Source organism: Psychrobacter sp. 72-O-c (assembly GCF_904846605.1).
In the GTDB taxonomy this organism is placed as follows: Bacteria; Pseudomonadota; Gammaproteobacteria; order Pseudomonadales; family Moraxellaceae; genus Psychrobacter.
Window position 1 is genome coordinate 1 of record NZ_CAJHBI010000010.1, and the last position, 103427, is coordinate 103427.

General features: G+C 43.6%; 84 protein-coding genes and 2 pseudogenes. 48 read left to right on the plus strand and 38 right to left on the minus strand.

The features are described from left to right. Positions 1 to 92: 92 nt before the first annotated feature. Positions 93 to 806, minus strand: coding sequence for a succinate dehydrogenase iron-sulfur subunit (locus JMX97_RS04990; protein ID WP_201555838.1), 714 nt, complete (start codon positions 804 to 806; stop codon positions 93 to 95). Between the two features lie 460 nt (positions 807 to 1266). On the opposite strand from JMX97_RS04990, the gene JMX97_RS04995 reads away from it, so the two are divergent. Beyond that, positions 1267 to 2586: a short-chain fatty acid transporter gene (locus JMX97_RS04995; protein WP_201555839.1), complete on the plus strand. Its 1320-nt coding sequence runs from the start codon at positions 1267 to 1269 to the stop codon at positions 2584 to 2586. Between the two features lie 151 nt (positions 2587 to 2737). Here JMX97_RS04995 and JMX97_RS05000 read toward each other — a convergent pair whose 3' ends face one another. The 4 genes from JMX97_RS05000 to JMX97_RS05015 form a co-directional block, all read right to left on the minus strand. Beyond that, entirely contained in the window at positions 2738 to 3538 is an 801-nt protein-coding gene (locus tag JMX97_RS05000) for a sulfite exporter TauE/SafE family protein (RefSeq protein ID WP_201555840.1), read from the minus strand. 236 nt (positions 3539 to 3774) lie between these two features. Further along, the gene (locus JMX97_RS05005; RefSeq protein ID WP_201556022.1) at positions 3775 to 4266 is read right to left on the minus strand and encodes a flavin reductase; all 492 of its coding nucleotides are present in this window, start codon (positions 4264 to 4266) and stop codon (positions 3775 to 3777) included. 148 nt (positions 4267 to 4414) lie between these two features. After that, a complete protein-coding gene (locus JMX97_RS05010; RefSeq protein WP_201555841.1) occupies positions 4415 to 5443 on the minus strand; it encodes a methionine synthase in 1029 nt (342 codons plus the stop codon). 198 nt (positions 5444 to 5641) lie between these two features. Next, positions 5642 to 6649 (minus strand): DUF1852 domain-containing protein, encoded by a 1008-nt coding sequence (locus JMX97_RS05015; protein WP_201555842.1) that lies wholly within the window; start codon positions 6647 to 6649, stop codon positions 5642 to 5644. A 496-nt stretch (positions 6650 to 7145) separates the two neighbouring features. Between JMX97_RS05015 and JMX97_RS05020 the strand changes: the two genes are divergently transcribed. The 4 genes and pseudogenes from JMX97_RS05020 (at position 7146) to JMX97_RS05035 (ending at position 10001) form a co-directional block, all read left to right on the plus strand. Continuing rightward, on the plus strand, positions 7146 to 8066 hold the full coding sequence (locus JMX97_RS05020; RefSeq protein ID WP_201555843.1) for a glutaminase: 921 nt from the start codon (positions 7146 to 7148) through the stop codon (positions 8064 to 8066). A gap of 52 nt (positions 8067 to 8118) precedes the next feature. After that, positions 8119 to 8496 (plus strand): annotated as a pseudogene (locus JMX97_RS05025) (integrase core domain-containing protein); the annotation flags it as partial. A 154-nt stretch (positions 8497 to 8650) separates the two neighbouring features. Beyond that, positions 8651 to 9430 (plus strand): transglutaminase-like domain-containing protein, encoded by a 780-nt coding sequence (locus tag JMX97_RS05030; protein WP_201555844.1) that lies wholly within the window; start codon positions 8651 to 8653, stop codon positions 9428 to 9430. 166 nt (positions 9431 to 9596) lie between these two features. Further along, positions 9597 to 10001, plus strand: a complete 405-nt coding sequence (locus JMX97_RS05035; RefSeq protein ID WP_201555845.1) for a transposase — start codon at positions 9597 to 9599, stop codon at positions 9999 to 10001. 383 nt (positions 10002 to 10384) lie between these two features. On the opposite strand, the gene JMX97_RS05040 is transcribed toward JMX97_RS05035, so the two are convergent. Next, positions 10385 to 10633, minus strand: coding sequence for a DUF2164 domain-containing protein (locus JMX97_RS05040; RefSeq protein WP_201555846.1), 249 nt, complete (start codon positions 10631 to 10633; stop codon positions 10385 to 10387). A 299-nt stretch (positions 10634 to 10932) separates the two neighbouring features. Here JMX97_RS05040 and JMX97_RS05045 point away from each other — a divergent pair, with 299 nt between their 5' ends. The 5 genes from JMX97_RS05045 to betT all read left to right on the plus strand — a co-directional run bounded on the left by JMX97_RS05045 (position 10933) and on the right by betT (position 17561). Then, positions 10933 to 11277 (plus strand): DMT family transporter, encoded by a 345-nt coding sequence (locus tag JMX97_RS05045; RefSeq protein ID WP_201556024.1) that lies wholly within the window; start codon positions 10933 to 10935, stop codon positions 11275 to 11277. After that, positions 11278 to 11847, plus strand: coding sequence for a TetR/AcrR family transcriptional regulator (locus JMX97_RS05050; protein ID WP_201555847.1), 570 nt, complete (start codon positions 11278 to 11280; stop codon positions 11845 to 11847). It begins immediately after the preceding gene. Positions 11848 to 11967: 120 nt separating this feature from the next. Continuing rightward, a complete protein-coding gene (gene betB / locus JMX97_RS05055) occupies positions 11968 to 13452 on the plus strand; it encodes a betaine-aldehyde dehydrogenase (RefSeq protein WP_265089435.1) in 1485 nt (494 codons plus the stop codon). 77 nt (positions 13453 to 13529) lie between these two features. Then, complete coding sequence (gene betA, locus JMX97_RS05060) at positions 13530 to 15230, plus strand: choline dehydrogenase (RefSeq protein ID WP_201555848.1); 1701 nt, start codon at positions 13530 to 13532, stop codon at positions 15228 to 15230. A gap of 285 nt (positions 15231 to 15515) precedes the next feature. Further along, complete coding sequence (gene betT / locus JMX97_RS05065) at positions 15516 to 17561, plus strand: choline BCCT transporter BetT (RefSeq protein WP_201555849.1); 2046 nt, start codon at positions 15516 to 15518, stop codon at positions 17559 to 17561. Positions 17562 to 17727: 166 nt separating this feature from the next. Here the strand turns inward: betT and JMX97_RS05070 are convergent, their stop codons facing one another. Then, positions 17728 to 18360 carry a TetR/AcrR family transcriptional regulator gene (locus JMX97_RS05070; RefSeq protein ID WP_201555850.1) on the minus strand — a complete coding sequence of 211 codons (633 nt, stop codon included), beginning with the start codon at positions 18358 to 18360 and terminating at the stop codon, positions 17728 to 17730. Positions 18361 to 18710: 350 nt separating this feature from the next. Between JMX97_RS05070 and JMX97_RS05075 the strand changes: the two genes are divergently transcribed. From JMX97_RS05075 to JMX97_RS05095, 5 genes are all read left to right on the plus strand, one after another. After that, positions 18711 to 19862 (plus strand): acyl-CoA dehydrogenase family protein, encoded by a 1152-nt coding sequence (locus tag JMX97_RS05075; protein WP_201555851.1) that lies wholly within the window; start codon positions 18711 to 18713, stop codon positions 19860 to 19862. Positions 19863 to 19973: 111 nt separating this feature from the next. Then, the gene (locus JMX97_RS05080) at positions 19974 to 21182 is read left to right on the plus strand and encodes an acetyl-CoA C-acetyltransferase (RefSeq protein WP_201555852.1); all 1209 of its coding nucleotides are present in this window, start codon (positions 19974 to 19976) and stop codon (positions 21180 to 21182) included. 90 nt (positions 21183 to 21272) lie between these two features. Then, positions 21273 to 23465, plus strand: a complete 2193-nt coding sequence (locus JMX97_RS05085) for a 3-hydroxyacyl-CoA dehydrogenase NAD-binding domain-containing protein (protein ID WP_201555853.1) — start codon at positions 21273 to 21275, stop codon at positions 23463 to 23465. Next, positions 23458 to 24549: a CaiB/BaiF CoA transferase family protein gene (locus tag JMX97_RS05090; RefSeq protein WP_413786392.1), complete on the plus strand. Its 1092-nt coding sequence runs from the start codon at positions 23458 to 23460 to the stop codon at positions 24547 to 24549. The genes JMX97_RS05085 and JMX97_RS05090 overlap by 8 nt, the downstream gene beginning before the upstream one ends. A gap of 56 nt (positions 24550 to 24605) precedes the next feature. Continuing rightward, on the plus strand, positions 24606 to 26294 hold the full coding sequence (locus JMX97_RS05095) for an AMP-binding protein (protein WP_201555854.1): 1689 nt from the start codon (positions 24606 to 24608) through the stop codon (positions 26292 to 26294). A gap of 281 nt (positions 26295 to 26575) precedes the next feature. Here the strand turns inward: JMX97_RS05095 and JMX97_RS05100 are convergent, their stop codons facing one another. Beyond that, positions 26576 to 27667 (minus strand): lipase secretion chaperone, encoded by a 1092-nt coding sequence (locus tag JMX97_RS05100; protein ID WP_201555860.1) that lies wholly within the window; start codon positions 27665 to 27667, stop codon positions 26576 to 26578. 245 nt (positions 27668 to 27912) lie between these two features. Then, complete coding sequence (locus tag JMX97_RS05105; RefSeq protein ID WP_201555867.1) at positions 27913 to 28716, minus strand: alpha/beta fold hydrolase; 804 nt, start codon at positions 28714 to 28716, stop codon at positions 27913 to 27915. A gap of 361 nt (positions 28717 to 29077) precedes the next feature. On the opposite strand from JMX97_RS05105, the pseudogene JMX97_RS05110 reads away from it, so the two are divergent. Continuing rightward, a pseudogene (locus JMX97_RS05110) lies at positions 29078 to 30262 on the plus strand (iron-containing alcohol dehydrogenase). A 419-nt stretch (positions 30263 to 30681) separates the two neighbouring features. After that, positions 30682 to 31257: a GNAT family N-acetyltransferase gene (locus JMX97_RS05115; RefSeq protein ID WP_201555869.1), complete on the plus strand. Its 576-nt coding sequence runs from the start codon at positions 30682 to 30684 to the stop codon at positions 31255 to 31257. 16 nt (positions 31258 to 31273) lie between these two features. On the opposite strand, the gene JMX97_RS05120 is transcribed toward JMX97_RS05115, so the two are convergent. The 6 genes from JMX97_RS05120 to JMX97_RS05145 form a co-directional block, all read right to left on the minus strand. After that, entirely contained in the window at positions 31274 to 31936 is a 663-nt protein-coding gene (locus tag JMX97_RS05120) for a class I SAM-dependent methyltransferase (RefSeq protein ID WP_201555870.1), read from the minus strand. Positions 31937 to 32375: 439 nt separating this feature from the next. After that, positions 32376 to 32987, minus strand: coding sequence for a hypothetical protein (locus JMX97_RS05125; RefSeq protein ID WP_201555877.1), 612 nt, complete (start codon positions 32985 to 32987; stop codon positions 32376 to 32378). A 55-nt stretch (positions 32988 to 33042) separates the two neighbouring features. Beyond that, a complete protein-coding gene (locus JMX97_RS05130) occupies positions 33043 to 33660 on the minus strand; it encodes a hypothetical protein (protein WP_201555879.1) in 618 nt (205 codons plus the stop codon). Positions 33661 to 33780: 120 nt separating this feature from the next. Next, positions 33781 to 34536, minus strand: coding sequence for a phosphate/phosphite/phosphonate ABC transporter substrate-binding protein (locus JMX97_RS05135; RefSeq protein ID WP_227671460.1), 756 nt, complete (start codon positions 34534 to 34536; stop codon positions 33781 to 33783). A gap of 3 nt (positions 34537 to 34539) precedes the next feature. Beyond that, the gene (locus tag JMX97_RS05140) at positions 34540 to 35034 is read right to left on the minus strand and encodes a PAS domain-containing protein (RefSeq protein WP_201555881.1); all 495 of its coding nucleotides are present in this window, start codon (positions 35032 to 35034) and stop codon (positions 34540 to 34542) included. Between the two features lie 310 nt (positions 35035 to 35344). Then, complete coding sequence (locus JMX97_RS05145) at positions 35345 to 35707, minus strand: roadblock/LC7 domain-containing protein (protein WP_201555890.1); 363 nt, start codon at positions 35705 to 35707, stop codon at positions 35345 to 35347. Positions 35708 to 36301: 594 nt separating this feature from the next. Between JMX97_RS05145 and gdhA the strand changes: the two genes are divergently transcribed. The 5 genes from gdhA (at position 36302) to JMX97_RS05170 (ending at position 43675) form a co-directional block, all read left to right on the plus strand. Then, positions 36302 to 37648 carry an NADP-specific glutamate dehydrogenase gene (gene gdhA / locus JMX97_RS05150; RefSeq protein ID WP_201555892.1) on the plus strand — a complete coding sequence of 449 codons (1347 nt, stop codon included), beginning with the start codon at positions 36302 to 36304 and terminating at the stop codon, positions 37646 to 37648. Positions 37649 to 37998: 350 nt separating this feature from the next. Next, positions 37999 to 39867, plus strand: coding sequence for a glycosyltransferase family 2 protein (locus JMX97_RS05155; RefSeq protein ID WP_201555901.1), 1869 nt, complete (start codon positions 37999 to 38001; stop codon positions 39865 to 39867). Between the two features lie 78 nt (positions 39868 to 39945). After that, entirely contained in the window at positions 39946 to 41328 is a 1383-nt protein-coding gene (locus tag JMX97_RS05160) for a glycosyltransferase (RefSeq protein WP_201555903.1), read from the plus strand. A gap of 12 nt (positions 41329 to 41340) precedes the next feature. Then, on the plus strand, positions 41341 to 42585 hold the full coding sequence (locus tag JMX97_RS05165; RefSeq protein ID WP_201555905.1) for a hypothetical protein: 1245 nt from the start codon (positions 41341 to 41343) through the stop codon (positions 42583 to 42585). A gap of 43 nt (positions 42586 to 42628) precedes the next feature. Beyond that, complete coding sequence (locus JMX97_RS05170) at positions 42629 to 43675, plus strand: glycosyltransferase family 2 protein (protein WP_201555907.1); 1047 nt, start codon at positions 42629 to 42631, stop codon at positions 43673 to 43675. 115 nt (positions 43676 to 43790) lie between these two features. Here JMX97_RS05170 and JMX97_RS05175 read toward each other — a convergent pair whose 3' ends face one another. After that, positions 43791 to 44621 (minus strand): hypothetical protein, encoded by an 831-nt coding sequence (locus JMX97_RS05175; protein ID WP_201555909.1) that lies wholly within the window; start codon positions 44619 to 44621, stop codon positions 43791 to 43793. A gap of 235 nt (positions 44622 to 44856) precedes the next feature. On the opposite strand from JMX97_RS05175, the gene JMX97_RS05180 reads away from it, so the two are divergent. From JMX97_RS05180 to metE, 3 genes are all read left to right on the plus strand, one after another. Then, positions 44857 to 45441: a PepSY domain-containing protein gene (locus tag JMX97_RS05180; RefSeq protein WP_201555917.1), complete on the plus strand. Its 585-nt coding sequence runs from the start codon at positions 44857 to 44859 to the stop codon at positions 45439 to 45441. A gap of 308 nt (positions 45442 to 45749) precedes the next feature. Beyond that, a complete protein-coding gene (locus JMX97_RS13870; RefSeq protein ID WP_265089433.1) occupies positions 45750 to 46397 on the plus strand; it encodes a hypothetical protein in 648 nt (215 codons plus the stop codon). Further along, a complete protein-coding gene (metE, locus tag JMX97_RS05185) occupies positions 46357 to 48162 on the plus strand; it encodes a 5-methyltetrahydropteroyltriglutamate--homocysteine S-methyltransferase (protein WP_265089434.1) in 1806 nt (601 codons plus the stop codon). The genes JMX97_RS13870 and metE overlap by 41 nt, the downstream gene beginning before the upstream one ends. Positions 48163 to 48411: 249 nt before the next feature. On the opposite strand, the gene hutI is transcribed toward metE, so the two are convergent. The 5 genes from hutI to hutU form a co-directional block, all read right to left on the minus strand. Further along, positions 48412 to 49737: an imidazolonepropionase gene (gene hutI / locus JMX97_RS05190; protein ID WP_201555919.1), complete on the minus strand. Its 1326-nt coding sequence runs from the start codon at positions 49735 to 49737 to the stop codon at positions 48412 to 48414. A gap of 261 nt (positions 49738 to 49998) precedes the next feature. After that, complete coding sequence (hutG, locus tag JMX97_RS05195) at positions 49999 to 51051, minus strand: formimidoylglutamase (RefSeq protein WP_201555921.1); 1053 nt, start codon at positions 51049 to 51051, stop codon at positions 49999 to 50001. A gap of 53 nt (positions 51052 to 51104) precedes the next feature. Beyond that, the gene (gene hutH / locus JMX97_RS05200) at positions 51105 to 52664 is read right to left on the minus strand and encodes a histidine ammonia-lyase (RefSeq protein ID WP_201555923.1); all 1560 of its coding nucleotides are present in this window, start codon (positions 52662 to 52664) and stop codon (positions 51105 to 51107) included. Between the two features lie 74 nt (positions 52665 to 52738). Beyond that, the gene (locus JMX97_RS05205) at positions 52739 to 54121 is read right to left on the minus strand and encodes a YjiH family protein (RefSeq protein WP_201555930.1); all 1383 of its coding nucleotides are present in this window, start codon (positions 54119 to 54121) and stop codon (positions 52739 to 52741) included. A 102-nt stretch (positions 54122 to 54223) separates the two neighbouring features. Continuing rightward, positions 54224 to 55966 (minus strand): urocanate hydratase, encoded by a 1743-nt coding sequence (hutU, locus tag JMX97_RS05210; RefSeq protein ID WP_201555932.1) that lies wholly within the window; start codon positions 55964 to 55966, stop codon positions 54224 to 54226. A gap of 369 nt (positions 55967 to 56335) precedes the next feature. Here hutU and JMX97_RS05215 point away from each other — a divergent pair, with 369 nt between their 5' ends. The 4 genes from JMX97_RS05215 (at position 56336) to JMX97_RS05230 (ending at position 59897) form a co-directional block, all read left to right on the plus strand. Next, entirely contained in the window at positions 56336 to 57121 is a 786-nt protein-coding gene (locus JMX97_RS05215; RefSeq protein WP_413786394.1) for a UTRA domain-containing protein, read from the plus strand. A gap of 374 nt (positions 57122 to 57495) precedes the next feature. Further along, positions 57496 to 58326 (plus strand): amino acid ABC transporter substrate-binding protein, encoded by an 831-nt coding sequence (locus JMX97_RS05220; protein WP_201555936.1) that lies wholly within the window; start codon positions 57496 to 57498, stop codon positions 58324 to 58326. Between the two features lie 53 nt (positions 58327 to 58379). Beyond that, a complete protein-coding gene (locus JMX97_RS05225) occupies positions 58380 to 59063 on the plus strand; it encodes an amino acid ABC transporter permease (RefSeq protein ID WP_201556032.1) in 684 nt (227 codons plus the stop codon). Positions 59064 to 59153: 90 nt separating this feature from the next. After that, positions 59154 to 59897, plus strand: coding sequence for an amino acid ABC transporter ATP-binding protein (locus tag JMX97_RS05230; protein WP_201555938.1), 744 nt, complete (start codon positions 59154 to 59156; stop codon positions 59895 to 59897). A gap of 133 nt (positions 59898 to 60030) precedes the next feature. Here the strand turns inward: JMX97_RS05230 and JMX97_RS05235 are convergent, their stop codons facing one another. The 6 genes from JMX97_RS05235 to uraD form a co-directional block, all read right to left on the minus strand. After that, complete coding sequence (locus tag JMX97_RS05235) at positions 60031 to 60867, minus strand: bifunctional allantoicase/(S)-ureidoglycine aminohydrolase (RefSeq protein WP_201555940.1); 837 nt, start codon at positions 60865 to 60867, stop codon at positions 60031 to 60033. Between the two features lie 281 nt (positions 60868 to 61148). Further along, positions 61149 to 61709: an ureidoglycolate lyase gene (locus tag JMX97_RS05240; RefSeq protein ID WP_201555942.1), complete on the minus strand. Its 561-nt coding sequence runs from the start codon at positions 61707 to 61709 to the stop codon at positions 61149 to 61151. A gap of 297 nt (positions 61710 to 62006) precedes the next feature. Continuing rightward, the gene (puuE, locus tag JMX97_RS05245) at positions 62007 to 62987 is read right to left on the minus strand and encodes an allantoinase PuuE (protein WP_201555949.1); all 981 of its coding nucleotides are present in this window, start codon (positions 62985 to 62987) and stop codon (positions 62007 to 62009) included. A gap of 236 nt (positions 62988 to 63223) precedes the next feature. Beyond that, positions 63224 to 64510: a urate hydroxylase PuuD gene (locus JMX97_RS05250; RefSeq protein WP_201555951.1), complete on the minus strand. Its 1287-nt coding sequence runs from the start codon at positions 64508 to 64510 to the stop codon at positions 63224 to 63226. A gap of 226 nt (positions 64511 to 64736) precedes the next feature. Next, positions 64737 to 65105, minus strand: a complete 369-nt coding sequence (uraH, locus tag JMX97_RS05255) for a hydroxyisourate hydrolase (protein ID WP_201555959.1) — start codon at positions 65103 to 65105, stop codon at positions 64737 to 64739. Between the two features lie 127 nt (positions 65106 to 65232). Continuing rightward, positions 65233 to 65754 (minus strand): 2-oxo-4-hydroxy-4-carboxy-5-ureidoimidazoline decarboxylase, encoded by a 522-nt coding sequence (uraD, locus tag JMX97_RS05260; RefSeq protein WP_201555961.1) that lies wholly within the window; start codon positions 65752 to 65754, stop codon positions 65233 to 65235. A 586-nt stretch (positions 65755 to 66340) separates the two neighbouring features. Here uraD and JMX97_RS05265 point away from each other — a divergent pair. After that, positions 66341 to 67015, plus strand: a complete 675-nt coding sequence (locus JMX97_RS05265) for a TetR/AcrR family transcriptional regulator (protein ID WP_201555963.1) — start codon at positions 66341 to 66343, stop codon at positions 67013 to 67015. Positions 67016 to 67197: 182 nt separating this feature from the next. On the opposite strand, the gene JMX97_RS05270 is transcribed toward JMX97_RS05265, so the two are convergent. Further along, on the minus strand, positions 67198 to 68604 hold the full coding sequence (locus JMX97_RS05270; protein WP_201555965.1) for a nucleobase:cation symporter-2 family protein: 1407 nt from the start codon (positions 68602 to 68604) through the stop codon (positions 67198 to 67200). A 725-nt stretch (positions 68605 to 69329) separates the two neighbouring features. Between JMX97_RS05270 and JMX97_RS05275 the strand changes: the two genes are divergently transcribed. From JMX97_RS05275 to JMX97_RS05285, 3 genes are all read left to right on the plus strand, one after another. After that, positions 69330 to 70349, plus strand: coding sequence for an energy transducer TonB (locus JMX97_RS05275; RefSeq protein ID WP_201555968.1), 1020 nt, complete (start codon positions 69330 to 69332; stop codon positions 70347 to 70349). 150 nt (positions 70350 to 70499) lie between these two features. Continuing rightward, positions 70500 to 71213: a MotA/TolQ/ExbB proton channel family protein gene (locus JMX97_RS05280; RefSeq protein ID WP_201555970.1), complete on the plus strand. Its 714-nt coding sequence runs from the start codon at positions 70500 to 70502 to the stop codon at positions 71211 to 71213. Between the two features lie 103 nt (positions 71214 to 71316). Next, positions 71317 to 71718 carry an ExbD/TolR family protein gene (locus JMX97_RS05285; protein WP_201555972.1) on the plus strand — a complete coding sequence of 134 codons (402 nt, stop codon included), beginning with the start codon at positions 71317 to 71319 and terminating at the stop codon, positions 71716 to 71718. Between the two features lie 186 nt (positions 71719 to 71904). Here JMX97_RS05285 and JMX97_RS05290 read toward each other — a convergent pair whose 3' ends face one another. Then, on the minus strand, positions 71905 to 72405 hold the full coding sequence (locus JMX97_RS05290) for a DUF2799 domain-containing protein (protein ID WP_201555973.1): 501 nt from the start codon (positions 72403 to 72405) through the stop codon (positions 71905 to 71907). A gap of 270 nt (positions 72406 to 72675) precedes the next feature. Between JMX97_RS05290 and JMX97_RS05295 the strand changes: the two genes are divergently transcribed. Then, positions 72676 to 73299 (plus strand): hypothetical protein, encoded by a 624-nt coding sequence (locus JMX97_RS05295; RefSeq protein ID WP_201556038.1) that lies wholly within the window; start codon positions 72676 to 72678, stop codon positions 73297 to 73299. Positions 73300 to 73634: 335 nt separating this feature from the next. Continuing rightward, positions 73635 to 76298, plus strand: a complete 2664-nt coding sequence (topA, locus tag JMX97_RS05300) for a type I DNA topoisomerase (RefSeq protein ID WP_201555975.1) — start codon at positions 73635 to 73637, stop codon at positions 76296 to 76298. A 144-nt stretch (positions 76299 to 76442) separates the two neighbouring features. On the opposite strand, the gene JMX97_RS05305 is transcribed toward topA, so the two are convergent. Continuing rightward, entirely contained in the window at positions 76443 to 77000 is a 558-nt protein-coding gene (locus tag JMX97_RS05305) for a superoxide dismutase family protein (RefSeq protein ID WP_201555978.1), read from the minus strand. Positions 77001 to 77224: 224 nt separating this feature from the next. On the opposite strand from JMX97_RS05305, the gene JMX97_RS05310 reads away from it, so the two are divergent. After that, entirely contained in the window at positions 77225 to 77386 is a 162-nt protein-coding gene (locus tag JMX97_RS05310; protein WP_201555979.1) for a hypothetical protein, read from the plus strand. A gap of 52 nt (positions 77387 to 77438) precedes the next feature. On the opposite strand, the gene lon is transcribed toward JMX97_RS05310, so the two are convergent. Continuing rightward, on the minus strand, positions 77439 to 79922 hold the full coding sequence (gene lon, locus JMX97_RS05315; RefSeq protein ID WP_413786395.1) for an endopeptidase La: 2484 nt from the start codon (positions 79920 to 79922) through the stop codon (positions 77439 to 77441). Between the two features lie 600 nt (positions 79923 to 80522). On the opposite strand from lon, the gene JMX97_RS05320 reads away from it, so the two are divergent. Next, positions 80523 to 81884, plus strand: coding sequence for a Na+/H+ antiporter family protein (locus JMX97_RS05320; protein ID WP_201555980.1), 1362 nt, complete (start codon positions 80523 to 80525; stop codon positions 81882 to 81884). A 294-nt stretch (positions 81885 to 82178) separates the two neighbouring features. On the opposite strand, the gene JMX97_RS05325 is transcribed toward JMX97_RS05320, so the two are convergent. Together JMX97_RS05325 and JMX97_RS05330 are read right to left on the minus strand one after the other, a co-directional pair. After that, positions 82179 to 82490 carry a hypothetical protein gene (locus tag JMX97_RS05325; RefSeq protein ID WP_227671463.1) on the minus strand — a complete coding sequence of 104 codons (312 nt, stop codon included), beginning with the start codon at positions 82488 to 82490 and terminating at the stop codon, positions 82179 to 82181. After that, positions 82490 to 83215, minus strand: a complete 726-nt coding sequence (locus JMX97_RS05330; RefSeq protein WP_201555981.1) for a 5-formyltetrahydrofolate cyclo-ligase — start codon at positions 83213 to 83215, stop codon at positions 82490 to 82492. The genes JMX97_RS05325 and JMX97_RS05330 overlap by 1 nt, the downstream gene beginning before the upstream one ends. Before the next feature lie 151 nt (positions 83216 to 83366). Here JMX97_RS05330 and fumC point away from each other — a divergent pair, with 151 nt between their 5' ends. After that, positions 83367 to 84770: a class II fumarate hydratase gene (gene fumC / locus JMX97_RS05335; protein WP_201555982.1), complete on the plus strand. Its 1404-nt coding sequence runs from the start codon at positions 83367 to 83369 to the stop codon at positions 84768 to 84770. A gap of 90 nt (positions 84771 to 84860) precedes the next feature. On the opposite strand, the gene JMX97_RS05340 is transcribed toward fumC, so the two are convergent. The 4 genes from JMX97_RS05340 to JMX97_RS05355 form a co-directional block, all read right to left on the minus strand. After that, on the minus strand, positions 84861 to 85667 hold the full coding sequence (locus tag JMX97_RS05340; RefSeq protein WP_201555983.1) for a MipA/OmpV family protein: 807 nt from the start codon (positions 85665 to 85667) through the stop codon (positions 84861 to 84863). Positions 85668 to 85717: 50 nt separating this feature from the next. Then, a complete protein-coding gene (locus tag JMX97_RS05345) occupies positions 85718 to 86644 on the minus strand; it encodes a rhomboid family intramembrane serine protease (protein ID WP_201555984.1) in 927 nt (308 codons plus the stop codon). A gap of 95 nt (positions 86645 to 86739) precedes the next feature. Continuing rightward, positions 86740 to 87948 (minus strand): L-lactate dehydrogenase, encoded by a 1209-nt coding sequence (locus JMX97_RS05350; RefSeq protein WP_201555985.1) that lies wholly within the window; start codon positions 87946 to 87948, stop codon positions 86740 to 86742. Between the two features lie 44 nt (positions 87949 to 87992). Beyond that, the gene (locus JMX97_RS05355; RefSeq protein ID WP_201555986.1) at positions 87993 to 88319 is read right to left on the minus strand and encodes a glutaredoxin family protein; all 327 of its coding nucleotides are present in this window, start codon (positions 88317 to 88319) and stop codon (positions 87993 to 87995) included. A 197-nt stretch (positions 88320 to 88516) separates the two neighbouring features. On the opposite strand from JMX97_RS05355, the gene mtgA reads away from it, so the two are divergent. From mtgA to JMX97_RS05380, 5 genes are all read left to right on the plus strand, one after another. Then, positions 88517 to 89203, plus strand: coding sequence for a monofunctional biosynthetic peptidoglycan transglycosylase (mtgA, locus tag JMX97_RS05360; RefSeq protein WP_201555987.1), 687 nt, complete (start codon positions 88517 to 88519; stop codon positions 89201 to 89203). Between the two features lie 175 nt (positions 89204 to 89378). Next, complete coding sequence (gene ppk1 / locus JMX97_RS05365) at positions 89379 to 91586, plus strand: polyphosphate kinase 1 (RefSeq protein WP_201555997.1); 2208 nt, start codon at positions 89379 to 89381, stop codon at positions 91584 to 91586. Positions 91587 to 91950: 364 nt separating this feature from the next. Beyond that, positions 91951 to 92217, plus strand: a complete 267-nt coding sequence (locus JMX97_RS05370) for a hypothetical protein (protein WP_201555999.1) — start codon at positions 91951 to 91953, stop codon at positions 92215 to 92217. A gap of 169 nt (positions 92218 to 92386) precedes the next feature. Then, complete coding sequence (locus JMX97_RS05375) at positions 92387 to 92791, plus strand: hypothetical protein (RefSeq protein WP_201556001.1); 405 nt, start codon at positions 92387 to 92389, stop codon at positions 92789 to 92791. A gap of 95 nt (positions 92792 to 92886) precedes the next feature. Further along, positions 92887 to 93114, plus strand: a complete 228-nt coding sequence (locus JMX97_RS05380; RefSeq protein ID WP_201556003.1) for a hypothetical protein — start codon at positions 92887 to 92889, stop codon at positions 93112 to 93114. 134 nt (positions 93115 to 93248) lie between these two features. Here JMX97_RS05380 and JMX97_RS05385 read toward each other — a convergent pair whose 3' ends face one another. Next, positions 93249 to 94001 carry a tRNA-(ms[2]io[6]A)-hydroxylase gene (locus JMX97_RS05385; protein WP_413786393.1) on the minus strand — a complete coding sequence of 251 codons (753 nt, stop codon included), beginning with the start codon at positions 93999 to 94001 and terminating at the stop codon, positions 93249 to 93251. 876 nt (positions 94002 to 94877) lie between these two features. On the opposite strand from JMX97_RS05385, the gene JMX97_RS05390 reads away from it, so the two are divergent. From JMX97_RS05390 to kdsA, 5 genes are all read left to right on the plus strand, one after another. Next, positions 94878 to 97076 (plus strand): malate synthase G, encoded by a 2199-nt coding sequence (locus JMX97_RS05390; protein WP_201556005.1) that lies wholly within the window; start codon positions 94878 to 94880, stop codon positions 97074 to 97076. 600 nt (positions 97077 to 97676) lie between these two features. Continuing rightward, the gene (locus JMX97_RS05395) at positions 97677 to 98777 is read left to right on the plus strand and encodes a porin (RefSeq protein ID WP_201556007.1); all 1101 of its coding nucleotides are present in this window, start codon (positions 97677 to 97679) and stop codon (positions 98775 to 98777) included. 304 nt (positions 98778 to 99081) lie between these two features. Continuing rightward, entirely contained in the window at positions 99082 to 100209 is a 1128-nt protein-coding gene (locus tag JMX97_RS05400) for a porin (RefSeq protein WP_201556009.1), read from the plus strand. Between the two features lie 201 nt (positions 100210 to 100410). Then, positions 100411 to 102045: a CTP synthase gene (locus tag JMX97_RS05405; protein WP_201556017.1), complete on the plus strand. Its 1635-nt coding sequence runs from the start codon at positions 100411 to 100413 to the stop codon at positions 102043 to 102045. A 285-nt stretch (positions 102046 to 102330) separates the two neighbouring features. Next, positions 102331 to 103206 (plus strand): 3-deoxy-8-phosphooctulonate synthase, encoded by an 876-nt coding sequence (gene kdsA / locus JMX97_RS05410; RefSeq protein ID WP_201556019.1) that lies wholly within the window; start codon positions 102331 to 102333, stop codon positions 103204 to 103206. The last annotated feature ends 221 nt before the right edge of the window (positions 103207 to 103427 follow it).

The window sequence follows — 103427 nt, forward strand, 5'->3', positions numbered from 1 at the left end:
CAGTATAATTCGGTTAGGTTATCCATGTAAGAAGTCCTTTTTGCTGTCGTTTGTCTTGGTAAACTTACTTTAGCGTATTAGGACTTCTTTTTTTATCTTTTTCTTCGCTTATCCCGAACTGAGGTTAAATTACCAATTGCTTTAGTTGGGTTCAAACCTTTTGGGCAATACAACACACAATTCATAATACCTCGGCAACGGAATAAACTAAACGGATCTTCTAAACGTAACAAACGTGCCCGAGTATCCGTATCGCGGCTATCAACAGCGAAGCGATTAGCGTTCAATAGCGCTGCTGGTCCTAAGAACTTATCAGGGTTCCACCAAAACGATGGGCAAGCGGTTGAACAGCAAGCGCATAAAATACACTCGTATAGACCGTTTAGCTTTTCACGTTGCTCAGGTGATTGCAGGCGCTCGGTTGGCGGTGGTGGCTGATCATTGATTAAGAACGGGTGAATCTTTTCATATTGCTCATAAAATTGGTTCATATCAATAACCAGATCACGAACAACCGGCAGACCTGGTAGCGGACGAATAGTTACCTTCTCAGGCAAGTCGTTCATGTTAGTTAAACAGGCCAAGGCGTTTTTACCATTGATGTTCATACCATCAGAGCCACAAATACCTTCACGGCAAGACCGGCGAAAAGTGATGGTTTCATCTTGTTGTTTAAGGCGTATTAATAGATCAAGCAACATACGATCTGAATCTAATAATTCAATCGTATAGCTTTGCATGCGCGGCGCTGCGTCCTTATCAGGGTCGTAGCGATAGATTTCGATGGTTCGAGTACCTCTGTTCATAACTCTAAACTCCCGATACAAGTAATGGTCGGTGTACAAAGGATACAACCTCAGGTTGGATAGGTTGATGAGGCAGTAGTAACTTCCTTTTTACGGAATTCGTCTTTCTGTTTAACTATATACTAATCGTGTACCTAGTAGTCCCCCTATTTGAACGAATAGTACTGGCTCATTAACACCTTAATTATAGTAGGTCTTATAATATTTATTGGGTATACTCTAGGATTTGCTCGCTGAGGGGGTGATGTTCATGCTGGGCACGCTCTTTTTAATAAGGAGTAGTGACAGGCATATTTTTATAGGTGTCTAATCTGTATAGTACGTCATTGGATACTGAAATAGAGAGAATTAGAGTATCTAGCGTGGTTTTATAAGCTATCTCTGGAAATAAGAATAAAAAAGGAAGAATGAGGTAGCATCAGAAATGAAGTACAAATTTAGATAAACAGGGAGTTAGAAAATGAAAGGAATCACACGTTTTTCGAATAGCTTGATGGAGAAGTATTTACCGGATCCATTTTTATTCGTCATTATCTTAACAGTAGTCATTTTTGGACTGGGCTTAGGCTTAACCGATTCTTCACCTGTACAGATGGTGGCGTTTTGGGGTGAAGGGTTCTGGGCGTTACTCGCGTTCTCGATGCAAATGGTGCTGGTGCTAGTAACTGGTTTTGTATTGGCAAGCAGCCCAATATTTAAAAAAGGGTTAGGCAAACTTGCGAGTTTCGCAAATTCGCCAGGTAGTGCGATTATCTGGGTAACCGTAGTGTCACTTGCAGCAAGCTGGATCAACTGGGGATTTGGGCTGGTTATTGGGGCGTTATTCGCAAAAGAATTAGCGAAGCGTGTTCAACATGTCGATTACCGTTTGCTGATTGCCAGTGCTTATTCTGGATTTATCATTTGGCATGCCGGATTTTCTGGATCGATTCCGTTGTCAATTGCGACAGAAGGACATCCGTTCGTTGATAAAATCGGTATCATTCCAACGAGTGCAACGATTTTTGCTAGTTATAACTTAATTATTATTGCTGCATTAGTTATTATCGTCCCTTTATTGAACCGTTTAATGATGCCGAGCAGAGAAGATACGGTCACGGTGGATCCGAAAGTTCTAGTTGATCCGGTCATTGAGGAACTTCCGGCAAAATCAAATATGACCCCAGCAGAGCGTTTGGAAAACAGCTGGATTTTATCGATGGTCATCGGTGCAATGGGGATTGCCTTTGTCGTTTATTACTTCGCACAAAATGGATTTGCGTTAACGCTCGACTTGGTTAACTTTATGTTTTTGTTCCTTGGAATTATATTCCACGGAACGCCTCGAAAGTATTTGATTGCCGTTCAAGAAGCCGTCAAAGGAGCGGGCGCCATCATCGTTCAATTTCCGTTTTATGCAGGAATTATGGGAATGATGACGGCATCCGGTTTGGCAGGAGTTATGTCAGAAGCCTTCGTCAGCGTTTCGACAGCGGACACGCTGCCACTTTTCGCATTCCTAAGTGCCGGACTGGTCAACTTCTTCGTCCCTTCAGGTGGTGGACAATGGGCCGTTCAAGCGCCAATTATGTTAGAAGCTGCGGAAATGCTTGGTAGCGACCCGGCGAAAGTTGCCATGGGTGTTGCATGGGGAGATGCTTGGACAAACATGATCCAGCCATTCTGGGCATTACCAGCACTGGCAATCGCTGGACTGAAAGCCAAAGACATCATGGGCTTTTGTCTCATTGTGCTGGTTGTCAGTGGCGTTGTGATTGGTTTAGGGTTGTTGTTCTTGTAAATAACACACTTCTAATAGCCTGTAGTTTGGTCTCCTAGCTAGGACTCAAAAGCCAAGCTATAGGTTATTAGAATCAATATTCTAAGTCACCGACAATATCGGGGTGGTTCAGTTCGCAAGCTTTGCCTTTTAGAGACACAAATATGAAGACTCAAAGCAGCCCTTTATAAAGGAAAAAACAGCTCACAACGAATAACAACACTGCAAAACATTTCTTTAATATTTGTGGTGATAACATATGAGCTACTTTCGCCCCTAACTTAGCTGTGAAAAAACTCATGCTACCAATACCTAAAAATGCATAAACGTGTACAAAGCCAATCGTATTGGGAACATTTACTTCCTGCTGCATCCCAAAAATCATAAAGCCTAAAGCACCGGCAATGGCAATAGGCAGGCCACACGCAGCTGACGTTCCAACCGCTTTTTGCATGACCACACCATAACGATTGAGATAAGGCACCGTTAAGCTGCCGCCGCCGATATCGAAAATTGCAGAAGCGACACCTATACCAGCCCCTGCAGCTAATTGCTTAGGCGTTGAAGGAAGTACTTTATTGGCATCTATCAGTTTTTTGCTACCAGTAAACATGGTCAATGCGACCCAAAGCAAAAACAGGCCAACCATTAACTGAAGATGAACCCCAGAGAGCCATCCTGCAATCCCTGCGCCTACAAAGGATCCAATCGCCATTCCTGGTGTCAGATTTTTAAAGACAGGCCACAAGACGGCGCCCTTTTTATTATGTGCCATTAAGGAACTGATAGAGGTGACAATAATAGTCGCCAATGAGGTACCTAGAGCCAGATGCATAATAGTGTCAGCACTGTAACCCATTTGGGTAAAGACGATATATAACAGTGGCACGATGATCGTTCCACCGCCCACACCAAAAAGCCCCGCAGCAAATCCTGCTAGAGCACCTATTATTAAGAAAATAATTAATTCCACGGGATATTTACTTCACAATTTGATTTAGTTTTATTGGCGTAGGCTGGGTTTTTAATCAAGTTTTTAGTTAAACTTTAGAACTTGGTAAGTGTCATAGTATACGGAAATTCTATTTAAAGAATTTCCCTTGCAAAGCTATGAGCTAGGAAATAATAAAGGTCTGGGAGACCTTTGTCCTAGTGCAAGAGAAAATTTATAATTTTCTAGCAGTGCAATTTTTTAACGCTTCTCATAACTTAAGCGATTTCTACTTGACCCACTTGATGATAAGTACGATTAAAATAAACCAAACTTTCTTCTTGTTGACTGTGTTTGATTGCGACAACACGACACATAAAAATACTATGCGTTCCAACTTCCTGAACTTGCTCAATCTCACAATCAAAACTGACCAACGCATCTTCTAAAACAGGGGCACCTGTTGCTAATTCAGTCCAAGAACCCTGTTTAAATCGCTCTTCTGAACTTAATTTGGATGCAAATGCATTGGATATCTGTTCATGCTGTGCGCCTAACACATTGACACTTAGAATTTTATTTTCAATAAAATGGGCATGTGACCGAGACGTCTGATTCATACAGACCAGCAATGTTGGTGGTGTGTCTGTGACGCTACATACCGCAGACGCAGTAAACCCATGAAGACCAGATGTGCCTTCTGTGGTGACCACATTGACCGCAGTCGTTAACGAAGACATGGCATTTCTAAAGTCGGTTGCTTCAATCATATCTTTAATCATTGCTGCAATCCTAAATTTGATTATCGTTTGTTTCTAGATGAAGCTAGGGCTACTTAATGGTCTACTCAGATTTGTTCAATCAAACCGAATGAACCAATTTGATGAGACTCTTCATACATCTTGAGATCGATAAGTGCTAGGCAGTCAGTTCTTTACGAACGATTTCTGCGCCTGCACTTAAAGCATTCAGCTTGCCTCGTGCAACTTGGCGAGACAAGGGTGCCATGCCACAGTTGGTCGAAGGATAGAGCTTGTCAGCATCGACAAATTGAAGTGCTGTTCTAAGCGTATTGGCAACTTCTTCAGGGGTCTCAGTATTGTTGGTTGCCACATCAATGGCACCGACCATTACTTTTTTACCGCGAATCAATTCCAACAAATCCATTGGCACACGTGAGTTTTGACATTCGAGTGAGATAATATCGATCTTAGACTGTTGCAGTTTAGGAAACGCTTTCTCATATTGGCGCCACTCTGAACCCAGTGTTTTTTTCCAATCTGTATTGGCTTTAATGCCATAGCCGTAGCAAATATGGACCGCCGTTTCACATTTTAGACCTTTGATGGCACGCTCTAAAGTGGCAATACCCCAGTCATTCACATCATCAAAGAACACATTAAATGCCGGTTCATCGAATTGGATAATATCAACACCAGCCGCTTCTAATTCTCTCGCTTCTTGATTGAGTATGATAGCAAATTCCCAAGCCAATTTTTCACGGCTTTTATAATGACCATCATATAGCGTATCAATCATCGTCATCGGGCCTGGCAGTGCCCATTTGATTGGCTTATTGGTTTGCTGACGTAAAAACTTAGCATCTTCAACAAAAACAGGCTTTTGACAGCTCACAGCACCAACCACTGACGGCACACTCGCATCATAGCGATTACGAATTCGAACGGTCTCACGCTTTTCAAAATCTACGCCATCAAGATGTTCAATAAACGTGGTCACAAAATGCTGACGGGTCTGCTCGCCATCACTGACAATATCAATCCCTGCAAGCATTTGTTCCTGCAATGACACCCGCAGGGCATCTTGTTTGCCTTCAATCAGTTGTTCACCTTCTAATGCCCAAGGTGACCAAATTTTCTCAGGTTCTGCAAGCCAAGAAGGTTTCGGTAAACTGCCAGCAGTTGATGTCGGTAATAATGTTGTCATGTTGACTCATCTTCTATGTTTTAATTTTTTATAGTTGGTGCTAAATAAAGTAGATACATTGTATTTTCACGCGCGACTGGGATAAATTTTTCTTGCTTGCTGTGTCTACGCTGACAGAGGCTGCAAAACGTTTGTTAAAGTAGCATCCCAGTCTCGCTATATCTTTTTAACATCGTATTGGCTATATATTTAGGCCAGTTAGGCGGCGTGTTTTTTAGCAGCTTGATTCTTAACATCATAGCTTGCAGCCCATTCCTCAAGAATGGCTTGGTATGGCTTGATGAACTGCTCTTCAGTAAATTTACCTTGCGTCACCGCCATCTGGCTGCGCTCTTCACGGTCATACACAATTTGAGTCAGTGAATAATCTTGGTACTTCAAACTTGGCTGATACACTTGACCTGCTGTAGAGTTGGCATTGTAGATTTCAGGTCGGTAGATCTTTTGGAAAGTTTCCATGGTACTGATAGCACTTATCAGCTCAAGATCGGTGTAATCACTCAGCAAGTCACCCGCAAAATAAAACGCTAAAGGCGCAGCACTATTTGCAGCCATGAAGTAGCGAACGGTTAAGCCCATTTTGTGAAAGTAGTCATCGGTTAACGAATACTCATCTTGTTTGTATTCAACCCCTAATATAGGATGCTGATTAGCAGTACGGTGATAAGTTTTACTGGTTGAAACACTGATGCAAATCACAGGTTTTTTATTAAAGTTGGCTTTATATGCCTCTGAGTTCAACAAGTATTGGAACAGTTTGCCATGTAAATCACCAAAATGCTCTGGCGTTGGTGATGCTAAGTTTTTATTGCTATGTTCTGACAGTACGACGCTAAAGTCGTAATCGCGTACATAAGACGAGAAACTGTTGCCGATCATACCGTCAATACGCTTGTTGTCTTTGTGGTCAACAATAGTTGTTTTCAACGTCTCGATTACAGGGAATGTATTACCCTTGCCTTCAATATCCATATCTGCAGAAATGATGTCAACTTCAACAGAATAACGGTCTGCTGTCGGGTTATCCCAATGCGCCAAAGCGTTAAAACGATTATTGATCATTCTTAGTGTTTTGCTTAAGTTCTCTTGACGATGCTCGCCACGGGCCAAATTCGCAAAGTTAGTCGTAAGACGCGTGCTGTCTGCAGGATGATAGTTTTCATCAAAACGAATGCTCTTGATTGAACAGGTAAATTCTTTACTCATGGTGATTCGCTACCCTAATTATCTGAGATAAAACCAAATTTCTGTATGGGATAAATCATACCTGAACCAATACATGAATAAAAACGACTTAACTTAAATTAAAGATGAATAATATTCATGTTTATAAGTTCATGGTATGAAAGAGGAGTGGACAGCGGAAATTTTGACTACTGACTTAATGAACAATTAAGCCTGTAAAAGATTTTAAATTTATGAATTATAAATACTTAAGAGGTGACTTGGTATACATCTAATGTAGAAGGGTAGTCGCTCGCCGCTTCAATCAGTATGCAAACGGCGCGCGCTTTAATCTCAGGAGTGTAGGTTTGTCTTTTCATTGTCGTATTCTCATAGAATGTTGAGTCTCCGACAATCCCGGGGCGGTTCAGTTCAACACGCCCTAATCAAAATATAATTTTTCCATCCTTATCATCTTTTATTCAGTTAAAATCATTATTATTCAACAACGCAGTAGAAATACGGTTACACAACTAATATGCAACAGATTCTTGATGATATTGCCGCAGAGATGGCCAGTGAAACCGAACGTGGAAAAGTGGCGGATTATATTCCGCAATTGGCCCATGTAGATCCAAACCAGTTTGGTATTGCGGTAGCGACACCTGATGGGCAAATATATGCAGCGGGTGATGCGAACACACTATTTTCGATACAAAGTATCTCCAAGGTATTTACTTTGACTATTGCCCTTGGCAAGTTGGGTGATGCGCTCTGGACCCATGTTGGTCGTGAGCCATCTGGCGACCCCTTTAACTCGATCACGATATTAGAGTATGAATCTGGCCGGCCACGTAATCCATTAATCAATGCTGGTGCGATTGCGGTGGTAGATGCGATTATGATGGGGCATGAGCCAAAAGCAACATTGGGTGAAATCTTGCAGTTTGTTCACTTTATTGCAGACGATGATTCAATTCGTTTTGACCACAAAGTGGCCGCGTCCGAAATGGAGCACAAAGACCGGAACGCGGCGTTAGCACACTTTATGAAATCCTTTGGCCTCCTAAAGCACGATGTTGATAAAGTACTGGGTGTTTATTTTCATCAATGTTCGATTGCGATGAATTGCCAGCAGTTAGCCCGTGCAGGTCTCTTTTTAGTGTCTAATGGTGTCAATCAACACACAAGGGTAAGGGTGATCAATCCACAGCGGTCCAGGCGGATCAATTCGTTAATGATGATGTGCGGTCACTACGATGGTTCTGGTGAGTTTGCCTACCGTGTCGGACTGCCAGGTAAAAGTGGTGTTGGTGGCGGTATTTTAACCATAGCGCCAGGTAAAGGATCAATCGCTGTATGGTCACCAGGGCTTGATCATGTAGGAAACTCCAAACTTGGGTTAAAAGCATTAGAGCGGCTTGTACAGAAAACTGGCTGGTCTGTTTTTTCGAATTAAAAGCTATAAATTAACGCTTTTGTAATTGAACATAACTAGATTTATGGGAACAATGTCAGCGTTAAATCAAGCGCTAGCAGACAGAAACAAGCCCAAAGATATGATTCATCATAGCGATCGCGGCGTTCAGTATCTATCCATTCGCTATACTTCTAGTATGGCTGATTGCGGCGTGATTGCTTCCGTTGGCACAACAGGCGATTCATACGATAATGCCTTGGCTGAAACCGTCAACGGGCTATATAAGTCTGAGGTGATTGAGTACCTAAAAGAGCAGTAGCATGGGGTGAACGATGTTGAACTGGCAACCCTTGAATGGGTGGAATGGTTTAATAAAGCCCGACTGCATAGTGCAATTGGTTATGTCTCACCTTTTGAGTTTGAAAAGCGGTATTATGATAATTTAACCCTGTCAGGCATTGCTGCCTGACTCAAGTAAACCAGTCTCTGATATAGTCGGGGCGGTTCATTGCAAAAGATCCCGGTTTCGATAGGCCTGCGCGGCTTAGGTGTCGCCTCGCGCCGATCAGAAAGCCCCACGCGATCGTCAGCCCGCCAGATCAACACCCTTAGGGAGTTCGAACATGATCCTGAAACTTAACGTCAAACTCCATTATCGGCTCCCCGCGCCGATGGACCTTTTGCTTCAGATCGAAGCCGCCGATCTTGTGGATCAGCGGGTGCGTTCGGCTGAGATTTGGACATCAGACGTTGCGCATTTTTCACGGGTCGCCGCCGATGATGGCATAGGAGAGCGGATTTGGATCCGCACCGAAGGGGATTTTAGCTGCACTTACATCGCAGAAATTGCCGTTGACCGTCCTGCCTTGGACATATCGGCACTGCCCCAAGTGCCCCCCCATCTTTTGCCCGGAGAGACGATCAAGCATTTGATGCCGTCTCGCTATTGCCCGTCAGACCAGTTCCAAGCCTTCGTGGACGCCGAGTTTGGCGATCTCGCTGGCGGCGCACGGATTGCCGCGATGCGCGATTGGATCCAGTCGGCGTTTAGCTATGTGCCTGGATCGAGCAACGCACAAACCACCGCGCTCGACAGCTTTGTTCAACGTCAGGGCGTATGCCGCGACTTCGCGCATGTTCTCGTGACACTAGCGCGCGCGTCGTCGATACCGGCTAGGTTCGCGAGCGTTTATGCGCCCGAGGTGACGCCACAGGACTTTCATGCCGTGGCCGAGGTCTATCTCGGGGGGAGCTGGCACCTCATTGATCCGACCGGCATGGCAGATGCCGACACGATGGCCCGCATCGGTGTTGGATCCGACGCGTCCAGCGTCGCGTTCTTAGCCGCGTTCGGATCCATGGAATTGGTCAACCAATCGGTATCCGTGACCAGACAAGCTTAGGGTCCTGACCCTAGGCATGCGGGTCAGCGTTTAAGACAATGACCGCCGCCATAACAGGAGGCGGCAGTGGTCTCGCTCAATCGCTTGCGCGCTCTTCACGTTCTTCACCCTGCGGATCAAGGTCTTCGTTCAACGGATCAAGGGCACGGTAGGCATGCCATGTTGCGTGTCCAAGAATAAGCAAGACCAAGATCTGCTACAAACGATTAACGGCGTTGGTCCTGTCGTCTCAAGACAGATGCTGTCCCTAATGCACAATAAAGACTTTACTAAAGCGTCTCAGGCTGCTGCCTTCTTAGGACTGATCCCTAAGCAAGTACAATCAGGTACGCTTAAGGGTAGAACCCGCTTAGCTAAGAATGGCTCTAGTGCTATTAGAGCAAAGCTTTACATGGCAGCGGTGGTATCAACGAGACATAATCCTGATATTAAGGCTCAATATGAGCGACTGCTAGCTAATGGTAAGTGTAAGATGCAAGCTATCTATGCGGCTATGCGTAAACTGGTTCATATTCACTCCGCTTGCGCTACGCCTTGCGAAACTAAAACAGTCCACTGGACTGTTTCTTAACGTTTCTCATTTGGGGTGCTAAAACATTAATCACCTTATGAGTCTCAAATAGCCAAAATTGCTGCTTGATTGTACTTTGGTAAGATGGTATCTACAAAAAGAGCTGTTATCTGGAGCCTTTCCCAAACTCTGTGTAACTGCCATTTAGACTATATCCCAAAGGAACCAATCTTATTAACCCTGAATCAAGTTAATAGACCACTCAAAACAGACTGGTACTAGGGAACCACTCTTAACAGACTATTGATAACGAGAGTTTGAGTCCTAAATAGGCAGCCAAACTATCTGCTGTAGTTTTCTATTTAGCCGCCCTAAAAATCATATCAAACACTCTTATCCCATCAAATATATCAAGTTTTAATAAGACTATTACCTAAAGTGTTTTAGTCTTTTTTAAAACTGTGCATGTCTTCTAAGATAACCGTAAATCTCTCATATAGCCAAGGCTCAATATCTTCAATCACTTGATTGTATAAATGCGGGCCTAGCATTTCAATAATGAAATCTAATAAAAAACGAGCGGGTAGGTTGCCAATATCGGTATCGAATTCCTCTTTCATATACTCTCTGAGACTCTCCAAAACTATTTCTTCTGCTTCTTCGGATAACTTAATTAATGGCTCTTTACTCATAGTAATTACTCCAAAAGATCATTTTTATTTTTTAAAGATTAACTATTAAGGCTTAGTTATAACGGCACAGTCTTACTCAAAATATACAGTTATAGGTGAACACTCAGCCAGTAACTAACAACAATGATAAGAAGCAAATAGCGGAGTCTAAATGATAAAGGCACAAACTATCTCTTCCAATCTTCCATGAAAGGCTATAAGATACCTTCTGTATGGTTTCTTTATAATCATTTATTAATATTGTTTCAGTTAATAGCGTTTTAATTGATAGCGCTGTAACTAACATGAGCACTTCAACTATGAATCCTACCACTATTGCTTACTTTTATCTTGGCATGGCTATTATCTGTGAGGTGATTGGTACGACGTTTTTGGTCAAGTCAGAACAGTTCACCCGCTTAGTTCCGACCCTTATTATGGGTGTGCTGTATGTGTTGTCGTTTTACCTGCTAACGCACACGCTAAAAACGTTGCCGTTGGGTATTGCTTATGCCATGTGGGGAGGATTAGGTATTGTTCTAACCTCTATTATTGGCATTATAGTATTTAAACAAAATCTGGATACTCCCGCAGTGGTCGGCATTGCTATGATCGTCGGTGGTGTGGTGGTAATGAATGTACTCTCCAATTCTGTGGGACATTAAATGATAGATAATGCTTACAAACGCAAAAAACAGCCGGAGCTGGTTCGACGTGCTTTGCTTGAGCAAGCGGCACGAATTACGGTAGAGCAAGGGTTGTCTAAAGTTACCTTTCAGGCGGTTGCTGAGATGGTGGGGGTGACAAAAGGTGGCGTGATGCATCATTTTGCGACTAAAGACGCGCTTATTCTTGCGGTATTCAACGATGCCATGGCAAAGTTTGAGTCAGAAGTAAATGACGCAATGGCAAAAGACCCAGTGAGTTATGGTTCTTTTACGCGCGCATATATAGATGCCACCATCAGTCTAGGCGAAAAAGGGCAAGAAGAGTTTAATCACCAAGCAACCTTGTATGTATTGATGCTAGGGGATAGAGACCTTCGCGAGGTTTGGGCCCATTGGTCTAATGAGCAATTACGGAAGCATGAACAAACGGATAATACCGAAACATTATGTATGGTGCGCCTGGTAGCGGATGGTATTTGGCTCTCTGATTTTTCGGGTATTAGCATTCCTGATAAAAAGGCATTACGTCACCGCTTAATACAAATGACCCAGAGTGAGCAGCAGTAAACTATAGCTTTAATCATTTTAATAATTTATAAAAACGACAATTTATTAGGTGTAAAGGGCTTGCTATAGCCCTTTTTTTGCCGGTTGTCATAAGGAGTAATCATGACTGATTCAACTAATATGAAAAACACTATTGATTTTAACCAAACACAGACTGCTTATATTAATGGCAGTTATCTTGCGGTAGACGAGTCGACATCGACTTTCGATAACATTAATCCTGTGACGGGTGAAGTATTAACGACCATTCAACAGACGACTACTGCGCAAATTGACCAAGCCGTCATCGCAGCGCAAAAAGGTCAGAAAGTCTGGGCAGCAATGACCCCTGTTGAGCGTAGTCGTATTTTGTTAAACGCAGTTGCAATACTACGCGAACGTAATGACGAGCTTGCGATGCTTGAAACTATGGATACCGGCAAAGCAATCTCTGAGACTAAATATGTCGATATCGTCACTGGTGCCGATGTCATTGAATATTATGCGGGGCTTGCGCCAACTATTGAAGGCCGTCAAATTCCTCTTCGTGATACCAGTTTTGTATATACCCGTCAGGAGCCATTAGGCGTTATCGCGGGCATTGGCGCATGGAACTATCCGATTCAAATCGCTATGTGGAAAGCGGCTCCTGCGTTAGCGGCTGGTAATGCGATGATTTTTAAACCTTCTGAGATGACGCCTTTATCAGTCTTAAAACTGGCAGAAATCTTCACTGAAGCTGGCTTGCCGGATGGGGTCTTCAACGTGGTACAGGGTAATTATGAGGTTGGCGAAGCGCTTACCCAGCATCCTGACATCGCTAAAGTATCGTTTACTGGCGGCGTATCGACTGGCAAAAAAGTCATGTCTAGCGCCGCAACGTCGTCGCTTAAAGACGTCACGCTTGAGCTTGGTGGTAAGTCGCCGCTAATCATATTTGACGATGCCGACCTTGATACTGCCGCTGATATCGCTATGATGGCAAACTTCTATAGCACCGGTCAAGTATGTACCAATGGTACGCGCGTGTTTGTTCCTAAGGCTTTGCAAGCCAAATTTGAGCAAGCTATTTTAGAGCGTGTCCAGCGTATCAAGTTAGGAGATCCTATGGATGAGAGCGTCACTATGGGGCCATTGGTAAGCTTTCCGCATATGGAAAGAGTGCTCGGTTATATTGAACAAGGTAAGGCTAGCGGTGCTCGGTTATTGTGTGGCGGCGAGCGAGTAACGGAAGGGTCACTTGCTAACGGAGCCTACGTTGCACCGACCGTCTTTAGCGATTGCACTGATGATATGAGTATCGTACGCGAGGAAATCTTTGGTCCGGTCATGTCGATATTGACTTATGAGACCGAAGAAGAAGTCATTCGCCGCGCCAATGATACCGTGTACGGTTTAGCCGCTGGGGTTGTGACTGCTGATTTGAATCGGGCGCATCGCGTGATTGCTCAAATCGAAGCGGGTATCTGCTGGTTAAATACTTGGGGTGAGTCGCCAGCGCAAATGCCAGTAGGCGGCTACAAACATTCAGGTATTGGCCGCGAGAACGGCATGCAAACTCTTGAACACTATACTCAAACTAAGTCTATTCAAGTAGAGTTGGGCGCCTTTGAGTCAGTATTTTAATGGCGAGTTTTTAAGGTTTGTTTTAGCGATTATTTTTTAATATCTGCTATTTAACTACTAATATTGAAGAGGTTTTTATGTCATCAACCATACCTGAATATGACTATATCATTGTCGGCGCAGGGTCAGCGGGAAACGTGTTGGCCACGCGCTTGACTGAAGATGCCGATATCAAGGTGTTGCTATTAGAAGCAGGTCGTCCGGACTATCGGCTAGACTTTCGCACGCAAATGCCAGCAGCTCTGGCGATGCCTTTGCAAGGGACAACCTACAATTGGGGCTATAATACTGATCCTGAGCCCTATATGAATAACCGGGTCATGGATTGTGGTCGCGGTAAAGGGCTTGGCGGCTCATCTTTAATCAATGGGATGTGCTATATCCGTGGTAATGCCTTGGATTTTGACGATTGGGCTAAGATAGAAGGTCTAGAAGACTGGACCTATGCGGACTGTCTGCCCTATTTTAAAAAGTTAGAAAACTGCGATGCTGGCGAGAATGACTATCATGGCGTGGGCGGTCCTGTCGAAATGACTACCTCAAAGCCAGGGGTTAATCCGCTGTTTCAAGCGATGATTGAAGCGGGCGTGCAAGCCGGCTATCCTCGCACCGAAGATTTGAACGGCTATCAGCAAGAAGGCTTTGGGCCGATGGATCGCTTTGTCACTCCAAATGGCCGTCGCGCTTCGACTTCCCGAGGCTATCTTGATACTGCTAAACCGCGCAGTAATATCACGATTTTGACTGGCGCGCTCACTGATGTGATCTTGTTTGATGGCAAACGCGCTATTGGTGTCAAAGTGGAACACGAAGGTAAGACCAAGAATTTCCATGCTTCTCGTGAAGTCATTGTCTCATCAGGCGCGATTGCAACGCCGCAATTACTCCAGCGTTCAGGTATCGGTCCTGGTCAATGGCTCAAGGAATTGGGTGTGCCTGTGGTGTTAGATTTACCGGGCGTTGGCAACAATCTACAAGACCATTTAGAACTTTATATGCAATATGAATGTACCCAACCGGTCTCAATTGCTCCTGCTAATAAATGGTGGAATAAGCCCGCTATCGGTGCAGAATGGTTATTTAAAGGTACTGGGCTGGGAGCGTCTAACCAGTTTGAAGGTGGCGGTTTTATCCGTACGGATGAGACCTTTACCCATCCCAACATCCAGTATCATTTTTTACCGCTTGCGGTTCGTTATGATGGCCGCAGTGCCAGCGATTCTCATAGCTTTCAAGCGCATGTCGGCTCTTTGCGTTCACTGAGTCGCGGCCGAGTGAAATTGACTTCGCGTGATCCAAGCGCGCATCCCAGTATCTTATTTAACTATATGTCTCATGATCAGGATTGGCGTGAGTTCCGTGCAGCGATGCGTATCACTCGTGAAATTATCCATCAGCCGGCACTCGATCCTTACCGTGGGCGTGCTATCTCTCCAACGGACGATTTGGTCACCGACCAACAGCTAGATGACTACGTTCGTGAAAATAGCGAAACCGCTTATCATCCCTCATGCACTTGTGCGATGGGTGAACACAAAGACGCGGTAGTTAACGGAGAGGGGCTAGTCCATGGTATTGAAGGACTGCGCGTCGTGGATGCGTCCATTATGCCCAACATCATCAGTGGCAATCTCAACGCGACCACTATTATGATGGCAGAAAAAATTGTCGATAAGATGAGAGGCAAGAAGCTGCCACGGTCGAACGCAGATTACTACGTTGCGAATGGTGCGCCGTTAAGAGGTGAGCCAATGCGAGATTATAGCCCTGCTCGATAAATAGCTGCTTAATAAGTGGCTGTTTAACAAGTGACTGTTCGATAAAGGTATTTTTTATCCATGCCTTTATTATAAAAGCCAGTTCACTAAAATAACGACAAGTTAAAAACAAAATAATGGCCATATAAAGATAACTATCAAAGTTCGATTTATCAAAGTTCGATTTATCAATGCACTATTTATCAATGCTCTATTTGTTGGTATTGCCTGCTTTTATGACGCCATGATGGTATGGCGGACAAGGTAATATCAGTTTGTGATTAATTTTACCTATTGAGGTCTTCTATGAACAGCTCGCCCTCAAAGGATGCGACGCAAACCCTGAGTCTAAATAAAACGGTTTTTTTAGGCTCAGCTATTATTTCTATTTTATTAATTATCTGGACTATTTCTTTTCCAGATTATAGTCAGGCCTTGCTCAGCTCAGGAATGTCATGGGTATCAGAGAGTCTTGGCTGGTATTACATGCTAGTGGTTGCGGCCTATAGTATCTTTTCTCTATTCGTAGGCTTTTCTAAATATGGCGACATCAAGCTTGGTCAAGACCACGAAAAGGCGCAGTTTCCCTTCTTAGCATGGGCGGCGATGCTATTTTCAGCAGGTATTGGTATTGACTTGCTGTTTTTTGGTGCCTCCGAGCCCTTAATGCATTACCTCACGCCACATGCTGGACTTACACCAGCCAGTGAAGAGGCCATGCGAGAGGCAGTCGCCCAAACCTTTTTACATTGGGGACTTCATGGCTGGGGCATTTATGCGTTAATTGGTATGGCGTTGGCCTATTTTGCTTACCGTAAAAATATGCCGCTGGCGCTTCGTTCTCCCTTAACTCCTATCTTTGGTGAGCGCTTAATTAAGGGCTGGCTGGGTGATGGTATCGATACCTTTGGCGTCGTGTGTACGCTAATGGGTATTGCGACCAGTCTAGGGATTGGCATACTACAGGCCAACGCAGGACTGACGCATGTATTCGGTATTGAATCGAGCAAAATGGTTCAGACTTTTATCATCGTCGGCGTGGTCGCGGCAGCGGCTATCTCAGCCATGACTGGTGTAGAAAGGGGTGTCCGTCGCCTGTCTGAGTTCAATATGATATCAGCTATACTATTACTGGTTGCCATGTTGGTGATGGGCAATACGGTTTATCTGCTTAATACCTTCACCCAGAGTATAGGTCTATACTTTCAAACGATCGTTGCGAAGACCTTTGATGTCTATGCTTACGATGGTACTGCTGGTGCCGAATGGAAGTCTGGCTGGACGATATTTTTCTGGGCATGGTGGGTTGCATGGGCGCCGTTTGTGGGCCTGTTTATCGCGCGAATCAGCCGTGGCCGTACCTTACGTGAGTTCGTATTTGGCGTGATGTTTATTCCATTGGGCTTCATCTTCGCATGGTTCTCTATTTTCGGTAACTCTGCGATAGACTTAGTAGCCAATGGCGCAACTGAGCTTGGTGAAATTGCTGTTAATGATGCCGCGATGGGTATGTTTGCGTTGTTTGAGTATTATCCGTACAGTGATGTGTTGTCACTTGCTGGTGTTATTATTGGTTTGGTATTCTTTATCACCTCAGCTGACTCAGGCGCTTTAGTATTGGCCAATCTTAGCTCAAGAGGGATGACCAATGATACCGATGCTCCTGTTTGGTTACGTTTATTTTGGGCAGCGGCGACCGGTCTTATCACGCTAGGCTTGCTATTTGCCGGCGGATTTGCCTCACTGCAATCGGTTTCTGTTATAGCAGGATTGCCGTTCTCAATTATTTTAGTGCTCTATATGGTATCTATGTGGAAATCACTCAAAGAAGAGGGCAACAAACGCAAAGCCAGTACCGTAGGTACAGCTAATGTGTTGGATAATGGCAAGAGCTGGAAGGCTCGCTTACAACGTATTGTCAGCTTTCCTGGACATACACAAGTTGAGCGCTTTTTACATAACGTTGTATTGCCAGCCATGACTGAGGTTGAAAAAGAGCTACAAGAAGGCGGACTTAAGACCGCTTTGATCGTCCGTAATCTTGAGCATATTGGTCAAGATATAGATCAAGGTAAGGACCAAGAGAGTGTTCAAATAGAAGGTCTGAAACTACAGGTCGGCCATGGCGATCAAGATGACTTTATTTATGAGGTCAATTTGGTGAAAGCTGAGCGACCTAACTTTACGCTTAATACTTCAAGTAAACTTGCTGAGTATTACTATAGGGCGGAGGTGTTCTTAAGTGATGGCTCGCAAGAGTATGATCTGGTTGGCTACACTAAAGAGCAAGTATTGGTCGATATTCTCAATCAATATGAGCGTCATATGCAGTATCTACATTTAGAACGCTAGCCAATCTAGACCGTTAACTATAGTTAGCAAGTTATTATACTGTGATCTAGTGCAGCGTAAGTTCTATACAATAAAGAAAAACTCCAGTTAAATAGCTGGGGTTTTTTTTTGCTTATTTTTTGTGGTTAAGTCAGCTCACTTTACGGTATAACACTGATTTTGCTTATCAAACGGTTTGTGATTCAGGCATAGACATTGCCCGCCACAAGATAGTAAATAACGCATCAAACTCATCAGTAATGGGACCGGGATGTTGCCGGATGATATGCATGAGTCCCAGTCGGCTGATAAAACCCATATAGACATCAAACAGGGTATAAAGCGGTACGGCATCGTTTAGGATGCCGCGGCTTTGGCCATCCGCTAATACCGTCAAAAACGCATCAAGCAGCATTCTATTCTCATAAATAGCAATGTTACGGTAGCGAGATACTGGCACCGCCGTCGATAGTACCATCACCGCATTCGGGTTTGAGTCAACAAAATCAAAACAGACCCATAGTGTTTTACGCAAACGTTCTTTAACGCTATCAATGCCTTGCAGGTGATCAATCATACGAGCAGCCAATCGTGCCAACACCCGATCCAATATAGTATAAATAACGGTTTGTTTGTCACCAAAGTATTTATACAGTGTTTGCAGCGACACATTGGCGCTATTGGCAATCTCAGTCATGGTCACCTCACTGGCATCACGACCATCGAATAGGTGTAACACCGCTTGCTCAATTCTATCGAGCGTTGATTGGCGCATGGCTGAAAGCGGGGCAGTGGTAATAGAGGGTTTAGGACTGCTCATATAAGTATCCAAGGTAGAGTAAGAGAATCAGTTGACCTTGATATCATCAATCATTAATGGCATCAATCATTAATAGAATGGGAACAAAAATCAGTTATCAAGAGTAATCAGGATTACCATAATTTAAGTAGCTATTGCTTGAGACGCTGTTATTTGTCAGTATGCTTATTAGTTACAAGGAAAGGCAAGCAAATAAAGGCATACCTTATCATTTTTTATTGGTAATTATTATTACCCTTATTCTCAGGTCGTAGAACAAATGAGAGGACAGGCTTATTTATGAGTTGCCGCAAATGACCCTTGATGATTTTATAAACCCGATTTATTAACCCAAGACCAAGGATGGACCCATGACGATTGAATGTTTTAAGCCCAGATGGATAGATGAAGAGATTGAGATGTTGCAAGAGAGTGCGCTCAAGTTGTTTAAAAAATGGGAAGCGCACGACGAAAAATGGCGTGAAAACGGTATGCTCGATCGTGAAGCTTGGTTGGAGGCGGGCGAGATGGGGTTTTTATGTGCGTCCATGCCAGAAGAATACGGCGGCGCAGGTGGTGACTTTCGCCATGAAGCGGCGCTTATTTATGCGCAGTCAGAAGCCAATCAAGCAGGTTTTGGCGGCTTTTTGCATTCCGGTATTGTGGCGCCTTATATCCTACATCACGGAACAGAAGCGCAAAAGCAAGCATGGCTCCCTAAAATGGCAACGGGTGAGATGATTGGGGCGATTGCGATGACTGAGCCAGGTACCGGCTCCGATTTGCAGAACATCAAAACTTATGCGGTCAAAGAGGGTGACGATTATATTATCAATGGCTCAAAGACCTTTATTACCAATGGTCAATTAGGCAATTTAATTATTGTGGCGTGCAAAACCGATAGAGAAAAAGGCGCCCAAGGCGTGTCGCTGATCGTGGTTGATACGGATAATGCCCCAGGGTTTGAGCGCGGCAAAAAGCTAAAAAAACTTGGGCTGGCATCGCAAGATACCTCGGAGCTGTTCTTTACTAATATGCGCGTACCGCAAGCAAACTTATTAGGTACTGTAGAGGGCATGGGCTTTATGCAGTTGATGCAAGAGCTACCGCAGGAGCGTCTAATTGTAGCGCTTGCCGGTATTGGAGCGATGAAGCTGGCGCTGGACTTGACCATTGACTATACCAAACAGCGTACTGCCTTTGGCAAACCGGTATGGAGCTTTCAAAATACCCGCTTTAAGTTGGCAGAGTGCAATACTCATTATATTGCCTCGAGTGCCTTGTGTGATGCGGCTATTGAGGCACTGTTAGAGAAAAAACTCACGGTACAACATGCCGCATTGATAAAGTATTGGGTGACTGAAAAGCAATGCATCGTGATGGATGAATGTGTGCAATTATTCGGTGGTTACGGCTACATGATGGAATACCCCATTGCGCGCTTGTATGCAGATGCGCGGGTACAAAAGATCTATGGTGGTACTAACGAGATCATGAAAGAGCTGGCATCACGCTTTATGTAATACCATTCTGACCCGTCAGTTTTGATCAGCTCGTACTATTCATCATTTAATTGAGGAGACTATTGTCTCCTCAATACTTCATTATTTATCAACTATAAATAGGGATTTTTTATGACTGAGACCGCTTATATCTATGATTCAATTCGAACGCCCCGCGGTAAAGGAAAAAAAGACGGGGCGCTTTATCAAGCGACACCCATTTGGCTCGTCCGCACGCTATTGAAAGAGATGCAACAGCGCCACAATCTCGATACTAGCTTGGTCGATGATGTGGTGCTTGGCTGTGTGACACCCGTTGGTGAACAAGGCTCAGACATTGCTCGCATCGCAGTCCTTGATGCTGGCTGGCATCAAAGTGTGGCTGGTTTAACTTTATCGCGGTTCTGCGCATCAGGTCTTGAATCTATTAACCTTGCAGCCGCCAAAGTCATGTCAGGTATGGAGGATATGGTCGTAGGCGGCGGCGTTGAGTCTATGAGCCGTGTACCGATGGGGTCTGATGGCGGTGCTTGGTATATGGATCCTCGCGTTAACGAGGCCACAGGTTTTGTGCCACAAGGCGTCGGTGCAGATACGATCGCCACGTTACAAGGCTTTAGTCGCACGGACGTCGATGAGTTTGCTGTCGAATCACATCGCCGCGCAGCCAGCGCTTGGGATAATGGATACAATGATAAATCAGTCGTTCCTGTCACTGATCTTAACGGCATGTTGTTGTTAGACAAAGATGAAACTATCCGTCCTAATACTGATGTTGCAACCTTAGCTGGTCTCAATCCTTCGTTCGTTATGCCCGGTAAAATGGGCTTTGATAGCGTGATATTGGATAAATACACGACGATCGAAAAAGTCAATCATGTCCATCATGCGGGTAACTCGTCAGGTATCGTTGATGGTGCCGCCCTTTGCTTAATTGGCAGCGCTGCTGCTGGTAAAAAAGTAGGTCTAAAACCGCGAGCAAAAATCACTATGGCCGCCGTGATTGGTTCTGAGTCAACGATTATGCTGACGGGTCCAACCCCTGCATGTCAAAAAGTGCTTGATAAAGCAGGTATGCAAGCGTCAGATATCGACCTTTGGGAAATTAACGAAGCCTTTGCTGCCGTACCGCTAAAAACGGCAAGAGATTTTAATGTCTCGCTAGATATCGTTAACGTTAATGGCGGTGCTATTGCTATGGGTCATCCGCTTGGTGCCACTGGAGCCATGTTGATGACGACCGTACTTGACGAGCTAGAACGGCGAGATCTAAAAACGGCAATGATTACACTATGCGTCGGCGGCGGCATGGGCATCGCTACCCTCATCGAGCGCGTATAGATCAATAAACCGTTATCAATTTAGAGTGTCATTAGTTAGAAGAGTGCCATTAATTAGATTGGAAGCAACCGCATATAAAAGGGATTTAGGATGACTATAAATAGCACAGATAAAATGGATAGCGTAAACGCTATTAATGCATTGGCAAACTTTGTTGCCCAGCGTGATGATGATGGTATCGTCACAGTAACAATTGATCAAAACGATCGCAGAATGAATGTCATCGGCGATGGGTTCACCGAAGCCTTTGCCACACTGACTGATAGCTTTATGGCAGATGAGTCTGCTAAAGGCTTGATCTTAACCTCAGGCAAAGACACCTTCGTTGTCGGTGCCGATATTGATTCGTTGGGTAACATCAAAACTGCTGAACAAGCGTTTGAGCTGGTTGAAGACCTTAAGGGTAGCCTACGTAAACTTGAAAAGTCAGGAAAACCTGTAGTAGCTGCCATGACAGGTACGGCGCTAGGCGGCGGTCTTGAGATTGCTTTAGCTTGTCATTATCGTATTGCTATTGACTCGCCTAAGACTAAGCTCGGTCTGCCAGAAGTCAAGTTGGGTCTGCTGCCCGGTGGTGGTGGCACTCAGCGTCTACCACGCTTGGTCGGTATCCAAAAAGCACTTGAGTTAATGACTCAGGGTACAGAATTGCGTCCTGGAGCCGCGAGAGACATCGGTCTTATCGATGCGACTGCCAGTGATCAAGCAGATATACTACAGCAAGCCAAAGAGTGGATCAAAGCCAATCCTAAAGCGCAACAGCCATGGGATAAAAAAGGGTTTAAAATTCCGGGCGGCGACAGCAAGCATCCCAGCGTTGTACAGATATTTTCTATAGCACCAGCAATGGCGAACCAAAAATCACATGGCAACTATCCTGCTATTACACACATTATGTCGTGTGTGTTTGAAGGCTGTATGGTCGACATCGATACAGGTTTAGAAATCGAATCTCGTTATTTTGTGGCCTGTGTGCTCTCTGCCGAATCGAACAATATGATCAACACGCTTTGGACACAGCTTAACAGCATTAAAAAAGGTCAATCACGTCCTGATGGCTTTGATAGATACAAGACCAAAAAGGTCGGTGTTCTGGGTGCTGGCATGATGGGTGCAGGTATTGCTTACGTCACTGCAAAAGCAGGAATAGAGGTCGTATTACTGGATACCGAAATCGCGGGTGCTGAGAAAGGTAAAAGTTATTCAACCAAGATTCTTGATAAAGCCATTAGCCGTGGTCGTTCAACTGAAGAGAAAAAACACACTTTATTGAGTAAGATTAAAACCACGGTCTCTTATGATGATCTTGAAGGCTGTGATCTGATCATCGAGGCCGTCTTTGAAAATCGTGACATTAAGGCAAAATGTACCCAGCGATCTGAAGCGGTTATTCCTGAGTCAGCGGTCTATGCCTCGAATACATCGACATTGCCAATCACCGGCCTAGCAACTGCCAGTAAGCGCCCGAACCAGTTTATCGGTCTGCATTTCTTCTCACCAGTCGATAAGATGCCATTGGTTGAGATTATCATGGGTGAGCAGACCGATGATGAAACACTAGCCAAAGCTTTTGACTATGTATTACAAATTGGTAAGACCCCAATCGTCGTCAATGACAGCCGTGGTTTCTATACCTCGCGCGTATTCTCAACGTATGTGTCAGAAGGTATCACTATGCTAGGTGAAGGGGTTCATCCACGCAGTATCGAAGTGGCGGGTATGAAAGCAGGTATGCCAATGCCGCCATTAGCGCTACAAGATGAAGTGTCTTTAAGTTTGGTTATACATATTACTGAACAGACCAATAAAGACCTAGAAGCTGAAGGTAAGCCTCCGGCCAATCGTCCTTCTTATGACGTGCTAAAAGTCGTAGGTCAAGAGCATAGCCGTGAAGGCAAAAAAGCGGGTAAAGGATTTTACGACTATCCAGAAAATGGCGAGAAGCACTTATGGCCTGAATTGACCAATTTATTCCCCACAAGTGCAGAGCAGCCATCACAACAAGACGTAGTTGACCGCTTATTGTTTATTCAAGCCAACGAATCAGCCAAATGCTATGAGGAAGATGTCGTACGCTCTGTCGCAGATACCAACGTTGGCTCTATCTTTGGTTGGGGCTTTGCGCCGCAGCATGGTGGCACGCTACAGTTCATCAATGCGATGGGCGTAGACAAGTTCGTTGCGCGTAGCCGTGAGCTTGCTGAGCAGTATGGCGACCGTTTTGCACCAGCACAAATCGTAGTAGACATGGCTAAAAAAGGCGAGGAGTTTACCGATGCCTAATAGCACATCTAGCATGTCATCAAGTATTGGTCATATGACTGATTGCTTACAAGGATTGCGAGTCGTCGATTTGACTCGCAATCTACCAGGACCTTTTGCAACCCGTCTGCTTGCCGATTTAGGAGCAGAGATCATCAAGATTGAGCCCAAAAATGGTGATCCTGCCCGCGCATTAGGGGGACTGTTTGAAGCTTTAAATCACGGTAAGACTATTGAAAAATATGACTTCCGTGATCCTGAAGGTATCGAGTCAATCAAGGCGCATCTAAAAGACGCGGATGTCATGCTCGATAGCTTCCGTCCGGGAGTATTGGAAGGCATGGGTTTAGATGCCAAGACCATTCATGCCATCAATCCACAGCTGGTTATCGTATCCATCACTGGGTACGGGTCAGAAATTGGTGACGATATTAAGCATGAGTGGGCTAATAAAGCCGGTCACGATATCAACTTTATGGCCATGAGTGGCGTCCTTGATCAGTTAAAGACTGCTGAAGGCGAGCAGGCCATGCCTAACATCCAGTTTGCAGATCTGGCTGGTGGTAGTGATACCGCAGTGATTGCGTTATTGGCTGCTGTATTCGCCGCCCAGCGGACGGGTAAAGGTCGACACGTTGCAGTCAGTATGACCCACAGCTTATACCAGCATATGGTCATGCCAAAGGCAACGGGGGCGCTAGTCAAAAGCTTCTCAGGTCAGAATCCACCGCCACAGTACGATTTCTTAGGTGGGCTGCTGCCTTGTTATCGTCTGTATAAAACGTCAGATGATCGCTATATGGCAGTGGGCTCTCTAGAGCTCAAGTTTTGGCAAGGCTTGTGCGACGTGCTAGAACTGCCTGAGCTAAAAACCAAGCACTGGCAACTCGGGGTAATGCCCAACATGCCGGACAGTAAAGATGCTGCCAAGACAGTCACGGAGACCTTTGCCAGCCAGCCGCTTCGCTATTGGCAGGAGACCTTTGCGTCAGCAGATGTTTGCGTAACGCCTGTTTTGACTTTAGGAGAAGCCAAATTGCATCCACTATTTGCGCATCAAGATGAACACCATGCCACATCTGGATGGCAACAAGTTGAATATTAAAAAATAGTAAATGCTACTATAAAAAGTGACTCATTAATTACCAAGGAAGGTATGTTATGAATAAATTTTGGACGGACAGTTATCCTGAGGGCGTAAGTGCTGAGTTAACGTGTGAGCATAGAACGCTACTTAATTTTTTTGATAATACATTTGCTAAATATGCTCAAGCAGAACTGAGTACCAACATGGGGGTGACGTACTCTTATGAGCAGATTGATACTATATCTCGAGATATTGCAGCCTGGATTCAGAGTCTAGGGCTGGCGAAAGGCTCTACCGTTGGAATTATGATGCCCAATGTCAATCAGTATTATCCCATAGTTGTCGGGGTAATTCGTGCGGGGATGGTTCTTACGACCATCAACCCTTTATATACCGGACGTGAACTTAAGCATCAATTGATGGACTCAGACGCCCAAGCAATATTCATCTTAGAGCCATTCTGCGAGACGTTAGAAAAAGTCATTCATGAGACCGGTATTAAATCCGTGGTCATCAGCACGATTGGTGACATGCTGGGAACGATAAAAGGCAACGTAGTGAATTTGGCGGCCAAGCATATTAAAAAGGCCATCCCAAGCCACGGGTTAAAGTCGAACTCAAGCTATAAGGTAGTCAGCTTTAAATCTGTAGTAAAGCAAGGTAAGTCTTTGTCTTATTCTCGCCCTGTGGTTCAGCCTGATGATTTAGCGATGTTGCAATATACAGGCGGGACGACTGGGGTTGCCAAAGGGCTTTTAGTGACTCATCATAATGTAGTAATAGCGACCGCTCAATTTGAAGAATGGTTCAATCCTGTTTATAAAAATCTGCCTAAAGATACTCAAATCAATACTATTGTTGCTTTACCCTTGTACCATATTTACGCTTTTGTTGTTTTTCTGTTAGGGGTACGCGTGGGTCAGCACCTCACGTTAGTGACCAATCCGCGTGATATCGACGGCTTTGTTAAAATATTAGGGCAGCGACCGTTTCATATTCTCCCGGCGGTCAATACCTTGTATCAAGCTTTGCTCAACAACCCTAAATTTGAGAGTCTTGATTTCTCGGAATTAAAGTTGTCGCTGTCAGGCGGCATGGCGGCAACACCAGCAACAGCGAAGAGATGGCAAGACACTACCGGTTTGCCAATTATTGAAGGCTGGGGCATGTCAGAGAGCTTAGGCGTTGGTACTGCCAATCCGCTTATCAATACTGAGTACAACGGCAACATTGGTTTACCACTACCCGGTGTTGACATCAACATCCGTGATGAAGAGGGAAACATTCTCGCGCTGGGTGAAGTCGGTGAGATGTGTATCAAAGGCGATAATATTATCTCAAGTTATCATAAAATCGATAACGCCAGCTTCTTTACGGTTGATGGCTACCTCAAAACTGGTGATGTGGCTTCGATGAATGAGCGGGGTTATATTCAGATATACGATCGCAAAAAAGACATGCTTATCGTCAGTGGTTTTAACGTATTTCCGAATGAAGTAGAAAACATCATTGAGATGCACCCTAAGGTTGCTGAGTGTTCAGTGGTCGGGGTCGATGATGAGAGCCAAGGTCAGTCAGTCAAAGCTTATGTCGTAAAATCTGACAACAGCGTCACTGAGCAAGAGATTAAAGACTTTTGTAAAGAGAGTCTGGCCGGTTATAAACGTCCGCGTCACATTGAGTTTATAGATGAGCTACCCAAATCTACAGTCGGTAAAATATTACGCCATGAGCTGCGAAAAAAAGCGAGTCAAGCTTCCTAATAATTGAGCCAGAATAGGTTGGATGACCGTTTATCCTTGATGAAGGTTTGAGAGTCTCATCAAGTATGTAAATGTACCAATGCCAGTCAATCCAACGACCCTCTATTACTGACCGACATACACCTTAAAAAAAGCCGCTATTACCTAAATATAAATGAGGTATATCGGATTTTTGTGTGTGATGTAAATTCAATAAATAGGGTTATAACAAGGCAGTTATTGTACAAACCGCTGACCTATAAACCTTTATAGATAGCTTGGCGTAAATCAGATTGGTGGCTTTAATAGCCTTGCTTTTTCAGTCCGGCATAGCCTGCCAGTCTCTTTCGCTCCGTATCACTAAATTGACTGCGTTCCAGCTGATCTATCTGTACTTGAGCTTTGGTTTCGCTACCGGCATTTTTAATCAGCGCTTGTCGCTTAGTTTGATACTGATTAAATCGAGCATCAAAGTTAGCATCTTCCGTATCGACAATGGCTAAACGTGAAGCTGCTGCTTCGCCAACCAACCCACGGCGCATGACAAATAACTCTTCTTTACTAGCGCCTTTGGCTTTCATCTCTTCAGTACGCTGGGTAAGCTCACCAAAATTGGCTTGTTTTTGGAAGTTTTGCTTAATCTCTCCTTCTGGCAATCGGCTAATATAGTCCTCACGGCTGGTCTTTTTTTGTGCCGCATTCAAGCTATTGTCTTGTTCAATGCTTACCATAGCAACGCTGTAGTCTTCATAAGCATCTTCTCCTCCAAAGAATGCTTGAATGGTGTTCTCATCGAACAACTTTTGGCGTATGCGATTGACATCTTGACCACGTTGGGCAATCAGATTGAGATCTAACTTACCCGCTTGGGTAGCTTGCATTTGTAAATTGCCATAACTGTCTTGTAGGCCGTCGAGCTCTTTTAGATAGGATATATATTGGTGAAATATGTCAATGGCTGAGCTGGCCGCTGGCTCTGGCGTATGATGGCGAATATAGGCTTCTACTCTGGCAACGATAGTCGCTTCATTTTCCTCGCCCATGGCGGATAGGAAATAATCAAATAAGCGCCGCAGCCCTTCTGTGACTACCAGCTGTTTATTTTCATCAATAATAATCTCGCCATCGACATCAGTATCTTGTAAAGAGCGGGGCATGCGCTCAAGCCCTGTGGTAAAGGCAGTTGACGCCTTGCTATTAGTTGCTTGGGTCTCGGCATCAGTAGCAGTGGTATCATCTGTCGTAGAGACTGTAGTGGTTGAGGTGGCAGTATTGGTGCCCGTAACAGTCGTAGGCGCTGAGTTCGGCTTTAGCCACCAAATAAGGCCAGCGAGGAGTGCCAAGACTAACAAGGCAATAATGATAATGGTCTGAGTGTTGCGTTTGTTGTCCATAAAAACGTCAGCATCCTTGCAGTAATTGAACTCTTCCGGTTATATAGGAGATCGTTTTGTTGAAGTCAGGCCGCTAAACCTGAAAAGTTAAGATTATCATAATACATTGCCGCAAACTTAAAAGGCGACCCATAACCGATTGCACTGTGCAGTGTGCAGACGCTTTTTGTTCAACCAATTAACCCAGTCAGTCTTTCAAACAATTAGGCACCTCAGACTTATTATGCTTAATTGCATTCATTACATTAATCACAGTGGTTTCGTAGTTGCTCATCAATATGTCTGGCAATAATATCAGGGTCTTTTATCCATGCACCGTGTGGATTACCGGTTATACGCTCAGGTAGTTTTACAGAAATTAAGGTCGATTCGGCACAAAGATTGGCGAGATTTTGGGTGGATTTATAGGGGGCATAGCTGTCACCTTCGATATAAAAATACAATCCACGGCCTTTGCCAGCATTCAGATCACCTTTGATAAAGTCATAACGACCTGTCAGTGCGGTATGGCACCAGTCATTCATGATGCCCTTAGTCTCTCGATCGCCAAAACCAATTTTATAGCCGGGGAAATAGCCATAAATAATAACCAGTGGCTTGAATATTGCGATCGCTCGCAGGATGTTTAATCGGCCCCAGCCTTGCCAGTTTTTATAGTGTAAATTTCCTGTGGCTACCGCAATCACTGGGATGTCTGTTAATGCGCTATAAATAGTTGCCATATGTCCACCTAAGCTATGACCCAGAAGATATGTTTTTTTATTTTCTGAATAGCCTAACAAAGGCGGTATAAAGTGCGAGACGATATCTTGATAGTTATAATTAACACTGCGGTCTAGTTGCGGTTCATTCTCGCCGCAGCAGGGATAATCTGCTCCGATCACGGTATAGCCTTTGGTCGTTAAATGCTCAAAAAATTGGCCGTATTTTTGTAGTGGCACCCCGATAGCAGTCATAAACACCAGCGTCGTTTCTCGGTCGTGCTCGGGCTCTGGCTTATGAATGTGTACATTAACGGAATATTGTTTTTTGAACGTAAAGGTAGGCATCTACATTATCCTCCATGATAAATATAAGGGCTAATGAAGTGTAACGGAAATCCCAAGTAGTGTTTTCTCCATAAGGTCTTTTATATTTACTACAAAGTCACAAATCTTGATGGTAAAATTTTTTGGTTATAAGTATAAATTATTATTAGTAATGTTAATTACCATTATTAAGGTACTAATGAGATCATGAAGGAGCCAGCCTCACGCTCTATGTAGAGGCTAGAGATAGGCTCATCATGCTCCTAAAGAAAGTCTGAACTTCACTCAATTACTGGATACCGCTATGATAAAGTATTTAGGGTACGTAAGCGTCGCAAAAACTCGAGCCAAAGTGTTGGGTGCGGTTACTCGCCTAATTCCCATGCCAAGACCGCTGCTATTCGTAGGCGAGCAGGCGTGCGATGAGCTGTGCGATATGCTCATTAATGAAGGCAGCACTCATGTATTTATCGTCACTGATGCCGTTCTAAATAAGCTGGGTGTGCCCTCAAAAGTTACCGACTATCTGGATCAAAAAAATATCCGCTATCAAGTCTATGATGGCATTACTCCTGATCCAACTTCTAAAGTGATTGAAGAGGGACTGGCGCATTCGGTTGAAGCTAAATGCGATGCGGTGATAGGGATAGGTGGCGGGTCGGTGATTGATGCTGCCAAAATGATTGCCATGTGCCAAGGTAATGATTGCAAGCCGAAGCAGCTTATCGGCCTTTTTAAAGCTAAAAAACCGTGCTTGCCACTATACTGCATTCCTACTACGGCTGGCACAGGCTCAGAGGCGACCATAGGTGCGGTAGTATCGGACGATAAAACCCATCAAAAAGCCATCGCTATTGATCCAAAAATGGTGCCACGGGCAGCCGCTATCGATCCAACAATCATGAAAGGTATGCCACCGCATATTACGGCTGATACCGGTATTGATGTACTCACTCATGCTTTAGAGGCATGAGTGAGCGTGAATGCTACTGCGGAGACCGACTACTATGCGGCCTCTGCTGTCAAAGTCGTAATGAAATATCTACCGATGGCTTATAAGGATGGTGACAACCTAAAAGCCCGAGAAGAGATGGGTATGGCTGCTCATTATGGCGGTATTGCTTTAAACAAAGCGGGGCTTGGTTATGTCCATGCTATCGCTCATCAGTTGGGTGCGTATCATGGCACGCCGCACGGGCGCGCCAATGCCATCGTACTGCCTTATATACTTGAGCTCAACCGTAAAGCCAGTGAGAAACGACTGGCAGCGCTGGCAAGAAAGATTGGGGTTGTAAAGAGTAGCCAAGCCAATGATGGCGATGTAGCGGATCAGCTTATTACTCAAGTAAAAATTTTGCTGGAAACTGTGGGCATCGATCCTATTGTTAAAGATATGCAAACAAGTAATTTTGATAGTATGGCAAAAGCCGCTGCCAAGGAAGTTAGCGATACTTATGCCGTCCCAGCCTATATGAATGGCGCAGGCATTAAAGATATCTTAATGAAAATAAAAACGGCGAGTGACAAGGCTATTAAGGAAAAATCAGTTAGTAAACAAGCCTCATAACAGGGTGAAGAGATCAAGTTTCATAACGGTATGAATAGAATATTATTATTGGGATTTAACGACAGCTAGGATTTAACGATAGCAATCGAGAAAGGCTCATAATCAAATTGTGGGCCTTTCTTGATTGGCTTGAGAGCGTGGCTGCAGAATATGTGGCTCATACTTGCCGGAATAGAGAAGGGTTCAATAACCATTATCTTCTAAATTCGGCAGATACTCTCCTAAATTAATAGAGTCCGCTGAGTGCTTGTTAAATCAATGGAGGTCTACATTCCCTCCAGCGGTTTTGAGCGATAATGTCTTACGCATCGTTGATAGTATAGTGGCTTTGTAGACTTGCTTTCATATTTTAAGAGACTCCTCAAAAAGAATGTTTTAAAGTAAGTGGATAATATTTGTTATTAAAAGGATTGAATGTTATGTCCCAACGGACTCTAGAAACAGAAAGCCTGTATCTTAGGCAGTGGCAGCCAAGCGATTTTGCGATATTCGCTGATATGAATGCTGATCCAGAAGTGATGCGATATTTTCCCAAGTTATTATCCGCTACAGTGAGTGATATCATTGCGAATAAATGTCAGCAGCTCATTAAAGATAAGGGTTGGGGATTTTGGGCGGTAAGTCTAAAAGATGGTTCAGAAAAGAGTGATGCTTTTATCGGTTTTGTGGGCTTGAATGAAACGCATGCTGATCTTCACTTTGCTCCTTGTGTCGAGATTGCTTGGCGACTGCGCAAGGAGTTTTGGGGACAAGGCTATGCTACTGAAGCCGCGAATGCCTCTTTAAAGTTTGCCTTTGAGGAGCTAGCACTGGATGAAGTGGTCTCTTTCACTGCTGTTATTAATAAGCGCTCCCAATCAGTTATGGAGCGGCTCGGTATGACCAACACGCAGGACAATTTTTATCATCCTGCGCTTAAGCCAGACCATGTACTTGCTGAGCATGTCTTATATAAAATTAATCAGCAGGAATGGCGGAAAACTCAAGCCAATTAACCTTTTCTTCAAAACCTTACGCCCTCGAAAAAGTCAAAATATGACCTTTAAATGGCATGTCCAGATAAGTGGTGTCTTCCGGCTTGATATGTTTGCTACTAAAGCCAAACTCTGCCATTTTTGCGGTCAGTTTGTTTTTGCGGCCACGACCAGGGTCAACGACGATCACTTCACAGTTTGGATTGGCATGACGTTCGATGAACGCTGCCAATGTAGACACATGCTGGTCTTCATAGAGTAAATCGCTACCGATAATCATATCAAAACGACCAAGACCGCTGTTCACTTGTGCCCAATCTAAGCGCTCAAACGCAATCTCTTTACTACTATTCAATAAGGTATTTCTATCAAGGAAGTACTCGACCGTCGGATGATAGTCCGTCGCAGTGATATCTGCATGCCGATGGTTAAGCAGTAGGCTAGATAATGCCATGCCGCAACCGACCTCTAGGATACGCTTGCCAGCGATATCATAATCGAGCATATGGTTGGCTAGCACCAAGCTTGACGGCCATATCACGCCAAATAATGGCCAAGATGCCGAGCAAATACCTAATTTGAGTGCCTCGTCATTAGGGTCGCTAAATTGTTGGTTATCGCGCAGAGTACAGACATGAATATCGGTATTGCCAATTTCAATCGTTTGATAACGCACGCGCACAGAAGTAAGCGAAGTCATAAACCATCCTAAAAAAAGAGCAAGAGTGCAAAATCTGGCAGAGGTTGCCACTATCAAGGGGTGGGTAGTATTATTTAATGAGTAATGTTATCTAGTGAGTAATATTAACTAAATAAGAGAATTTAAATAATAAGGGTTAATAAAAAGTTAACAAGAAGAGAGTGGGGATAACTAAGGTGGTTATAATAGTATGCCTGATTGCTGAATAAGTTGTTGTTATTTAGCAGGGTATTCTTATTATTTTGACATTACTGTGATTTAGGTGTGACAGTTACGAGTAAGGGCTACTGATAGCGGGTCGATGGGGATAGTAATAAGTGATGATTAAGGAAGATGAGGCGCAAAAACATTATATTGCGAAGTGTGAAGGTAAGCTTGTAAAAAAGTGCGCCTAACAGCAAGCAAGACGCACTTATCAATAAAACTGATTTAACTTAATTTAACTGGCAAAACGCAGACCGGATGTTTTTAGTGCCCAAACCAGCTCAACAAAGGCACGATTATTGGTTAGTGGCTCACCATCGATAATGATAGCGTAGCCCGCCCCATCAATCCATAAAAAAACAAAGCTGGTTTCAGGAATCAGTAAATCGACTTGCTGAAAGAATGAGATCGCTTGGCTCTCTACTGACCAGCCGCGTTGCTTTTGACGCAACATAAAACCTGAGAAGTCAGCGGCGGCGACACACAGCATGTCTGCTTCTTCTTGGCTGTAGCCAATCCGTGCCAAGCAAAACCCTTCATCGGAAGCAATCGCAGCGCGTCGATTACCTGATAAGCTTGACACCACATAAGGCAAAAACTGATCCAACGGTAGGTTAGGAGCCGGTAAAAATATCGATAGCTTCTCAATCCAGCCTTGTTCTAAAAAGTCTTCTAGCCATTTATCAGAATAAGTCTCTAACCAATTAGCAGCAAGCATGGTCTCTTGGTGTGACAGTAAGACTTGTAGTGATAGCTGCTGATCAGTAGGTTCGTTTTGTGAAAACGCTTCAAAGATACCTGCTGGGGTTAAGGTAAGATAGGTTTTATCGACATTTAAGTAAGACATAGCGGCTACCATTCATATAAAGTTTTATAGTGAACTTCTTTAATAAAGTTATCATCTATCCTTTGACAGTTTGGTCAAGGCTTTGCTGGCAATTATTCCAGCGCTCATCGAACTGCCAGTCACTTTTGCCCAAGCGAAACCAGACGATAGAAAAGGCCAAACGATCATTGCGAGCAACACAGTGGGAGAAAAACTCATTTTCGATTTGCTCAATCGTGTTCCAGTTCTCGTTATCGCGCGCCATCATAAGCTCAGCTGTGATATCTTTGGCAATTTCCTTAGCATCGTCACTGCTGATACGTAGTCGCTGCGTTTGCTCGTTTAATGAGGGTGTTACCAGTACGCTCCAACGGGTTGCAAGCACACTGCTGTGTTGAATGTAAGCTAGCTTATTAATACAGTCGCGAAAAGCTAGTTCAACATGGGGGTGCAAGCGTCCTTGAATACGAGTAAACATATTGGTAACGTCATAAGGAATGTCATACCAGCAGCCATAAAAGAAGTCAGCTACCGCACCTTGTAAAGGCTCTTTTTCACTAAGAAGCAATGCTGCATTAATACGTTGTTCGTGAAAATGACGATTATTCGGCGCCAAAAATATTTTGCGCGAGTACACGCGAAACAATCGGCGGGCTACCATTTCACTTTCTTTAATAAGCGTTAAGTCACTCATAAGAGTATCTCTGAGGTCATAGTCAACAGTACTGTTTGTAAAGCTTTCAGCGTCAGCAGGTTGAAAAAATAAGAGGGCAGGCGTCCATCAAGATAGTAGCCAAGATGCTAATTAAAATTGCTAATCAAGTAAGGTTTCCATCAAATCTATCATGAATTCGGCATCTTCTTCGCTCATGGGCTCAAAGCCTTGCGGGATACCCAGCTCAGCGAGTGCTTCTTTACCGTCATCATCGTTATGAAAAGCAAGAATCGCATCCGTTAAAGCCACCGCATCGGCAACATTTTCTTTAATCAAGAGTACGTGGCTGATATCCGCTAAATCACTTTCTATCAGTACTGATAGCTGAGTTTTAGTCAAGCGTGAAAAGCTATGGAATATTTCTGCTAAAAAGAACGCTACTTGAGCATCGCCCTTGATAACTTTTCTCGCGGCTGCTTGATAATTTTCAGTCACGTCCCAGTTTAGATCTGCTTCTTCTAAATCAACGGCCTCAAGCAATCTTAGCCCGATAAGTTTGACGTCACGGTTGTCTGCCATCGCCACGGTAGCACCATTAGTAATATCTTCTAAGCTGTTGATATCGCTACTCGCAGACGCGGCAATAACCATCTCGTCAGATTTTCCGATGGGACGGGCGATAGCACGATAGCCTTGTTCACGTATTAATTCAGCGGCATCAAATGGATTGGCATAAATAATATGCACATTACCGGCTTTGATCAGATCTTCTTGTTCAGCAGAAGAGGTAGGCGTGTTTAAATGCATATGAATGTCAGCACGCTTCTGAATTAAGGTGTTGAACATATGCCAACCTGCAAAACGCTCAGGCGAAAAATCAGGGGCGATTAATAGGTTATACATTGGTTCACTCATGATTTAACCTTCCTCATTCTGTTTCATTTCAGCATACTGGGCAATAGCCGCCTCTATCTTGCTACGCGATGGCTTACGGCGGACCGAGGTATAGCCAACTGTTTCGCCGCGACGAACATTAGGAACGATGGTTGCATAGACCCAATAATGACTGCCATCTTTGCACAAGTTTTTGACATAGCCATGCCATTTTTGGCCAGACTCTGCGGTATCCCACAAGTCCTTATAGGCAGCTTTTGGCATATCAGGATGGCGTAAAATATAATGCTGTTTACCGATTAATTCACCTCGATCATAACCACTGATTTCTATAAAAGCATCATTCACGTGCGTGAGGACACCGTCTAGATCGGTACGCGAGACAATGAGCTTGCCGTCTGGATAGGGCCGTTCGATACCAGTATCATAAACAGTTCGTGAAGTTCCATCTTGATAAGTCAATGTGACTTGCTCAGCTGTCGTATCCGGCTGATTGGCATCAGGGAGTGGAGAACCCATAGTAATCTCCTTTATTTATCGTTGTAATCATTAACATTAAAGAACTGGATTAGAGTCATAAACCTAAGAACATGTTTCGATATGAGCAATATATTGCTAGTGTTTATTACTCATCAACCTTAGCTTACTCACATGTACTGAGGGGCAAAGTCTTTAATACCCGTCAGTCTGTATTGGCTCATTAAAATCATACAGCATGTATGGCCTCAACTAATCTTTATAAGACAGCTGATAGTTTTTCATTTAAGCTGCTTATAAAACAAGCAAGATTAGTAAGTAAATTATAGAAAGCAGCTGATAGAGTCACTGATTAGATAAGTTTTGCTAGGGCTTCTGAGGCGCGCTTGATGTCCAAGAATATCAAGCCGAGCTTAGCATTCGGTTTTGCCATAATGGTCAGTACCGCTTCATCACCTGATGAGGTCATGATGACATAGCCTTTCTCGCCTTGAATCATAATACGATCAATACTACCGCGCGCCAGCTCACGCCCAGCACGGTCCCCTAGTGATAGTAGGGCAGCTGACATCGCGCCAACGCGGTCTTCATCAATGCCGGAAGGAAGTGCTGAGGCAATCATAAGGCCATCGTTAGAAATTAGGGCCGACGCCTCAACGTCTGATGATGAGCTGTTTAAGTCTTCCAATATCTGTTGGAATGAGTCTGTACGCATATCGCTGTCTCTATAACTGGTTATTGAATAATAAAAAATGTCTATTTATGACACTTAAATTATGGTGCTTAAATTACGACCTTTAAAAATAGCGGTGTTTCAAGACGCCCTATTGTAATTCCTTACTCTCTATATTGATATAAGATTCTCTACTTGAGAAGCAAATAGTAGGGATTTTTGCTACTTCAGATCTATTTTAGCCTTTTATCTGGTATTGGCATTATTTTAATCTACTAAAGTCTGCCAATTATAAATAGTACCTGTCGTCTGTAAAAGTAACTATTTATAGCTAATGACATTAATGTTGCGATATGGGCTTGATTTTTTTTATCATCAGGGTAAGTTAAACAGACAAAGTCAATTATCTGACTTTTAAGCGCACGCTAAATACCATTCTCTACCTTGTGTCTGTTATATCATCCGTCATATCATTGAGTGAGATGGACATTCGTTAGCCTTCGACACCCTCAAAATGACATACAGATATGATCTAAAAGCTACTTCGCCTGTTAGAGGCACAATCAGTTGGCTTTCAATCCCATTCGTTTTTATACCTAAAACGACCACAATTTCTACCTTCTTTAAGGAAGATATATGAGTATCAGTCAAGCCATCGAAAAAATTGAAGCACGCTATGCGCATCAACCAGAATTTGTCCAAGCGGTAAAAGAAGTCGCCCTCACTATCAAGCCGTTATATGACGCGCATCCTGAATATGAAGCCTTAAAGATATTTGAGCGTTTAGTAGAGCCAGATCGTATTTTTAACTTTCGTATTAACTGGGAAAACGATCAAGGCGAAGTGCAAGTTAATCGCGGCTGGCGTGTCCAGTTCAATAACGCTTTAGGTCCTTATAAAGGGGGTCTCAGATTTCATCCGACTGTGAGCCAATCTGTTTTAAAGTTCTTAGGTTTTGAGCAAATTTTCAAGAACGCTTTAACCGGTCTGCCAATCGGCGGCGGTAAAGGCGGCTCTGATTTTGATCCTAAAGGTAAGTCTGAGAACGAGATTCGTCGTTTTTGCTACGCCTTTATGCGTGAGCTGCATCACTTCATCAGTAAAGACATGGATGTACCAGCCGGTGACATTGGGGTAGGTGGCCGCGAAGTCAGCTACATGTTCGCTATGTACAAAAACTTAACCCGCGAATCTACTGGTGTGATTACCGGTAAAGGCGTTGGTTTTGGTGGTAGCTTAATGCGTACTGAGGCCACTGGCTACGGTGCGGTATATTTCCTAGAAAATATGCTAGTCACTCAAAAAGAAGATATCAAAGGTAAAAAAGTATTGATATCAGGTGCTGGTAACGTATCACTACATGCTGCCGAAAAATGTATCGCCCTTGGTGCCAACGTTATCACAGTATCAGATTCCCGCGGTACACTACATGATGCTAGTGGTTTTACTCAAGAAAAAATCGATTGGCTAAAAGCTCAGAAAGAACAGAGCAAGCCTTTAGCTGAATATGTTGATATTTTTGGTGGCGAATGGCTTGCTAAGCAAAAGCCATGGCCCATTAAGGCAGATATCATCATCCCATCAGCGACCCAGAATGAAGTGGATGAAGACGATGCTAAACAGTTGGTTGAGAATGGCGTAAAATATGTGGTAGAAGGGGCTAATATGCCGCTTACTGCCGAAGCTATTAATCATATTCGCCTGCATCAGGTGCACTACGCGCCAGGTAAAGCGGCCAACGCTGGCGGCGTGGCAGTATCAGCGCTTGAGATGTCACAAAACTCAGTACGCCAATACGATACTTTTGAGCAAGTGGATGAGCGCTTAAAATGCATTATGAAAGACATTCATGATAGCGCTGCTGAAGCATCAGAGCAGTATGGCCAAACTAAAAATGGTTATATTGACTATATGGCTGGCGCGAACATGGTTGGCTTTAAACGCGTTGCCGATGCGTTAGTTGCTTATGGGATCTTAAACTAAGCATTAGCCTACAATATCTACTGGCTATGTTTTGTAGCATCTACTGAATATACATAGTCAGCAGAGTCTACAATTTTCTTAAAAGACTGCTTCTATCTTAAAGGGTAGACGCAGTATTTTTTTGTCCAAAACAAATACTTTTAGCAATCTTTAAAAGATATTAATTGAGGTATTTCGTATCCTAAGTAACTAATTTAACGCTATTTTTTACATTTTTTACCCAGCGTTACATTAATACGATTTTAAAGACAGATCATAAATAACTATTATCAACCCTGTTGGCTAACATGGGATTCATTTATTAACTTGGGTCGATTTATGTCCCTGATGTATATGCCTAAGGATAAGTCATGACAACCAGTAGGGAAGTCCATACTGCAGCAGGTCCGCTTGCTACCAGTTCGCTTTCTATAAGCAAAGATACGCTAAAACAATATTTTCCTAGTAACAGTATTCCTAGCAACAACGAGGTCGATATTGCTTTATCAAGAGATAGTGTACTGAAGATTAGTATAAAAGATAAAAGTATCTTGAAAATTAATGATGCCTTAAGAGATAGCCGCAGTCAGAATGGCTATTCTAAAGAAAATTTTAAAGAAATTAATGACCATGTTGCTAACTTCAATAGTTCTAATACGTCCATACGTTTAAGCTTTCAGCTAATGACCCGCGCTGAGCCTGCTGAGATGGTGATAGCGACTATCCGCTCATTGCTGGCGATTAAAGCGGCTGACGATGAGATATTAATCATTGATAATAACCATATTGAGACCGCACTCTACGAGCCGTTGGCAGATTTTTGTGCTGAACTCGATACACGGCTAAATGTACACTTTTACCACATCGATGCGGTGGCAGGCTTTAAAGCAGGAGCCTTAAATCTAGCACTAGGGCTTATGAACCCCAATGCTACGCATGTGGTGGTAGTTGATAGTGATTATCAGGCATTGCCGCAGGCAAGAAGCTCTATCGCTACTGCTATTGATAATTACCCCAATCATGCATTATTACAGTTTCCGCAGTTTTACCGTGATGCTGGCCGAGTCGATGTCCATAATGAGCTGAATCATTATTTTAATTATCATTTATACCGGCCCTTTAATCGCCAGCGTGCGTTATCGACAGGGACTTATGCAATTATTCGCCGTAGCGCCTTGCTAGATTTAGGCGGTTGGTCGGGCGCTTCTCTCACAGAGGACGCGCAGATGGGGGTGTTGATGCATCAGCACGGTTTGCGCAGCCAGTTTATTCCTGAGGTAATCGCTACCGGCTTGTTGCCTACTACCGTCGGTGATTTGATGAGTCAGCGTCGGCGCTGGATTTATGGCAATATGCAAGTACTCAATAGCTATTTCTCCATAATCTCGCGCCTTTCTACAGATACGTGCCCGTCACCAAATAGGTCCATAACAAACGCTCTTGGTGAGCGCTTAGCCTATATACGGGCTCATTTATCGCAGCTTAGCGCTTGGGTGAATTTTACTGGTATTTTCATCCTGTTGCATATCTGTACCTTACTGATTATCGGTAGTGCGCTGCTTTTGAATGTAAGTATTGGTTTAACATCGCTAATAATGCCTTTGTATTTGGTCTATGCCAGCTACGGGGTATTTTTAGCTAGACGTCTATGGGCGTATAGTCGGGACCGCGAGCCGCTTAATCAGCAAGTAAGGAATGGTCATAGTCAGAGCATTAGTAATCCAAGCGTTAGCAATAAGCTACAGGCATGGGCTTTGCACCTTAATTTTTGGGAGCTTGGAGCGTTGTCATGGTTACCAGTGTTGTGGGGACGTGATAAGCCCTTTATTTGTACACCCAAACAAAAATATATGCGCACGCGACGTACGGCATGGATGTCTAATATAGTCGCGTTACCCAAGCTGCTATTGATACTCAACATGATAACGGCAGTCATTGTGTCGCCCTTATCGCCGCTCTATTCTCCAATACTGTTTTTCTGTGCTATCACTGTCTGCCTGCTAAAGTTATGGGCCGCAAAAGTCATGTTTGCCAATTATAGTTATGGAGAGGTAGCAACGAGCACTTCTTTACCATTAGCTAAATCAGTTTCAAATATTAGGTTGGTAGCCAACACTAAGGTAACTAAAATTAAATTAAGTAAAACTAAATCACCTGAGGTCCAAATCTTTAAACCAAAAAGTAAACCTGTAATCTCTCTATTTGAAGATGATAACGCTGTTAATCAGTGGCCTTTATAGCCCTAATTTTTATAACTTTACTTCCTTATTCCTATCTCATTCCTATTTTATTACTGGCTCACTTATCTTGGATATTTCATGACATCTACCCCTGTAGCTAATACATCAAATACGACCAATTGTCGTATTATCCATAATGAAAAAGGCGTCAAAACGACGAAACAATCAAAAACCCCTATATTACGTATTGCGATTATCGCGCACTCTCTATATCCGATCGCTGAGCCGTATGCTGGTGGGCTTGAAATGATCACTCAGCTGCTCTGTGATGAGTTAGTTGCCCAAGGACATAAGGTATTACTTTACGCACATTCGGACAGTCAAACACAGGCCACACTAATCCCGTTACTCACGCGCGCGCAGTTTGAAGCGATGGTCTATGACAATGAGCATGATTCAGTGGGCATGAGCCGTGAGGAGCTGTATCAGTATTTAGTTTATCAGCGTGCGATGCACGATATTATTACTCGTGATGAGCGCGGTGAGATTGACGTGGTACACAATCACAGCTTGCATCATATCCCGATGATGCTTGGTCAGGCGTTTGGTTCACGGTGTTTTACCACTTTTCATACGCCTATTTTTCCGCAGCTACGTTTGGCGCTGTTGACTCTACGGCAAGGTACGAAAACTCAGTTTACGGCGATTAGTGGCCATCAGCAGCAATTATTTGATGAATTTGTGCCGTCTTATGTGGTTTATAACGGGATTGATGTGCAGTCATTTACCGCTAATATTCAACCTATTAAAGATGAGGTTTACTTTTGGTACGGACGTATTTGTCCCGAAAAAGGCACGCATCTAGCGATGGAGTATTGCCAAGCGGCTGGTAAGCGTCTGGTTATTGCCGGCCCTAAAAGCAATGAGGATTACTTTAATCACTATGTTGCTCCGCTATTGGCAGAAGACGACAAAGTTAGTAAAGAGAGGGGCACGCCAGCGTTATTTGATTATGTCGGACATTTAAGCAAAGCCGAAATCAATGATTATCTAGGTAACGCAACCGCACTATTATTTACTAGTACTTGGGATGAGCCTTATGGGTTAACGCTGGCTGAGAGCTTGGCCTGTGGTACGCCCGTGATTGGTTTTGATGTGGGCGCTAGCGCTGAGATTGTCACGCCAGACAGCGGAATTATCGTACCTAAGATGGACAAAGAAGCGTTTGTCCAAGCCTTTGCTGATATTAATACTATTTCACGGCAAGCATGTCGCAACCACGCTGAGCAATTTTGTTCAGTGGCGGCGATGGTAGACGGATATGTGCAATTATATAAACAAGCCCTAAAAGACAAATCTGTTGACCAAAATCAAGAAGCTGATAATAAACAACCCGACCTTGTTAATAAACCGAATATACCAATCAACCTTGATCAAACGTTTTCTCGTACTTTACATGCGGTGAGCAAAGATAAGTCAGCTGCTATAAAAAATAGCGAAATAAAAGCATCTGTTTTTTAGGGGATTACTATCATGCGTATTGGCTATTATGCCCATCATCATGGCTCAGGTCACTGCCGACAAGCGGACAAAATAGCGGCACTATTACCGCTTAAGTTACGGCAACAGTTGACCGTATTTACCAGTCTAGCTGCTGATGCTTATCGATTTATTACTATAACTGAGGAGCAAATTGTTCGTCTTAGTGCGGAAGATGAGCGAGCAGACGATGTGCTGCCAGGTCGTGCTGGGCAGTATTGGCAGCCGAATAGTCTGCACTATTCTCCCGTTGGTAATAGTGATATTCAAACGCGCAGCTGGCAAATATTGGATGGCGTCAAACAGCGTCAGATTGATCTCATGATTGTTGATGTCAGTGTCGAGGTCGCAATGCTATGCCGCGTTGCTAGCGTGCCTTATTTATATGTCAGACTGGCCGGTATTCGTGATGATACGCCACACGTTAATGCCTTTACTGGTGCACTGGGGTTGCTCGCTCCTTATCCGCTAGTATTGGAAGCTTTGATGACCCCAGATTGGATGCGCCAAAAAACCTTATATCTTGATTTTTTAGCCGCTACCAATAGTGAACCATTGACCTATGAAGCCTTTATCCAAACGCTAACGAGCTTAACCACTGAAACTGCTAGAACCACTGATGCTGCTGTTGTTGATCGTTTACGTGCAACGGATAACATGGCCATGCAAATAAGTTTAGATAAACGGCAAGCAACGATAATTACCGTGATTAAAGGCTATGGCGGTCACGAGGCTATTGATACAAAACTGCCCGAACTACGCTGCGCATTGCCCGATGCCTTTATCATATCGCTTGGCCCTATTGATGATGACATGCGCAAATTTGTCGATATTGCTGCTCATGTTGATGATGTGACACCATTTATTGCTCATAGTAATTGGCTGCTAATGGCTTGCGGTCTTAACGGTATTGCGCAAGCGTATCGCTATGCGACGCCGCTAGTAGTACTGCCCGATAATCGCCCGCATCAAGAGCAAGAAGTTATGGCGGAGGCTTTGATCGCTCAAGGTCGCGCGCTGAGTTGGGAGCAATTTATGGGTCAGATAATAGAAGGAAAGATTCAGGATATGCCATTAGTGTATGAGAATAATGAGTACCTTAATGGAGAAAACAAATTTGACGATGGCTCTCATTCGCCAGCTCAAACCTTTATGGACAGCATCGCTACATTCCCAGCACCCAAATTATGGTTTGAGGAATGGCTACTACCGCAGCTGGGATTACACCTTGAGATTTAGCAAACTTCACGATAATAAATAAGCATTATAAAAGAGACAGTCAATGACCTTAGTGACAACAAATGAGCTGACAGTCAACAACCCGACAGCTACTTCTACAACCATCCCTGTTAGTGTAATTACTACCTGTGATGGCCGTAACCGTCATCTCTATAATCTGCTCAGTAGTCTAGCGCAAAGTAGCGTTAGACCTGATGAAGTCATTATTGTAAACGACGATGCTGACCCTGAGTGGCTGGCTCAATTTCCTTTAAATATTGTACAAATACCAACGACCGCTGGTGCATTATTGGAAAGTGACTTTAACACGCCAAAGATAGATACAGATATAGAGACAGTGCTTAAGACCGGATTTGATATCGGCCGTAATCGTAATAGTGGGGCTGCCCATGCCAAACATGACGCGCTAATATTTTTAGATGTCGATTGTATTGTTGCGCCAACCTTCATTGAGCAGTTAAATGCTAAATTACAAGCGCATCCTGATGCGTTGCTGATGGGTCAGCCACGTTATCTTACTCGACCTTTAACAGATGCCGAGGGAGCGCAGCTACAGCAAGGTAAATTACCCAAAGAAAATTTAGATAAACTGTCCGTCTATAATCCTTATCGCTATAACTTTGAGTTGGTCATTGACGATGGAGTAGCTGAAAACGATAAGCAAACGCCCATTGAGCAGACCCAAGATTATGGCGCATTTTGGAGTTTATGCTTTGCCATATCGCAATCGAAATTTGAGCAGATTGGCGGTTTTGATACGCATTATGTTGGCTATGGGGCTGAAGATACTGATTTTGCTTTTACGGCGCGCGCCTTAAATATCGACTTTTACTTAACGGCTGATGTGATTTATCACCAACAGCACAGCGTTTATCGACCGCCGCTCAACCATTTGGACAGCATTGTCGTTAATGCCAATCGATTCTACGATAAATGGCAACATTGGCCAATGGCGGGTTGGCTTACGGAGTTTGCATATATGGCGCTGATTCATTGGCAGGCGGAACAGACAGATCCGATTGGTATCATTCGTCAGCCAAGTGCGGTTGAAATTGAAGCAGCGCATTGCCCCGATGCGCCTTATGTTTAGATGATTTAACTTCTGAAATTTCTATCGGTTGGTTGAGAGCGTTTAGTTACGAGGTTAAGCCCCTTGATTCATCATCTAGTGTTGCACCGTAACCTAGATCTTTATATCGCAGCTTTTAATACTGGCGAATAACGTCCACACCATAAGGTACTTTTGCCATCTCTTGACGTTCAAACTTCCAGTTGTGTCCCTGCCAAAAATGCTCGGTTTTATCTTCATCATTAAAGCCAATCATCACTATCTGTAGCGGCACTGTAGAATTTTGCAGCTGCTGCACATGCATACGCGCTGCTAATAGCAGTCGATATAACAAAAAACCTGACGACGGCGCAGATGAATGAATGTCAGAAAAGTGAGGATAATCGGCGACTACTGGATGCCGCTCTGAGAGCACGCGACAATGCTCATCACTATTCAATAAATGTTTTAACGCCTCTGGAATAGTTAATATCCGGCTTGCAGTCACTGGATCGTCATGCGGACTTGGGTCTTCATCTGGCAATGGGAACTGATAGTGGACATTACTAGATAGCAGCCCAAGCGGGGCGTGCTTAGCCATCTCGTTAATAGCAGTCACCTTGTTACTTCTGGGTGGTAAGCCAAAATGTAGCTTGCTATCGCCCATCTGGCGAAAAAATAACAGTTTGGGCAGAGCACGCGCTAGTGGATGATTTACAAAAAAATCAGCATGAATGAAATCATTAAACAACACCAACATATCTGTCGGTTGCAGCAAGACCTCAAGGCTTGATCTATCTATAGAAGGATTGTTAGCGATACATACAATACGCTTTTGTTGCGCTAAGGCATCTTGGATGACAGACGGTAAACTATCAAAAGCAACCGCCGCTTCAGAATGGATAGCAAGGTCAAAACAAGAGCTGTTATCGTTATTTGTACTTTTATCGGACAGTAAGTCTGGCATATTTAGTGAGGTATTTAGCATAGGAGCATGAGTGGCCTAGTAAGAAGAAACGAGTAAAACGATAATAAATTAGGGAGCATATTATACCGTTTGCTGACTCAAATAAAACGAGTATGTATGGGTCAGCGGTTCATAACACATTGATGCTACATTACGATACTTTTTTGACTCAAAGTTGCCTCTAGGCAGACGTATAATGATACCAATATCAAAGATTAGTATCAAAAATTAATAATACAGTCAAGGAGATAACATCATGAAAATAATATTAAAAAGCTTTCAGCCAACAATATTAAGCGCTTGTCTCACAGTAGCGTTAACTGCCGGCCTGCTAAGTACCACAGTAAGCGCGGCTACTCAGACCACAAAATCAAGCGAAGTGCGTGCTGCTCAAACAAGTAAAATTAGCTTAAAACAAGCGATTAAAATCGCGAATAAGAAGGCCTTAGGAACGCTTATCAGTGCTGAGTTCGATAATAATGACGATAAGGCACAAGGCGGTGTCTATGAGATAGAATTTAGTACAGAAAGTCAAAATTATGAAATTAAAGTCGATGCTAACACTGGTAAAATCATTACTATTGAAACTGGTCGTCTAGATAGTGGCGACGTTGCTGACTATAAGACCCTCAAGCAAGCAAACTTCAATATTATGAAAGCTATGAGTATTGCTGAGAAAAAAACAGGGGGCCGTGTAATAGAAATCGAATTTAAAAATGACCGTGATTATAATGACCATACCTCATATTACGAAATTGAAATGCTTAAAGAAGACCATATCGTTGAGCTAAACGTTAATGCCAACACAGGTGAGATATTCAATAGTAAGGTTAAAAAATAAGATCAAAAAATAGATAAACAAGACGCTATTAAAAGTAGAGAAATTTAAAAAAATCAAAAAGACATCTGTTAGTAGTTGCTAGCAGGTGTCTTTTTTTATAGGAAAGTTAAACATGGTTAAAAGTGTTCTAGGTGGGAAAAAGAATAGAGAGACTCAGCTAAAATATCAACATTAGTAATATTCATCTTAAGTTAAGTAAATTGATTTTTATTCATCTAAACAATCAGCTATGATTACTTCATAAAATATATTCATCACATTACTTAAATACTGAGTATTTTATCTCAAATATAAGTATGGAGTAACACATGACTACCTCAATCCCACAATCTATCTCGAAAAATACCGTACCTGGCCATATCCTAGGCTACCCACGTATCGGCGATAAGCGTCAAACCAAATTTGCATTAGAGCATTACTGGAAAGGTAAAAAAGACAAGGCGACTACCCAAGCTGCGCTAGCAGAAGTCTTTACTACCAATATCCAAGACCAAATCGATGCGGGCCTTGATGTTATCACTACGGGCGATTTTGCCCATTATGACCTAGTGCTAAGCCAAGCTGTCGCCTTCGGTGTGCAGCCACCTCGTTTTGCTGGTGCCGAAACTTTAGATACCTTTGATCGTCAGTTCTACTTTGCTCGTGGTCGTGACCATACGGGTCAGTATGAAGACAATGCGGCTTGGCAAATGACTAAATGGTTTGATACCAACTATCATTACTTAGTACCTGAATTAGAAGCCGATGAAGACTTTAGTAATACGGATTTTACCCAAGTATTTAAGCAAGTTACAGATGCTAAAGCCATTATTGAAAACAGCGGTAAAACCGATAAAGCATTAAAAGTAGTATTGGTTGGTCCGGTAAGCTTTCTATATTTGGCTTTCTCAAAGCTTGATGACAAGCTGGAACATCTTGATAAATTGCTGCCAGTTTATCAAGCTGGAACATCTTGATAAATTGCTGCCAGTTTATGCTGATTTGTTAAATCAGTTGGGCGAGCAAGGTGTTGATTGGGTACAGATGGATGAACCTATCTTGTCATTGGATTTAGACGGTCAGTGGCAGCAAGCGTTTGAGCGTGCCTATAACGGCCTACAACAAACACCGCCACAAATTATCGTTGCCAACTACTTTGATACCTTGGGCAATAACTGTCATATTGCTTGTAACTTACCCGTTAGTGGCATCCATATCGATATCACCCGTTCAAGTCAGCCTAAGCAATATGTGACGCAAGTAATTGATCATCTGCCAAGTCATAAACTGCTGTCTATCGGCGTCGTCGACGGTCTAAGTGTCTGGACCACTGACCAAGCTCGAGTGCAAGATATCTTAACAGAGGCCAATGAGCGCTTAAATACCTATCATAATCAGCCTAAAACTGGTGATGGCAAAGACAATCAACGTTTATGGGTTGGTACTGGTTCTTCATTACTACATTTACCCGTTGATTTAACCTCAGAAGATGTTCCTGAAAATTTGAAGGGCAAACTGGCCTTTGCCAAGCAGAAACTAAGCGAAGTCGTTATTTGTGCCAAATTAGCAACAGGTGAGCTACAACCTGATGTCACCGCAACAGATATTAGTTTGTCGCCAACTCAGTCAGACGCGCAAGTTCGCGACGGTGTGTTTAGCGACCGTTATGCTAAGCAGGAAGCCAAGCTTAATTTGCCATTATTACCAACGACTACGATTGGTTCATTCCCGCAGACCGCTGAAATTCGTAAAGCCCGCCGCCAATGGAACAATGGTGAGTTGAGCGATAGCGATTATCAAGACGCCATGAAAGCTGAGATTCGTCAGTGTGTGACCGACCAAGAAGAGTTAGGTTTGGATGTATTAGTTCACGGTGAAGCCGAACGTACGGACATGGTTGAATATTTTGCTCAGTACTTAGATGGTTTTTGGTTGGCTAAAAATGGTTGGGTACAAAGCTACGGTACGCGCTGTGTCCGTCCACCAATCGTGGTAGGTGACATTAGCCGTCCAAAAGCCATGACCGTCGACTGGATCAGCTACGCGCAAAGCCTAACCAACAAGCCAATGAAAGGCATGTTGACCGGGCCAGTAACCATGTTGAACTGGTCGTTTGCGCCAAGCGATGCAGCCACCCGTGATATCTTGCGCTTACAAATTGCCGAAGCGATTAATCAAGAAGTCAGTGATTTACAAGACGCAGGAATTGGTATTATTCAGATTGATGAGCCGGCATTCCGTGAAGGCTTACCGTTAAAGCAAGCTGAACATGCGAGCTACTGGAAGCAAGCGGTCGATAGCTTTAAGCATTCTGCCAGCTCTGCCCAGCCTGAAACTCAGATTCATACCCACATGTGTTATTCAAGCTTCCATGATTGCTTGCATCATATCTCTGCCATGGATGCTGACGTTATCACGATTGAAACAGCACGCTCAGGCTTGCAATTGCTAGACGCTTTTAAAGTTGACGGCAATATTGATGGGGCCGATGGTTCTACCAATACTGAACGCGGCTATCAAAATGCTATCGGCCCAGGCGTCTATGACATTCATAGCCCGCGCGCGCCTGATAGCGATGCTATGCAGATTGTAATCGATGAAGCCCAAAAGTACATTCCGATTGAGCGCTTATGGATCAACCCAGATTGTGGTCTAAAAACGCGTAACTGGGAAGAAGTACGTCAACAGCTGCGTAACATGGTCGAGATGACTCATATCGTCCGTAAAAAATACGTCGCCTAAGTTTTTAGCGTTATAAGTTTTTTATTCTTATAAACCAAAAAGCCTCAATCATTAATTGATTGGGGCTTTTCTTGGATAGTGAACCAAATATGAGACTTGTACATTTAGTATTAAACAAAATAGAGCTATGGGTTCATGTAGCTGGTAAAAATTTCCTTGCTTGCTGTGTGACTGCGTCACTCCAGAGGCTGCAGAAATTTCTCCCAACCACATTTTATTCGTTGCAGAGTGGGTTCAGATATTTCGACACTAGCCTTTACTCCACTGACCTTGACGCATAATATCCTCAATAGGGTTGAGCCCAATTTGATAGCACAAGTCCGCAGGGCGGGTTATATCCCAAAGCGCTAGATCAGCATCACAGCCTACTTCTATCCGGCCCTTTTTAGACAACCCTAGTGCTTGAGCAGCATTAATAGTAGCTCCTGCTAACACCTCTTCAGGGGTTAAATAAAACAGCGTACAGCCCATATTCATCGCGAGTAATAGCGATGTCAGCGGTGACGTGCCCGGATTACAGTCGGTTGAAATAGCGATAGCAACTTGATGCTTACGCAGCGCATCTATCGGTGGTAGCTTGGTATCACGCAAAGTATAAAAGGCACCGGGTAATAGCACCGCAACAGTATTACTGGCTGCCATTTTTTCAATATCTGCCTCTGATAAATGCTCTAAGTGATCGCTTGATAGGCCTTGGTATTCGGCAACTAAGGCACTACCGCCTATATCAGACAGCTGCTCAGAATGGAGTTTAACAGGGAGACCTAATGAGCGGGCAACTTCAAAAACGCGTCTGATTTGCTCTGAGCTAAAAGCAATATTTTCACAAAATCCATCAACCGCATCGACTAGACCTTCTTTATGTAGGATCGGCAGCCACTCGCAGACTTGCTCAATGTAGTCGTCCGCACGGTCTTTATACTCAGGTGGCAAAGCATGAGCGGCTAAGTAGGATGTGCTGACATGAATGTCGTATTTGTCACCAAGTTGACGTGCAACGGTGAGCATTTTGCGTTCAGTATCTAAGTCCAGACCATAGCCGGATTTGATTTCGATACTGGTCACGCCTTCTTTTATAAGCGCTAGAAGACGTTTTTCACTTTGGGCAAATATCTCCTCAATACTGGCTGCGCGAGTCGCACTGACGGTCGCGACAATACCGCCGCCTTGTGCTGCAATATCTTGGTAACTGGCGCCGTGTAGACGTGCCTCAAATTCATTGCTGCGATTACCGGCATAGACTAGGTGGGTATGACAGTCGATTAGCCCTGGTGTTATCCAGTTGCCCACAGCATCTTTGATTTGAGCGGCTTGATAATGAGAAAGATGCGGGGTCATCTGTTCGTTCGAGCCAATCCACGCAATCGTACCTTCCTTTATACCGATAGCGGCGTTTTCTAACTGACCGTAAGGTGCGTGGTCTGCCGATGTTGATTTACCGTTTTCTTTACTGTCGATATGCACATCAAAACCATAATGCGCTGAAAAAGTGGCAAGATTGGCATTAATAATAATTTGATCGAACGATGTCATGGTTGTGGTATCAGTGGTCGTCTGGTTTGTAGTGTTAGTCATAATATACTCCTGCTAGGGGTTAATTATTTGTCTCTAATAGTCGGTTCACTTTGAAACAAATACAGTGTGACTGATAGAAATTTTTGTAGCCTCTGTCACGCTGGCGAACAGCACGCCAGAAAATTTTTATCAGTCACGCGGATTCATATTCATATCTGTTTTACTTCGTATCGACTATTACTTCGTATCGACTATTACTTCGTATTGAATATATAGGTATCTGGTTTATTTCGAACTGACTACAGCCAATCTATATGCCAGTTATAAAGTTAATAGGTGTTGCTCAATGATGGTGGCTAAAAGTCGAGCAGCAACTTTACAGCTGCGTTGGTCACTATCATAGGTCGGGTTAATCTCAGCGATATCTGCTATTTTTACTTTTCCGGACGCCATAATAGTTTTGACAGCCCGCTCAACGAAGCTCAGCTCGATACCATAGGCAGCGGGTGCGCTGACTCCAGGTACCACGCTAGAAGGAAAGCAGTCCATATCAATGGTCAAATAAACCACATCAACCTGATTGATAAAGGCTTCAATCTGAGCGGCAAGTGTTTCCCACGCTTGATAATAGCAGTCCTCATCACTGATAACGCGCACACCCAAACTGTCGGCACGATCAAACAGCGCTGCGGTGTTGGAGAAGCGGCTTACCCCAATACAGCAATAGTGAAAAGGCTGCTGATATTCAGTAAGGTGTTCTGCGATTTGGCGAAAAGGGGTGCCGGAAGTGGCCACATCAGATTGACGAATATCAAGATGGGCATCAAAGTTAATGATGCCAATAACGGGGGTAGTCGGTATGTCGGCCGTATTGTTTTCACTGGTGTTACCATTAGCAGCCTGCTGAAGCGCCTGCCATAATCCTAAAAAGCTACCATAGGCCATCGCATGTCCGCCGCCAAGACCAATAGGCAGACTACTTCTTTGAATAACGTTACTGACAACACTGGCATATTGCTGCTGGGCTTGCTCAAGCAGTTGCTCGGCAAAACCATCGTCATCATCACAATGAATATCGCCGGCATCGCCTAACAAAGTCTGTAGTTCATCATTAAAACGTTGCTGTAGTTCAGCGATAACGGGCAGCTTAGCAAACGCGCTACGAATCAGTGGCGGTGCGGCTCTTGCGCCAACGCGTCCTTGATTGCGCCTAACACCTTGATCGCAGGCAAAGCCAACCAGCCCGATACGCTGCTGCTCATAAGGCTGTGCCAGCTGATACCAATAGCAGGCGCGCTCGCTTTCAAATGGCTCCGAGCGTCCTGTCCATCGTGTCATATCAGCAGCAGTTTGGCTAACGGCTGTTATAGTCATCGCTGATCTCCTTTAAAATGAATTTGAAGATATCTGTTTATTTAGAAAGAACCTTATTTAGAAAGGTACCAGTCATTGCGCATTTCCTGCCAATACTCCGTTAAAGAACGACTGAGTATCAACTGCTTGGCCGCTTCAATATCTGGAGCTAAGTAACGGTCTTTATCATAAAAAGTAACTTGCTTACGTAATAGATGATGAGCTGTCGTCAATGGCTCTGAGGTATCAAGCCCGCGATGAAAATCAATACCTTGACCCGCTGCTAATAACTCGATACCGATAATGGTCGCCGTATTTTGCGCCATTTCATATAAACGTCTTGCACAATAGGTTGCCATAGAGACATGGTCTTCTTGATTGGCAGAAGTTGGGATGCTATCGACACTGCCAGGATGGGCGATGGACTTATTCTCAGAGGCTAATGCCGCTGCGGTAACGTGAGCAATCATAAAGCCGGAGTTCAAGCCAGCATTATCGACTAAGAACGGTGGTAGACCTGATAAGGTTGCGTCAATTAATAAAGCTACGCGGCGCTCAGACATCGAACCAATCTCAGCAATCGCTAAGGCTAATATATCAGCAGCAAACGCGACTGGCTCAGCGTGAAAGTTACCACCTGAGATAGCAACTGGACCATCTTCGTTATTAAAGATAAGCGGATTATCCGTCACGGCATTGGCTTCAATTAATAAGGTTTGGCCCGCTTGATTGATAATATCAAGGCAGGCACCCATTACTTGTGGCTGACAACGTAAGCAGTAGGGGTCTTGTACTCTATCGTCTTGTTCCCCTTGGTGTGAAGCGCGAATGTCACTACCTTCAATCAAACTTCTAAGCGATTTGGCAATTTCGATTTGCCCATGATGACCACGAACCTCATGAATACGTGCATCGAATGGCGCATCTGAGCCTTTTGCCGCATCGATAGACATTGAGCCGACGATAGTTGCCGATTCTAATAAGTCACGTGCTAAGAAATAGCCCCGTAGCGCTAGAGCGGTTGAGACTTGGGTACCATTAATTAAGGCTAGGCCTTCTTTGGCGGCAAGGGTAATGGGCTCAAGACCATGCTGTGCTAGAGCGTCAGCGGCTGGCACGCATTTACCATCGACATAGACATCTCCTTCACCCATTAGCGCTAGGGTCATATGGGACAGAGGCGCTAAATCACCGGACGCACCGACTGAACCTTTAACAGGAATATGCGGGGTAATCTGATTGTTAATTAAAGCCAATAAACCATCGACTACTGCGCGGTGTACTCCAGAAACGCCTTGTGATAGACTGGCAACCTTCATGACCATAATCAGCCGAACCACGCCGTCTGGTAAGGGTTCACCAGTACCAACAGAGTGCGACACAATTAGGTTGCGCTGTAGTAGCTCAAGCTGATCATCGTTAATTCGCGTCTTTGCCAATAAGCCGAAACCGGTATTAATACCGTAGGCACTTTTATCACGAGCGATGATGGTTCGTACATCTTCGTGCGAGGCATCTATCGCGTCGTACGCGCTATCGGGTAGCGAGAAGGTAACGGGCTGGTCATAAATATCGCGTAACATTTCAAAGCTTAATTGGCGCGGGTTTAGAATTAGGTTTTTTACTGTGGTCATAACAGTGTTCCTGTTTATATTAGTTATATAATTCGTTTTATTTGTCTTATAAAAAATTGTTGAGTGAAGAGTAGCTAGGCAATCCAACTAAAATACATGGCTAATTGTCCAAAAGCTGCAGCCAATAAAATACTAAGCACCACCCGTTGAAACCAAATAACGACCATTTTGCCTACTGACAATGGAATTTCGGTTGCCAGCACACAAGGAATCATTGCTGAAAAGAACAGTATGCTGCTAATTGATATGACGCCTGCGACATAGCGGGTCAAAATCTCAGCATCACTTAGCAATAATGCAGGCAAGAACATCTCAGCAAGTCCAGCTGACATACCTTTGGCAGCCACTAAAGGGTCTGGCAATCCGCCTAACCACGTAAACGGATAAAGTAATAAACCTAGCACGTCAAATACAGGCGTATATTTGGCTAATAACAAACCTGTCAAGCCGACAGCAATGATAGAAGGCACAATGGCGGCAGCCATAATAATGCCGTCTCTAAAATTAGACCATAAGATATGTTTGAAATCAGTAGCGCGGCGTGAGGTAGCAAGCCCTAAATCTAACGCGGCTGCTAGACGAGTACCTTTTTTATAAGTTAAGTCTGGACGTTCTACTTCATTGTCAGCGCGACTGATGGGTGGAATACGAGCAGTGATAGCGGTGACAATAAAAGTAATCACGAGCGTCGACCAAAAGAACATATTCCAGAATTCCATTAACCCTAAGGTTTTGGCGACAATAACCATAAATGCCGCTGATACCGTGGAAAAACCGGTCGCAATAATAATGGCTTCACGAGCAGAGTATTGTTTTTGTAGATAAACGCGGTTAGTAATTAATAAGCCAATAGAATAACTGCCGACAAAAGAGGCAACAGCATCAATGGCTGATGTACCTGGAGTTTTCCAAATGGGCTTCATGATAGGCTGCATCAATACCCCAACCATTTCCAGTAGGCCAAAGCCGACTAAAAATGCTAAGATTAACGCACCAATAGGAACAATCATACCAACCGGGAGCGCCAGTTTTTCGAACAAAAACGGCAGCATGTCCTTTTTCATCATAAAGTCAGGCGCGGCACCGGTGACATACATAACCGCCAATACCAGACCGATGACTTTAAATACGGTCAATATCGTATTGGTGATATCTTTACGCCACGAGCCATCATAAAAAGGCTTACCCACCCCATAGACCATGAGTAAGAATAATAGTACTACTGCAAGGGTGTGCTGCTGAATGACCAGATAAGTTGCGCCGTGATCAAACAAAATAGTGCTTTTATCACCGATAGTAAATGGCACAAAAAACATAACTAAACCTATCGTACTAAATACGATCAGCTGTAATATTGCGATAGGTGTTGATAGTAGCTTTTCAGGTGGCGTCATATCGGGCGTAGTGTTAGCAGGTTGCCCAGATTTCCCATGCTTAATGGCATCTTGCTCAGCCATATTATCCTCCTTGATAAAATGTCGGTTATGTTTTTAACTTACTTAAGCAATGAATATTTAAGCACTAATCATCTACCTAAGCACTGCTCATTTAAGCGCCAGCTACTTAATCATGGGAAGATTTAAACCATAGTCTTTAGCGGTTTTAATCGCCAGCTCATAGCCGGCATCTGCATGACGCATCACGCCTGAACCGCAATCATTGACCAATACTCGAGCTAAGCGTTTGGCGGCGGCATCAGTACCGTCAGCGACGATAACCATACCCGAATGCTGTGAGTAGCCCATACCAACGCCGCCGCCATGATGCAGTGACACCCAAGTTGCGCCGCCTGCGACATTTAGTAGACCATTTAATAATGCCCAATCAGATACCGCATCTGAGCCATCTTTCATACTTTCCGTCTCGCGGTTAGGACTGGCAACTGAACCGGTATCTAGATGATCACGGCCGATGACGATAGGGCCCTTTAGCTCGCCACTTTTGACCATTTCATTAAAGGCAAGTCCTGCCTTATCACGCTCACCCAAACCTAGCCAGCAGATACGTGCAGGCAATCCTTGAAATTGGATGTGCTCTTTTGCCATATCAAGCCAGCGATGGATGTGAGTATTTTCAGGGAACAGCTCTTTGATTTTTTGGTCGGTCTTATAGATATCTTCTGGATCACCAGATAGAGCGACCCAGCGAAACGGGCCTTTACCTTGGCAAAATAGCGGACGAATATAAGCGGGCACAAAGCCTGGAAAGTTAAAGGCATCTTTAACCCCTTCATCAAACGCCACTTGGCGAATATTATTACCATAGTCGGTCGCTGGGATATTCATAGCTTGCAAGTCTAAAATTGCTTGTACGTGTACCGCGCAAGACTCAGCAGCAGCCTTAGTCAATGCAGCATGTTGATTATGATCTTCTTGCGCCGCTTTCCACTCTTCCACACTCCAACCACTAGGGAGATAGCCGTTGATTAAGTCATGAGCTGAGGTTTGGTCTGTTACTAAGTCTGGTTTCATATCACCTGCATCCGCACGCTTTACCATTTCTGATAATATGTCGGCGGCGTTACCAAGTAGGGCAATAGACACCGCTTCACCAGCATCGGTATGCTGTTTTATCAGCTCGTAAGCGTGATCTAAGTCATCTGCTTGCTTATCGACGTAGCCGGTACGCAGACGAAAATCGATACTGGATTGTTGGCATTCAATATTTAATGAAGTTGCCCCCGCAAAGGTCGCGGCTAATGGCTGCGCGCCGCCCATACCACCAAGACCAGCGGTCAAAATCCAGCGTCCTACCCAGCTGCCATCATAATGCTGACGACCTGCTTCGACAAAGGTCTCATAGGTTCCTTGGACGATACCTTGGGTGCCAATATATATCCAGCTACCAGCGGTCATCTGCCCATACATCATCAAGTCTTTGCGATCGAGCTCGTTGAAATGCTCCCATGTCGCCCAGCGCGGTACCAGATTGGAATTGGCAATCAATACACGCGGTGCATTTTCGTGAGTCTGAAAGACACCCACTGGTTTACCTGATTGGACTAGTAGCGTCTCGTCATCTTCTAAGACTTTTAAAGACTCTAGAATCTGATCATAGCTTTCCCAATTCCGCGCCGCGCGACCAATACCACCGTAAACCACCAAGCTTTTAGGATTTTCAGCCACATCAGGATGCAGATTGTTTTGTAGCATGCGATAAGGTGCTTCGGTCAGCCAGCTTTTGCAATGCAAGGTGCTACCAGTAGGGGCGGCAATATTACGAGTCTCATCGCGGCGGGTAAATTCATTATTGTTGGTCGCTTCATTATTAGTTCTATTATTAGTTCTATTACTAGTAATCATCGTCGTTCCTTGGGGTCGTCTATTCGTGCCCAAAAAGGCTATTAATATGAATTATTTAAAATAACCTGCTTAGGGGGTGTTGATGAAGCATGATTAATAACAGCATTAGTATATTAAGATTATTTATAAGTTGTATATACAAATTATCAGAGACTGTTTTATCTTGCAAGTTTTTTTTAGCCAAGAGTTTAATTATTTGCAATGTGGTTTTTATAGAACGATGAATAGCACCATGATTTTGACGATGCCATGATATTATGGCGGCATTAGTGTGATTGATATTGCTGGTTAAAGTTGAAGGCTAAATCTGATAGTTAGAATTGATAATCGATAGTGGGCACAACAAAAGTAAAAATGACAAAGGTGACGATGGGCATGACCAAACTGAGCACAAAAAAGACAGTTCCTGCGTATCAACGCATTAAAAATGCAATATTAGATAATATTCATCGCGGCAAGTGGCAAGCAGGCGAGGCCATCTCTACAGAAATGGCGTTAGCTGAGCAGTTTGGAGTCTCGAGAATGACCGTGAATCGAGCCTTAAAAGAGTTAAGCGAAGAACGAGTATTAGAGCGTCGACAAGGATCAGGAACTTTCGTAGCACAGCAACAGTTTAATCATACCTTCGTTGAAGTACGTAACATTGCGCAGGACTTAAAGTCAGCGAATCGTGATTATCAAGCGCGGGTGGTGAGTAAACGCAGTATCACCGCTAGCATGCTTGATGAGCGCCTACGCCGTAAGTTTGATATCGATGTGCCGAAAGTTTTACCTACAGGGCAAGCGCTTAACAATCAACTAGATAACGATGATGCGCCTGTTCTATATGAAGTAAAGATTATTCACTTTGCCGATGGTCAGCCGATTCAGTTTGAAGAGCGCTGGGTCGATGCGATAAAAGTCCCGAAGTTCATCGAGCAGGACTTTAGTATTGTTAATACTAGCGATTACTTAATTGCCAAAATTCCACTTGAGCGCGGCAGTTATACTATTCGAGCATTGGCTGCACCGGAAGAAATCGCCCATGCTTTACAGGTTGAGGCGCAGTCACCAACCTTAGTGCTCAGCCGGCAGACATATTCATCAGGTCAAGTATTGACTTTTGTCAAGATGTGGCATGCAGGCGATCGGTATCAATTCTCAGGGGAGCTATAATATTCTTACGCATGCTCACTGTTTTTGTACGTTCCTTCTATCTCAATCGCGATAGTATAGACACAGTCGATCACATTCGTTTTTAAAGTATTTAACCTTAAAACTTACCATCAGAACTTGCCACTCTAAAAATTGCCGTCTCAAAAACAGCTTTAATGTTAAAACTAGCATTGAAAAGTATAGATTTAATCCTCAAATCAAGCAGCCAAAAGCAAATATAATCAATTGAATAAAATATAATAAATTTAATAGAATAAGACCCGTAGCTCATATTTTGCTGCTAAATCTACTTGTTGTATCTACATCTTAGTAGTTATTTATCTCTGCTACTCGCACTATCTACTCATCCGTATACACTCGAATAAGGACCTCTTATGAAACGTCGCGCCCTGTTAACCCTAGCTGTTAGCGCTCTTTTGCTTACGGCTTGTAGTCAGTCTAATACTGACGATGCTAATACTAATGCTGATAATACCGCTGGTGGCTCAGATTTGCTTCAGCGTATCAATAATGGCGGTACTATTAACGTCGGTACCGAAGGCACTTATCCGCCGTTCACTTATCATGATGTGTCCGGTGAGCTTACCGGTTATGACGTCGAGGTGACGCGTGCCGTTGCTGATAAATTAGGCGTAACGGTTGATTTCAAAGAAACTCAGTGGGATGCGATGCTGGCGGGTCTGGATTCGAAGCGCTTTGATATGGTAGCCAACCAAGTCAGCTTGACCACGCCTGAGCGCTTGGCGAAGTACGATAAAGCGACCGCCTATAGCTGGTCAGGGGCGGTTGCGCTTGCACCAACCGATGACAACCGTTATAGCTCATGGGAGGCATTAAAAGGTCTGCGTTCAGCCCAGTCGCTTTCGAGCAATTATGGTGAGCTGGCAGAACGCTACGGCGCAGAAATCGTTCCTGTTGATGGGATGGCGCAGGCGATACAATTGGTCAAACAGGATCGCGCTGACTTCACCATGAACGATAATCTTGCGGTGTTGGATTATCTTAAAAAGTTCCCAGACAGTAGCCTTGAGATTAAACTGGTCGCGCCAGCAAGTGAAAAGCGTGGTTCTGGTCTGGTACTTCTTAAAGGCGATGATGCGGTAGTGGCAAAACTTGACGAAGCTATGGCTGCGCTGCAAGCTGATGGTACATTGACTAAGCTTAGTAATACCTTCTTTGGTGCTGATATAAGCAAACAAGACTGATGACAGTTTCTATAACGTCAATGTTAGCTGAATTCTTAGCACTATTGCCATTTATGAGCCCTGATCGGGCGCATATTGTCATCACCTCGTTTTGGCCGATGCTTAAAGGTGGTATTTATTACTCGATACCGCTAGCATTAATCTCCTTTGCAATAGGAATGTGTATTGCCTTGAGTGTGGCGCTGATTCGTATCGTGCCGCGTGTTAGCTGGTGGCATGAGATTATTTATCGCCTCGCGCGAATTTATGTCTCTGCCATACGCGGCACGCCGATGTTGGTGCAGCTGTTTATTATCTTCTATGGTCTGCCTAGCATAGGACTTAAGCTCGATCCATTTCCATCAGCAATTATTGCTTTTTCACTTAATATTGGTGCTTATGCGTCAGAGACTGTGCGCGCGTCTATTTTGTCCATTCCAAAAGGACAGTGGGAAGCTGGCTCGACAGTCGGGCTAACTTATCTACAAACCTTTCGACATGTGATTTTGCCACAAGCGCTCAGGGTATCGGTACCGCCGTTATCCAATACCTTTATTAGTCTGGTAAAAGACACGTCTTTAGCGTCCTTAGTGTTGGTCACTGAGCTGTTTAAGCAGGCGCAAATTATCACCGCGCGTAACTATGAGTTTATGCTGGTCTATACTGAAGCGGCGGTTATCTATTGGGGTATTTGTTTGTTCCTAACCTTTATCCAAGGCAGGCTTGAGACCAGACTTGATCGCTATGTTGCCAAATAAACCATTTACCATCCCCACTGTATTGCTAATAATGTATTCGCTATAATCAAGATACGCACAATAATCAAGATACGCGCAATAGGAATTTTTATGATTCAAGTCAACAATATTCACAAAGCCTTTGGTAGCAATCAAGTGCTTAAAGGCATTGATTTGACCATTCATAAAGGTAAGGTGGTGGTTATACTCGGGCCGTCGGGTTCAGGAAAAACAACATTTCTGCGCTGTCTAAATGCGCTCGAAATTCCTGATCAAGGCGTCATTGCCTTTGATGATGGCAGCTTAACAGTAGACTTCGTCACTAAGCCTAAGAAGAAAACCTTATTAGCGTTACAACGTAAGTCGGGTATGGTATTTCAGTCCTATAATTTATTTCCGCATAAGACCGCACTCGAGAACTTAACCTTAGGGCCCGTAGTGGTACAAGGTAAAAGTAAAGCAGAAGGTCGCAAACAAGCATTGGCACTACTTGCAAAAGTGGGCTTGTCGGACAAAGCTGATTTATATCCTTTTCAGTTATCTGGCGGTCAGCAGCAGCGGATTGGTATTGCTCGTGCACTCGCTATCGAGCCTTCGTTACTATTATTTGATGAGCCGACCTCAGCGCTGGATCCAGAGTTAGTGCAATACGTCTTAACCACCATGAAGCAGCTGGCGTCTGAGGGCTGGACAATGGTGGTGGTTACCCACGAGATTAACTTTGCTCGTGATGTGGCTGATCATGTGGTACTCATTGAGGATGGGCACATAGTTGAAGAAGGTAGCGCTGAGCAAATGTTTGAGCTATCAACGCATCCGCGCACGCAGGCGTTCTTACAGCGTATTGAACAATAACTGAAAAGTAGTAATTGAACCATTCACCGTCGTAGTAGTTGCCAAAAAAGCCTTTTATTCATATAAATAGAAGGCTTTTTTATTACAAGTAATAAATGACATATTCGAATTAACGATTATGCCTCTATATTGCTTATCGTGTTGGGCGAATAAACGGCATATGTCTATTCACGTCTTTATATAGTAAGTATCTAAATGGACCAGGTCCGCCGGCGTAACAAGATTGTGGGCAAAATGCGCGCAGCCACATAAAATCACCCGCCTCAACTTCTACCCATTCACCGTTTAAGTGATATACGGCTTTACCTTCTAGTACATACAAACCATGTTCCATAACATGAGTTTCATCAAATGGAATCACGCCACCTGGCTGGAAAGTGACTATATTCACATGCATGTCGTGACGCATATCAGACTGCTCTGTAAACCTAGTGGTTGCCCATACGCCCCCTGTGTTCGGCATCTCAATAGCTTCAACATCGTGATCGCTTGTTACAAAGGGTTCGGGCGCATCAATACCTTCTACAAATTGATAAGCTTTGCGGATCCAATGAAATTTAACGTGCTTGCTACTGTTGTTTTTTAACGTCCATTTACATCCCGGCGGTAAGAAAGCATAGCCACCCGCTTCAAGATGATGCGATTCACCTTCTATAGTCATATCCATTTCACCTTCAACGATGAATACAACACCTTCGGCCTTTGCATCTAGCTCAGGTTTTTCTGAGCCGCCATTAGGCTCAACTTCGACGATATACTGTGAGAAGGTTTCTGAAAAACCGGTTAAAGGACGTGCAAGCACCCACATCCGCATTCCTTCCCAAAAAGGTAAATAGCTAATAACAATGTCGGTTAGTACACGTTTGGGAATAATCGCATAACCCTCGGTGAAGATAGCGCGATCGGATAGTAACTGTGTTTGCGGAGGCAATCCGCCAGTTGGTGCGTAATAAGTACTTTTTGTAGACATTGTTAATGCTCCTTAGTGGTTTTGTGCTGCGATAAATTTGTGTCTGAACCTTTGATTTTGAATCGTGGAGCAAAGGTTCAGTAATTATCTTAAAGTGCTTGGCTGGGATTTCCCTTTAAACACTAAATCAAGTGCAGCTTGAAAGGCTAAGCTATTGTCAAAATCGTTAGACGTTAGACATAGCTCGGTAGTTTGGATCGTCTTTATTTTGTGTATCGACAACTGCTGCCAGCATACTTTTTAGAACACCACCAAAATTATTAATCATCTGACTATAGCGACTAAGCTTGCTTTGCTACTTGAGCATTAGGCTTAGGTTGTTCGCTTTCTAACTCAACGCAAACATTCCAATCGCCGATATCAAGCTCATAGCAGTTCTTGCCTTCGCCATTGATGCGATCAATCACTAAAAAATCACAGTCTTTGCCAAGGGCTAATAGCGGATGATGCCAGACATTAGGGTCATACTGCACGCCTTGATGCGACTTGGCATAGAATACCGTCAAGTCATCCGCAGACTTTGGCGGCTCACCAGCTTTGGCAACAATGACGACATAGTCCTGACCATTCATCGAAAAGAACGCTTGCGACCCAAACGGATGATATTCCATCACTGATAAAGCAATAGGGCATTCACGCATCTTGGCACGGAAGATACTCATCCCAACCGTACCACCGTCAAGTGATGCTTCAGCAATAGCGTGATGGCGACAGGCATAGCCATTATTAATATGAAAGCAGTTTTCAGGCGTTTCTTCATCCTTGCCATACGGTTCGATTACCGTACCATATGGTGTAAATTCAGCCTTGGTCAAAGGCTTGGCAATGATTGTGGTGGTCATGAGTTCACCTTTAGGTTAGTTAGCAATGTCATTTATTTAGTTGTTTTAGCAACTTATTAAGTTATAGATCATCAGTAGTCGATAACGGAGTTACGGTTCTTCGAGTTTTTATTCGTGAGCGTTTGTACTTGCGCTGCACGATTGTTACGGTTAGGCAGTTTAGCCACAGTTTCCTGCACATATTATTAAACGATCAGACCAAGTATCGCCAATACTGGCTTATTTGAACTAAGCCAATAGGGACACAAGATGTCGTTTTTGAGCAATTGGATCACTGAAGCAATAAACTGTCTAGGGTTACATCCAGTCTGCGGTGTTGTCTGCAGTCGCTGGATGATTTTCATACCAGTGCTTAGCGATTTCATCGCGGCGGCATACCCAAACATCGGGCTTACTGGTAATATATTTTAAAAATTGCTTGAGGGCTGGAATACGACCAGCACGACCGATCATCCGGCAGTGTAGACCGATGGTCAGCATTTTTGGCGTATGTGCGCCTTCTTCATATAAGGTATCAAAACTGTCTTTTAAATATTGATAAAAAGGTTCGGCGTGGGTAAATCCAGGACTTGAGGCAAAACGCATATCGTTGGTTTCAAGCGTGTAGGGGATAACTAGGTGCGGCTTGCGAGTGATACTGCTGCCGTCTTGTACTTTGACATTGAGCCAGTAGGGTAGCTCATCAGCGTAAGAGTCGGAGTCATAAATATAACCGCCTTGTTCGGCGACCAGCTCACGCGTGTTGGGGCTATCACGTCCAGTGTACCAGCCTAATGGCTGTCCGCCAAGCATCCGATCAAAGATTTTAGTGGCAGCGCGAACATGCTCACGTTCGGTCTCACGATACATATACTGATAGGTAATCCAGCGTAGACCATGACTGGCTACTTCATGACCATCTTCTAATACGCGCTCGATAATATGCGGTGTTTTTTCCGCAGCAGCGGCGCAAGTAAAGGTGGTGATGGGTAGGCCATATTCTTTAAATACGTCAAGGACGCGCCAAACACCAACACGGCTACCATATTCAAATGCAGACTCAATAGACTGGTGGCGGTTGGTAAACTCAGGTGTGCCTAGGACATCCGATAAAAAACGCTCAGATTGACCGTCACCGTGAATGACACTGTTTTCTGCGCCTTCTTCAATATTCAGTACAAACTGAACCGCAATTTTTGCACCGCCTGGCCAGTTTGCTTTCGGTGGATTATCGCCATAGCCTTTTAGGTCGCGAGGATAAGCGTCCTGATCAAAATCACTGGTGATTTTCTGGGTCATTGTAAAGGTTCCTTTATAACTTAAAGAGTAACTTAAAGAGTAACTTAAAGCGAAATAAAATAACTTATAGAAAAATAAGGTGAAGCGAGATAAGGTGGAGAAGTATCAAGAAAAGCCAGGAATAGCTTGTTAGCGTATCAATATAATATGAAGCACGCGGCAACCTAAATCGGTCTGGCCGCGTGCTTGACATCAGCTGTCAAGCTATAGCTTTGAAGAATAATAGCTATGACTAATTATAGTCCTGAAGTATACGATAACACCTGCTGACGTTCTTCATCAGTCATCTGAGTGATGTTACCAAGTGGCATATAGCCTGTTTGTACCGCAGTCAGGATTTTGGCCTTATGGGCTTTCATATCTTCTGGCGTCTGCAAAATAATGCCAGCGGGTGGAGCGGCAAAACCTTCCTGAGTAGGCTGAGCGGCATGACAAGTACTGCAGCGTGTCTGCACGATGCCCATAATGGCATCATCAGCTGAGGCGGCAACGGGCACGGCTCCAGCAGTTGCCATGTCTGTATTAGCGTCAGCCCCTGGTGGCGTATCCGTCGGAGCATCAGCTACCGGAACAACCGCGACTACTGGAGAAGCCGGTAGCGGCTCAATCGGTGCTGGACGCATCCAAATGATTAATAGTACCGTTGCTATCGCAGGAATTACTAAGAAACGTGGCTTGCTGTGACCCAAATGCTTTTGGTTAAAGTAGTGACGAACGGTTGCGGTAATGATACCGACAAATACTAATACCAACCAACCATGGGCATGCGAATACATCATTGGATAATGGTTACTAATCATGGTAAAGATTAGCGGTAAGGTAAAGTAGTTATTCATGAGCGAGCGGTTTTTGGCCATCAGCGCCAAGTCTGCTACTTCTTTACCTGGTTTGACACCGCGGCGTACGCAATCTACGAGTGCACGCTGAGCAGGCATAATTCCAAAGAAGACGTTACCTGCCATTACGGTACCTAGGATGGCACCGATATGGATAAAGGCGGCACGATCACTAAACAGTTGGTAAGAACCCCAAGTGGCAATAATCAATAAAATAAAGATAAGCGAGCTAAAAATTAGCGCGTTTTTGCCCAAGCGGCTACGGACAATGACTTCATAAACAAAGTAACTGCCGAATAAGAAGAGTAAGCTGGTGGCAATAGCGCCAGTATTAGTAAATGCAACTTTGCTTGGATCAATCAGATATGCTGTTGCATTGGCATAATAGACGATAGACAACAAGACCGCACCAGTCAGCCAAGTGGTATAGGCTTCCCATTTAAACCAATGTAGCGTCTTTGGCATCTCTTCCGGTTCGAGCTTGTATTTGGCAATTTCGTAAAAACCACCACCATGTACCGCCCATAAGTCGCCTGAAATGCCTTTGTCGGTTTTCCACTGTGGCGGCTTGCGTAAGCTGAGATCTAGCCATACAAAATAAAATGAAGCACCAATCCATGCCACCCCAGCGATGACGTGGAACCAGCGAAAAAATAGACTTAGCCATTCGAGAAAATATGCGCCCATGCGGTAAGTGTCCTTTTTTATTACTATGTCTTGGTAACTCGTAACGACTTTTGCTCACCTTCATTGTTATACAAGACTGTCGTACAAAAAATGAAGATACAAGGTAGTGATACTAGCGTTATAGGTGTGATGTTAAACAGCTGACGTCATTGTCGACCGCTTACCGTTTAAAGCACTCGCAGCCTTATACATAAGGCTGCGAGTAATAAATCTTTTGATAACAAAGCTACGAGCCACGATAGGTGCTGTAGGCATGTGCGCTTAACAGTAGCGGCACGTGATAATGACTGGCATCGCTTACCACAAAATCAATCACAACTTGCGGATAAAAAGCCGTCAGTTGTTGGGCGTCAAAATAAGATTGGGTGTCAAAGGTCAAAGTATAACGACCAGTGCTTAAGTTACATTCAGCGCTATCGACAGCCGCATCGAACTGCCAGCTGTCTGGTGTGACGCGGCCATCGTTATTAGTGGTGCCATTGGCTAATAAAGTCGCTTCACCGTTAACTGTAACGCGATGTAGGGTAACGGCTATATCAGCGGCAGGCTTGCCAAGATGAGTGTCTAAAATATGTGAGGATAAGGTGGCGGACATAATGCTTCCTTTGTATTGTATTTTATAAAATGATTGAATAAAGTAACTAAAATAAGTGTCTGAAATAAGCAATTAAAGTGAATAGCTAAGATAAGTAACTAAAATAAACAGCTAGCGACGATTTAATTTAAGCTTGGCCAAAGAGTTTATTTAAACGTAAACGAGTGATTTTGTTTTGTTCAGTAGCGGCATTGGCAAGCTCAGCTTTACGGTCATTCGGTAAACGTGCCAGCAATAAATCAAGCATTTGCTGCGCGCTCTTGCCAGTTGCAAAGACAATAAAAATAAAACCAAACTTGTCGAGATAATCTTGATTGCCTTGTGCTAAACCTTCAAGTACTTGGTCTTCGGCATCGTTTGCACCTGACTGTTCATGGGCCGCGCTATCTTGAGTATTGCGATACTTCTCTTTTAGAGAGTCCACATTACCGATTTGTGGATGACCGTCAAAGGCTTCTAGTAAATCTGCCTCGCTCGTTTGTACCTTATCCCATACTTCATCACTACTGGTTAGTAGCGTATCCATATCAGTAAACGGACGGGCGCTAGCAAGCTTATGCGCCCAGCTGGTACTGGTGCAACAGGTTAGTAGTTGTGAGGTTACATCCGCTTGAGTAAGTTCGTTGAATTGCTGTAAAGTTAAGCTCACGATGACATCCTTTTCTTTTATGGTAAAAGCCCGATTTTGACCATTAGAGATTATCGGGCAATGACGTTGTGATAATATCCATTTTATTTAATATTTCTTTTGGCTATATTTTTTACTGGTACTTTGCATTGAGTCCAAACTTTAATAGCTGATGTTCTTTATTCCAATGCCCTTTATTTCAAGATTGTGGCCACTATTATAATGAAACAGCTATGATGGCTAAGCACTATTGATTGAATTTAACGCGTGCGATTAAAGAGAATACTAAAACTGTGACCTAACAAATCACATGCTAAAGTGATATTAATTAAATCGTATTTGGTTTATATTGTCTATTGTGCTAAAACTTGACTATTTGGTCAACTATATTATACAAAAACTTTCCATTTGTCGTGCTATGTTCCATAAAAAGCTGTATTTATTACAATTTTTATAGTCAAACTAGAATAATACCTTTATAAGGCAGTCAAGCGTAAGCCATATCACAGTGTGTTTTGCGAGGCTACAAACGTAATGGTTTTATAGTAGACAGGCTACAGTTGGAATATAGTGTAATTTTTATTAAATTTTCCTAACGGCTTAAATTATGACTGCTATAGTTCAAAATAAGAAAAAAGCTGACTTGTCCAGCTCTGAATTACCAACACATCGCACTCAACAAGATATTCGCGCTCATAATCAGGCGCTTATTTTGACCGCTGCTGAAGAAGAGTTCGTGCTGCAAAGCTATCGCGGTGCCACCATGCAGGGTATTGCTGATCGGGCAGGCTTACCAAAAGCCAATATCCATTATTACTTTAAAAATAAAAAAAACTTATATAAGATCGTACTGCGCTCTATTATTCAGGAGTGGAATGAAGGCTTAATTACCATGACCGTGGACAGTGATCCCAAAACGGTCATTGAAAAGTTTGTCCGGACTAAGCTACATCAAGCCTTTGCTCATCCCAACCGTCATAAGCTTTTTGCGGTTGAAGTTATTGGCGGCGCACCACATTTGCACGACTTTATGTCAACGACTATGAAAGAGTGGGCGCTTGATAAGGCGCAAGTGATGAAAATATGGCATGAGCAAGGCAAAATTGGAATTGCTGACCCTTTGCAACTACTGATTCTAATTTGGGCAACGACCCAGCGCTATGCTGAATTTGAAACTGAAATCGTAGGTCTCTTAGAAAGAGACGCTTACGATAAACAAGACGAAGCGCGTGCTGCTGACTTCTTAGTGCCTTTTATCTTACGCGGCTGTGGACTTGAATAATGTTGTCATAAGTCCACAACGACGCGCTTATCTACGACCAGTTCAAATCACGCTTAAGGCGTGATTAATTTATGATAATAAATAGTTGAAGATATTTATTATGGCGCACGATGGTCAGATAAAATAACTACCGCGCTCATAAAATCGCCTTAACGATACAGCCATACCCGTGTCTGTCCAGCCTAAGAGGCCTTTTCGAGGGGCTTTAAGCCATCATCAGCATGTTGCTCGGCCGTATCAAACTCAACACCATAGTTCTTCGGTAAAATCATATCAAGAGTGATAGCGACGATGCCTGACATAGTAACCGCTGAGCCAAAGATATTACGGAACAGCTGCGGTGTTTGTGCGAAGACATCAGGAACAAAAGCAATACCCATAGATAGACCTAGCGAGGTCGCAATAATTAAGATATTACGATGGGTAAAGTTCACTGTTGATAGAATACGAATACCAGCGGTCGCCACGGTTGCAAACATCAACAGCGTCACACCGCCAACAACGGGCTTTGGCAACTGAGTAAAGATGGCGCCGAGGATAGGGAATAAACCCATAGTGAATAAGATAGCCGCCACATAAAAGCCCACATAGCGGCTGGCGATACCAGTCATCTGAATCACGCCGTTATTCTGGCTAAAGGTCGTCACTGGAAAAGTGTTGAATACCGCGGCAATCAAAGAGTTGACACCATCCCCTAATACACCGCCTTTAATACGTTTTTCGTATAAAGGCCCTTTGATAGGTTCGCCTGAAATCATTGAGGTAGCGGTTAAGTCACCTGAGGTCTCAATACTAGTAATGATATACATAAAGGCAATAGGAATAAAAGCCTGCCAGTCAAAACCAAAACCAAATTTAAAGGGCACTGGTACGGTAAAGATAGCGGCTTCAGAAACTAATGATAAATCAATACGTCCCATAAACATCGCCGCTATCAAACCCAGCATCAGACCAATAAATATAGCACTAGAGCGAATGACTTTATTATTAACGATACTGATCAATACCACACTTATCAGTACACCACCACCCAGTAATAGATTCTCCATACTACCAAAGTCCTCAGCACCCACGCCGCCTGCCAAATCGGTTAGACCTACTTTGGTTAATGACAGACCAATTGTGACGATGACGCAACCGGTAACGATAGGGCTCATCAAGGATTTAAGTTTAGTGATAAATTGGCTTAAGAAAATCTCAACGAATGCTCCGAGAAACGAGACGCCGAAGATGACTGAGAGGATTTCTTCAGGACTACCTCCCCGATTTTTTACCACAAAACCGGCGGCAAGTACCGCTGCTAAGAAACCAAAGCTGGTTCCTTGTAGTGCCATAAGGCCTGAACCTACAGGCCCAACCTTGCGAGTCTGAATAAAGGTTGCAACCCCCGATACCATCAAAGACATGCTGATGAGGTAGGGAATGTGTTCCCCTAGACCCAATGCGCCGCCGATAATCAACGAAGGGGTAATAACACCGACAAAAGCGGCAAGGACGTGCTGTATTGCGCCTAAAAATGCTTTTATAGGGGTGGGACGGTCATGCAGTCCGTATAATAAATCAGGGTTTCCTTGAGTGTCTTCACTCATAACGGCTTTCTCCTAGAGTAACTTTTCAGTCCTATCTGTGCTGAAGGTCCCGGATAACATGACAAATTTATAGGTCGATATTAATTTACGTTTCAACATCTAGCCTACTGTATTGTCTGTTCATCTAACCTTATAACTATCCAATCTTATAGATTCAGCAAAGATACGCACTTTTCCTTGTGCTAATGAATAAAGATAACGAATGATTATCGGCTATTTGCATTGATCATCGTAGATTAAAACCTGACTAAATAGTCAGCTATTATGTAGGGTATAGTGAAAGCGACAGCCATTGCAATGTTTTTTTTAGTTTATAAGCGTTTAATTTTAAAAAAAGCATTTAATATCAACATCTAGTAAAAGCTAAGCTGTATATATAATATTATATAACTCCTATAAATATAATGAATAATATGAAAAATACTCAATGGATAAACGTATTAGCAGCGCCAAATAAATGATAAATACCATAGATATTGAGCACATTTAGACAATCAGTAGACTTTACATAGCTTAAAATTAATTAAGTAAATGTTGCTATAAGTACACTTGAGTCAGGTTTAGTAATTGAAAATGTCCGTATAATGACAATGAAGTGATAAACGATGTTCAGAAGCAAAGTAATAAAATTGAAGAAGAGCAATAAAAAAATAATTAGTATTGATAATCGTTATCGTTTGTATTAATATCAAGCCACTTTGAATTAGGTTAGCTATTAGGGTGTTATGGGCTCAACGAATTTTAACGCACCGCCTTTTAAATTGACACTGACTGCGATTGGCGCGGTCGTGGCGCTACACGTGCTTGCGGCAATGGCGCTGACAATGGTAAGTACGCCTGAACCGGTCGTCAAGCCGATCAAAACCACACTGCCTATCGAAATTCAGCTAGTAACACTGCCTGCTGAGATTGAAAAGACTGAAATAAAAGCAGAGGAAATGGCGCCTACAAAAGCGCTTAAACCTCAGACGAAACCTGCTGCTGTACCCGAATCCAAGCCTAGAGAAAAACCTCAAACAAGCAAAACAGCTCAGCCTGAAGTAAAGCCTAAGCCGCCTGTCACAGCTCCAGAAAAACCAGCACCAACAGAACCGGCCACAAAAACTATAAAGACCAAAAATAAGACGCAACCTGACACACCTAAAGCCAGTAACAACGAACCTTTTAGACATGAAATAAAACGGCAGCAGTCAATGTCGACTATTCAAGCAGATGACGTGATTGACACTAATGAACGTAAAATGTTGGCAGCACAAGCTGAAAAGGCTGCCCAACAAGCCCATATTAAAGCTATGCGAGACGCTCAAGCGGCAGAGGATGCTAAGGCAGCACGCGCGGCGCAAGCAGTAGAAAATGCCACCCAAAAGGTTAAAGCTGATACTGAGTCAAAGGCGGCGAAAGAAGCAGAAGCCGCTGCTCGTACTAAGGTTGCTGCCGCTGCAAATAACACACCAGTCAACTTTAATGCTAGTAATGCCAATTGGACAGCAAAGCCTAACTTTAGCTTTCCTGATCGCGCCAAACGCAGTGCTAGATCGGGCGATACTTTTAACGTGGTATTGCTATTAAGAGTCAATAAACAAGGCGGTATTGATAGCGTACGCTTAGCGCAGTCTTCTGGTAATGCGGCATTAGACAGAGAGGCTCAGCGGCAAGTACGTTCTGGTAGGTTTCAACCGTTTATGAAAAATGGTGTACCAGTCGTAGGTAACGTGACCTTGCCCATCGACTATGTAGTACCTTAAGAGCTGATTATTTGTAAAAATATCTGTCTATAATATTTTCGCGATAAGACGCAAATACTGTAATTGCAGCAGCATTGGTTAACAAAAGTCAGATAATAAAAGTTAGTTAATACAAATTAAGCAATAAAATAAAACATTAAGGAGTCTGACATGGACTTTGCAAACTACTGGCAATTAAGCGATTTGGTGACCAAAAGCCTATTTTTCTTGTTGCTGGCTTTATCCATCTTATCTTGGGTAACAGGCATTATTTGCGTATTTCAAAGTCGCAAACTAGCAATCAGTGTTGCCGATGATTTGAGTCAGCAGATTCAAGCGAAGCGTCCTGAACTGACTAATACCGACGCTGCGAGCCGTCGTTTAGTCACCGAGCAGGTATTGTTAAAACATATCGGACGTTATCGCTATGCCAGTGAGCGCGGATTGCCTATCTTAGGAACAACTGCAGCGATCGCTCCGTTTATCGGACTGTTCGGTACGGTATGGGGGATTTTCCATGCGCTACGTAATATCGGAATGAGTGGGCAAGCGGGATTGGGACAAGTGGCAGGTCCGGTTGGTGAGGCGCTGATTATGACGGGTTTGGGAATTGCGGTCGCTATTCCAGCCGTGGTGTTTTATAACCTAGCAGTGCGAATCAATCGACGTGTAATGTACCAAGCGAACGATAGAGCCCATGACTTATTGGCAGAATCTGCCGAGCTGTCGTCCGCTCAAACAGCCGCTCACACATCCATTAGCAGCGCCGTTGATGAGCCAGCCACCACCACCGAGCAGACCCGGTCAGGAACGGGTTATAACCCAGATCAACAAAAGACTAAGCCAGAAGAACATTATCAACGTTCCGCCACATCGCAACTGTAGACTGTGTTTGTTAATAAAGTCCTGAGTCAAATTAGAATAAAGCTAAAAACAAGCCACAGCTTGCTAACCGTATTGAGAATAACTACAAGTATTGAGGATAATAATGGCATTTCAATTAGGTGATGATGACGCGCAAAGTATGAATGAGATGAACCTCATTCCGCTTATCGATGTGATGCTGGTATTGATGATTATCTTTTTATTGACCGCGACCGTTCTCAATCCAACAGTACCTTTAGATTTGCCCAAAACCAGTGCGGTAGTCAATAAGACGCCGCCAGAAGTGATTCAAATCAGTATTGATAAAGATGCCGGTATCTTTTGGGATAGCGATCCTATTAGCATAGAGGAGCTAGAGGTGCGGCTGCAACAACAGAGTGCGAATGGCAAAGACCCTGCTATTCAGCTGCGTGCGGACAAAGAAAGCAAATACGATACGGTGGCACAAGTATTAGCCTCTGCCAGTCAGGCAGGACTGAGCAAAATTGCCTTCGTAAATGAATAACTCTTCATATAGACAAGCCAATTGAAATAAGTAAGTCAACTATAATAATAAGCTAGCCACATAAATTAGCCCTGCTATTAATAGAAAAATAACCAAGACAATAAGAAAAATAAATAAAATAATAAAACTTACCTCCAGCCTTGCATGGGTAACCTTGCGAGGTTTTCTTTATTCTATTTTAGGCTTTTACCACCCATAACCAAAGGGGCGATAACCGTAACCAAGGCGCCTATTTCCGTAGCCAAAAGGATGTGGCGAATAGTACGGTGAGCGTAAGCTATCGATATCGCGTTGGCGGATATAGTAGTAGCGCCCTTGTGAGTAGGCCTCTTCTAATTTGCTAATCCCTTCAAGTGGACAGACAGGCTGCCAATCATAACCTTCACGGCCGATCTTATAAGCATTAAGCTCGGTACAGTAGTTTTTGAGGCCTTGCTGGCGACCTTGTTCCCACTGGATACGATTGGGGGTAGCGCCGACCACGCTAGCGCAACTATTGGTATAGTGACCAAAGTAGGCGCCTGAGCGCCCCCGTATCCCATCAGCATAACCAACTTCTTGCCAGTTGCTGGCTTGACATTGCTCTGGTGTCAGGCTTTGAGTCGTTGCACAGCCCGATAACATAAATAACGCTGCTGCCATTACTGATAAAGCAGAAGTGGATTTAAGGGCTAAAGAGGGAGACATGGCGTTCAATTTTGGAAGATAAGACATAATAAACCTGCGCGCGTTTAAAATTATGGTTTATCATAGCACTTTTTTATGTCAGCTATTTTTTACAACTTGTTATTATTTTTATTTTACCCTACGCTAAGTTGTTGATATAAAATCATAAATACTAAGTATACTACTGACTAGTTTGCTCTCTTTCAAGCCGATCAGCTTGATTTATAATCATTCGTGCTCATTATGAGTATGCTTTATCATTTTTTAATTCAGCTACAAGGTCAAATTGTCATGGGTGTATGGATTGCCGTTGCCATTGTACTATTCGTATTAGGGAGTATGATGGCGCTCAAACCTAGCGGTATCGATCAGCGTTTGGATAAGCTGCGTATGACCGCGCGCCGTCTACAGTTGAATCCGAAGCTAGTTGCCTGCCCGGATTGGGTCAGAGGTAAAGACAACGAATATGGTCGCGGAATGCTGGGTCAATATGGACTCGTACTGGACAATGTACAGTTGCCGCATACTCGCTATCGAGTGATTGATGGACAATGGCGACCAGATAATGATGCTACAAGCGTTACGAGTGTTACCACTAAGGCTAATGCCAACACCACAATATTGCCTGCTAGTTTTAATCTGGATAAAGCACCATTGGCACTACCAGCATCGATTGAGCCATCCGTAAAAGCCTTATTAATTAAGGCCAATAGCATCGTGGTTTATTGGGAAGATATCGCTTATGTGCGTCCATTGACCAATCCATATTATAAGTCTGCTGAGATTGAACCGGACTTGTTGGCACTCAAAACGCAGATGGAGCAATGGGCGCTACAACTGCAGGCCAGTTCTCGTAGCACTGCTAAATTAAATACTGGTATTGAGTTAAATAAAATGTTGAATCAAGATCTCTAATATAAGCACTAAGCATAAAGGTATTTGCCATAAGGGTGCAAAGCGTCTTTTTAGCCTATTCTAATAGGTGAATTGCGCACGATGTTTAACTGATTTTGCACTATCGCTTGATTTTTACAGTTGACAGCTCAACTCTTAGCAGTGTAACGTCTTTACAAGTTTACATCTGTTTTGTACTTATTGTATGTTTTATGACCGATTTTTATTGATAAGTGCCTCTAAAACAACTCGCTTAGCGGCAATAAGACGCATAGTTAAAATAAATAGTACCAATAAATCGCTACGCTGCTAACTTCTTATTCGAATTTAATCCATTTATTATGGTGTCGTCACACATGGCAAAAACCACAAGTAAAAAAAGCTCAACTTCCGCTGACCCTGCTGTCAAAGGCTCCAAGGGTAAGTCTTTGGTGATTGTCGAATCACCTGCTAAGGCAAAAACAATTAACAAATACCTTGGTGATGATTTTATCGTGCGCTCCAGTATTGGACATGTACGAGACTTACCGGTGGGTGCGAGCAAAGGTGCTAAGAAGCCTGCCACCACTAAAAAAGATGAGAGCCTAACCAAAGAAGAAAAAACCCAGCAAGCACTGGTACGGCGTATGGGTGTTGATCCTGAGCATAACTGGGCGGCAGTCTATGAAGTACTACCGAACAAAACCAAAGTTATTAAAGAGCTAAAAGCCTTAGCCAAAGACGCGGATAAAATCTATCTGGCAACGGATATGGATAGAGAAGGGGAAGCCATCGCTTGGCATCTAAAAGAAGTTATCGGCGGCGCAGATAGTAAGTATGAGCGGGTGGTATTCAATGAGATTACCAAATCTGCTATTCAAAATGCTTTTAAGCAGCCATCAAAACTCGATATTGACCGAGTTAATGCGCAGCAAGCGCGGCGATTTTTGGATCGAGTGGTTGGTTTTATGGTGTCGCCACTACTGTGGCAAAAGGTTGCTCGTGGTCTGTCCGCAGGGCGCGTACAGTCGGTAGCTATGCGGCTAGTGGTTGAGCGTGAACATGAAATTCGCGCTTTTATTCCTGAAGAATATTGGCAGATTTTTGCAGATACTCATACAGCAGACAGTGCAAAAGATGCTGAGCAAATCGCTATTCGCTTAGAAGCTACTAAACAAGGTGGCAAAACCCTTAAGTTGGGTAATAAAGAACAAACTGATAAAGTACTAGACGTACTAAAATCAGCAAGCTATTTAGTCAAAGAGCGCGAAGAGAAACCAACGCAATCGCGTCCAAGCGCCCCATTTATTACCTCGACATTACAACAAGCGGCCAGCACACGTTTGGGATTTTCCGTGAAAAAGACCATGATTTTGGCGCAGCGTCTGTATGAAGCGGGTCATATCACCTATATGCGTACTGACTCGACCTTTTTATCGGGTGATGCTCTAGCGGCTGTTCGTGGTTATCTGGAAGACAGCTTTGGTGCTAAATATGTACCAGAAAAACCGAACTTTTATGGTAACAAACAAAACGCGCAAGAGGCGCATGAAGCCATTCGTCCTTCTAACGTCAATATGAAATCTACCCAGCTTAAAGGGGTGGAGCGTGATGCCATTCGTCTCTATGAGCTCATCTGGCGGCAGTTTGTCGCTTGTCAGATGCCGCCAGCAAAATATCTGTCGGTCAATTTATTTGTGGCAGCAGGTGATGTTGAGTTAAAAGCTCGCGGTCGTACTATGACCTTTGATGGCTATACTAAAGTACAAGCACCCGCAAAAACGGATGATACTTTATTACCGGATGTAAAAAAAGGCGATGAGCTCATTTTGGACGAGCTTGATCCGAGCCAGCACTTTACTAAGCCGGCACCGCGCTATACCGAAGCCAGTCTGGTCAAAGAGATGGAGAAGAAAGGCATTGGTCGTCCATCGACGTATGCCTCAATCATCTCAACCATTCAAGATCGCGGTTATGTGAAGTTAGAGAACAAGCGCTTATTTGCTGAAAAGATGGGTGATATCGTCACCGATAGATTAACGGCAAGCTTCCCAGACTTGATGGACTATACCTTTACCGCTGCGTTAGAGGACAAGCTGGATTATGTTGCATCTGGCGAGCAAGATTGGAAAGATGTTCTAGATAACTTCTACGGTGACTTTAAGATTAAGCTCAATCATGCCAAAGATAAAGACGGCATGCGACCTAATGATCCGACTGACGTTCCTGATGTGCATTGCGATTTGTGCGACCGTCCTATGCAATTACGGACGGGCTCAACGGGTGTATTCTTAGGTTGTACCGGCTACAACTTACCGCCTAAAGAGCGTTGTAAAGGCACTAAGAACTTAATGCCGGTCGAAGCTTTTGCCAATCTTGATGATCCAGAAGGCGATGACGAAGCGGCTGAAGTCAGAGATTTGATGGAGAAAAAGCGCTGCCCGAAATGTGGTACTGCAATGAATGGTTATATCGTTGACGGCGGCCTTAAGCTGCATGTTTGTGGTAATAGTCCTGATTGTGATGGTTATGTCTTAGAAGAAGGTAAGTTCGAAGTTCCTGGCTCTGATTCTCCAACGATCGATTGTAATAAGTGCGATGGACAGATGGAGCTGAAGACCGGACGCTTCGGTCCTTACTTTGCTTGCCAAAACTGTGACAATACTCGCAAGGTGCTCAAAACGGGTGAGGCTGCACCGCCACGTATGGATCCAATCCACATGCCAGATCTAAAATCAGTCAAGCATGAGGATTATTTTATCTTACGTGAAGGGGCGGCTGGCATGTTCTTAGCGGCGTCTAAGTTCCCTAAAGTACGCGAAACACGTGCGCCAAAACTGGCTGAGCTGCGGGCTATCAAAGATAAAATGGAAGATAAGTTTCAGTATCTGTTCGAGGGACCCGACGAAGATCCTGATGGTAACCCAACTATCCTACGCTGGTCACGTAAGAAAAAAGAGCAATATATCGGATCTGAGAAAAACGGCAAAGCTTCACGTTGGGGCGTGTACTGGCGTAAGGGCGAGTGGGTAGAAGAATAGTCTTAGTTTTTCAAAACGGAGTTTTTTAAGACTCAGTTTCTATCTTTAATATACTTCATCTAATATTTTTACCAAACAAAAAAACCTCTTAGCATCTAAGAGGTTTTTTTTATGTTTTTTAATAAGATTTAAGCTTAAAGGTTATTAGTTCTTCTCGATGATACCGCAAGCAATACGATCACCGGATGCGCCCGATGGTTGACTGGTGTAATCATCTGCACCAGCATGAACGATAAAGGCAAGACGATTGACGCTGTATTTACCGGCTTCAGCAGCAGAGATTTTCTTGTTCACGTAATTGATAGTAGCAATACCATCTTCATTCGCTGTTAAGTTCGGTAAGTCACCCGCATGACCATTCATATCGTCAGGGTTTGAGTGTGGGTTATTGTCTGGATTAAAATGACCACCTGCCGCCTTACCCATGTCGGCGCAGCTACCTGTTTCATGGATGTGCAATGCGACTGTGTTACCTGGCTGCATGTTCATAAGCTTGCCATAGACTTGGACACCGCCATCGACAGGGCGCAAATAAAGCTGACCTACTTCACGCTGATCTTTATCTGTGGTTTCAAGCGTTGATTTTAGCGCTGGCTGGCTTAATGGGTTACCAGTTTTCAGCTGACCAATTGTACTTTGGCAACCAGTTATTGCTAAAGCAGAACCACATACTAGGGCGCTCGCAAGCATAATCTTTTTCATTGTTATCTCCAATTATATTTAACGTTTGTATTTAACTTTCATATCTGTAGTTGTATTTAAACTTGCTATAACTTTTGTCAAACTCGCAATTAGTATAGCTAAGCATTGAGCTTATATATTTATTAGAAGCGCAACAAAGCGTTAATATATGTAAGTCATCGATAACATATAAACAGAGGGCTTTAACAATTCTTTAAGTTGAGATAATGAAATAAAGCAGTTGAATGAGTAACAGTGAGACGGTAACGCTTGATAAAACAGGCGAACATACCATTCGAGTCTTACAGCCACGTAATCAAGCGCGTGAGAGTAACGAGCCCAAGCCTTACTATTCAACCAGCCTAGTGAACAACTCAAATAATAAACAAAAAAAGACCGCAATATAATTGCAGTCTTCTTTATATAAGTTACCTGTCAGTATTAAGCTTATTTAAAACATTAGCTATGTAATGTTTTCTTAGTAGTAGTATCTACGGTAACTTTAGCAGGCTTAAGTGGCGTTGGCATACTTACCAATGCGACTTTTAATATCTCATCAATCGTTGCTACTGGCTGAATGGTCAGACCCGCTTTCACGTTATCAGGGATGTCTACTAGATCGCGCTCGTTACTGGCTGGAATCAATACGTGCTTGATACCGCCGCGATGGGCTGCCAATAGCTTCTCTTTAAGACCACCGATGCGTAGTATTTTACCGCGTAAGGTTATCTCACCGGTCATGGCGATATCTGGGCGAATGGCAATACCGGTCAAGGCCGAGACTAATGCTGTGGTTAATGCACCGCCAGCAGAAGGACCATCTTTTGGCGTTGCGCCTTCTGGCATATGCACATGGATATCAGTAGTTTTGACCGTTTCATAGTCAATACCTAAACTTTCACCGCGAGCACGAACCACACTCATGGCAGCGCGAATAGATTCTTTCATCACGTCGCCCAGCGAGCCGGTAAAGCTAAGCTCACCCTTACCTTTCATGGCCACGGCTTCAATGGTAAGCAGTTCGCCACCCACTTGAGTCCATGCTAGACCAGTAATTCTACCAATCTCTGGTTCCTCTTCCGCCAGACCATAGTCATACTGATGTACGCCGAGGTAATCGTCAATATTAGTATCATCAACCGTTACTAGCTTCCGCTCATCTTTTTTCGGTGCACGTGCGCCATGAGCTTCGACTGAGCCGCGAACGATCTTACGACAGATTTTATTGACTTCACGCTCAAGGTTACGCACACCCGCTTCACGCGTATAGCTACGCACGATGCTGTGTAATGCTGCCTCGACAATCTCAATCTCGCCTTCTTTAAGACCGTTTTGCTTGATGGCTTTTGGCACTAGATATTTATGGGCAATATTAACTTTTTCTTCTTCGGTATAACCCGGCAAGCGAATAACTTCCATCCGGTCAAGAAGCGCTGGTGGAATATCCATGCTGTTAGCAGTACAGATAAACATCACTTGTGATAAATCTAAGTCCATATCCAAATAATGATCATTAAACTTGTCGTTTTGTGAGGGATCTAATACTTCTAGCAAGGCTGATGCTGGATCACCGCGGAAGTCTTGCGCCATTTTATCGACTTCATCTAATAAGAATAGCGGGTTTTTGACTTCTGCTTTGGCGAGCGACTGAACAATTTTACCGGGCATTGCGCCGATATAAGTACGGCGATGACCACGGATTTCTGCTTCATCACGGACGCCGCCAAGCGCCATACGTACAAACTTACGACCAGTTGCGCGAGCGATTGACTCACCAAGCGAAGTTTTACCAACACCTGGAGGACCGACGAGACATAGAATCGGGCCACGAAGTTTTTTCACTCGTGATTGTACGGCTAAGTATTCTAAGATGCGGTCTTTGACATCTTGTAAGCCGTAATGATCTTCATCTAAGGTAGTTTTGGCTTTCTCTAAATTAATCGATACTTTAGTCGTCGCATTCCACGGCGTGTCTAAAATCCATTCAATATAGTTGCGTACTACAGAAGACTCAGAAGAAGCCGGTGGCATCATTTTGAGCTTTTTAAACTCTTGCTCTGCTTTTTTGCGCACATCGTCTGGCAAATCCGCTTCTTCAAGACGTTGCTCAAGCTCGCCAACATCGTCGTCACTATCAAACGCGCCGTCATTCATATCTGACAGCTCGTTTTTAATAGCTTTCAGCTTCTCATTTAAGAAGTACTCGCGCTGATTGTCTTCCATTTGCTGACGAACAGCATCTTGAATATCTTGTTCGATATTCTGTTCAGCACTTTGTTTAACCAGATATTCTGTCAGCGTATTGATGTGGTTTTTTAGATCATCATTTTCTAAAAATGATTGTTTGATATCAAGATCCATTGACACGCGGGTCGATATAAAATATACCAGCTCAAGCAAATCATCGATACGGTTAGCCACGCGAGTTAGCTCACGTGCATTACGCAAACGGGCTTCGGCATAACTTTCAAATAAGCTGGTTAGCGCTTTCATGGTGTTTTTTTGTTGGCTGTCGTCCATTTCAACGCTGATATCAGCACGCTCAAAGCTCGCCATCAGTAGCTCATCATGCTCTTCTAGGGTATCGACACGCGCACGATATTGACCTTCGATAAGGACTTTAATGCAGTTTTCATCGCTGTCATGTGGCATCGTGCTAACGATGCGACAAACGGTGCCATATTGATATAAGTTATTGTGATCAATATCTTCGGTCAATGAGTCTTTTTGGGCGACGACTAGTACTTTATTGCCATACTCAGCCTGTGCAAGCTCAACCGCTTTAACGGAAGGGGCACGTCCGACGAACAATGCGATTTGCATATGCGGATAGACAACCACGTCTCTTAGCGCGAGTAGGGGCAGATAGCTGTCTACCTCATCAGCCGACGTAGTGTCTGAATCGTCTTCCGGTTTTGCGTCTTTTATTAAATCAGCCGACATTTCAGAGCCAGCATTTTCTTGCTCAGTGGCTTCTGTTTCGACGCCTTCTTGCTGAACGTTCTCTTGTTCAACGCTTTCTTGTTCAAGGTCGTCTTTTTTTGGCGTATTTTCGTTATTACTCATAATTATCCTTTCCTCGTTAACCAGACTTGTAAAGTCAAGTTCGTGGCTCATGTTTAGATAAATGGTGTCCCCATAAAAAATTGCAAGGCTTGCTATTCAACAGGACAGAAAATAGTGTGCGTCCGTCATGCGGCTAGAAATTTTTCAATAAAAACATTGATGTGTGCAGTGATCGAGGTAAGTTTATTTGCTGGCTGTACGGTCATTCCAGAGGTTGTACAAATTTATCTCAGCCACCCAATCTTATACGCACATTTGAAATAGAGCAGTCATCGCTGTAATCAGTATTTAAAGCATGTTTGCTAGGTTCTGCGCATAGGCTTTAAAGCTAAAATCAGGTAAACTGGCGCGCGTCTTAATAGCAGTTGTAAATTATAGAGATTATAGGTTTTGAAACGCTAGAGCGAAGTCAACAGTTCGAAAATTAAGCAATACATTAAAAAGCTGGCTAGAAATTAAAGGAAAAGGGACGAGAACATGACAATCAATGCGGTGTTACTGGCGGTGGTCATCATGCTGGGGCTGTCACTGGCGCGGGTACACGTGGTGCTTAGCTTGCTTATTGGAGCGCTGGCAGGTGGACTGATAGCTGGCTTAGGTGTGACAGATACCTTAGCGGCGTTTCAGGAAGGTATCCGAAATGGCGCACAAATTGCGCTGTCTTATGCGTTGCTCGGTGCCTTTGCGGTGGCGATTGCTCATTCAGGGTTGCCACAATCGTTGGCAGGCGCGGTTATCAAGCGTATTGATGCCGGTGGCACGAGCGGTATGATTAAGTATACGTTGTTTGCTGGTCTGGTGATGATGAGCTGCTTTAGCCAAAACTTAATCCCCATTCATATTGCCTTTATTCCGTTATTAGTACCGCCGCTATTATTGGCGTTTAACCGAATGCAAATTGACAGACGTCTGATTGCCTGTCTGATTACCTTTGGTCTGGTAACCACTTATATGTTTATCCCATATGGGTTTGGTGATATCTATCTCAATCAAATTATGCTCAAAAACGTTGGCGAAGCAGGGATTGATGTCACTAATATTTCAGTCACCAAAGCGATGGCTATTCCGGCATTGGGAATGTTCGTGGGTCTGCTGACCGCAGTATTTATCAGTTATCGCAAGCCGCGTCAGTATAAACAGCTGGCAATCGATAAAGAAGCTCGTGATGAGGTGGTAGAAGGCGATTCGCTAAGTAAAACTGCGGCTACTGCGCAAGCACAAAGTAAGTTAAAAACACTGGTGGCAGTAGTGGCCATTGTCACGGCCTTTGTGGTGCAGCTCTATACTGATTCTTTATTACTCGGCTCCATGTTTGGTTTTGGGGTCTTTATGGCGACGGGTGTGGTCAAATGGAGTGAGGCGGATACAGTATTTAACGACGGTATCAAGCTGATGGCGATGATTGGCTTCATTATGATAACCGCGCAGGGCTTCGCTGAGGTGATGAAAGCGACCGAACAGATTCAGCCCTTGGTTGATGGTGCGACAACGTTATTTGGAGGCAATAAGGCGATGGCAGCATTCATTATGCTACTGCTTGGCCTAATCGTGACCATGGGCATTGGCTCATCGTTCTCTACCATTCCTATCTTGGCGGCGATTTACGTGCCGCTATGTCTTTCTTTGGGCTTTTCGCCATTAGCAACAGTCGCAATTATCGGCACGGCTGGCGCACTAGGGGATGCCGGTTCTCCAGCTTCAGATTCGACCCTTGGCCCAACTTCTGGCCTGAATGTTGATGGACAGCATGATCATATCAAGGACAGCGTGGTACCAACCTTTATCCATTACAATATTCCGTTATTGGCGTTTGGTTGGATTGCGGCTATGGTATTGTAATAAAAATGATTTTACCTTGTTCATAATGGTCATTTACTGTTGTCCTTCTTAAATAAAGCTATAAGAAAAAGTATCTTATTAAATAACTTAGATTAACACACCAAGTGCAACGCTAAATGATGCTTAAAAGAACTGGATTACGTTGCGTAGGGTGTGCTGTGCGCACCAAGAACAGAATTATGACTAACCATCGGTGCGCGGGGAGTACCCGACAACTGCTGCTATATTTATCATCGAGTTTTATAAGTAACTTAAATCGATTGGGCAGTTTATGCTAGCAGTTAGGACCATTCATTAGTTATGATTGTCCTCGTTGAAATCCTCTACCTCACTAGATAAGTGGCCTAAAAACTCATCGCTTTGATTAAGTAAGCTCTGCAATTTTTCTGTATTCACAAGACGAGAAAGCTCAGCCTCACTAAAACCTTGCTCCTCAATTTGCGAAGTTTCAAGCTTTTCATTATTACTATTTTCTAAACCTAATAAATGTTGCTCGACGCTATCAGCTATAGAATCTTCTTGAGTCTGTGTTTCAGAACTTTCTGCTAAAGAGTTTTCTACTTTAGGGTTTTCTTTAATAGGCTTAAAGCGTTTATCGTCTGTCATCAAAACCACCTTATTCCACTTGGGGTAATCAGCCCATCAAGCGGGACATCCCACGGCTGTCTTGCAAGCTGATCTACCACTTGAAAATCATAACACCAGCCTATCTTTAATGGTTTTTTATAGCCGGATTGATAGCTCTTGGCAAGGGTAGTGTCGTAAAAGCCGCCGCCCATGCCCATACGATTGCCATTGTTATCGACCGCCGTTAATGGACAAATAATCACGTCCAATTCGCGCGCCCATAATAGCCTACGATGGTGGTTTTGCTTCATGCCTAAATTATGAATTCGTGTCGGTATATTTAATAACTTTGCATGATAAATCGGTACAAAACGCAGTCGCTTATCATCATGACCTAGTGAGCCAACCACTGGCAGATAAGGCTGATAGCCTAAGCGTTTACACCAATCTAGCAGCTGCTGAGTAGGCAGCTCACCAAAGCCATCATAATATAAGCCAACCCGTGCATTTGCTGGCAAGCGCTGCTGTAGCTTAGTCAAATGCAGACTTGCATCACGTGCTCGCTGCTGACGTTCGTTATCGGTCAGCTCTCGACGCTGGCGGGTAAATTGCCGTCTGGGCGGATTACTGATTACGGTGCTGGCGGTAGTGTTCACTGTATCGTTTATCGAAGCTTCAATTATTGCATCTGTTATTGTACTTGGGTCGTCAGATAAGCCAGATAGTATCGGGTCAGATTGTTGTTGGCTGGTGTTCTTAGACATCAGTTACCCTCACGGACGTTGAGAAATTTGTGATAAGTCATGCTATCATAATGCATAATGATACCTTATATCCTATTTTACTTTATGTGCAACGGGTGTTGCACTTTTCACGGATCAGCTATTTAACAACAAACCATCAAAGAGGGTAGTTATGTCGACACAGAATCAGGCAACTCGTACCGAAAAAGACACTATGGGCAACGTGGAAGTCCCAGTTGATGCTTATTGGGGCGCACAAACTCAGCGCAGTCGCGAAAACTTTAAGATTGGTGGTGAGACCTTACCACGCCCAATGATTGAAGCGATGGCGATGGTCAAAAAAGCCGCTGCTATTACCAATGCTGGCCTAGAGCGTTTAGATGCTGACAAGCGTGATTTAATCGTGCAAGCCGCTGATGAAGTGATTAATGGCGGTTTGACCGATCAATTCCCACTCGTGGTGTGGCAGACTGGCTCTGGTACTCAGTCAAACATGAACATGAACGAAGTGTTGGCCAATCGTGCTAATGAGATTGCTGGTTCTGAACGTGGTAGCTATCAACCCATTCACCCGAATGATCATGTCAACCAAGCACAATCGACCAATGACAGCTTCCCAACCGCGATTCGTGTGGCTGCTGCTCGTCAAATCAATGGTTTACTTATTCCAGCAATCAATGCTTTACGCGATACTTTGGATAAAAAAGCCAAAGAATTTGATAGCATCGTCAAAATCGGTCGTACGCATTTGCAAGATGCCACACCTTTGACATTGGGCCAAGAGTTCAGCGGTTATGTGAGCCAACTTGACCACTCGCTAGTGCGTATTGATAACGCCCTACAAGGCTTATATGAATTGCCATTGGGTGGTACTGCGGTTGGTACTGGCCTCAACGCGCATCCTGATTATGCGGTAAAATCGGCTGAGCAATTAGCAACGTTGACCGATCTGCCATTTGTCACCTCACCAAATAAATTTGAAGCACTAGCGGCTCGTGATGCTGAAGTATTTGCCTCAGGTGCGCTTAAGACTCTAGCGGGTAGCCTCAATAAAATCGCCAATGACGTACGCTGGTTATCATCAGGTCCACGCTGCGGTATCGGCGAGATTACCATCCCAGAAAATGAGCCAGGTTCATCAATCATGCCGGGCAAAGTCAACCCAACCCAGTCAGAAGCCATGACGATGGTTGTCGCGCAAGTAATGGGTAATGACACCACTATTAATATGGCAGGCGCGTCGGGTAACTTTGAGCTGAACGTCTTCAAACCTGTGATCGCTTATAACTTATTGCAGTCTATTAAGCTGTTGGGTGATGCGTGCAATAGCTTCAATGAAAACTGTGCTGCCGGCATTGAGCCAGTTAAAGAAAAAATTGACTATTACTTGCATAACTCTTTGATGTTGGTCACCGCATTGAACCGTCACGTCGGTTATGAGAATGCGGCTAAAATTGCTAAGACGGCTTATAAGGAAGACAAAACCCTTAAGCAAGTTGCGGTTGAGTTGGAACTTCTGACTGAAGCACAGTTTGATGAATGGGTAACGCCAGCTGATATGGTGCATCCTTCTTAAGTAACAGAATCAGTTGTTCCAGTTAAATAAAAAGACCTTGTCACGATTATCGCAACAAGGTCTTTTTTTACATCAAATATCTAAAAAACCCTAGAACTTATACAACAACCCAAGCGTAGTCGCGGATTCAGTTCTTGAATCAACCATAGGGCTATCATACTGCTCATTTGATAAATAACTCAGGCTTTGATTGGCAAATCCTGCCCATTTATCACTAAAGTCATAGTTGGCACTAATATTGATATATGGATTCAAGCTTGAATTGGATGAGTAAGCTTCAACGCCCGTTTTCGCTGATTCTTTATCACTTACCCCATAATAGTATTCATTGTAGTCCGCGTCATGATACTCAAAGCCTATGCTTGGATAGACCGTTAGCTTGTTTTTAGTGATTCTAGCAATGTATGATAAACGGCCAGTATTGCCACCACTACGATCTAAGATATCGGTTGCGAATTGAGCTCGAAAACCACCGACAGGTGTGCGACGCTGATAAGTCAGACCCGCCGCTGCTGAGATTTTACGCTCATCAAGACCGGCAAGTGCGCCATTGGCATCGTCAGGGTCGAACGAATTACCAGCGAGTTGGACCGAGGCGGACAGCTCATTGGTGCCATCATTAAACAGATAGACACCAGCTTGAGCACCACGCGCATAGAATCTATTATTGTCATAAAACACACCAGGCAATACGCGTATTTCGTTGTCGTCCGTATCATAAGCGGTATTGGCGACTAAAACATTTAAGCCGACACTTAACTCAGCGTCTTGATCAGCGGGTAGGTTCTTAAAAAGTGCGGCGCTAGCGATGCCAGAAGTACTAAATAAAGCAGCACCGATCAAGCCCAACAGTAATGTACGGCTATTGATAATAGGTGTGGCTGATAAATTAGACATAGTCAAATCTCATAGTTAGATAGAGGGGAGGCTTGTGGTGTGGGTCAAAGTTATTTAGTGGCTGCCAGTACTTGTAATATTTGGTTGTGAATATCCAACCACCACCAAACAAAGGCGATAGTTATTAATAGCATCATTATCGGCGGTAATAATTGCCAAATGATGGCAGGCTTGATGGTAGTGGGCGTTGTGCCTTTAGCATCGTTTTTTACATCGATATAAGCAGCATTGACGTCTGTATTTATAGTAGAGTTTACAGGGATATCGCTATCGTTATCAGCATAAATATCGCTACTGCTAGGGTAATTGACGTAATGGGTTTGATAAGTTGGCACAGACGCTTTTAGTGCTATCATGCGCTGCCGATAAGCGATTCCGATAGATAGTGCAATCACCAAGCCAGTAAGTGCGCCGCCAATATGTCCAGCATTATCAATCCCCGGTACAGCAAAGCCATATACTAAGTTAATACCCATAATAAATATCAGGCTTCTAAGGTTTAGCATCATGCCATTGACAGACATTTTAAAGAAGGTCGCTATCAATAACGCTGCACCGATTCCCATAATACCACCGGACGCGCCGGCAGATATCCCCGGTTGTGCGGTCTCGTCTAGAATATCTTGCCAAGTGACGTAACTATTAAGCAAGTTACCGCCGATTGCGGCTAATAAAAATAGCACCAGAAATTTAGCCGAACCGAACATCGGCTCTGCAATCTGACCAAAGAAGTACATGGCAAAGCCATTGAATAGTAAATGCATCAAGCCAATATGCAAAAACGCACTGCTTATTAGCCGCCAAGGCTCATCTACCATGGTGTAGGGCAGCGCATTAGCGCCCCAGCCCAGTAGTGCTTCCGTTGACGGATTATTGGCATCAACGCCGGACAACACTTGTACGATATACAGTCCAATAAAGCTAATTAATAATAAAGTAGTGACAGGCGCGGTTTTAAATAGTTGCTGGATAGTCATAAATCCGGATATCAGTTAATAATAGTATGTTTAGAGTATAAAGGGTATGACCATCATAAATAAAGCGACTATAAGGAAAGCGACTACAAATAAAGCTACCAGCGCATTGGTGCCAAATAAGGTAGAGCCGACTTGAGCTGCTCATAAGTGCCATTAACTAAAATATCATCGGTTACTGATTGAATAGTAGTATGACCACAAAAGGCCATTGATAGGTCACACTCTTTATAGATGATCTCAAGCGCACGGCGCACGCCATCTTCCCCATAAGCACCAAGACCATAAAGAAAGGCGCGACCGATAAGGGTGCCTTTTGCCCCTAATGATATTGCTTTTAAGACATCTTGGCCGGAGCGGATACCACTGTCTAACCACACTTCGATATTGCTATTTTCCGCGTGAACCGCCTGAATGATATCAGTCAGCGCAGCAATGGAGGAGGGCGCACCATCTAATTGACGGCCACCGTGGTTGGAGACCACTAGCGCATCGGCGCCGCTACGAGCAGCCATTATCGCATCTTCGGGTTCCATAATCCCTTTGATAATGAGCTTACCGCCCCACATGTCTTTGATACGCGCCACATCGTCCCAGCTTAAGCGAGGGTCGAACTGCTCTTCCGTCCAAGCGGTTAATGAAGACAGATCATCGACACCTTTGGCGTGACCAACGATATTACCAAAGCTATGCCGTTTGGTACCCAGCATATTCATACACCATTGTGGCTTAGTCATTAGGTTGACGATATTGGCAAAAGTCGGTCTAGGAGGTGCTGATAGGCCATTTTTGATATCTTTATGGCGTTGACCCAATACCTGAAGATCGGCGGTCAATATTAATGCAGAGCAATTGGCCTCTTTGGCACGACGAATTAAATTGGCGACATACTCTTGATCACGCATCACATAGAGTTGAAACCAAAACGGCTTGCTGGTATGAGTGGCGACATCCTCGATAGAGCAAATGCTCATGGTGGATAACGAAAAAGGAACCCCGAACTTCTCTGCTGCTCGAGCGGCATGAATTTCGCCATCGGCCCACATCATACCGGTAAAGCCAGTCGGTGCAATCGCAACTGGCATTTTTACAGTCTCACCGATCATTTCCGTCTCAAGACTACGGTTGTCCATGTCTACCATGACCCGTTGACGTAGCTTAATGCGGTCAAAATCAGTTTCGTTATTACGGTAGGTGGTTTCGGTCCATGAGCCTGAGTCCACATAGTCATAAAACATGCGCGGTATCTTGCGCTGCGCCACTTGGCGGAGGTCTTCAATATTGGTGATTTTACTCAAATCTTTCATGGTTGTCTCATTATTAGGTCTTTCAATAAGGGGTCAGTAAGTGCTCATTTGTATGTCAGCTGCTGTAAATCCATTACCGAAAAGGGATAGTTCAAACGCTCAGAAGGTGTCAGTATTACCGGAATAGTCGTGGCAAATTCCATCATTAGCGGCTCATCAAATTCTGCGATATCGACATCTTGATAAGTGATCGGTTGAACCGCTTGAAAGCGTGCTAGAAGATTTTCGGCCTCAGTACATAAATGGCATCCGGACGTGCCTAACAACCACCACTCATCTCGATATTCAGGGGTATCAAGACTGGGTAGCGCTGTGGTAATTCGTGCCCGTAGCTGTTCTATATTGTCATGACTATTTGCGCTTATACTCATACCTGGACTCTTAATTCAATATTTTAATGATGCTTGAGCGTTTCTATATGATAAAGAAACCGTGCAAATAATGACAGTGCCAGTGACAGAGATAGTGAGATTGGGTAAGATAGCCTACGGTTTATCATTACTTAAACGATTACCCAATCGATTTTATTGTTTTTATTACTATTCTTAACCATTCGGATATCGCACGCATGACAAGTTTTGGCAAAATTATCAAACGACTGTTTTTGGCAGTAATGCTATTGGTTGTGGCTTTTCATGTGCTGGTCGCAGGGTTACTGGTTATTTGGAAGACTCAGCCGATTAATAACAGCATGTTTATGCTGACTCATCGGCTCACTGGGGGCAGCGTGACTCAAACATGGGCTGAGTATGATGCGATTGCCAAATCTGCCAAGCAAGCCGCTATTGTCAGTGAAGACTCGACGTTTAGCCAACATAACGGCTTTGATATAAAGGGCATCAAGGCGGCGCAAAAGAAGAACGAAGCCACTGGTAAAATGTCAGCAGGCGGCTCGACCATCACTCAGCAATTGGCCAAAAATTTATTTTTAACCTCGCACCGCTCTTATACACGTAAAGGTGAGGAGGCAATTATCACTATCATGATAGAAACCATATGGGACAAGCAGCGTATCTTAACTGCTTATTTGAATGTGGCAGAGTTTGGTAATGGTATCTATGGGATTGACGCCGCTGCCCACCATTATTTTGATAAATCTGCCGCCGATCTTAATCGTGACGAATCAGCGTTATTAATTGGTATGCTGACCAATCCAAAATACTATGAAGACAACCGCAGTGACAGAAGCCTGCGTAATAAACAACGCATTATTAAAAAGCGCATGAAAAACGCGGTATTGCCACAAAGTGCTTAGATTTTTAATTTTCAGAGTCAAAATGTAATATAAATAAAGTAGTATGAGTAAGGTACTGTCAGCAAAATAATAACATCAAAACCATTACTATACACATTTGTAGCATGGCCAAGTGGTGGTAATATGGAGAATATTCATCAATAATAGTAATGAATAACAAGAAGGGAGCAAGGGCATGGCAGGCGTGAATAATAAAAGTATTAGTTCCAGCAACAACAATAAAGAGAGCGCTGCTAAAAGCAATAACATTGAGGAATCTGATAATCTTACCCAGATTGGCTGGCAGCGCTCAGAAGATGGCAGTTATTCTCCAAATAGTTATATTAATCGCGACTTGTCCTTATTACAGTTTCATCTGCGCGTATTAGCGCAAGCGGCCAGTCCGCATCACCCTTTACTTGAGCGCTTATTCTTTTTGATGATTTTTTCATCAAATTTGGATGAGTTTTTTGAAATTCGGGTTGCGGGCATCATGCAAAAGCTAAACATCGGTAATATATCAACCAGTGCTCACGGTATGCGGCCCAGTGAAATTCTGAACGAAATATCAGCAGTAACTCATGATGCTATTGATGAGCAATATCGTATACTTAACGAAGACATCCTACCGGCCCTAGCTGAGCAGGACATTCGTTATCTAAAGCGCGATGAGCTTAATGCCGAACAGTCGGCATGGATGAAACGCTACTTTACCGAGCAAGTCTCGCCGGTATTAACCCCAATTAGCATTGATCCGGCACACCCGTTCCCGCGTCTGGTGAACAAGAGCCTAAACTTTATTGCTACTTTAGAAGGCAAAGATGCCTTTGGTCGTGATATCAATCTCGCTATTGTCCCTGCGCCGCGTAGTCTACCGCGTGTGATTCGTCTGCCTGATGAGCTGACTGGTGGTAAGGAGCATCATATTATGTTGTCAGCTGTTATTCATGAGCATATTGGGGAGCTGTTCCCTGGAGTGAATGTTACTGGCTGTCATCAATTTAGGCTCACGCGCAATGCTGATTTAGACTTGGCAGATGATGTTGAGGATATTGCCAAGGCGCTTGAAGGTGAGCTTGAAAACCGCCGATTTGGTGATAAGGTACGCCTTGAGGTTACCACCGAATGTCCTACTAATATCAGTAATTATTTACTCAACGAGTTTGAGCTACATGACAATCAGCTGTACCGAGTCAATGGGCCGGTGAACTTAACGCGGCTGCTGTTTGATTTTAATATTCCAGAGCTGCGCTATCAGGCCTTTACTCACATCGTGCCCAAGCCCTTTCGCCGTGACTTTGATAAGCTGGATAAAACCATTAGTATGTTTGCCGCTATACGTAAAGGCGATGTCTTGGTTCATCATCCTTTTCATGCTTTTTCACCGATTGTTAATCTGCTATGGCAAGCTGCCAACGATCCAAAAGTGTTGGCGATTAAGCAAACGCTATATCGCTCAGGGACCAATTCGGAGATTGTCCAAGCGCTGGCCGCTGCTGCTCGTAATGGCAAAGAAGTTACTGCCGTCATTGAACTGCGTGCGCGTTTTGATGAGGCTTCAAATATTGCAGTGGCTAATTATCTACAAGAAGCAGGCGCAGTGGTGGTTTATGGTATTGTCGGTTATAAAACTCACGCCAAGCTCATGCTCATCGTGCGCCGTGAGGACGACCGAATCCGTCGCTACGTGCACCTAGGTACTGGTAACTATCATGCGGCCAATGCCAAGGTTTATACTGACTACGGGCTATTCAGCGCCGATCCTGATATCTCTGAAGACGTTCATAAGATTTTTCACGAGCTTACGGGTATGGGCAAACCAGCCAACCTCAAAAAATTATTGCATGCGCCCTTTACCTTGCATGATAAATTAATGAGCTTTATTGATGATGAGATTGCTCACGCGAAAGCGGGCAAGGACGCGTATATCATTGTCAAAATCAATGCTCTGACAGAACGTCGTCTGATCGATAAGCTATACGATGCCTCGCAAGCAGGTGTTAAGATTGAGCTAATTTTACGCTCTATGTGCTGTCTGCGTCCGCAAGTGCAAGGTTTATCTGAGAACATTACCGTGCGCTCAGTTATCGGGCGGTTTTTAGAGCATACCCGCATTTATTATTTTTATAATAACGGCGATCAACGTCTGTACTGTGGTAGTGCCGACTGGATGGACCGTAACTTGTTTCACCGTGTTGAAGTCGCCTTTCCGATTGAAGATAAAAAGCTATTCGAGCAAATCTATCAAGACGGATTATTAAATTATCTACAAGATAATGTCCAGGCTTGGTTACTTAGTGGTGATGGCCGCTGGCAGCAAACAAAGCCGGCAGCAGGTGAACCATTACATATCGCACAAGACCACTTATTAAAAGTTATCAATCACGTCGGCGAGCCAGTTTAGTTAAGCTATTTACTACAGTTGCTCAATAGTGCTGCTTAAATTAGCTACTCAAATTAGCTAACGGCTCTTATTGTTTGTTAAACCAAGTGTGGGAATTTACCTGCATTTGGTTTTTTGCTTTTACGACTGAGCAAAAAAGTTACAAACTGTCTAGCAACCTCACATATATTCACATATTGATACGGCAGTACACTGGTGGAGTACCAGATACCTTGCTTATAATTAATGCCAGTCTTGTAGAGCGATAAAGAGTAGCAATGATGAAATCCAATTTTATTAACTACTAATTCAACTTACGTGACTATCAACTCAACAACTAATTATAACCGCTTAAATTTTAGTCTATAAATGCGAGGGACACGAGATGACCATCCAAGATACTACTCATAAAGGGCCGAACAACGAAGAAGTAGTGCCTGTTAAAGACAGAACAGCCTTAAAACCTGAAAATACAGAAGACAGCTATGAAGGGCGCAAGCACGATCCAGAAATAGACGGTCCGCAGCAAGACTCACAGGAAACAGATGAAATCTATTCTGACCCTCGTAAGGAAGAGGACTTACCAGCAGGCGGCAAAAACGTCGGCGACTTAAATGCTCTTGATTTAAGCCAAAAAAGCAATGAAATCTAAAAGCAGTCAGATCCAAAAGCAGCCATTAGAAAGGCTATCTGCAAGCTGGCTTTCAACGGTAAAGTAAAATCAAATATTTAGTTTTCGACGACAACTGTTCAAGACTTTTAAAGAATTTTTTCTAAAGATCCTACAACTTTCAAGAGCAACCTATTTCGAGGATAATATAATGGAAACTAAAGATCCTGCATTAACAAAAACGCCCGCTACGGCTAGTGATGAGACTGCTGGTAATATCACCACTGATCCAGTAGCGTCAAATGAGCAATCAGCAGCGAAGCATAATGACAGCTTTCACGATAGTGACGATGAGATAGAAGAAAATACTACAGTAAACAAAGGCACCGACACTTTTCAAGAGTCCATAGTAGGTTCAGAGCATGTCAACGAGGGAGATAACGAGGCTCGACAGCCAGATCGTCGGGACCAAAAAGGTAATCCGTTTGATGAAGGCATTAACGAAAATACGGTTAATAGTGAAGCACCAAAAAGCGAAGGTATTACTGACATGAATCGTTATGCGAGTGTCGATAACGCGCAAACCCGTATTTTAAACTCTGATGAAAAAGATTAAGTTTGGATTTGAATATTATTTAAAAGCCAAACATAAAAAATGAATCCAGATATATGACTAAAACGATCTAATAGACATCATGATAAGGGAATGTTATGAATACGCCAAAAGATGTTAATAGCATTGACGAAGACGACCAAGAGGGCAACGACAACAATTATAAGTTAAAAGACGCTGATGATAACGAAGGTATCGTGCCTGACGATGCGTTACAGAAAGTTAATCCAGCCGCGGCTGAACGAACAACTGCTGATCATGATCCGCATAATGTTGCAAAGGGCCATAAACAATATGATAGTAGCTTAACTGAAGGTAACAAATAACGTCAGGTAAGGTAATTATCAGATAATTGGTACAATAAAACAGATTAGCATTAGAAGACAGCAATGCCACAGGCACTGCTGTTTTTACGTATTCCACACAGTCACTTTATTAAACAGTCACTTTATTAAGTAGTTTAGCCAACAGGTACGCCGCTATGAAAGCGCAGATCGTGGTCTGGACTATCAATCAGTTCAGCTTCTACTTCTCTAAATAGTGCCACGCGCTCATCGATATTGTCATCTGATAATGACTGAGCCAATGCTAGATAATCTTCAAAATGGCGACTTTCTGACTTTAGAAGATAACGATAGTATTTAGCCAGTCGCTCATCGTCAATGACTTCTGCCAGCGCCGCAAAGCGTTCACAAGATCGCGCCTCAATAAACGCCCCAATAATTAATACATCTACCATCGCTGCAGGTTCATAAGTGCGCTTGTGCTTCAGCATGCCTTTAGCATATCGACCCGCGCTAAGGTATTCCCAGTCTTGCCCACGCTCATTCATAATGCCTAGCACTTGCTCATAATGTAGCATCTCTTCGCGTATCAGCTGGGCTAACTTACATTGCAGATCATAAGAAAACTCATAACGAAAGATTAGATTCATCGCTGTGCCTGCCGCCTTCTTTTCGCAGTTGGCATGATCTTGAATGATTAATGGAAGATTGCTAAGCGCCGCATCAACCCAAGCTTGTGTGGTTCGACCGCCCAAAAATTCATAAATAGGCGATAGATCGACTTTTAACGGCGTGCGCAGCTGCGCAATATCGACACTGTCTCTTTCGCTGCTCCCTACAGTAGTTATATCAGACTTTCTGTCAGTATCTATATTTTGGTTGGCTGCTGTGGGAGGAGTCCTACTAACGTAATTACTGGTAGTCATCATAGTTTAGTCTTTGTTGAAATAAGGGTAGTGGTGGGTCAGAGGTACGTACTGTCGTTATGATACCGATAACAATAACCATATTAGCAAGACTGCGATCGGTAGATACCGGTTTGTTATTAGATATTGTCACCATCGTAGTAAAAGCAATAGAAAAAATTGGCTACCATAGATAACAGTTAAGCATAAATCTGTTTCGTAATGATTACTTACAGTTTATAGTTACTCGTAGGTCATTTATTCATAGGTGTCCTATTATACCTTTAGAGGCAGATGGGCTGTAGGCTATCACGGGTATAAAAGTACGCTATTTATTTCATGAATGGCATTTTATTGTTTATTTCATTCTTTGATAGTAGGATGAGATTTGCTTTTGTAGCGTTTTATCTTACTATTGTTATCTTATCATTAGTAGTTGCTGACGAGGGTAGCGAATAGTAGATAAGGTCTGCTCCCAAAGATAATGAGTGGATAATAACTGAATGTCACAATGAGATTGAAGTGACTTTCACGAGCACCATTCTTCATACAAGGCATTTTTTATCACTACAATCATGTCTTGAGATAATGAAACCGCCAAATATGACAGCCATCAGTATTTTAAATGCAAGCGCTATCAAGCTAGTGTGTTACTGATATCAGCATGCTTTTAGTGGCGTTCATTATCAGTTGCTACTAGTAGCACATAATTAACTGATAGTAATTTATAAGCCTACCAGTTATAGCGTTTCCATCAAGTAGCAGCAGGGCAGTTGTCAAATTTGCTTAGCATCTCATTCAAATTTGGACTGAATGTCATGCATTAAGCCAGTATTAATGTAAGCTGTTAATGACATAAACCAAAACCAATAAATTTTACGAATATATAAGGACACCACTATGAGCCAGTCTTCTCACGTTAATCGTATCCAAAAAGGAATTCTTGCAATCGACGAGCAGCTTTATAACTTTATTGAAAATGAAGTGCTGTCTAAAGTTGGTGTTGATTCAGACAGTTATTGGTCGGGTTTTGAAAAAGTTATTAAAGCATTTACGCCGCGCAATAAGGCACTACTAACTACCCGTGATGAGATGCAAGCCAAGATTGATCAGTGGCATTTGGACCATCCTGCCAAAGACGGCACGATTGATTACCCTAAATACAAAACGTTCTTACAAGATATTGGCTATCTGTTACCAGAAGGCGATGACTTTACAGTAACCACAGACAATGTCGACGACGAGATTGCTCATATCGCAGGACCGCAATTGGTAGTTCCGGTACGTAACGCCCGCTATGCGCTAAATGCGACTAACGCGCGCTGGGGCAGCTTATACGATGCGTTGTATGGTACTGATGTTATCAGTGATGATAAGGGTCAAGAAGCCAAAGGCGGTTATAATCCTAAGCGCGGCGCCGCTGTTGTGGCCTATGCTAAAAAATTCTTGGATGAGCATTTTGCGTTGGCTTCAGGCTCATATAACGATGTGACTGGTTTCAATGTGGTAGACGGTAAGCTTGAGCTCGCACAAGGCACTAGCAGCACCCAGCTACAAGATTCCACTAAATTCGTAGGCTATGTTGGCGATGCTGATAGTCCTTCTGGTATTTTGCTTAAAAATAATAAGTTGCACGCTGAGATTCAGATCGATAGTAACAACCCGATTGGTAAAGACGATCCTGCCTCTATCAAAGATGTCCTGCTTGAGTCAGCGATTACTGCCATTCAAGATTGTGAAGACTCAATCGCTGCGGTTGATGCCGAAGAGAAGGTCGAAGTCTATCGCAATTGGCTAGGCCTTATGAATGGCGATTTACAAGAGACATTTGAGAAAGGTGGCAAAACCCGCACGCGTAAACAAAACCCAGACCGTGAATACACCACGCCAGATGGCGGTACGCTTACTCTACCCGGACGCGCGCTACTGTTAATCCGTAACGTGGGTCACTTGATGCAAAACCCTGCCATCTTAGTAGATATCGGTGACGGACAAGAAGAGATCTTTGAAGGGATTATGGACAGTTTAATTACCCCACTCTTGACCCTAAACGACATCAAAGGTAAGAACGAGCTATCGAACTCACGCAAAGGCTCAATGTATATCGTTAAGCCAAAAATGCATGGCCCTGATGAAGTTAAATTTGCTAATGATTTATTTGCGGCATCTGAAGATGTGCTTAGCCTGCCGCGTAACACGCTAAAAATTGGCATTATGGACGAGGAGCGCCGCATGACGGTCAACCTCAAAGAAGCCATTCGTCAAGCCAAAGAGCGGGTCATCTTTATCAATACCGGCTTTTTAGATCGTACGGGTGATGAGATGCATACCAGCATGAATGCCGGACCCTTTGTCCGTAAAGGTGAGATGAAGTCGCAAGCATGGCAGCCTGCTTATGAGCAATGGAATGTTGATATTGGTCTAGAGACTGGTCTGCAAGGTCGTGCTCAGATTGGTAAAGGCATGTGGGCAAAACCTGATGAAATGAAAGAGATGATGGACACTAAAGCCGCCCATCCAAAATCTGGTGCTAGTACAGCTTGGGTTCCCTCACCAACAGGGGCTACCTTACACAGTATGCACTACCATCAAGTGAGCGTGTCTGACGTTCAAGACCGCCTAAAATCGCGTGACCGTGCAAGCCTAGATGACATCCTCACTATTCCATTGGCAAAAGAGACCAATTGGACAGCTGAGGAAAAACAGCAAGAGCTTGAGAACAATGCTCAAGGTATCTTAGGTTACGTGGTACGCTGGGTGAATCAAGGCGTCGGCTGCTCAAAAGTGCCAGATATCAATGATGTCGGTCTTATGGAAGATCGTGCGACCTTACGTATTTCAAGCCAACATATCACCAACTGGTTACATCACGCTGTTGTCAGCGAGCAGCAAGTGACAGATACAATGCAGCGCATGGCCAAAGTCGTCGACGAGCAGAACGCTGATGATCCTGATTATCAGCCTATGGCTACTGACTTAGCGAACTCATACGCATTCAAAGCAGCTTGTGATCTGATCTTTAAGGGTCGTACTCAACCTAGCGGTTATACTGAGCCACTATTACATCAAGCACGCCTCGATTTAAAAGCCAGTGCTTAGATTGTTCTGATTATGACTCGATTATGCTACGGATACAGTACTGGTAATTAGACTCTATTCATAGACATAGTTACGAACGAGGGTCAGTTGATTACTAGTTGATCGTTGGATAATTTAGTAACATAAATTATCCAAAATAAGTAGTCTCCATAGTTCTACTAATCAGCTTTATAAGTAACACCACTGCCTGCTCTAGCGGATAGTGGTGTTTTTTTGTGCCCGTATATTCATAACTCTTTGATACTGACTGTAATTTATTCTGCATGATATTTTTAATGGGCGTGATTATGAAAGTTTGAAAAACATGTTGCAAATTATGTCAAAGTTGTTATGCTTGTAGCTGAAGTATGAGTTTGGTAACGGATGTTACACAATAGAGCGCTAAAGACCTGAGTTTACATAATAGTTACCTTATCGATCCCAATTATGTAAGCCATAGTTTTTCTCCTCTTACGGTAATAGAACTTCGCCACACTTGTTTCTGACTAATCTCGGTAGCCAGTTACACATTATATCTTTGAGGATTTGTGACGATACCATTATGGGCACCAGCTAATCATAGCTAGCTCATTACTAAAATTGTAAAGTGGAGATACCCCCATGAAAAAATTACTTTTAGCTACAGCAATCGCTGCTTTATCAGTATCTGCTGCCAACGCAGCACCAATGGTTTATGGTAAAGCATTCGTTACTACTGACTATGTCAACGCTGACCTAGATGTTCAAGCTATGGACGCCCCTTTTGAAAGAGTTGATAATGAGAGTGATTCGTTACAAGTTAACTCAAATATTTCACGTTTAGGCTTCAAAGGTTCTGAAGCGATGACAGCGAATACTGATGTGATTTATCAATTAGAGTATGGCATCCGTATCGATGGCACCGATGATAACGTTGGTTTTAAAAGCCGTGATACTTATCTTGGTCTAGACAACAAAGACTTAGGTCAGTTCCGCTTCGGTCGTAACTATTCAGTTTCTGATTATATTAACAACGTAACCGTTACTGAAGGGTTTTGGGACAATCTTGGCGCCAGCTCTCTTAACGGCGGCACCATTGCTGAAGCTTTGACTCTGACTGATGGTGGCCGTGTTAATAATTCTATCGTATGGCAAGCGCCTAAATATAATAACCTACCATTAGAGCTAGCCCTACAGTATGGTGCTGACGAGAGCTTCAGCGATGACCGTGATAATGGTTATGGTGCTTCGTTGATGTATAACCCAGGCAACGGCTTTACTGCTGGTATCGCTATGGACAAAGACATGAGTATCGCTGGTGATATCGTCCGTGGTAGCGCAACTGTTGATTTGAGCAAATATGTTGCTTATCCTGTAACATTAGGTGCGCTATATCAAGAAGCTGATTATGACGGAGCTGGCACGGAAGACGGTTTAGTCGTAAGTGCTAAGATGGGTTTGAGCAATTTTGCTAAGCCAGCTGCTGTTTATCTTCAGTACAATGCAACTGACAGCTTAAGTGGCTTAAATGGTAATGATTCGGATCAAATCGTCTTAGGTGGCGAATATATGTTCAAGAAGAACCTCATGGCTCATGCTTATGCTGGTTACAACTCTGCTGACTTAGATAACAATACTTTCGTTGTTAGAGGTGAAGAGGTTGACGATAGCCTTGTATCAGTTCGCGCACGTGGCGATGCTAGCGTATTGGCTATCGGTGCTGGTATAGAATACTTGTTCTAGTATCAATCTAGTACCAGCTATTATATAGCTAGTATGCTAAAAGACTCATCCTTCGGGGTGAGTCTTTTTTGTTGCGTGGTAAAAAAACGAAAATCCAAACTGAAACGGTCGTTATGTTGATAGTTACGGTCATGTAAGTTTTGGATTTTTTCATCTTACGGTAATATAAATTTGCTATATTCATGTCTGACCGAGCCCAGTAACACGTTACACATTATATCTTTGAGGATTTGTAACGATACTATTATGAGCACCAGCTAATCTTGGCTAAATCATTACTGACATTGTGAAGTGGAGATATCCCATGAAAAAACTATTTTTAGCCTCAGCAATCGCGGCTTTATCAGTATCTACAGTTCAAGCAGCACCGACTGTCTATGGTAAAGCATTCGTTACCGCCAACTATGTCGACGCTGAACTCGATCGCCAGTCTATGGACTTACCCAATGACACTATCAATGTCAACGAAGATAACAGTTCAGTACAAGTCAGCTCACACTCTTCACGCTTAGGTTTTAAAGGGTCTGAAGCAATAACAGCCAATACTGATGTCATTTATCAATTAGAGTATGGCATTAAGATTGATGACAGTGGTAGCAGCAACATCGGTTTTAAAAGCCGTGATACCTATCTGGGTCTAAAGAATAAAGACTACGGCGAATTTCGTTTCGGTCGCAACTATTCAGTGACTGATTATATAAATAACGTAAGCGTCAATGCGGGTTATTGGGATAATATTGGCTCTAGTAGTCTTGATGGCGATAACAACGACACGCTCAGTGAGGCTTTAACCCTGACCGATGGTGGACGTGTTAACAATTCCATCGTATGGATTGCGCCTAAATACAACGATTTACCATTAGAGCTTGCGCTACAGTACAGTGCTGACGAAAGCTTTGTATCTGACAGCAATGATCGTGACAGTGGCTTTGGTGCATCTTTGATGTTTGATCAAGGTACTGGCTTCACTGCTGGTGTGGCTTATGACAAAGATATGAGTACTAGCGGTGAAATTCTCCGTGGTAGCGCTAGTGTCGATCTATCCAAGTATGTTGCTTATCCTGTCACTTTAGGTGCTCTGTATCAACAAGTAGACTTCGATTCTAGTGATGATGAAGAGAAAGGTTTAGTAGTAAGTGCTGAGATGGGTCTCACTAACTTTGCTAAGCCAGCTTCTATTTATCTGCAGTATGACAATACGAAGAACTTAGGTGGTCTTGATGGTAATGATTCAGATCAAGTGGTATTAGGTGGAAAATATATGTTTAAGAAGAACATTATTGCCCATGCCTATATTGGTAATAACTCAGCAGATTTAGAAAATGGTCTGTTAGTTGTGAGAGACAATGATGACGATACTACTGAATTAGTTCGCGCACGTGGTGATGCTAGTGTCTTGGCTATCGGTGGCGGTCTAGAATACAAATTCTAAATCAATACCCTGTATAGACAGTATGCTAAAAGACTCATCCTTCGGGGTGAGTCTTTTTTGTTATAAAATATTTAAAACAATTAATTTGTCATCATAAGAAAACACTAAAAACAAAGAGTTTCAGAGAGTTTGTGCTTTTGCCCTATATTTTGTGACGTATTTTTAGTAAAATCCTTCTTTACCAATTACCGACAGAGTACTATGACCAAGTTTATATTTGTGACCGGTGGGGTAGTGTCCTCACTAGGAAAAGGTATTACCGCAGCCTCTCTTGCTGCGATCCTTGAAGCGCGCGGTGTGAACGTGACCATGACCAAGATGGATCCGTATATTAACGTCGATCCAGGCACTATGAGTCCGTTTCAACATGGTGAAGTTTTCGTCACCGAAGATGGCGCGGAGACCGATCTGGATTTGGGCTATTACGAGCGCTTTTTGCGCCACTCAAAAATGAGTAAGAGTAATAACTTTACCAGTGGTCGCATTTATCAGAATGTCCTTAATAAAGAGCGCCGCGGTGAGTACCTTGGTGGTACGGTACAGGTTATTCCGCACATTACCGATGAGATTAAGAGCAAAATTATAGCCAGTGGTGAAGGTTATGATATCGCCATTATCGAGATTGGCGGTACGGTTGGTGATATCGAGTCGTTACCCTTTATGGAAGCGGTACGCCAAATGCAGGTAGAGCTAGGTCGTAACAATGCCATGCTCATGCATTTAACACTGGTTCCCTATATTGCCAGTGCTGGTGAAACCAAAACTAAGCCTACCCAGCATTCGGTTAAAGAGCTGCGTTCTATTGGTCTGCAACCTGATATCCTGATTTGCCGCTCTGAACATCATATCTCACTTGATAATCGCCGTAAAATTTCGCTATTCACCAACGTAGAAGAGCGTGCAGTCATCATGTGTGAAGATGCTCAAAGCATCTATCAAATACCGCGCACCCTTTATGAGCAAGACCTTGATGATCTGGTTTGTGAACGTTTTGGGCTGGATTTACCTGAGGCGGATTTGAGTGATTGGGATAAAGTGGTTGAAGCACAGCTCAATCCCGAGTCGACCGTAACGGTCGCAATGGTAGGTAAATACGTTGAGCTACCTGATGCTTATAAGTCTATCAATGAAGCGTTGCTACATGCAGGTATCACTCATAAAGCGGCGGTCAAGATTGATTATATTGATGCTGAGCTCTTAGAAAGTGATGATGCTTTATTTGCGCAACTGAATGATGCCGATGCTATCTTAGTACCAGGTGGCTTCGGTGAGCGCGGGACGATGGGCAAAATAAAAGCCATTACTTATGCCCGCGAAAACAAAGTTCCCTATTTAGGCATCTGCCTGGGTATGCAGCTGGCAGTGATTGAATACGCTCGTAATGTACTCAATATCGATGCCAACTCTTCTGAATTTGATCGTAAGACTGCTGAACCTATCATTGGCCTGATTACCGAATGGTTGGATGAGCGCGGCGAGCTACAAATTCGCAGCGATGACTCAGACCTTGGCGGTACCATGCGTTTAGGCGCGCAGCAAGCAGAGCTGGTCTCTGGGAGTAAACTTAGCCAAATATATGGTGCCAGCACCATCACTGAGCGCCATCGCCATCGTTATGAGATGAATAACCGCTATATCGAGCCTTTAGAGCAAGCAGGAATGGTTGTATCAGGCTATTCTGCCAAGCAGCATTTGGTGGAGTCGGTTGAGCTTGCAGATCATCCTTGGTTTATCGCGGTACAGTTCCATCCTGAGTTCACCAGCTCACCACGTGGCGGTCATCCGCTGTTTAATAGCTTCGTAAAAGCCGCGAAAACTTATAGTGAAAAGAAATAGATAGAAAATGAAAAGAAGTAGCTAGAATAAATAGCTGTTTGAGCTTCTACACTGTTTGACGTGAAAAAAAAGACTAATCTACGGATTGGTCTTTTTTTATATCTGGCTTTTGGATACAGATTTTATCTCTGGCTTTTGAATAGAGCTTCTGTAAATAAAGGATCTTGTTTCCGTGCAGATTGTTATTGAACGTAGCTAATTGCATTCGTGCACTTTTTTTAGTCACACTATCAGTTACAATATGGTTAACATAATTGATAACAATAAACAGGATGCCTATTCATCATGGACAACTTATTAACCGCACAATCGCATATTCAGCTCGATAGTAATAATGGCAACACTATAAACATCGGTAATGACCAGCCATTTGTATTGTTTGGTGGTATGAACGTTTTAGAATCCAAAGAGATGGCGTTCGAAATCGCTGAGCAATATATCGATATCTGTCAGCGTTTGGGTATTGGTTATGTCTTTAAGGCCAGCTTTGATAAAGCCAATCGCTCAAGCTTGCACTCATTTCGTGGGCCTGGTTTAGAAAAAGGTGTTGACTGGCTAGGGCAAATCAAAGAGAAGTATCAAGTACCGATTATCACTGACGTTCATGAGCCGTATCAAGCTGCGCCAGTGGCAGAAGTTGCTGATGTTATTCAGTTGCCGGCGTTCTTATCAAGACAGAGCGATTTGGTAGAAGCTATGGCCAAGACTGGCGCGATTATTAATATTAAAAAAGCCCAGTTCTTAGCGCCGCATGAAATGCGTCATATCGTTAATAAATGTCTTGAAGCCGGTAATGATAAGCTGATCTTATGCGAGCGTGGTAGCGCCTTTGGTTACAATAATTTGGTCGTTGATATGCTCGGCTTTGACACTATGAAGCAGATGAATGTGCCTGTATTCTTTGATGTGACCCATAGCTTGCAGCAACCAGGAGGGCGTAGTGATAGCGCTGGCGGACGCCGTGAACAGATTGCTACTCTAGCGCGCGCTGGTATGGCAACTGGCTTGGCAGGTCTGTTTTTAGAGGCGCATCCCAATCCTGAGATCGCAAAATGCGATGGCCCTTGTGCGCTACGCATGAGTCAATTAGAGCCGTTTTTGCAGCAGCTAAAACAGATTGATGATGTGGTCAAAGGTTTTGATGCTTTAGATACTCAATAGCCCTTTATTAATAAGTCAGTAAAGCCTATTGTATTTATCAAGCAGTCAACAATAATAATAGGATAGGACTATGGCGATTAAGTTTGCAAAAGTGATACCAAACCCATAATATATAGTATAATTCAGCTATGACTATACCAACATATACCCTAAAAGATCATGACTTTGGCAAACTCTCGAAGACCGAGAGTAACCCCAGAGCTCGCCAACGTCTCCTTATT

Bases quoted from the DNA above. Each gene is read 5' to 3' on its own strand.
- betT (WP_201555849.1), top strand. From the start codon at position 15,516: ATGAACAGCTCGCCCTCAAAGGATGCGACGCAAACCCTGAGTCTAAAT.
- JMX97_RS05180 (WP_201555917.1), top strand. From the start codon at position 44,857: ATGAAAATAATATTAAAAAGCTTTCAGCCAACAATATTAAGCGCTTGT.
- JMX97_RS05045 (WP_201556024.1), top strand. From the start codon at position 10,933: ATGAATCCTACCACTATTGCTTACTTTTATCTTGGCATGGCTATTATC.
- JMX97_RS05220 (WP_201555936.1), top strand. From the start codon at position 57,496: ATGAAACGTCGCGCCCTGTTAACCCTAGCTGTTAGCGCTCTTTTGCTT.
- betB (WP_265089435.1), top strand. From the start codon at position 11,968: ATGAAAAACACTATTGATTTTAACCAAACACAGACTGCTTATATTAAT.
- JMX97_RS05280 (WP_201555970.1), top strand. From the start codon at position 70,500: ATGGACTTTGCAAACTACTGGCAATTAAGCGATTTGGTGACCAAAAGC.
- hutI (WP_201555919.1), bottom strand. From the start codon at position 49,737: ATGACTAACACTACAAACCAGACGACCACTGATACCACAACCATGACA.
- JMX97_RS04995 (WP_201555839.1), top strand. From the start codon at position 1,267: ATGAAAGGAATCACACGTTTTTCGAATAGCTTGATGGAGAAGTATTTA.
- JMX97_RS05290 (WP_201555973.1), bottom strand. From the start codon at position 72,405: ATGTCTCCCTCTTTAGCCCTTAAATCCACTTCTGCTTTATCAGTAATG.
- JMX97_RS05265 (WP_201555963.1), top strand. From the start codon at position 66,341: ATGACTGCTATAGTTCAAAATAAGAAAAAAGCTGACTTGTCCAGCTCT.
- JMX97_RS05345 (WP_201555984.1), bottom strand. From the start codon at position 86,644: ATGACTATCCAGCAACTATTTAAAACCGCGCCTGTCACTACTTTATTA.
- hutH (WP_201555923.1), bottom strand. From the start codon at position 52,664: ATGACCACAGTAAAAAACCTAATTCTAAACCCGCGCCAATTAAGCTTT.
- JMX97_RS05305 (WP_201555978.1), bottom strand. From the start codon at position 77,000: ATGAAAAAGATTATGCTTGCGAGCGCCCTAGTATGTGGTTCTGCTTTA.
- JMX97_RS05005 (WP_201556022.1), bottom strand. From the start codon at position 4,266: ATGATTGAAGCAACCGACTTTAGAAATGCCATGTCTTCGTTAACGACT.
- JMX97_RS05380 (WP_201556003.1), top strand. From the start codon at position 92,887: ATGAATACGCCAAAAGATGTTAATAGCATTGACGAAGACGACCAAGAG.
- JMX97_RS05050 (WP_201555847.1), top strand. From the start codon at position 11,278: ATGATAGATAATGCTTACAAACGCAAAAAACAGCCGGAGCTGGTTCGA.
- JMX97_RS05020 (WP_201555843.1), top strand. From the start codon at position 7,146: ATGCAACAGATTCTTGATGATATTGCCGCAGAGATGGCCAGTGAAACC.
- JMX97_RS04990 (WP_201555838.1), bottom strand. From the start codon at position 806: ATGAACAGAGGTACTCGAACCATCGAAATCTATCGCTACGACCCTGAT.
- JMX97_RS05015 (WP_201555842.1), bottom strand. From the start codon at position 6,649: ATGAGTAAAGAATTTACCTGTTCAATCAAGAGCATTCGTTTTGATGAA.
- JMX97_RS05310 (WP_201555979.1), top strand. From the start codon at position 77,225: ATGAGTAACAGTGAGACGGTAACGCTTGATAAAACAGGCGAACATACC.
- JMX97_RS05405 (WP_201556017.1), top strand. From the start codon at position 100,411: ATGACCAAGTTTATATTTGTGACCGGTGGGGTAGTGTCCTCACTAGGA.
- JMX97_RS05250 (WP_201555951.1), bottom strand. From the start codon at position 64,510: ATGGGCGCATATTTTCTCGAATGGCTAAGTCTATTTTTTCGCTGGTTC.
- uraH (WP_201555959.1), bottom strand. From the start codon at position 65,105: ATGTCCGCCACCTTATCCTCACATATTTTAGACACTCATCTTGGCAAG.
- JMX97_RS05115 (WP_201555869.1), top strand. From the start codon at position 30,682: ATGTCCCAACGGACTCTAGAAACAGAAAGCCTGTATCTTAGGCAGTGG.
- JMX97_RS05125 (WP_201555877.1), bottom strand. From the start codon at position 32,987: ATGTCTTACTTAAATGTCGATAAAACCTATCTTACCTTAACCCCAGCA.
- mtgA (WP_201555987.1), top strand. From the start codon at position 88,517: ATGACAAGTTTTGGCAAAATTATCAAACGACTGTTTTTGGCAGTAATG.
- JMX97_RS05170 (WP_201555907.1), top strand. From the start codon at position 42,629: ATGACCTTAGTGACAACAAATGAGCTGACAGTCAACAACCCGACAGCT.
- JMX97_RS05385 (WP_413786393.1), bottom strand. From the start codon at position 94,001: ATGATGACTACCAGTAATTACGTTAGTAGGACTCCTCCCACAGCAGCC.
- JMX97_RS05215 (WP_413786394.1), top strand. From the start codon at position 56,336: ATGGGCATGACCAAACTGAGCACAAAAAAGACAGTTCCTGCGTATCAA.
- fumC (WP_201555982.1), top strand. From the start codon at position 83,367: ATGTCGACACAGAATCAGGCAACTCGTACCGAAAAAGACACTATGGGC.
- JMX97_RS05395 (WP_201556007.1), top strand. From the start codon at position 97,677: ATGAAAAAATTACTTTTAGCTACAGCAATCGCTGCTTTATCAGTATCT.
- JMX97_RS05160 (WP_201555903.1), top strand. From the start codon at position 39,946: ATGACATCTACCCCTGTAGCTAATACATCAAATACGACCAATTGTCGT.
- JMX97_RS05175 (WP_201555909.1), bottom strand. From the start codon at position 44,621: ATGCTAAATACCTCACTAAATATGCCAGACTTACTGTCCGATAAAAGT.
- gdhA (WP_201555892.1), top strand. From the start codon at position 36,302: ATGAGTATCAGTCAAGCCATCGAAAAAATTGAAGCACGCTATGCGCAT.
- JMX97_RS05095 (WP_201555854.1), top strand. From the start codon at position 24,606: ATGAATAAATTTTGGACGGACAGTTATCCTGAGGGCGTAAGTGCTGAG.
- lon (WP_413786395.1), bottom strand. From the start codon at position 79,922: ATGTCGGCTGATTTAATAAAAGACGCAAAACCGGAAGACGATTCAGAC.
- JMX97_RS05375 (WP_201556001.1), top strand. From the start codon at position 92,387: ATGGAAACTAAAGATCCTGCATTAACAAAAACGCCCGCTACGGCTAGT.
- JMX97_RS05225 (WP_201556032.1), top strand. From the start codon at position 58,380: ATGAGCCCTGATCGGGCGCATATTGTCATCACCTCGTTTTGGCCGATG.
- JMX97_RS05295 (WP_201556038.1), top strand. From the start codon at position 72,676: ATGGGTGTATGGATTGCCGTTGCCATTGTACTATTCGTATTAGGGAGT.
- JMX97_RS05275 (WP_201555968.1), top strand. From the start codon at position 69,330: ATGGGCTCAACGAATTTTAACGCACCGCCTTTTAAATTGACACTGACT.
- JMX97_RS05075 (WP_201555851.1), top strand. From the start codon at position 18,711: ATGACGATTGAATGTTTTAAGCCCAGATGGATAGATGAAGAGATTGAG.
- JMX97_RS05145 (WP_201555890.1), bottom strand. From the start codon at position 35,707: ATGCGTACAGACTCATTCCAACAGATATTGGAAGACTTAAACAGCTCA.
- JMX97_RS05130 (WP_201555879.1), bottom strand. From the start codon at position 33,660: ATGAGTGACTTAACGCTTATTAAAGAAAGTGAAATGGTAGCCCGCCGA.
- JMX97_RS13870 (WP_265089433.1), top strand. From the start codon at position 45,750: ATGACTACCTCAATCCCACAATCTATCTCGAAAAATACCGTACCTGGC.
- JMX97_RS05355 (WP_201555986.1), bottom strand. From the start codon at position 88,319: ATGAGTATAAGCGCAAATAGTCATGACAATATAGAACAGCTACGGGCA.
- JMX97_RS05240 (WP_201555942.1), bottom strand. From the start codon at position 61,709: ATGACCACCACAATCATTGCCAAGCCTTTGACCAAGGCTGAATTTACA.
- JMX97_RS05140 (WP_201555881.1), bottom strand. From the start codon at position 35,034: ATGGGTTCTCCACTCCCTGATGCCAATCAGCCGGATACGACAGCTGAG.
- topA (WP_201555975.1), top strand. From the start codon at position 73,635: ATGGCAAAAACCACAAGTAAAAAAAGCTCAACTTCCGCTGACCCTGCT.
- JMX97_RS05165 (WP_201555905.1), top strand. From the start codon at position 41,341: ATGCGTATTGGCTATTATGCCCATCATCATGGCTCAGGTCACTGCCGA.
- JMX97_RS05120 (WP_201555870.1), bottom strand. From the start codon at position 31,936: ATGACTTCGCTTACTTCTGTGCGCGTGCGTTATCAAACGATTGAAATT.
- JMX97_RS05105 (WP_201555867.1), bottom strand. From the start codon at position 28,716: ATGCCTACCTTTACGTTCAAAAAACAATATTCCGTTAATGTACACATT.
- JMX97_RS05135 (WP_227671460.1), bottom strand. From the start codon at position 34,536: ATGAGTGAACCAATGTATAACCTATTAATCGCCCCTGATTTTTCGCCT.
- JMX97_RS05325 (WP_227671463.1), bottom strand. From the start codon at position 82,490: ATGACAGACGATAAACGCTTTAAGCCTATTAAAGAAAACCCTAAAGTA.
- JMX97_RS05155 (WP_201555901.1), top strand. From the start codon at position 37,999: ATGACAACCAGTAGGGAAGTCCATACTGCAGCAGGTCCGCTTGCTACC.
- betA (WP_201555848.1), top strand. From the start codon at position 13,530: ATGTCATCAACCATACCTGAATATGACTATATCATTGTCGGCGCAGGG.
- JMX97_RS05100 (WP_201555860.1), bottom strand. From the start codon at position 27,667: ATGGACAACAAACGCAACACTCAGACCATTATCATTATTGCCTTGTTA.
- JMX97_RS05205 (WP_201555930.1), bottom strand. From the start codon at position 54,121: ATGGCTGAGCAAGATGCCATTAAGCATGGGAAATCTGGGCAACCTGCT.
- puuE (WP_201555949.1), bottom strand. From the start codon at position 62,987: ATGACCCAGAAAATCACCAGTGATTTTGATCAGGACGCTTATCCTCGC.
- JMX97_RS05230 (WP_201555938.1), top strand. From the start codon at position 59,154: ATGATTCAAGTCAACAATATTCACAAAGCCTTTGGTAGCAATCAAGTG.
- JMX97_RS05285 (WP_201555972.1), top strand. From the start codon at position 71,317: ATGGCATTTCAATTAGGTGATGATGACGCGCAAAGTATGAATGAGATG.
- JMX97_RS05350 (WP_201555985.1), bottom strand. From the start codon at position 87,948: ATGAAAGATTTGAGTAAAATCACCAATATTGAAGACCTCCGCCAAGTG.
- JMX97_RS05235 (WP_201555940.1), bottom strand. From the start codon at position 60,867: ATGTCTACAAAAAGTACTTATTACGCACCAACTGGCGGATTGCCTCCG.
- JMX97_RS05040 (WP_201555846.1), bottom strand. From the start codon at position 10,633: ATGAGTAAAGAGCCATTAATTAAGTTATCCGAAGAAGCAGAAGAAATA.
- JMX97_RS05085 (WP_201555853.1), top strand. From the start codon at position 21,273: ATGACTATAAATAGCACAGATAAAATGGATAGCGTAAACGCTATTAAT.
- JMX97_RS05320 (WP_201555980.1), top strand. From the start codon at position 80,523: ATGACAATCAATGCGGTGTTACTGGCGGTGGTCATCATGCTGGGGCTG.
- JMX97_RS05340 (WP_201555983.1), bottom strand. From the start codon at position 85,667: ATGTCTAATTTATCAGCCACACCTATTATCAATAGCCGTACATTACTG.
- JMX97_RS05080 (WP_201555852.1), top strand. From the start codon at position 19,974: ATGACTGAGACCGCTTATATCTATGATTCAATTCGAACGCCCCGCGGT.
- JMX97_RS05400 (WP_201556009.1), top strand. From the start codon at position 99,082: ATGAAAAAACTATTTTTAGCCTCAGCAATCGCGGCTTTATCAGTATCT.
- JMX97_RS05070 (WP_201555850.1), bottom strand. From the start codon at position 18,360: ATGAGCAGTCCTAAACCCTCTATTACCACTGCCCCGCTTTCAGCCATG.
- hutU (WP_201555932.1), bottom strand. From the start codon at position 55,966: ATGATTACTAGTAATAGAACTAATAATAGAACTAATAATGAAGCGACC.
- JMX97_RS05390 (WP_201556005.1), top strand. From the start codon at position 94,878: ATGAGCCAGTCTTCTCACGTTAATCGTATCCAAAAAGGAATTCTTGCA.
- JMX97_RS05270 (WP_201555965.1), bottom strand. From the start codon at position 68,604: ATGAGTGAAGACACTCAAGGAAACCCTGATTTATTATACGGACTGCAT.
- JMX97_RS05370 (WP_201555999.1), top strand. From the start codon at position 91,951: ATGACCATCCAAGATACTACTCATAAAGGGCCGAACAACGAAGAAGTA.
- JMX97_RS05090 (WP_413786392.1), top strand. From the start codon at position 23,458: ATGCCTAATAGCACATCTAGCATGTCATCAAGTATTGGTCATATGACT.
- hutG (WP_201555921.1), bottom strand. From the start codon at position 51,051: ATGACTATAACAGCCGTTAGCCAAACTGCTGCTGATATGACACGATGG.
- JMX97_RS05030 (WP_201555844.1), top strand. From the start codon at position 8,651: ATGATCCTGAAACTTAACGTCAAACTCCATTATCGGCTCCCCGCGCCG.
- kdsA (WP_201556019.1), top strand. From the start codon at position 102,331: ATGGACAACTTATTAACCGCACAATCGCATATTCAGCTCGATAGTAAT.
- JMX97_RS05330 (WP_201555981.1), bottom strand. From the start codon at position 83,215: ATGTCTAAGAACACCAGCCAACAACAATCTGACCCGATACTATCTGGC.
- ppk1 (WP_201555997.1), top strand. From the start codon at position 89,379: ATGGCAGGCGTGAATAATAAAAGTATTAGTTCCAGCAACAACAATAAA.
- JMX97_RS05010 (WP_201555841.1), bottom strand. From the start codon at position 5,443: ATGACAACATTATTACCGACATCAACTGCTGGCAGTTTACCGAAACCT.